Annotated in this window: 86 protein-coding genes and 1 riboswitch (1 of these 87 running past the window's edge); of the genes, 23 read left to right on the plus strand and 63 right to left on the minus strand. The window is 72.4% G+C overall.

The window, feature by feature from the left end; all coding sequences use genetic code 11:
- Nucleotides 1–30 precede the first annotated feature (30 nt).
- The 4 genes from ACWGJ2_RS15760 to ACWGJ2_RS15775 all read right to left on the minus strand — a co-directional run bounded on the left by ACWGJ2_RS15760 (nt 31) and on the right by ACWGJ2_RS15775 (nt 4,781).
- Entirely contained in the window at nt 31–849 is an 819-nt protein-coding gene (locus ACWGJ2_RS15760; protein WP_453346651.1) for a DUF3159 domain-containing protein, read from the minus strand.
- A 3-nt stretch (nt 850–852) separates the two neighbouring features.
- A complete protein-coding gene (locus tag ACWGJ2_RS15765) occupies nt 853–1,263 on the minus strand; it encodes an OB-fold nucleic acid binding domain-containing protein (protein ID WP_453346652.1) in 411 nt (136 codons plus the stop codon).
- A 100-nt stretch (nt 1,264–1,363) separates the two neighbouring features.
- On the minus strand, nt 1,364–2,050 hold the full coding sequence (locus ACWGJ2_RS15770; RefSeq protein WP_453346653.1) for a response regulator: 687 nt from the start codon (nt 2,048–2,050) through the stop codon (nt 1,364–1,366).
- A 79-nt stretch (nt 2,051–2,129) separates the two neighbouring features.
- Complete coding sequence (locus ACWGJ2_RS15775; protein WP_453346654.1) at nt 2,130–4,781, minus strand: ATP-binding protein; 2,652 nt, start codon at nt 4,779–4,781, stop codon at nt 2,130–2,132.
- 732 nt (nt 4,782–5,513) lie between these two features.
- Here ACWGJ2_RS15775 and ACWGJ2_RS15780 point away from each other — a divergent pair.
- Nucleotides 5,514–6,680, plus strand: a complete 1,167-nt coding sequence (locus ACWGJ2_RS15780; RefSeq protein WP_453346655.1) for a glycoside hydrolase family 88 protein — start codon at nt 5,514–5,516, stop codon at nt 6,678–6,680.
- 61 nt (nt 6,681–6,741) lie between these two features.
- Here ACWGJ2_RS15780 and kdpC read toward each other — a convergent pair whose 3' ends face one another.
- From kdpC to ACWGJ2_RS15815, 7 genes are all read right to left on the minus strand, one after another.
- Nucleotides 6,742–7,368 carry a potassium-transporting ATPase subunit KdpC gene (gene kdpC / locus ACWGJ2_RS15785; RefSeq protein WP_453346656.1) on the minus strand — a complete coding sequence of 209 codons (627 nt, stop codon included), beginning with the start codon at nt 7,366–7,368 and terminating at the stop codon, nt 6,742–6,744.
- 5 nt (nt 7,369–7,373) lie between these two features.
- Entirely contained in the window at nt 7,374–9,533 is a 2,160-nt protein-coding gene (kdpB, locus tag ACWGJ2_RS15790; RefSeq protein WP_453346657.1) for a potassium-transporting ATPase subunit KdpB, read from the minus strand.
- Nucleotides 9,533–11,194, minus strand: coding sequence for a potassium-transporting ATPase subunit KdpA (kdpA, locus tag ACWGJ2_RS15795; RefSeq protein ID WP_453346658.1), 1,662 nt, complete (start codon nt 11,192–11,194; stop codon nt 9,533–9,535). The genes kdpB and kdpA overlap by 1 nt, the downstream gene beginning before the upstream one ends.
- 9 nt (nt 11,195–11,203) lie before the next feature.
- Nucleotides 11,204–11,293, minus strand: coding sequence for a K(+)-transporting ATPase subunit F (kdpF, locus tag ACWGJ2_RS15800; protein ID WP_453346659.1), 90 nt, complete (start codon nt 11,291–11,293; stop codon nt 11,204–11,206).
- Nucleotides 11,294–11,620: 327 nt separating this feature from the next.
- On the minus strand, nt 11,621–12,412 hold the full coding sequence (locus tag ACWGJ2_RS15805) for a DUF3710 domain-containing protein (RefSeq protein ID WP_453346660.1): 792 nt from the start codon (nt 12,410–12,412) through the stop codon (nt 11,621–11,623).
- A gap of 1 nt (nt 12,413) precedes the next feature.
- Nucleotides 12,414–12,932 (minus strand): dUTP diphosphatase, encoded by a 519-nt coding sequence (gene dut, locus ACWGJ2_RS15810; protein WP_453346661.1) that lies wholly within the window; start codon nt 12,930–12,932, stop codon nt 12,414–12,416.
- Nucleotides 12,929–13,522: a PaaI family thioesterase gene (locus ACWGJ2_RS15815; protein WP_453346662.1), complete on the minus strand. Its 594-nt coding sequence runs from the start codon at nt 13,520–13,522 to the stop codon at nt 12,929–12,931. The genes dut and ACWGJ2_RS15815 overlap by 4 nt, the downstream gene beginning before the upstream one ends.
- Nucleotides 13,523–13,580: 58 nt before the next feature.
- Between ACWGJ2_RS15815 and ACWGJ2_RS15820 the strand changes: the two genes are divergently transcribed.
- Complete coding sequence (locus tag ACWGJ2_RS15820; RefSeq protein ID WP_453346663.1) at nt 13,581–14,045, plus strand: DUF3093 domain-containing protein; 465 nt, start codon at nt 13,581–13,583, stop codon at nt 14,043–14,045.
- Nucleotides 14,046–14,181: 136 nt separating this feature from the next.
- On the opposite strand, the gene ACWGJ2_RS15825 is transcribed toward ACWGJ2_RS15820, so the two are convergent.
- From ACWGJ2_RS15825 to ACWGJ2_RS15840, 4 genes are all read right to left on the minus strand, one after another.
- A complete protein-coding gene (locus ACWGJ2_RS15825) occupies nt 14,182–15,066 on the minus strand; it encodes a hypothetical protein (protein WP_453346664.1) in 885 nt (294 codons plus the stop codon).
- A 20-nt stretch (nt 15,067–15,086) separates the two neighbouring features.
- Nucleotides 15,087–15,386, minus strand: a complete 300-nt coding sequence (locus ACWGJ2_RS15830; protein ID WP_453346665.1) for a DUF4193 domain-containing protein — start codon at nt 15,384–15,386, stop codon at nt 15,087–15,089.
- Between the two features lie 428 nt (nt 15,387–15,814).
- Nucleotides 15,815–17,038: a sensor histidine kinase gene (locus ACWGJ2_RS15835; protein WP_453346750.1), complete on the minus strand. Its 1,224-nt coding sequence runs from the start codon at nt 17,036–17,038 to the stop codon at nt 15,815–15,817.
- A 107-nt stretch (nt 17,039–17,145) separates the two neighbouring features.
- The gene (locus tag ACWGJ2_RS15840) at nt 17,146–17,799 is read right to left on the minus strand and encodes a response regulator transcription factor (protein WP_453346666.1); all 654 of its coding nucleotides are present in this window, start codon (nt 17,797–17,799) and stop codon (nt 17,146–17,148) included.
- A gap of 375 nt (nt 17,800–18,174) precedes the next feature.
- On the opposite strand from ACWGJ2_RS15840, the gene ACWGJ2_RS15845 reads away from it, so the two are divergent.
- Nucleotides 18,175–18,357, plus strand: a complete 183-nt coding sequence (locus ACWGJ2_RS15845) for a hypothetical protein (protein ID WP_453346667.1) — start codon at nt 18,175–18,177, stop codon at nt 18,355–18,357.
- A gap of 256 nt (nt 18,358–18,613) precedes the next feature.
- Here ACWGJ2_RS15845 and ACWGJ2_RS15850 read toward each other — a convergent pair whose 3' ends face one another.
- Together ACWGJ2_RS15850 and ACWGJ2_RS15855 are read right to left on the minus strand one after the other, a co-directional pair.
- On the minus strand, nt 18,614–19,423 hold the full coding sequence (locus tag ACWGJ2_RS15850) for an inositol monophosphatase family protein (protein WP_453346668.1): 810 nt from the start codon (nt 19,421–19,423) through the stop codon (nt 18,614–18,616).
- 262 nt (nt 19,424–19,685) lie between these two features.
- The gene (locus ACWGJ2_RS15855; protein ID WP_453346669.1) at nt 19,686–20,858 is read right to left on the minus strand and encodes a ferrochelatase; all 1,173 of its coding nucleotides are present in this window, start codon (nt 20,856–20,858) and stop codon (nt 19,686–19,688) included.
- Nucleotides 20,859–21,093: 235 nt separating this feature from the next.
- Here ACWGJ2_RS15855 and ACWGJ2_RS15860 point away from each other — a divergent pair, with 235 nt between their 5' ends.
- Nucleotides 21,094–22,413 (plus strand): D-arabinono-1,4-lactone oxidase, encoded by a 1,320-nt coding sequence (locus ACWGJ2_RS15860; RefSeq protein WP_453346670.1) that lies wholly within the window; start codon nt 21,094–21,096, stop codon nt 22,411–22,413.
- A 102-nt stretch (nt 22,414–22,515) separates the two neighbouring features.
- On the opposite strand, the gene ACWGJ2_RS15865 is transcribed toward ACWGJ2_RS15860, so the two are convergent.
- The gene (locus tag ACWGJ2_RS15865; RefSeq protein WP_453346671.1) at nt 22,516–23,730 is read right to left on the minus strand and encodes a hypothetical protein; all 1,215 of its coding nucleotides are present in this window, start codon (nt 23,728–23,730) and stop codon (nt 22,516–22,518) included.
- 428 nt (nt 23,731–24,158) lie between these two features.
- On the opposite strand from ACWGJ2_RS15865, the gene sepH reads away from it, so the two are divergent.
- A complete protein-coding gene (gene sepH, locus ACWGJ2_RS15870) occupies nt 24,159–25,289 on the plus strand; it encodes a septation protein SepH (RefSeq protein WP_453346672.1) in 1,131 nt (376 codons plus the stop codon).
- 221 nt (nt 25,290–25,510) lie between these two features.
- Here the strand turns inward: sepH and ACWGJ2_RS15875 are convergent, their stop codons facing one another.
- Complete coding sequence (locus tag ACWGJ2_RS15875; RefSeq protein WP_453346673.1) at nt 25,511–26,356, minus strand: sulfurtransferase; 846 nt, start codon at nt 26,354–26,356, stop codon at nt 25,511–25,513.
- 342 nt (nt 26,357–26,698) lie between these two features.
- On the opposite strand from ACWGJ2_RS15875, the gene ACWGJ2_RS15880 reads away from it, so the two are divergent.
- Nucleotides 26,699–27,502: a VOC family protein gene (locus ACWGJ2_RS15880; protein ID WP_453346674.1), complete on the plus strand. Its 804-nt coding sequence runs from the start codon at nt 26,699–26,701 to the stop codon at nt 27,500–27,502.
- Between the two features lie 74 nt (nt 27,503–27,576).
- On the opposite strand, the gene ACWGJ2_RS15885 is transcribed toward ACWGJ2_RS15880, so the two are convergent.
- From ACWGJ2_RS15885 to ACWGJ2_RS15900, 4 genes are all read right to left on the minus strand, one after another.
- Nucleotides 27,577–28,314, minus strand: coding sequence for a thymidine kinase (locus ACWGJ2_RS15885; RefSeq protein ID WP_453346675.1), 738 nt, complete (start codon nt 28,312–28,314; stop codon nt 27,577–27,579).
- Between the two features lie 113 nt (nt 28,315–28,427).
- Nucleotides 28,428–29,648, minus strand: coding sequence for an alkaline phosphatase family protein (locus ACWGJ2_RS15890; protein ID WP_453346676.1), 1,221 nt, complete (start codon nt 29,646–29,648; stop codon nt 28,428–28,430).
- Nucleotides 29,649–29,671: 23 nt separating this feature from the next.
- Entirely contained in the window at nt 29,672–30,274 is a 603-nt protein-coding gene (locus tag ACWGJ2_RS15895) for a DUF5998 family protein (protein ID WP_453346677.1), read from the minus strand.
- Nucleotides 30,275–30,302: 28 nt separating this feature from the next.
- Nucleotides 30,303–33,293 carry a GNAT family N-acetyltransferase gene (locus ACWGJ2_RS15900; RefSeq protein ID WP_453346678.1) on the minus strand — a complete coding sequence of 997 codons (2,991 nt, stop codon included), beginning with the start codon at nt 33,291–33,293 and terminating at the stop codon, nt 30,303–30,305.
- Nucleotides 33,294–33,435: 142 nt separating this feature from the next.
- On the opposite strand from ACWGJ2_RS15900, the gene ACWGJ2_RS15905 reads away from it, so the two are divergent.
- On the plus strand, nt 33,436–33,720 hold the full coding sequence (locus tag ACWGJ2_RS15905) for an HPr family phosphocarrier protein (protein WP_453346679.1): 285 nt from the start codon (nt 33,436–33,438) through the stop codon (nt 33,718–33,720).
- Nucleotides 33,721–33,822: 102 nt separating this feature from the next.
- Here ACWGJ2_RS15905 and ACWGJ2_RS15910 read toward each other — a convergent pair whose 3' ends face one another.
- The 4 genes from ACWGJ2_RS15910 to ACWGJ2_RS15925 all read right to left on the minus strand — a co-directional run bounded on the left by ACWGJ2_RS15910 (nt 33,823) and on the right by ACWGJ2_RS15925 (nt 38,760).
- On the minus strand, nt 33,823–34,524 hold the full coding sequence (locus tag ACWGJ2_RS15910) for a GntR family transcriptional regulator (protein ID WP_453346680.1): 702 nt from the start codon (nt 34,522–34,524) through the stop codon (nt 33,823–33,825).
- A 187-nt stretch (nt 34,525–34,711) separates the two neighbouring features.
- A complete protein-coding gene (locus ACWGJ2_RS15915; RefSeq protein WP_453346681.1) occupies nt 34,712–35,536 on the minus strand; it encodes a M23 family metallopeptidase in 825 nt (274 codons plus the stop codon).
- 15 nt (nt 35,537–35,551) lie between these two features.
- Nucleotides 35,552–35,709: riboswitch (cyclic di-AMP (ydaO/yuaA leader) on the minus strand.
- 268 nt (nt 35,710–35,977) lie between these two features.
- Nucleotides 35,978–37,348 carry a M16 family metallopeptidase gene (locus ACWGJ2_RS15920; protein WP_453346751.1) on the minus strand — a complete coding sequence of 457 codons (1,371 nt, stop codon included), beginning with the start codon at nt 37,346–37,348 and terminating at the stop codon, nt 35,978–35,980.
- A 41-nt stretch (nt 37,349–37,389) separates the two neighbouring features.
- Nucleotides 37,390–38,760, minus strand: a complete 1,371-nt coding sequence (locus tag ACWGJ2_RS15925; RefSeq protein ID WP_453346682.1) for a M16 family metallopeptidase — start codon at nt 38,758–38,760, stop codon at nt 37,390–37,392.
- Between the two features lie 258 nt (nt 38,761–39,018).
- On the opposite strand from ACWGJ2_RS15925, the gene ACWGJ2_RS15930 reads away from it, so the two are divergent.
- The gene (locus ACWGJ2_RS15930; protein ID WP_453346683.1) at nt 39,019–41,469 is read left to right on the plus strand and encodes a DNA gyrase/topoisomerase IV subunit A; all 2,451 of its coding nucleotides are present in this window, start codon (nt 39,019–39,021) and stop codon (nt 41,467–41,469) included.
- A gap of 231 nt (nt 41,470–41,700) precedes the next feature.
- Here ACWGJ2_RS15930 and ACWGJ2_RS15935 read toward each other — a convergent pair whose 3' ends face one another.
- A complete protein-coding gene (locus ACWGJ2_RS15935) occupies nt 41,701–42,954 on the minus strand; it encodes a CobW family GTP-binding protein (RefSeq protein WP_453346684.1) in 1,254 nt (417 codons plus the stop codon).
- 178 nt (nt 42,955–43,132) lie between these two features.
- On the opposite strand from ACWGJ2_RS15935, the gene ACWGJ2_RS15940 reads away from it, so the two are divergent.
- The 3 genes from ACWGJ2_RS15940 to ACWGJ2_RS15950 all read left to right on the plus strand — a co-directional run bounded on the left by ACWGJ2_RS15940 (nt 43,133) and on the right by ACWGJ2_RS15950 (nt 46,717).
- On the plus strand, nt 43,133–44,188 hold the full coding sequence (locus ACWGJ2_RS15940) for a sucrase ferredoxin (protein WP_453346685.1): 1,056 nt from the start codon (nt 43,133–43,135) through the stop codon (nt 44,186–44,188).
- 372 nt (nt 44,189–44,560) lie between these two features.
- Nucleotides 44,561–46,264 carry an ATP-binding protein gene (locus ACWGJ2_RS15945; RefSeq protein WP_453346752.1) on the plus strand — a complete coding sequence of 568 codons (1,704 nt, stop codon included), beginning with the start codon at nt 44,561–44,563 and terminating at the stop codon, nt 46,262–46,264.
- A 210-nt stretch (nt 46,265–46,474) separates the two neighbouring features.
- Complete coding sequence (locus ACWGJ2_RS15950) at nt 46,475–46,717, plus strand: DUF6411 family protein (RefSeq protein WP_453346686.1); 243 nt, start codon at nt 46,475–46,477, stop codon at nt 46,715–46,717.
- Between the two features lie 111 nt (nt 46,718–46,828).
- On the opposite strand, the gene ACWGJ2_RS15955 is transcribed toward ACWGJ2_RS15950, so the two are convergent.
- The 3 genes from ACWGJ2_RS15955 to ACWGJ2_RS15965 all read right to left on the minus strand — a co-directional run bounded on the left by ACWGJ2_RS15955 (nt 46,829) and on the right by ACWGJ2_RS15965 (nt 51,717).
- On the minus strand, nt 46,829–48,427 hold the full coding sequence (locus tag ACWGJ2_RS15955; protein ID WP_453346687.1) for a solute symporter family protein: 1,599 nt from the start codon (nt 48,425–48,427) through the stop codon (nt 46,829–46,831).
- The gene (locus tag ACWGJ2_RS15960; RefSeq protein ID WP_453346753.1) at nt 48,424–48,873 is read right to left on the minus strand and encodes a DUF485 domain-containing protein; all 450 of its coding nucleotides are present in this window, start codon (nt 48,871–48,873) and stop codon (nt 48,424–48,426) included. The genes ACWGJ2_RS15955 and ACWGJ2_RS15960 overlap by 4 nt, the downstream gene beginning before the upstream one ends.
- A 720-nt stretch (nt 48,874–49,593) precedes the next feature.
- Nucleotides 49,594–51,717: a DNA gyrase/topoisomerase IV subunit B gene (locus ACWGJ2_RS15965; RefSeq protein WP_453346688.1), complete on the minus strand. Its 2,124-nt coding sequence runs from the start codon at nt 51,715–51,717 to the stop codon at nt 49,594–49,596.
- Between the two features lie 450 nt (nt 51,718–52,167).
- On the opposite strand from ACWGJ2_RS15965, the gene ACWGJ2_RS15970 reads away from it, so the two are divergent.
- Nucleotides 52,168–52,398 (plus strand): DUF7455 domain-containing protein, encoded by a 231-nt coding sequence (locus ACWGJ2_RS15970; RefSeq protein WP_453346689.1) that lies wholly within the window; start codon nt 52,168–52,170, stop codon nt 52,396–52,398.
- Between the two features lie 286 nt (nt 52,399–52,684).
- Here the strand turns inward: ACWGJ2_RS15970 and ACWGJ2_RS15975 are convergent, their stop codons facing one another.
- The 7 genes from ACWGJ2_RS15975 to ACWGJ2_RS16005 form a co-directional block, all read right to left on the minus strand.
- Nucleotides 52,685–53,515 carry a S1 family peptidase gene (locus ACWGJ2_RS15975; protein WP_453346690.1) on the minus strand — a complete coding sequence of 277 codons (831 nt, stop codon included), beginning with the start codon at nt 53,513–53,515 and terminating at the stop codon, nt 52,685–52,687.
- Between the two features lie 227 nt (nt 53,516–53,742).
- Nucleotides 53,743–55,347, minus strand: a complete 1,605-nt coding sequence (locus ACWGJ2_RS15980; RefSeq protein WP_453346691.1) for an RNA polymerase sigma factor — start codon at nt 55,345–55,347, stop codon at nt 53,743–53,745.
- An 867-nt stretch (nt 55,348–56,214) separates the two neighbouring features.
- Nucleotides 56,215–57,204 (minus strand): FadR/GntR family transcriptional regulator, encoded by a 990-nt coding sequence (locus ACWGJ2_RS15985; protein ID WP_453346692.1) that lies wholly within the window; start codon nt 57,202–57,204, stop codon nt 56,215–56,217.
- A gap of 210 nt (nt 57,205–57,414) precedes the next feature.
- Entirely contained in the window at nt 57,415–59,649 is a 2,235-nt protein-coding gene (locus tag ACWGJ2_RS15990) for an ATP-binding cassette domain-containing protein (protein ID WP_453346693.1), read from the minus strand.
- Nucleotides 59,650–59,826: 177 nt separating this feature from the next.
- On the minus strand, nt 59,827–60,582 hold the full coding sequence (locus ACWGJ2_RS15995) for an NUDIX hydrolase (protein ID WP_453346694.1): 756 nt from the start codon (nt 60,580–60,582) through the stop codon (nt 59,827–59,829).
- A 151-nt stretch (nt 60,583–60,733) separates the two neighbouring features.
- Nucleotides 60,734–62,926 (minus strand): glycogen debranching N-terminal domain-containing protein, encoded by a 2,193-nt coding sequence (locus ACWGJ2_RS16000; RefSeq protein ID WP_453346695.1) that lies wholly within the window; start codon nt 62,924–62,926, stop codon nt 60,734–60,736.
- A 113-nt stretch (nt 62,927–63,039) separates the two neighbouring features.
- Nucleotides 63,040–64,188, minus strand: a complete 1,149-nt coding sequence (locus ACWGJ2_RS16005; RefSeq protein WP_453346696.1) for a DUF4192 domain-containing protein — start codon at nt 64,186–64,188, stop codon at nt 63,040–63,042.
- Between the two features lie 496 nt (nt 64,189–64,684).
- On the opposite strand from ACWGJ2_RS16005, the gene ACWGJ2_RS16010 reads away from it, so the two are divergent.
- Complete coding sequence (locus tag ACWGJ2_RS16010; RefSeq protein WP_453346697.1) at nt 64,685–66,889, plus strand: DEAD/DEAH box helicase; 2,205 nt, start codon at nt 64,685–64,687, stop codon at nt 66,887–66,889.
- Nucleotides 66,890–66,968: 79 nt separating this feature from the next.
- Nucleotides 66,969–67,580 carry a hypothetical protein gene (locus tag ACWGJ2_RS16015; RefSeq protein WP_453346698.1) on the plus strand — a complete coding sequence of 204 codons (612 nt, stop codon included), beginning with the start codon at nt 66,969–66,971 and terminating at the stop codon, nt 67,578–67,580.
- A 357-nt stretch (nt 67,581–67,937) separates the two neighbouring features.
- Here the strand turns inward: ACWGJ2_RS16015 and ACWGJ2_RS16020 are convergent, their stop codons facing one another.
- The 7 genes from ACWGJ2_RS16020 to ACWGJ2_RS16050 form a co-directional block, all read right to left on the minus strand.
- The gene (locus ACWGJ2_RS16020) at nt 67,938–68,555 is read right to left on the minus strand and encodes a hypothetical protein (protein ID WP_453346699.1); all 618 of its coding nucleotides are present in this window, start codon (nt 68,553–68,555) and stop codon (nt 67,938–67,940) included.
- 89 nt (nt 68,556–68,644) lie between these two features.
- Entirely contained in the window at nt 68,645–69,322 is a 678-nt protein-coding gene (locus tag ACWGJ2_RS16025) for a ribonuclease HII (RefSeq protein ID WP_453346700.1), read from the minus strand.
- Nucleotides 69,323–69,471: 149 nt separating this feature from the next.
- Nucleotides 69,472–71,421, minus strand: coding sequence for a DUF4153 domain-containing protein (locus ACWGJ2_RS16030; RefSeq protein ID WP_453346701.1), 1,950 nt, complete (start codon nt 71,419–71,421; stop codon nt 69,472–69,474).
- 211 nt (nt 71,422–71,632) lie between these two features.
- On the minus strand, nt 71,633–72,688 hold the full coding sequence (locus ACWGJ2_RS16035; protein WP_453346702.1) for an ADP-ribosylglycohydrolase family protein: 1,056 nt from the start codon (nt 72,686–72,688) through the stop codon (nt 71,633–71,635).
- A gap of 38 nt (nt 72,689–72,726) precedes the next feature.
- Nucleotides 72,727–73,386 (minus strand): histidine phosphatase family protein, encoded by a 660-nt coding sequence (locus tag ACWGJ2_RS16040; protein ID WP_453346703.1) that lies wholly within the window; start codon nt 73,384–73,386, stop codon nt 72,727–72,729.
- Between the two features lie 16 nt (nt 73,387–73,402).
- Nucleotides 73,403–74,011, minus strand: a complete 609-nt coding sequence (locus ACWGJ2_RS16045; RefSeq protein WP_453346704.1) for a YdbC family protein — start codon at nt 74,009–74,011, stop codon at nt 73,403–73,405.
- Nucleotides 74,012–74,122: 111 nt separating this feature from the next.
- A complete protein-coding gene (locus ACWGJ2_RS16050) occupies nt 74,123–75,604 on the minus strand; it encodes an amidase (protein WP_453346705.1) in 1,482 nt (493 codons plus the stop codon).
- 137 nt (nt 75,605–75,741) lie between these two features.
- Between ACWGJ2_RS16050 and ACWGJ2_RS16055 the strand changes: the two genes are divergently transcribed.
- Nucleotides 75,742–76,371, plus strand: a complete 630-nt coding sequence (locus ACWGJ2_RS16055) for a TetR/AcrR family transcriptional regulator (RefSeq protein WP_453346706.1) — start codon at nt 75,742–75,744, stop codon at nt 76,369–76,371.
- A gap of 139 nt (nt 76,372–76,510) precedes the next feature.
- Here ACWGJ2_RS16055 and ACWGJ2_RS16060 read toward each other — a convergent pair whose 3' ends face one another.
- Together ACWGJ2_RS16060 and nrdR are read right to left on the minus strand one after the other, a co-directional pair.
- Complete coding sequence (locus ACWGJ2_RS16060; RefSeq protein ID WP_453346707.1) at nt 76,511–79,402, minus strand: vitamin B12-dependent ribonucleotide reductase; 2,892 nt, start codon at nt 79,400–79,402, stop codon at nt 76,511–76,513.
- 132 nt (nt 79,403–79,534) lie between these two features.
- The gene (gene nrdR, locus ACWGJ2_RS16065) at nt 79,535–80,080 is read right to left on the minus strand and encodes a transcriptional regulator NrdR (RefSeq protein ID WP_453346708.1); all 546 of its coding nucleotides are present in this window, start codon (nt 80,078–80,080) and stop codon (nt 79,535–79,537) included.
- Nucleotides 80,081–80,552: 472 nt separating this feature from the next.
- Between nrdR and lexA the strand changes: the two genes are divergently transcribed.
- Nucleotides 80,553–81,347 carry a transcriptional repressor LexA gene (gene lexA / locus ACWGJ2_RS16070; protein WP_453346709.1) on the plus strand — a complete coding sequence of 265 codons (795 nt, stop codon included), beginning with the start codon at nt 80,553–80,555 and terminating at the stop codon, nt 81,345–81,347.
- A gap of 166 nt (nt 81,348–81,513) precedes the next feature.
- Here the strand turns inward: lexA and ACWGJ2_RS16075 are convergent, their stop codons facing one another.
- The 4 genes from ACWGJ2_RS16075 to ACWGJ2_RS16090 form a co-directional block, all read right to left on the minus strand.
- Complete coding sequence (locus tag ACWGJ2_RS16075) at nt 81,514–83,634, minus strand: ATP-dependent DNA helicase (protein ID WP_453346710.1); 2,121 nt, start codon at nt 83,632–83,634, stop codon at nt 81,514–81,516.
- Nucleotides 83,635–83,780: 146 nt separating this feature from the next.
- The gene (locus tag ACWGJ2_RS16080) at nt 83,781–85,613 is read right to left on the minus strand and encodes an IucA/IucC family protein (RefSeq protein ID WP_453346754.1); all 1,833 of its coding nucleotides are present in this window, start codon (nt 85,611–85,613) and stop codon (nt 83,781–83,783) included.
- 88 nt (nt 85,614–85,701) lie between these two features.
- The gene (locus ACWGJ2_RS16085) at nt 85,702–86,538 is read right to left on the minus strand and encodes a GNAT family N-acetyltransferase (protein WP_453346711.1); all 837 of its coding nucleotides are present in this window, start codon (nt 86,536–86,538) and stop codon (nt 85,702–85,704) included.
- A 32-nt stretch (nt 86,539–86,570) separates the two neighbouring features.
- Complete coding sequence (locus tag ACWGJ2_RS16090; RefSeq protein WP_453346712.1) at nt 86,571–88,769, minus strand: IucA/IucC family protein; 2,199 nt, start codon at nt 88,767–88,769, stop codon at nt 86,571–86,573.
- Between the two features lie 241 nt (nt 88,770–89,010).
- On the opposite strand from ACWGJ2_RS16090, the gene ACWGJ2_RS16095 reads away from it, so the two are divergent.
- Both ACWGJ2_RS16095 and ACWGJ2_RS16100 read left to right on the plus strand, forming a co-directional pair.
- Entirely contained in the window at nt 89,011–90,255 is a 1,245-nt protein-coding gene (locus ACWGJ2_RS16095) for a trypsin-like serine peptidase (protein ID WP_453346713.1), read from the plus strand.
- A gap of 231 nt (nt 90,256–90,486) precedes the next feature.
- Nucleotides 90,487–91,701 (plus strand): trypsin-like serine peptidase, encoded by a 1,215-nt coding sequence (locus ACWGJ2_RS16100; RefSeq protein ID WP_453346714.1) that lies wholly within the window; start codon nt 90,487–90,489, stop codon nt 91,699–91,701.
- Between the two features lie 130 nt (nt 91,702–91,831).
- On the opposite strand, the gene hflX is transcribed toward ACWGJ2_RS16100, so the two are convergent.
- From hflX to miaA, 6 genes are all read right to left on the minus strand, one after another.
- Complete coding sequence (hflX, locus tag ACWGJ2_RS16105) at nt 91,832–93,346, minus strand: GTPase HflX (protein WP_453346715.1); 1,515 nt, start codon at nt 93,344–93,346, stop codon at nt 91,832–91,834.
- Between the two features lie 196 nt (nt 93,347–93,542).
- A complete protein-coding gene (locus ACWGJ2_RS16110) occupies nt 93,543–95,039 on the minus strand; it encodes a M1 family metallopeptidase (RefSeq protein ID WP_453346716.1) in 1,497 nt (498 codons plus the stop codon).
- A 133-nt stretch (nt 95,040–95,172) separates the two neighbouring features.
- Nucleotides 95,173–97,593 carry a RelA/SpoT family protein gene (locus ACWGJ2_RS16115; RefSeq protein ID WP_453346717.1) on the minus strand — a complete coding sequence of 807 codons (2,421 nt, stop codon included), beginning with the start codon at nt 97,591–97,593 and terminating at the stop codon, nt 95,173–95,175.
- A 256-nt stretch (nt 97,594–97,849) separates the two neighbouring features.
- Nucleotides 97,850–98,767 carry a diaminopimelate epimerase gene (gene dapF, locus ACWGJ2_RS16120; protein ID WP_453346718.1) on the minus strand — a complete coding sequence of 306 codons (918 nt, stop codon included), beginning with the start codon at nt 98,765–98,767 and terminating at the stop codon, nt 97,850–97,852.
- A gap of 75 nt (nt 98,768–98,842) precedes the next feature.
- Nucleotides 98,843–99,469 (minus strand): hypothetical protein, encoded by a 627-nt coding sequence (locus ACWGJ2_RS16125; protein ID WP_453346755.1) that lies wholly within the window; start codon nt 99,467–99,469, stop codon nt 98,843–98,845.
- Nucleotides 99,470–99,578: 109 nt separating this feature from the next.
- Nucleotides 99,579–100,547, minus strand: a complete 969-nt coding sequence (miaA, locus tag ACWGJ2_RS16130; RefSeq protein WP_453346719.1) for a tRNA (adenosine(37)-N6)-dimethylallyltransferase MiaA — start codon at nt 100,545–100,547, stop codon at nt 99,579–99,581.
- A 457-nt stretch (nt 100,548–101,004) separates the two neighbouring features.
- Here miaA and ACWGJ2_RS16135 point away from each other — a divergent pair, with 457 nt between their 5' ends.
- Nucleotides 101,005–101,232: an antitoxin gene (locus tag ACWGJ2_RS16135; protein WP_453346720.1), complete on the plus strand. Its 228-nt coding sequence runs from the start codon at nt 101,005–101,007 to the stop codon at nt 101,230–101,232.
- Nucleotides 101,233–101,413: 181 nt separating this feature from the next.
- On the opposite strand, the gene ACWGJ2_RS16140 is transcribed toward ACWGJ2_RS16135, so the two are convergent.
- The 3 genes from ACWGJ2_RS16140 to miaB form a co-directional block, all read right to left on the minus strand.
- On the minus strand, nt 101,414–102,121 hold the full coding sequence (locus ACWGJ2_RS16140) for a class III extradiol dioxygenase subunit B-like domain-containing protein (protein ID WP_453346721.1): 708 nt from the start codon (nt 102,119–102,121) through the stop codon (nt 101,414–101,416).
- Nucleotides 102,122–102,201: 80 nt separating this feature from the next.
- On the minus strand, nt 102,202–102,504 hold the full coding sequence (locus tag ACWGJ2_RS16145) for a hypothetical protein (protein ID WP_453346722.1): 303 nt from the start codon (nt 102,502–102,504) through the stop codon (nt 102,202–102,204).
- Nucleotides 102,505–102,546: 42 nt separating this feature from the next.
- Nucleotides 102,547–104,043, minus strand: a complete 1,497-nt coding sequence (gene miaB, locus ACWGJ2_RS16150) for a tRNA (N6-isopentenyl adenosine(37)-C2)-methylthiotransferase MiaB (RefSeq protein ID WP_453346723.1) — start codon at nt 104,041–104,043, stop codon at nt 102,547–102,549.
- A gap of 79 nt (nt 104,044–104,122) precedes the next feature.
- On the opposite strand from miaB, the gene ACWGJ2_RS16155 reads away from it, so the two are divergent.
- Entirely contained in the window at nt 104,123–105,181 is a 1,059-nt protein-coding gene (locus ACWGJ2_RS16155) for a TAXI family TRAP transporter solute-binding subunit (RefSeq protein ID WP_453346724.1), read from the plus strand.
- 110 nt (nt 105,182–105,291) lie between these two features.
- On the plus strand, nt 105,292–108,363 hold the full coding sequence (locus ACWGJ2_RS16160; RefSeq protein ID WP_453346725.1) for an alpha-mannosidase: 3,072 nt from the start codon (nt 105,292–105,294) through the stop codon (nt 108,361–108,363).
- A 60-nt stretch (nt 108,364–108,423) separates the two neighbouring features.
- Here the strand turns inward: ACWGJ2_RS16160 and ACWGJ2_RS16165 are convergent, their stop codons facing one another.
- The 3 genes from ACWGJ2_RS16165 to ACWGJ2_RS16175 form a co-directional block, all read right to left on the minus strand.
- Nucleotides 108,424–110,964, minus strand: a complete 2,541-nt coding sequence (locus ACWGJ2_RS16165) for a discoidin domain-containing protein (RefSeq protein ID WP_453346726.1) — start codon at nt 110,962–110,964, stop codon at nt 108,424–108,426.
- 244 nt (nt 110,965–111,208) lie between these two features.
- Nucleotides 111,209–112,609, minus strand: a complete 1,401-nt coding sequence (locus ACWGJ2_RS16170; protein ID WP_453346727.1) for a sensor histidine kinase — start codon at nt 112,607–112,609, stop codon at nt 111,209–111,211.
- A gap of 23 nt (nt 112,610–112,632) precedes the next feature.
- On the minus strand, nt 112,633–113,352 hold the full coding sequence (locus ACWGJ2_RS16175; RefSeq protein ID WP_453346728.1) for a response regulator transcription factor: 720 nt from the start codon (nt 113,350–113,352) through the stop codon (nt 112,633–112,635).
- A gap of 296 nt (nt 113,353–113,648) precedes the next feature.
- Between ACWGJ2_RS16175 and ACWGJ2_RS16180 the strand changes: the two genes are divergently transcribed.
- Both ACWGJ2_RS16180 and ACWGJ2_RS16185 read left to right on the plus strand, forming a co-directional pair.
- Complete coding sequence (locus ACWGJ2_RS16180) at nt 113,649–114,425, plus strand: amino acid ABC transporter ATP-binding protein (protein WP_453346729.1); 777 nt, start codon at nt 113,649–113,651, stop codon at nt 114,423–114,425.
- A 104-nt stretch (nt 114,426–114,529) separates the two neighbouring features.
- Nucleotides 114,530–115,343: the 5' portion of a glutamate ABC transporter substrate-binding protein gene (locus ACWGJ2_RS16185; RefSeq protein WP_453346730.1), read on the plus strand. The gene runs 110 nt beyond the window's last position; 814 of the gene's 924 nt are visible here — the first part of the coding sequence; it begins with the start codon at nt 114,530–114,532; its stop codon lies beyond the right edge, outside the window.

The raw sequence follows: 115,343 nt of genomic DNA on the forward strand, positions 1-115,343 counted from the left end.
CCCCTCCGCCCCTCCGGGCCCGCGCGGCCGTCAGCGGCGGTGGCGGCCCGGACGGGAGGCCGGGTCGGCGGGCAGAGCCTCGTCCGCCGTCGTACCGGGCGCGGGGGCGCCCCCGCGCTTGGCAGCCTCCTCGGCCTCCTCCGCCGCCTCCATCTCCGCGATGACGTTGATCGGCGGCGGCGCCTTGGCCAGGAAGATCCACGTGAGGTAGACCGCGAGGAGGAAGGGCGGGATCTTCAGCGCGACCGTGACCCAGCCGAACTGCTGGGTGTCGCCCCAGAAGTAGAGCGGGAAGAGCACCGCGCACTTGGCGAGCAGGATGACGCCCCAGGCGTAACTGGCCTTCGTGTACGCCTTCTTGCGGCCCGGGTTGCGCGTGCGCCAGGAGAGGTTCTCCTTGAACACCGGGCCGAGGACCAGCCCCAGCAGCGGTACGCCCGCCACGGAGGTGGCGAGATAGGCGATGGCCAGGCCGAGCGTGTAGAGCATGCCCGGCAGGTAGAAGTCCTTGGCGTTGCCGGTCATCATCGCGAAGAGCACGCCGAAGGCGACTCCGAAGACCCCGCTGAACGCGTGCTTCACGGTGTCCCTGCGGACGAGCCGGACCAGGCCCATCACCGCGGACAGGCCGAGGGCCGTCAGCGCGGCGGCGTGGATGTCCTTGTTGACCGTGTACCAGGCGATGAAGACGAGACCGGGAACCGTGGTCTCCACCAGGCCGCGCACGCCGCCGAACGCCTCGAAGAGGGCGGCTTCCGTGACGGCGTGGGATCCCTGTGCTTCCTGGACTTCCTGGCCGTCCCGCTCACCCGTCTCCGGGTCCGCGGTCGGCTTGTCGAGGGAGGTCACCCGCTACTCCTGTCCGAGGGGTCGCAGCTCGTACTTGGGATTGAACATCACGGGGCGCCCGCGGTTGCTCGCGATGCGTCCCCAAGCGATCAGCTTCCTGCCCGGCTCTATGCCCGCGATGGCGCGACGGCCCAGCCAGACGACGTCCAGCGCCGCCGAGCCGTCGAACAGCTCGGCCTCCAGCGTGGGGACTCCGGCGCGCGGTCGCAGCGTCACCGTGCGCAGTGTGCCGGTGACGCGGACTATCTGGCGGTCGCCGCAGTCACAGATACGGGTGCAGCCCGTGCTGTCCGCGTCCTGCCGCAGCTCCGCTGAGCGCAGATCCTCCTCGGAGGAGGACAGCCGCTCCAGGAAGCGCCGGAAGCGTCCGCCTCCGGCCGGCTCGGCCCTGTCGGCTCGGGTGAGGCCACTCATAACAGCCAGCGTACCCGTGCGGGGGCGTCCCGATCGCCTTCGCCCGTGACCACTCTCTCCGCCCCCTCGGCCCCTCCCCTCTCCGCCTCACTTCTCCGCCTCACCTCTCGAACCGGTACCCCATGCCCGGTTCGGTGACGAAGTGCTTCGGGTGGGCCGGGTCGGCCTCCAGTTTGCGGCGGAGCTGGGCCATGTAGACGCGCAGGTAGTTGGTCTCGGTCCCGTACGAGGGCCCCCAGACCTCCTTCAGCAGCTGCTTCTGGCTCACCAGGCGCCCCGTGTTCCGTACGAGCACCTCCAGCAGGTGCCACTCCGTGGGCGTCAGCCGCACGTCCCTGCCCTCGCGGTGGACCTTCTTGGCGGCCAGGTCGACGCTGAAACCCTCGGTCTCGACGATCCCCTCCTCCCCCGCGGACGGGGCTGCGGGCTCTGCCCTGCGGACGGCGGCGCGCAGCCGCGCGAGGAGTTCGTCCATGCCGAAGGGCTTGGTGACGTAGTCGTCGGCTCCGGCGTCGAGCGCCTCGACCTTCTCGTCGGAGGTCTGCCGGGCCGAGAGGACCAGGATCGGGACCCGGGTCCAGCCGCGGATGCCCCGGATGACGTCGACGCCGTCCATGTCGGGCAGGCCGAGGTCGAGGATGACGACGTCGGGGTGGCGCTCGGCGGCGAGCCGGAGGGCCGTGGCGCCGTCGGGGGCCGCGTCGACCTCGTACTTCCGCGCCTTCAGATTGATCACGAGAGCGCGGACGATCTGCGGCTCGTCATCGACCACGAGCACCCGGTACATGAGTTGTCCTCTCCAGTTTTCGGTCCATCGGCGTGCGCCTGTGCGTGCGCACCCGAGCGGTGGGACGGCGGGACGATGGCTAGCCGACGGGTCCGACAGGTCCGGCGGGCCGCGGATACGGGCGCGGGGCACCGGCCTCGCGCGCACGGCGGGGGTCGGGCGCGCGGCCGTGCGCCGCGCGCAGGGTGAGCACCATCGTCATGCCGCCTCCCGGTGTGTCCTCGGCGTCCAGCGTGCCGCCCATCGCCTCGGCGAAGCCCCTGGCCACGGCGAGCCCGAGGCCCACTCCCGCGCCGCGTGGCGCGTCGCCGTAGCGCTGGAAGGGCTCGAAGATGCGGTCCTTCTCGCTGTCGGGCACCCCGGGGCCTCGGTCGGTGACCCGCAGCTCGACCCGGTCGGCGAGCGCGCTGGCCCGCACGAGGACCTTCTTGCCCTCGGGGCTGTACTTGGCGGCGTTCTCGACGATGTTGGCGACGGTGCGCTCCAGCAGCCCCGGATCGACGGCGACCAGGGGCAGCGCCTCGGCGAGCGCCAGCCCGACGGTGCCCTCGGGCAGCCCCCTGAGTGCCTTGGGGACGACCTCCTCCAGGCTGATCTCGCGGATGAGCGGGGCGAGGGTGCCGGTCTGGAGCCTGGACATGTCCAGGAGGTTGCCCACCAGGTTGTCGAGCCGGTCGGCGCCCTCCTCGATGGCCTCCAGGAGGTCCGCCTCGTCGGCCTCCGACCAGGCCACGTCGTCGGAGCGCAGGGAGCTGACGGACGCCTTGATGGCGGCGAGCGGGGTGCGCAGGTCGTGCGAGACGGCCGCGAGCAGCGCGGTGCGGATGCGGTTGCCCTCGGCCAGCTCGCGGGCCTGGTCGGCCTCGCCCTGGAGCCGCTGCCGGTCCAGCACGCCCGCCGCCTGCGCCGCGAAGGCGGCGAGGACCCGGCGGTCCTCGGCGGGCAGCACCCGCCCGGAGAGCACCAGCATCATGCGGTCGCCGACGGGCATGTCCACGTCGCCGTCCTCGGGGCGTACGAGGGTGCCGCCCGCGCCCTCGCGCGCACCCGTGTCCGGCCCGGCCGCGCCCGCACCCGTGCCCACGCTCCCCACACAGGTCCAGGCCCCGCGGTCGCCCTCGCGCTCCAAGAGGGCCACCGACTCCATGGCGAAGGTCTCGCGCACCCGCTCCAGCAGCGCGTCCAGGGAGTCCTCCCCGCGCAGCACGCTGCCCGCGAGGGCCGAGAGGATCTCGGACTCGGCGCGCAGCCTGGCCGCCTGCTGCGTACGCCGGGCCGCGAGGTCCACGACGGAGGCGACCGCGACGGCGACGCCGAAGAAGACGGCGAGGGAGACGATGTTGCGGCCGTCGCTGATGGTCCAGGTGTGGGTGGGCGTGGTGAAGAAGTAGTTCAGCAGCGCCGAGCAGACCGCGGCCGACGCCAGCGCGGGCAGCAGGCCGCCCACCATCCCGGCGGCGACGGTGAGGACGAGGAAGAGCAGGACGTCGTTGGCGAAGCCGATGCGCGGGTCGAACGCCGTCATCAGCAGCGTCAGCAGCGCCGGGCCGCCGAGCGCGGTGAGCCAGCCCCAGATGACGCGGGAGCGGCCCAGCCGGGTGCCCCGCGCGACGGGCAGACCGCGCCCCTTGGCGACCTCCTCGTGGGTGACGATGTGGACGTCCAGGTCGGGGCCCGAGTCCCGCGCGACGGTCGTGCCCACGCCGGGCCCGAACATGTACTGCCACGTCTTGCGGCGCGAGGAGCCCAGGACTATCTGGGTGGCGTTGACGCCGCGCGCGAAGTCGAGCAGTGCCTCGGGGACGTCGTCGCCGATGACGTGGTGGTAGGTGCCGCCCAGGTCCTCGACCAGGGTGCGCTGGAGGGCCAGCTCCTTCGGGGAGGCCGAGGTCAGGCCGTCGGCGCGGGCGATGTGGACGGCGAGGATCTCGCTGCCCGAGCCCTTCGCCGCCATGCGCGCGGCGCGGCGCACGAGCGTGCGCCCCTCGGGGCCTCCGGTGAGCCCGACGACGATGCGCTCGCGGGCCTGCCAGGTGGAGCGTATGCGGTGGTCGGAGCGGTACTGCTGGAGGTACTCGTCCACCCTGTCGGCCGTCCACAGGAGGGCCAGCTCGCGCAGTGCGGTGAGGTTGCCCGGGCGGAAGTAGTTGGAGAGGGCCGCGTCGATGCGGTCGGGGGCGTAGATGTTGCCGTGCGCCATGCGGCGGCGCAGCGCCTGGGGCGACATGTCGACCAGCTCGATCTGGTCCGCGCGGCGCACCACCTCGTCGGGCACCGTCTCGCGCTGGCGCACACCGGTGATCGACTCGACGACGTCGCCCAGGGACTCCAGATGCTGGATGTTGACCGTGGAGACGACGTCGATCCCCGCGTCCAGGATCTCCTCGACGTCCTGCCAGCGCTTCTCGTGGCGGGCGCCCGGCGCGTTGGTGTGCGCCAGCTCGTCGACGACGGCGGCATCGGGACGGCGCGCGATGACGGCGTCCGTGTCCATCTCGGTGAGCGTGGTGTCGCGGTACGTGTACGTGCGCCGGGGGATCTGCTCCAGACCGTGCAGCATCACCTCGGTGCGGGGGCGGTCGTGGTGCTCGACGAGGCCGACGACGACGTCGGTGCCCCGTTCGAGGCGCCTGTGCGCCTCGGACAGCACCGCGTACGTCTTGCCGACACCGGGTGCCGCCCCGAGATAGATCCGCAGCTTTCCGCGCCGCGGCTGCCGTGCTGACGCCATGCCCTCATTGTCACCGCTGACGGGCGCGCTTCCGGCTCTGGGCGTGCTCGGGGACGTCAGGGTTGCGTATGGATCGCGCGGGCGCGTGGCGCTGCGACGGCGTCGGCGGGGGTGTCCACGGGGGCGGCGTCCGCCGGGGCGGGGCTCTCGCGGCTCTCCTGCGCGGGGACCGGCGCGTCCCCGTCTCCGTCCCCGTCGAAGGCGCGGCGTATCCAGCCCTCCGCCTCGGGGAAGTCGGGGGCTATCAGCCGGGCGTACGACTGCGCTGCGATGAACTCGGCGAAGGAGTGGTGCAGGAAGCGGTAGTCGTCCTCCTCGGTGACCAGCAGCCCCGTTCCCTGGAGGAACTCCGCTACCTCGTTCTCCCAGCCGGGCAGCCGTGGCCGGTCGGCTTCCCGTTCGCGCAGCCACTCCAGCGCTGCCTGGGCCAGGGAGCCCTCGCCCTCCAGGCGGCACCGGCCCAGTACGCCCAGGAGTTCGCGCTTGTGGTCATCGAGCCAGAGGTGGAAGTCGCGGCATTCGGGATCGTCCGCGTAGCGGTGGCGCAGCGCGGTGCGGGCCCTGGAACCGGTGTCGCCGCGACGTGGTCCGCGTACCGGTTCTTCCCAGGTGCCGCGTTCCGCTGCATGATGTCGGGCGCGTCACATGAGAGAACAGCGTTCGCCATACGGAACACGTCACGTCGCTACGGACCGTCATACGGACACGACCCCACTCCGGGAGACGCCTGCCATGAACCGACGCCAACTGCTCCTGCGCGCCACCGCTCTCGCCGCCGCCACACCCCTCGCCACCGCGCCGCACACCCTGGCCGCCGCAGCGGACCGCGCGGCGCCCGTCGCGGCACCCTCCCCCCAACTGCCCTCCCGCGCCCGGATCGTGGAGGCCGTCCGAAGAGCCGCCGACCACTGGACAGCAGCGCACACCGACCCCGGCGACAACAAATGGGCCCGCGCCACCTTCTTCAGCGGCCTGCTGACGCTGTACCGGCTCACCGGCGAGGCCCGCCATCTGCGTTACGCGCGCTCCTGGGCCGAGAAGCACGGCTACGGCCTCAACGGCGGCGTCACCACCCGGCACGCCGACGACCACAACGCGGGCCAGGCGTATCTGGACCTGTACGCGCTCGACGGGGCCCCCGACCCGGCGAAGATCGCCGCGATCGAGGAGTCCCTGCACCGCATGGTGTACACCGACCGGCCGGACAAGAACGACGACTGGTGGTGGGACGACGCGCTGCACATGGCGCTGCCGCCCTTCGTCCGCCTCGGCGAACTGCGCGGCGACCGCGCCTACGCGGAGAAGGGCCACAAGCTCTACACGCACACCAAGAGCGTCCAGGGCGGCCCCGGCCTCCACGACACGGGCTCCGGCCTCTGGTACCGCGACGACCGCTTCCTGCCCGGCGGCATCGTCTCGCCCTCCGGCAGGCCCGTGCTGTGGTCACGGGGCAACGGCTGGGTCACCGGAGCGCACGTCAAGGCCCTCAAGGCGCTGCCGGGCAGCGCGCCGCACACCGACGAGTACCGCGCCACGCTCACCCGGCTCCTCGCCGCCGTACGGGCTGTCCAGCGCGGCGACGGCTTCTGGAACGTCAACCTCGGCGACCCCGCGCACCTGCCGGGCCCCGAGACGAGCGGCACCGCGTTCTTCACCTACGGCACGGCCTACGCCGTACGCGCGGGCCTGCTCCCCCGCGCCGAGTACCTGCCGGTCGCGGCCCGCGCCTGGAACGGGATGGTGGCCACGGCGCTGCACTCCGACGGGTTCCTCGGCTACATACAGGGCGTCGGCGACCGGCCCGAGTCCAGCCAGCCGGTCACCCGCGACACCACGTCCGACTTCGGCGTCGGCGCCTTCCTGCTGGCCGGTACGGAACTGGCCGCGCTGGCCTCCTGACCCGTCGCGGCATCCGTCGCGGCGCGGGCGACCGTGCGGTGCCGCACGGCCGCCCCTTCCCTCACCCCTCGGCGAGCCGCCGCACCGCCAGGTTGAGCTGGAGCACGTTGACGTGCGGCTCGCCGAGGAAGCCCGCCGTGCGGCCCTCGGTGTGCTGGTCGACGAGCCGCTCCACCGCGCCCTCGGAGAGGCCGTTGGCGCGGGCCACGCGGTCGGTCTGGAGGCGCGCGTAGGCGGGCGAGATGTGCGGGTCGATCGCGGAAGCGGAGCCGGTGACCGCGTCCTTGGGCACCTCGGAGGCGGGGACGCCGTTGAAGCGGGCGACCTCGGCCTTCGCCTTCCTGACCGCCTTGACCAGGGTCGGGTCGTCGGCGCCGAGCTGGCTGGAGCCGGTGGCCAGGGGGTCGTAGCCGCTGTGGGAGGGGCGGGGCTGGAACCACTTCGGGTCCGGCTTCCCGTCTTTCCCGTCGCCCTTCCCTCCCTTGTTCCAGGACTGGCCGATCAGCCCGGAGCCGACCTCTTTGCCGTCCTCCTGGATGACAGAGCCGTTGGCCTTGTCGTGGAAGGCGGCCTGCGCCACCCCCGTGACGGCCAGCGGGTACAGCAGTCCGCAGACGACGGTCAGTACGAGCAGCGCGCGCAGCGCGGCCCAGCCCAGCCGGGCGTAGTTCCTCACGGAGACGTTCACTTCGGTCACCCCACACCCGGGATCAGCGTGATGAGCAGGTCGATGAGCTTGATGCCGACGAACGGGGCGACAAGGCCGCCGAGCCCGTAGACGGCGAGGTTGCGCCGCAGCAGCCGGTCAGCGCTGCTCGGCCGGTAGCGCACCCCGCGCAGCGCGAGGGGCACGAGCGCGACGATGACCAGCGCGTTGAAGATCACGGCGGAGAGGATCGCGGACTCGGGCGAGGCGAGCCGCATGATGTTGAGCGTGTCCAGGCCCGGATAGGCGACGGCGAACATGGCCGGGATGATCGCGAAGTATTTGGCGACGTCGTTGGCGATGGAGAACGTCGTCAACGCGCCCCGGGTGATCAGCAGTTGCTTGCCGATCTCCACGATCTCGATGAGCTTGGTCGGGTCGGAGTCCAGGTCCACCATGTTCCCGGCCTCCTTGGCGGCCGAGGTGCCGGTGTTCATGGCGACGCCGACGTCCGCCTGCGCGAGCGCGGGCGCGTCGTTCGTCCCGTCGCCGGTCATCGCGACGAGCCTGCCGCCGGACTGCTCCCGCTTGATGAGGGCCATCTTGTCCTCGGGGGTGGCCTCGGCGAGGAAGTCGTCCACGCCCGCCTCCTGCGCGATGGCCTTCGCCGTCAGCGGGTTGTCCCCCGTGATCATGACGGTGCGGATGCCCATACCGCGCAGTTCGGTGAAGCGCTCGCGCATCCCGTCCTTGACCACGTCCTTGAGGTGGATGACGCCCAGCACCCGCGCGCCGTCCGCGTCCTCGCGGGCGACCAGCAGCGGGGTGCCGCCCGCCTCGGCGATCTCCTCGGCGAGCGTCCGCGCGTCCCCCGCGACGGTGCCGCCGCGCTCGGTGACCCACGCGATGACCGAACCTGCCGCCCCCTTGCGGACCTTGACGCCGTCCAGGTCCACGCCCGACATGCGGGTCTGCGCCGTGAAGGGCACCCACTCGGCGTGCTCCAGCTCGCCCTGGTGACGCTCGCGCAGCCCGTACTCCTCCTTGGCCAGCACGACGACGGAGCGCCCCTCCGGGGTCTCGTCGGCCAGCGAGGAGAGCTGGGCCGCGTCGGCGGTCTCGGCGGCCGTGGCGCCGCGCACGGGCACGAAGGCGGCTGCCCTGCGGTTGCCGAGCGTGATGGTGCCCGTCTTGTCCAGCAGCAGCGTGGACACGTCGCCCGCCGCCTCGACGGCGCGGCCCGACGTGGCCAGCACATTGCGCTGCACGAGCCGGTCCATGCCCGCGATGCCGATGGCCGAGAGCAGCGCGCCGATCGTGGTGGGGATCAGGCAGACGAGCAGTGCGGCGAGGACGACGAGGGACTGCTCGGCGCCCGCGTAGACCGCGAAGGGCTGGAGGGTGACCACGGCCATCAGGAAGATGACGGTGAGCGAGGCCAGCAGGATGTTCAGCGCGATCTCGTTCGGCGTCTTCTGCCGCGCGGCGCCCTCCACCAGGGAGATCATCCGGTCGATGAACGTCTCGCCGGGCCGTGTGGTGATCCGTACGACGATCCGGTCCGAGAGCACCTTCGTGCCGCCCGTGACGGCCGAGCGGTCGCCGCCCGACTCGCGGACGACGGGGGCCGACTCGCCCGTGATCGCGGACTCGTCGACGGAGGCGACGCCCTCGACGACGTCGCCGTCACCGGGGACGATGTCGCCCGCCTCGCACACCACGAGGTCGCCTACGCGCAGTTCGGTGCCCGCGACGGTCTCCTCGGTGCCGTCACCGGGAGCGGTACCGGTGCCGGACCCGCCCTCGGCCCCGCCCGTGAGACGGCGCGCGACCGCGTCGGTCCTGGCCCGGCGCAGCGTGTCGGCCTGCGCCTTGCCGCGCCCCTCGGCCACGGCCTCGGCGAGGTTGGCGAACAGCACCGTCAGCCACAGCCAGGCCGTGATGACCCAGCCGAACCAGTCGCCCGGGTCCGTCACCGCCAGCCCGGTCGTGACGACCGAGCCGACCTCGACCACGAACATGACGGGCGACTTCACCATCACGCGCGGGTCGAGCTTGCGCAGCGCGTCGGGCAGCGACCGCAGCAGTTGCGCCGGGTCGAACAGCCCGCCGCCGACGGCTCCGCCCGAGCCGCGCCGGCCTCCGCCCGTGGACGGCGCCTCGTGCGCGTCCTCCGGTGCGGGACGTACGGGGGTCGTGGTGCTCATCAGGAGAGTCCTTCCGCGAGCGGCCCGAGCGCGAGGGCCGGGAAGAAGGTGAGACCGGCGATGATCAGGACGGCCCCGACCAGCAGCCCGGTGAACAGGGGTTTCTCGGTGCGCAGCGTCCCGGCCGTGGCGGGCACGGGCGTCTGCCGGGCCAGCGACCCGGCCAGGGCCAGCACGAACACCATCGGCAGGAAGCGGCCGAGCAGCATGCACAGCCCGATGGTGGTGTTGAAGAACGGGGTGTCGGCGCCGAACCCGGCGAAGGCGCTGCCGTTGTTGTTGGAGCCGGACACATAGGCGTAGAGCACCTCGGAGAAGCCGTGCGGGCCGACGTTGGTCATCGCCTTCTCGCCGTCGGGGAGCGCCATCGCGAGGGCCGTGCCGCCGAGGGCGAGCGCGGGCGTGACGAGGAGGTAGCAGGCCGCGAACTTGATCTCGCGGGTGCCGAGCTTCTTGCCCAGGTACTCGGGTGTACGGCCCACCATCAGCCCGGCGACGAAGACCGCGATCACGGCCATGACGAGCATCCCGTAGAGGCCGGAGCCGACTCCTCCGGGCGCGATCTCGCCCAGCATCATCCCGAGCAGGGTGACGCCGCCGCCGAACGCGGTGAAGGAGTCATGGAAGGAGTTCACGGCCCCCGTCGACGTCATCGTCGTCGAGACGGCGAACAGCGAGGAGGAGCCCTCCCCGAAGCGCTGTTCCTTGCCCTCCATGGCGCCGCCCGCGAGCTGGGCCGCCGCGCCGGGGTGCGCGTACTCCGCGACGGTCACCGCGACGACCCCGGCGAACCAGATGACGCCCATGGCCGCGACGATCGCGTAGCCCTGCTTGACGCTCCCGACCATCTTGCCGAAGGTGCGCGGCAGCGAGAACGGGATCAGCAGGATGAGGAAGATCTCCAGCAGGTTGGAGAAGCCGTTGGGGTTCTCGAAGGGGTGCGCCGAGTTGGCGTTGTAGAAGCCGCCGCCGTTGGTGCCCAGCTCCTTGATGGCCTCCTGCGATGCCACGGCACCGCCGGTGAGGTGCTGGGTGCCGCCGGAGACGGTGGAGATCTCGTGGGGCCCGGCGAAGTTCTGCACGGCGCCCGTTGCCACCAGCACGACCGCGGCGACGAAGGCGACGGGCAGCAGGACACGGACCACGCCGCGCGTCAGGTCGGCCCAGAAATTGCCCAGTTCACCGGTGCGGGCGCGGGCGAAACCGCGCACGAGCGCGACGGCGACGGCCATGCCGACGGCGGCCGACACGAAGTTCTGCACCGCGAGCCCGGCCGTCTGGGCGAGGTGGCCCATGGCCGACTCGCCCGCGTACGACTGCCAGTTGGTGTTGGAGACGAAGGACGCGGCGGTGTTGAACGCCTGGTCGGGCGAGATGGGCGCGAAGCCCAGTGACAGCGGCAGCACGTCCTGGAAGCGCTGCACCGCGTACAAGAACAGCACGCCGACCAGCGAGAAGGCCAGCACGCCGCGCAGATAGGCGGGCCAGCGCATCTGCGCTTCGGGGTCGGCGCCGACGCAGCGGTAGATCCAGCGCTCGACGCGCAGATGGCGGGGGGAACTGTAGACGGCGGCCATGTAGTCGCCGAACGGGCGGTGCGCCAGGGCGAGCGCGGCGACGAGCGCGGACACCTGGAGCACATTCGCGGTGACGGGGTTCATGAGGGCCGCTCAGAACCTCTCCGGGAAGACCAGGGCGAGGGCGAGGTAGCCCAGCAGGGCGACGGCCACGACGAGGCCGACGACGTTCTCGGCACTCACAGCTTGTCCACTCCCTTGGCGATGAGGACCACGAGCGCGAACACCGCGACCGTGGCGGCGACGAAGGCCAGATCGGCCATCGCGGACTCCTAGGTGATGTCGTAGTTGCTGACGTCACCCAGGAGAACCCCTGTTCAGGGCACACGCGCCGTTCGTTGACGCCCCCCATACGCGCGGGTGGGCGCTCTTGACGGTCCTCATACGAGGGAAGTGGCAGGGCCCACACAAAAGCCGCTGGGCGGCTCCCCTGGAGGGAGCCGCCCAGCGACTGGAGCGCGAACCGCCTGGTGGCGGCGTTTCAGTGAGCCTCGGCCCGACGGGGCCGGTCTAGCGGACCTCGGAGATCTCCGGGCCGCGCTGGAGCTTGTCGAGGCCGCCCGCGAAGCGGGAGCCCTCCTCGACGGTCTCCTGCTGGACACCGTCGGGCACCATCTGCGCGTCGTCCGGGAGCTTCAGGACGATCGGGTCACGGGGCGCCATCGGCGCGTCGCCGCGCACGATGACCGTGTCGCGGAAGATCTGCTCCAGCAGCCCCGCGGTCTTCGGGTTCACCGCGCCCTGGCCCGAGATGACCCCGCGCAGGAACCAGCGCGGGCCGTCCACGCCGATGAAGCGCACGACCTGCACGCCGTTCGTGCCGTCGGGAAGCTGCACCGGCACCTGGGCGCGCAGCTCCCAGCCGAGCGGGCCCTCGGTCTCGTCGATGACGCCACCCTGCTGGGTGATGCCCGAGGCGATCTCCTCGCGCACCTCGTCCCAGATGCCCTCGCGCTTGGGCGCAGCGAACGCCTGGAGCTGGACGGCGCTGTCCTGGAGGACGATGGTGGCCGCGACGATCGCGTCGCCCGCGACCTCGACCCGCAGTTCCATGCCCTCGACGCCGGGCACGTACAGGCCGCCGAGGTTGACCCGGCCCGTGCTGGGCTCGGTGACCTCGGTCAGGTCCCAGGGGCCGTCGGGGCGGGGAGCGGGCGGCAGCTTCACGCGCTTCTCCTCGCCGCTGTCGGCGGCGGCCTTCGCGCTGTCCTCCGTGCTGTCCTCGGCGCCCTGTGCCGTCTCGAACTCGTCCGAGGCGCCCGGCTCAGGCTCTTCGCTCTTCTTGCGACGACGTCCGAACACGTCACTGTCCTCTCAGGTCGGAATGCCGGTCGGCACCGACCGGAACGTATTCATTCTGCTGTGCGGCTGCCGCGTGGCCGCCCGTGGAGCCGAATCCCCCTGCGGCCCGCGCCGAGCCGGGCAGCTCCTCCACCTCGTGGAAGCGCACGTTCTCCACCTGCTGGACGACGAGTTGGGCGATCCGGTCGAACCGCTCGAACCGCACGGACTCGCGCGGATCGAGATTGGCCACGATCACCTTGATCTCTCCACGGTACCCGGCATCCACCGTTCCAGGTGCATTCGGAAGGGATACTCCGCAGCGCGCTGCGAGCCCGGAACGGGGGTGCACGAAGGCCGCGTAACCCTCCGGGAGCGCGATCGAGACGCCCGTGGGCAGCACCGTCCGCTCACCGGGCGCCAGCTCGGCGGGCTCCGTCGTGACGAGGTCGCAGCCCGCGTCGCCGGGGCGCGCGTAGGAGGGCACGGGCACCTCGGGGTCGAGGCGGCGCAGCAGGACGTCGACGGGGGCTCTGGTCACGGGTTCACCTCGAAGGCGCGGGCGCGGCGTACCTGGTCGGGGTCGGACATGGCGGCCTGGATCTCCTCGTTCCGCCCGTTGTCCAGGAAGTGCTCGACCTTCACCTCGATGAAGACGGCATCGGCCCGCACCGCGACGGGCCCCTCGGGGCCTCCGATACGGCCCGTGGCCGAGCAGTAGATCTTCCGTCCGTGCACACCGGTCACCCTGGCGTCCAGATGCAGCACCGTATCGACGGGAACCGGAGCTACGAACTCCGTCTCCAGGCGTCCCGTCACCGCGATCACGTGCATCAGCCAGCCGAGGGAGCCCAGCGTCTCGTCCAGGGCCGTGGCCAGCACGCCTCCGTGGGCGAGCCCCGGCGCTCCCTGGTGCGCGGTCCTGACGGTGAACTCCGCCGTCACGTTCACGCCCTCGCCCGCGCGCGCCTCCAGGTGCAGGCCGTGCGGCTGCTCGCCGCCGCAGCCGAAACACTGTGCGTAGTGGGAGCCGAGAAGTTCCCCGGGCGCGGGCGCCTCGGGGTGGCGGACCGGTGCGACGGCGTCGTCGGGCGGTACCAGAGGGGTCTTCGAAGGTTGGGCAGCACTCACGTGTGCAGACCCTACCGCCGTGAAGGGCGCCCCGAGGCGACGTGCCAAGCTTGATGCCATGGTTCCTCCGGTCACGCCGTACGACGAACGTCTCACCGCGCCCCGTTCCTGGTGGCTCCTCGTCGCCCTGGTGGGCGTCGCCATGGCGCTGACCCTGCTGCCCTTCGGCACGCTGCCGATGCTCGGCGGCCTGGTGGCGGGCGCCGCCGTGTGCGCGGTGCTCGTCAGCGCGTACGGCTCGGTGCGGGTGCGGGTCGTGGCCGGTTCGCTGGTCGCGGGGGACGCGCGCATCCCGGTCACGGCGCTGGGCGAGGCGCACGCGCTGGACGCGGAGGAGACGCGGGCCTGGCGCACGTACAAGGCGGACCCCCGCGCGCACATGGTGCTGCGCAGCTATGTGCCGACCGCGGTCCGGATCGAGGTCACGGACCCGTCCGATCCGACGCCCTATGTGTACGTCTCCACGCGCGAGCCCGAGCGGCTGATCAGCGCGCTGGCGTCGGAGCGCGAGGCGGCGGCCTGAGAGCGGGGCCCGGTCCGCGCGGCTCCGGGCACTCTGTGCGGGCGGTGTCGCGGTACGGGCCCTGTGCGGGCGTGTGAGGCGCCGGTGGCTCCGGGTGAAGGCCAGGGAGGGGCGTGGCCCCTCCGCCTCCTGGGAGTCAGTTCTCCGGGCGCTGGGAGGGCGGCAGGCCCTTGGCGCGGCGGCCCTCGACGGACCGGCTGGAGCGGCGGCCCTTGGCGGGGGGCTCGGTGCCCTGCGGCAGCGCCTCCCACGGGACGGCCGTGCCTCTGAGGTCCGCCCTGACCTTGTCCGCGACCTTCTTCGTGTCGCGCCGGTTCATCACGGCGCCGACCGTGGCGCCGACCATGAAGGGCGCGAGGCTGGGGAGGTTGCGGAAGGTGCGTTTCATGATCTGCTGGCGCAGTTCGCGCTTCATCTGGCCGCCCAGCGCCGCGTTCAGCGAGGTGGGCTTGCCGATGTCGATGCCGCGCTCGGAGGTCCAAGCGCCCAGATACGCCTGGGTCCGCTGGGGAAGCGTGCCGGGCGCCCTGCGGCCGTAGACCTCGTGCAGCTCCGCGATGAGCTTCAGCTCCACGGAGGCGACGCCGACGATCTCCGCCGCGAGTTCGGCGGGCATCGCGGGCGGTACGGGGAGCATCGCCGCCGCGCCGACCCCGGCGCCCACCGTCGCCGAGCTGTTCATCGCCCCGGCCACCAGCTTGTCCGCGATCTCCTCGGGCCCGAGCCCGGGGAACTGGCGGCGCAGCGTCTCCAGATCGCGTACGGGGATGCGGGGCGCCGTCTCGATGAGGCGGTCCGCGATGACGCCGAAGAAGGCGCGCACCTTCCCGCTCCTGCTGGACCTGCCGAGCCGGTCCCCCGCGTCCTCCGGGGCGCTGCTCTCCGTTGCCGCCCCACCACGGGTCGCCGCCCCACCACGGCGTCCGCGCAGCCGCGAGAGTCCGCGGCTGCGCTCTTGTGCCGGCACGAGCGAGGACGGCTGGTCGGGCTCGCCCCGCTCGTCGTCACGTGCGTCGTCCACCGCCACCGACGGCTTCCCGGTCAGGCCGCGCAGTCGCGGCAGATCGGCTGGCCGTTCTTCTCGTCAGCGAGCTGCGAGCGGTGGTGCACGAGGAAGCAGCTCATGCAGGTGAACTCGTCCTGCTGCCTGGGCAGCACCCGGACGGACAGCTCCTCGTTGGAGAGATCCGCGCCGGGGAGTTCCAGGCCCTCGGCCTGCTCGAACTCGTCCACATCGACGTTGGACGCGGACTTGTCGTTCCTCCTGGCCTTCAGCTCCTCGATGCTGTCTTCATTGACATCGTCATCGGTCTTGCGTGGGGTGTCGTAATCCGTTGCCATTTCGCTCTCCCCCTCTGGGTGTCTGCGGTGTCTCAGCGCACGTAACGCGTGAGAGGCCGGACTTGTGCCCGACCTGAGGCGGAGATTTTGCCTCACATCAAGGTCTGTTACTCAATCGACACCCAACCGCACCCCTGAAGAGGTGATCGCGTCGGCTGTCGAGGAGAACCATAGACGCCCACTGGTCGCGCTTCGCGCACACCATCTCGGGTACTGCCCATGATCTCCACCTGCGGAAACCTGGATTTACCCGGATTTCTTCCCACTATGCGATCACCCTGCGTACACCGCTGGAAAATAGCGTGTGTGATCGATCACAAGGCTTTCGAAGGGGACCCGGGCCGGAAAAAATTCCGCACAGAGCGAACTTTTCGCGGCCCGTTCCGGGCCTCCGGAGCCGGTTTCCTGGCTTCCGGAGCCGGATGATCTCAGACGGGCAAGGAGACCCGCATCAGGAGCCCCCCTTCTTCGCGAGGCTCCGCCGTGACCGTGCCGCCGTGCGCGCGGGCCACGGAGCGGACGATCGAGAGGCCCAGACCGACGCCCTTGTCGCTGCCCGTGCGGTCGCTGCGCAGCCGTCTGAAGGGCTCGAAGAGGTTGTCGATCTCGTAGGCGGGGACGGCGGGCCCGGTGTTCTCCACCGTCAGGACCGCCTGCCCCGGCTGCGCGTACGTGCTGACAGAGACCCATCCGCTCTCCCGCAGGTTGTAGCGCACGGCGTTCTGCACCAGGTTCAGTGCGACGCGCTCCAGGAGTACCCCGTTGCCCTGCACATAGGCGGGCTGCCGGACACCGCGCAGCTCGACGCCCTTCGTCTGTGCCTCCCCGCGCGTCTGCTCGACGGCCTGGCCCGCCACCTCGGAGAGGTCCACGGGCTTGCGGTCCACGATCTCGTTCTCGCTGCGCGCGAGCAGCAACAGGCCCTCCACCAGCTGCTCGCTGCGCTCGTTCGTCGCCAGCAGCGTCTTGCCGAGCTGGTGCAGCTCGGGGGACGCGTCCGGGTCGGCGAGCTGGACCTCCAGCAGTGTGCGGTTGATCGCCAGCGGCGTCCGCAGCTCGTGCGAGGCGTTGGCGACGAAGCGCTGCTGGGCCGTGAAGGCGCGGTCCAGGCGGTCCAGCATCTCATCGAAGGTGTCCGACAGCTCCTTCAGCTCGTCGTCCGGGCCCTCCAGCTCGATCCGCTTGTGCAGATCCGAGCCCGCGACCTGGCGCGCTGTACGGGTGATGCGGCCGAGCGGCGCCAGCACGCGGCCCGCCATCACGTACCCGAAGGCGAAGGCGGCCACCGCGAGCCCCAGCAGGGCCAGCAGGGAGCGCCGCAGGAGCTGGTCCAGGGCGAGGGCGCGCTGGGTGTCCGTGCAGTCCGCGAGGCGCTGCATGAAGACCTCGCTGGGCAGCGTGCCCGTCAGCCCCGGGCAGGAGTCCGAGGTGAGCTGCGCGTTGGCGTTGAGGATGCGGAAGGGGAGCTGGCTGCCCTCGTGCAGCGCCTGGGCGGCCAGCAGATAGATGATCGTGAGCAGGACCATGCCCGCGATGAGGAACATGCCGCCGTAGAGCAGCGTGAGCCTTATGCGGATCGTGGGCCGCAGCCAGGGGTACGGGCGGGAGGGCTCGCGCGGGTCCCAGGTGGGCTTGGGCGGGGCCGCGCGCACCTGGGTGTGCCCGTTGGCGGGCTGCGCGGTCTGCCCGGCAGCCGGAGGGCCGTCGGGGGCCGGGGGCCGCTGGGGCCCGGCGGGCGAGGTGGAGGCTGCCACGGCGATCAGATCCGGTATCCGGCGCCGGGAACAGTGACGATCACCGGGGGCTCACCGAGCTTGCGGCGCAGCGTCATCACGGTGACCCGGACGACGTTGGTGAACGGGTCCGTGTTCTCGTCCCACGCCTTCTCCAGCAGCTGCTCCGCCGAGATGACGGTGCCCTCGCCGCGCATGAGCACCTCCAGGACGGCGAACTCCTTGGGCGCGAGCTGGATCTCCTTGCCGTCGCGGAAGACCTCGCGGCGGTTGGGGTCCAGCTTGATGCCCGCGCGCTCCAGCACGGGCGGCAGGGCGGTGGTCGTGCGCCGCCCCAGTGCCCTGACCCGGGCGATCAGCTCGGAGAAGGCGAAGGGCTTGGGGAGATAGTCGTCGGCGCCGATCTCCAGGCCCTCGACGCGGTCGCTGACATCCCCGGAGGCGGTGAGCATGAGCACCCGTGTCGGCATCCCCAGATCGACGATCTTGCGGCAGACGTCGTCACCGTGCACGAGGGGGAGATCGCGGTCGAGCACGACGACGTCATAGTCGTTGATGTCGATGCGCTCCTGGGCCGCGGCGCCGTCGTAGACCACGTCGACCGCCATGGCCTCCCGGCGGAGGCCGGTCGCCACGGCATCGGCGAGTAGCTGCTCGTCCTCGACGACGAGTACGCGCACTGCGCTGTCCTTCCCTCGGTGTGGTGTGGGGGCGCCACCGCGTGCGCGGCCGTGTACGGGGGGTTCCGGCTGGTGACCGGGGCGGCCACGCACGGGGGGTGTCGCCCTCCATCCTGCCCCGAAGCTCGATAAATCGGCTGTAAGGGCCCTGCCGCCGCGGGGATTCTCGGATTTTTCAGGGGCGTTGAGGTTTCCCTGAGATTCGTGGTGGGGAGGACGAGTGCACACCCCGAGATCACGCCCTCCAGGCGGCATGCCTCGCCAGCCGCACCACAGTTGCCCCCGGGCAGCGCAGCAGGGACCACGCCGTGACCGGGACCGACCGGAACCCTCGGCACATCCCCGTGCCACCGACCCACGACGAGGGGGCGCACCATGGACGCGTTCACCGCAGGGCTGCTGCAACGCATAAGGAACACCGAGTCCGAAATGCACCACGCGCGCGAGTCGGGCGACGACTTCCTCGCGGAGGTCGAGCAGGCCGAGCTGGAAGATCTGCACCGCCTCGCCGCCGAGCACGGCGTCCAGGTCGGCAGCAGCGCCACCGCTCCGGCCTGACGAAGCCCCCCCAGGGCCCCGACGAGGCCCTGGCCCACCCACCTCACGTTTCCCCGCTCCGTACGCGCCCCGTCCGTGACCCGATGAGGTCCGGCACGGCGCGAGCGGCGGGCCCCGTATGTCGCCGGGCCCCTGGAGATATCTCCAGGGGCCCGGTCGCATGCCCGCGTACGGCCCGGAGCCCGGGGACGGGCGGGGCCCCGGACGCCGTCGTCAGCCGTCAGTCGTCAGCCGTCAGCCGTCAGTCGTCCGCCGTTCAGTCGTGCCAGGCGCCCAGGTCGTCCAGGAGCGGCTGGAGGGAGCCGAAGACGCCGGGGGACGCCGCGACGGTCAGCTCGTTGCCCGGCGCCTCGCCCGGACGGCCGCCCGTGAGGGCCCCGGCCTCGCGTGCGACGAGGTCGCCGGCCGCCAGGTCCCAGTGGTTCAGCCCGCGCTCGTAGAAGCCGTCGAGCCGCCCGGCGCCGACGTCGCACAGGTCGATCGCCGCCGATCCCGAGCGCCGGATGTCGCGGACGCGCGGGACGATCTGCCGCACCGTCTCTGCCTGCGCCACGCGGCGCTCGGCGAGATAGCCGAAGCCCGTGCCGATCAGGGCCTGGTCGAGCGGCGGCGAGGGGCGGCACTGGATCGGCTTGGCGTTGAGGAAGGCCCCGTGGCCCAGTGCGGCGCGGAACGTCTCGCCGCGAGGGGGCGACTCGACGACGCCGACCACCGCCTCGCCCTCGTACTCGGCCGCGATGGAGACGGCCCAGTTGGGCAGTCCGTAGAGGTAGTTCACGGTGCCGTCGAGCGGGTCGATGACCCAGCGGACACCGCTGCTGCCCTCGGAGGAGGCGCCCTCCTCCCCCAGGAAGCCATCGTCGGGGCGGCGCTCGGAGAGATAGCCGGTGATCAGCTTCTCCGAGGCGAGGTCCATCTCGGTCACGACGTCGACGGCGCTGGTCTTGGTGGCGGCGACGCCGAGGTCGTCGGGTCGCCCGTCGCGCAGGAGGACACCGGCCCGGTGGGCCGCCTCCAGGGCGAGTTCGAGGAGTTCGGCCTTCAACTGGTCGAGCTGGTCGCTCACGTCTCTCCTTGCTCGATCGTCGTACTGCTCGGGCTCGGTGCTCGGGCTCGGTGCGGGTCTGTCGTGGTGCTCGTGGCGGGCAGGGGGACGGCGGAGGTGTGGTGCGAAGGGGACGCGCGGGGCGGCCGGGGTCACCGGGACCGCCCGTCCTCCGCCTTCCCCCGCTGGCCCCGCGCAACCGCGCGGGGCCCCGGAGCCGCGCGTGCGCGCCCGGCACGCGGCGCGCGGCTCGCCCGGAGGTGACGGGCGGCCAACCGGGGGGTTACGCGTACGGGCTGTCAGCGCCCGCCGCCGCGGGCTTGGGCGTGCGCGCGGGGCAGCAGCCGACGGGGCACAGGTCGTGGCTCGGGCCGAGGGCGCCGAGCGCGCAGCGCCGTGGGTCGCCGCCGCGCTCGGCCGCGGCCCGCTCCACCGTCAGCTCGCGCACGGCGGCGGCGAAGCGCGGGTCGGCACCGACCGTCGCGGACCTGGCCACGGGCAGGCCCAGCTCGCGGGCCTTGTCGGTGGCCTCCGTGTCCAGGTCGTAGAGGACCTCCATGTGGTCGGAGACGAAGCCGATGGGGACCATCACGGCCGCGGGCACGCCCTGCCCGTGCAGCTCCTCCAGGTGGTCGCAGATGTCCGGCTCCAGCCAGGGGACGTGCGGGGGGCCGCTGCGGGACTGGTAGACGAGCTTCCAGGGGCGCTCCACGCCGGTGCGCTCCCGTACCGCGTCGGCGACGAGCCGCGCCACGTCCAGGTGCTGTGCCACGTAGGCGCCGCCGTCGCCGTGGGCCTCCACAGGGCCCGAGGTGTCGGCGGCGGCGACGGGGATGGAGTGGGTGGTGAAGGCCAGGTGCGCGGTGTCGCGGACCTCGGCGGGGAGGCGGCCGAGCGCGTCCAGCACGCCCTCGGTCATCGGCCCGACGAAGCCCGGGTGGTTGAAGTAGTGCCGCAGCTTGTCGACGTGCGGCGGCGTGATGCCCTCGGCCTCCAGCGTGGCCAGGGCCTCGGCGAGGTTCTCGCGGTACTGGCGGCAGCCCGAGTAGGAGGCGTAGGCGCTCGTCGCGAGCACGAGGACGCGCTCACGCCCTTCGCGGGCCAGCTCACGGAGGGTGTCGGTGAGGTACGGCGCCCAGTTGCGGTTGCCCCAGTAGACGGGGAGGTCCACTCCGTGGTCCGCGAAGTCCTTGCGGAGGGCGTCCAGCAGCTCGCGGTTCTGCTGGTTGATGGGGCTGACGCCGCCGAACAGGAAGTAGTGCTGTCCGACCTCCTCCAGGCGCTCGCGCGGGATGCCCCGCCCGCGGGTGACGTTCTCCAGGAACGGCACGACGTCCTCGGGCCCTTCGGGGCCGCCGAAGGAGAGCAGCAGCAGGGCGTCGTAGGGACGGACATCGGGGGGACCCGCCAGGCCGCGCGGGTCCGCGGGGTCGCTGGCTTCGAGCGCATCGGACATATCTCCGATCCTGCCATCCGTCACGGGAAACCGGCGGTCGGGCTCCCGTCCGTGCGCCGGGTGGCCGTGGGCGGCTCCGCCGGACGGCCACGCGGGAGCCTGACGACGGCCGTGGACGGTCCCGACGGTGGCCGTGGGCGGTCCTGCCGGTCACGGGCGGGTGAGCCGTGAGTATGATCCCCCACCAACTGGCCGGGCTCCGCCCGGTACCGGCGGCGAGAGGGGACGGTCGTTGATGAGCGTGCAGCCGATGAGCAGCCGGGTCACCTGGCGCAACTGGGCCCGGAACGTCGCCGTCCGCCCCGTGCGCACCAGCGCCCCCTCCACCACCGCCGCGCTGGCCGAGGTCGTGCGCAGGGCCGCAGAGGACGGGCTCACCGTGAAGGCGGCGGGCTCCGGGCACTCCTTCACGGGCGTGGCCGCGACGGACGGCGTGCTCATCCGCCCCGACCGGCTCACCGGCATCCGGTCCGTCGACCGCGCGGCCGGGACGGTCACCGTGGCCGCTGGAACCCCGCTGAAGCGCCTCAACGAGGCCCTGGCGGCGCAGGGCCTGTCGCTGACGAACATGGGCGACATCATGGAGCAGACCGTCTCGGGCGCCGTGAGCACCGGCACGCACGGGACGGGGCGCGAGTCGGCCTCGCTGGCCGCGCAGATCACGGGCCTGGAGCTGGTGCTCGCCGACGGCTCCGTGACGCGCTGCTCCGCCGACGAGAACCCGGACGTCTTCGCCGCCGCGCGGCTGGGGCTCGGGGCCCTGGGCGTGATCAGCGAGGTCACCTTCGCCGTGGAGCCCGCCTTCCTGCTCCACGCGCGCGAGGAGCCCATGCCCTTCGCACAGGTCGTGAGCGAGTTCGATCAACTCGTGGCCGAGAACGAGCACTTCGAGTTCTACTGGTTCCCGCACACGGACGGCTGCAACACCAAGCGCAACAACCGCAGCGCCGGACCGGCGCGCCCGCTGCCCCGGGTGCGCGGCTGGGTGGACGACGAGCTGCTGTCCAACGGCGTCTTCCAGGCGGCCTGCTCACTGGGCAAGCGGGCCCCGGCCACGGTTCCCTCCGTCGCCAGGATCTCCAGCAGGGCCCTGTCGGCCCGCACGTACACCGACATCCCCTACCGGGTCTTCACCTCGCCCCGCCGGGTGCGCTTCGTGGAGATGGAGTACGCGCTGCCGCGCGAGGCGGCGATGGACGCGCTGCGCGAGCTGAAGGCCCTGGTGGCGCGCTCCGGGTTCCGGGTCAGCTTTCCCGTCGAGATACGGACGGCGCCCGCCGACGACATACCACTGTCCACGGCGAGCGGCAGGGAGACCGCGTACATCGCGGTCCATATGTACCGGGGCACGCCGCACGAGGCGTACTTCACCGCCGCCGAGCGGATCATGACGGCGCACGGCGGACGGCCGCACTGGGGGAAGCTGCACTCGCGCGACGCGGAGTACCTCGCCGACGTGTATCCGCGCTTCGCCGAGTTCACCGCGCTGCGCGACCGGCTCGACCCGGACCGCCTCTTCGGCAACGACTACCTGCGCCGGGTCCTGGGCGCGTGAGCGCGTGAGGCGCGTCAGGCGCATGAGCGGCGCCCCGCACCCCCGCCGCTGAGGGCGGGGACACGGGGCGCGTGGGCAGGGGACGGGGCCCGAGGGCCGGGGTTATCCGGTGGAGGGCTCGGACTGCTGGCCGCTGTCGCTGCCGCTGCCGCTGTCCGTGCCGGACTGCCCGTCGGCGTCGCCCGTCGACTGGTCGGTGTCACCACTCGTACCGGTGTCGGGATCCGTGGTCCGGCCGGTGTCGCCGTCCGTACCGTCCGAGCCGCTGCCCTTCGTGGTCTCGCTCGGCGCGGGCGTCGGCTCCTGGGTGGTCGACGTGCCGTCGCCGTCGCCTTCGCCCGTGCCGGTGTCCGGGCTGGGCGAGCCGGTTCCCGGGTCCGTGCCGTCGCCGTCCGTGGTGGACGAGCCGTCGTCACCCGAACCGGTGGACGAGCTGGGCCCGGGGGTGGGCGTCGTGCCGTCGTCGCCGTCGCCGTCGGAGGAGCCGCCGGAGCCGAAGACATGGCTGATGGAGGTCCCCTTGCCGCCGGAGACGCTGCCGCCCGAGAGCACCTCGTACAGCGTGATCCCGCCGATGGCGAGGACGAAGACGAGGACCGCGGGGAGCATCGTCCGCTTCCAGCCGCGCCAGCGGGTGCCGTGCGTGGTGGCGTACGTGTACTCCTCGGGCTCCGCCTCCGCCGCGCCCTCCCCGGCCCCGGGCGCTGCGGCGGTCAGCCGTGTCACGTCCGCCGTCCTGAGCAGCTGGGTCCGGTCGGCGCCGAGCCTGAGCTGCCGCGTCGGGTCGTCGACGGGCGCCCCCTCAGCCCCCTGCGCGCCCTGCCCGGCCGTCGCGCCGTGTCCCGTGCGGCCCAGGTCCGTGCGCAGGAGCCGCGTCCGCTCCGGATCGGCGTCGGAGCCGGGGTCGGGTGCCGGGCCCGGATCGGGGTGCGGGCCGGGCGGCGCGAGCGGCTCCTTCACCGGCTCCGACTCGTCCTTGTACGGACCGGGGTCCTCGACGGTCATCACCGTCGTCGCCTCGCGGTCGCCGTCCCGCTCCCGCACGGTGATCTGGCGCACGAGGGGCGGCACCGGGGTCTTGTCCTTGATCTGTTCACCGGTACGGCGGAAGAAGTGCTGGAAGATCGGGCCGCCCGTCGTGGCGACGACGCTCACCACGCCGGCACCGAGGAACGTCCCGTAGACGCCCATCTTCCCCGCGAACACCGCGGCGATCACCGCGGCCAGGGCGCTTCCCGCGACCTGCGCGAAGCTCAGTTCTATTCGCCTCGCCTTCGGCTCCTCGTCCGCCGTGCCGGTTTTATCCTTCTCGTCCATTACCTGCCTTCGCTCGCACACTTCATCCACTGTGCACTGATTGGTGACTATTGGGCGAAGGCAATGGTTCCGATTCGGGGGGTTCTGTGAGGCTCGCCACCACCCCTAAGCTGCACATATGGGCATCCGGGCACTCAACTCCCTTACCGTCCGGCAACTTCGACGGCGCGCCGGTCCACCCCGCTGCCCTAATGGAGTAGTGTGACGAGCCCTGGCCTCGGCTCTGGCCCGGCGCAGGCAGCACAGGTGACTACGTCGGTCACTATGCGTTGCGAAGTGGTAACCGTGCCATGGCGGCGACACCGGAACAGTTCCGGATCGTCGGGCAAGTCGGCAAGGTTGTGGCAGCCTGCGCCCGGGCAGGCCACACTCGTCTAGCGGGAGCAGCGACGCACGTGACGTCGGCAGGCACCACCCGGGAGGTCCCCATGCCCGAACTGCGTGTCGTGGCCGTCAGCAACGACGGCACACGGCTGGTGCTCAAAGCTGCCGACAGCACGGAGTACACGCTTCCGATCGACGAGCGGCTGCGGGCCGCCGTGCGAAACGACCGTGCCCGGCTCGGCCAGATCGAGATCGAGGTGGAGAGCCACCTGCGCCCTCGGGACATCCAGGCCCGTATAAGGGCCGGTGCGTCCGCCGAGGAGGTCGCGCAGCTCGCGGGCATCCCCGTCGACCGCGTACGCCGCTTCGAGGGCCCCGTGCTCGCGGAGCGCGCCTTCATGGCCGAGCGGGCGCGCAAGACGCCCGTGCGGCGCCCCGGCGAGAACGCGGGTCCCCAGCTCGGCGAGGCCGTCGCCGAGCGGCTGCTGCTGCGCGGCGCCGACAAGGACTCCGTGCACTGGGACTCGTGGCGCCGGGACGACGGCACCTGGGAGGTGCTGCTCGCCTACCGCGTCGCGGGCCAGCCGCACTCGGCCACGTGGACGTACGACCCGCCCCGGCGGCTCGTACAGGCCGTGGACGACGAAGCGCGCGCCCTCATCGGGGAGACGGACGACACGCCGGAGCCCAGCTTCCCGTTCGTCCCGCGGATCGCGCGGCTGCCGCGCGACCGCGGCGAGCGCGGGGACCACCGCGGCGAGCTGGAGCCCGCCGCGCTCTCCCCCGGCTTCTCCGACGACGAAGGGGACGACGGGCCCGGCGCGGGCGCCGATGACGGGACCGACTCGCTGACGAGCCTGCTGGAGGCGGTGCCGAACTTCCGCGGGGACATGATCGTCCCGGAGCAGCAGCCCACGGGCCCCTCATCCCCCTCATCGCCCGCCCCGTCGGCGCCTGCCGCGGGCCCGCCGCCGTCCGCGCCCGAGAGCGAGCAGGTCCAGGACGCCGAGGAGGAGCCGGAAGAGGAGGAGACCGTGGAGCCCCCGGCTCCGGCGGCGAGCGCGGGTTCCGCTTACGCGGACGTGCTCATGCCGCGCTCGGTCAGCGCGCACCGGGACCGGCTGAAGGGCAACACGGACCGCCAGGCCGAGGCGGACGGCGTCCGTCCGGGGCGGCGGGCCGCGGTGCCGAGCTGGGACGAGATCGTCTTCGGCACCCGGCGCAAGAAGGACTGAGCCCGCGTCCGCCGCTCCGGACCCGCCCGCTCCGGGCGGCCTCCGGGCGGCTCGCGGCACACGACCGCGCCCGCTGCTCCCGAGGCTCCGCAACCGCGCGCGTTCCCGGCCCGCGAGGGCTCGGGGCGCGCGCGGTCCACGTGTACCGGGCGGCCGGGTCCGGGCCGTCCGGTCCGGGCCGTCCGGTACCGGTGCGTCCGGCCCGGAAGCGGGCTCCGGGGTCAGCCCGGCTGCGGGCCCGTGGCGACCGGGCGCGTGCCGTCGGCCGTCCACTCGCTCCAGGAGCCCACGTACAGCGCCGCGTCGAAGCCCGCGACGGCCAGGGCCAGCACCTCGTGCGCGGCCGAGACGCCGGAGCCGCAGTAGACGCCGATCTCCGGACCCGCGTCCGTGTCAGCGTCCGCGCCGAGGCCGGTGAAGCGGCGTCGCAGCTCCTCCGGCGAGCGGAAGGTGCCGTCCTCGGTCACGTTCTCCGTGGTGGGCGCGGAGACGGCGCCCGGGATGTGGCCGCCGACGGGATCGATGGGCTCCACCTCGCCCCGGTACCGCTCCCCCGCGCGCGCGTCCAGCAGCAGCCCCGTACGGGCCAGTGCGGCGGCCCCGTCGGCGTCGAGCAGCGGCAGGGAGCCGGGGACCGGGTCGAAGTCGCCCTCGGGCGGGTCGGGGACCTCGGTGGTCACGGGGCCCTCCCAGGCGGCCAGCCCGCCGTCCAGCACCCGTACGTCGGGATGGCCCGCCCAGCGCAGCAGCCACCACGCGCGCGCGGCGCCCCACCCCTGGCCGCCGTCGTACACGACGACGGGACCCTCCTGGGTGACCCCGGCACGGCGCATCGCCGCTGTGAACGCCTCCAGCCCTGGCAGCGGGTGACGCCCCGTGCCCTCGCGCGCGGGGGCCGCGAGTTCGGTCTCCAGGTCGACGTAGACGGCACCGGGGAGGTGGCCCTTCTCGTACTCCTCCCTGCCGGGCGGGCCGCCCAGCCTCCACCGGGCGTCGAGAAGTACGGGAAAGGAGCCTTCCGCGAGGTCGCTCGCGAGTGCGGATGCGGAGATGATGGTGGCTGTCATGGCGCCATCCTCGCGCAGCGGCTCCCCACCGCGTGCGCGGACCCGTGCGTGCGCCCGTGCCGCGGACCCGTGCGCGTGCCCATGCCGCGGTCCCATGCCCGTACGGCCGTCCGTATCGCGGCACAGGGGGTACCCGGATGCCGGAGGCGCGTGTATCGGGTTCACAGCGGGTGTTCGCGACGGACGTGGTGGATGTTCGCAGCCGATGCCGCGGCACGCGGCGCGGACGGGAGCGTCGCGCCGCGGGTGGTGCGAGCATCGATCCGGCACGAAACCGAAGGAAAGTCACGGCGGTTCCACCGCACGACCGCATCGATGATGGTCTTGAGGAGAGAGACAGAGATGACCGGGGCAGTGACTCGGCACGGCTACACAGGACATACACGCGGCACGCCCTGCTGGGCGAGCCTGATGGTGCGCGGACTGGCCGCGGCGCAGGAGTTCTACCAGTCCCTGTTCGGCTGGGAGTTCCGCTCGGGGCCGCAGCAGTGGGGGCCCTACGCCCGCGCCCTCCTCGACGGGCGCGAGGTCGCGGGGCTGGGGGAGATGGCACCGGCGCGTCGGTTCCGCGTCGAGTGGACCCCGTATCTGGCAACGGAGAACGCCGATGTGACGGCCTCGCTGATCCGGCAGTGCGGCGGCACCGTGGCCGTCGGCCCGCTGGACGCGGAGGACGCGGGCCGGGTGGCGATGGCCTCGGACCCGGTGGGCGCCGCCTTCGGGGTGTGGCAGGCCGAGGCCCATCTGGGCCTGGGCACGGCGGAGAGGGACACGCCGGGCGTCCCCGTCTGGTACGAGCTGGTCTGCCGGGATACCTGGCCCGCGGGCAAGTTCTACCCCGACGTCTTCGGCTTCGACGTGGACGCGACGGAGGCCGCGCGCACCGGGGGCCTCGACTATCTGACGCTGCGCCTGGACGGCGAGCCCGTCGCGGGGGTCCACGGGGTCGGGCAGGCGCTGCCGCGCGACCGGGGGCCGCACTGGAAGACGTACTTCGCGGTCGAGGACGCGGAGAAGGCGGCGCGCCGGGTGCAGAGCCTCGGGGGGCGCGTGCTGGAGGGGCCGCGCGACTCGGCGTGCGGGCGGGTGGCGACGGTCACCGATCCGGAGGGCGCCCGGTTCAGCGTCATCCAGCGGCAGGCGTGACGGGGGCGGGGGCGGAGGGCGTCGGCGTCGCCCGGGTGCCGGGGCGCCGGGGCCCGACGCCCCCGCCCGCACCGTCAGCGTGGCCGCGAAGGCGCGGAGGGCATCCGGCCGTTGAGGGGCGACGAGCCGAGCGGCGGTCCCGCCTGCGGCCCTGACTGCGGCCCTGGCGCGTCGACGGGGAGCACGTCGGGAGAGAGCGCGCCCGCGCCCGCCGTCACGGCCGTGAGCCTGCGCCTGTGATGGCGGCGGCACAGCACCTCGTAGCCGACCTCGCCCCTGGGCTCCCCCACGTCGCCGACGACGACCTGCGCGCCCTCGACCACCATCCTGCCGCCCACGGTGCGGGCGTTGTGCGTGGCGCGGGCGCCGCACCAGCACAGGGCCTCGACCTGGAGCACCTCGATGCGGTCGGCCAGCTCCATCAGCCGCTGCGAGCCGGGGAAGAGCTTGGTGCGGAAGTCCGTGGTGATGCCGAAGGCGAAGACGTCCATGCCCAGGTCGTCGACGACGCGGGCGAGCTGGTCCACCTGCTCCGGGGCGAGGAACTGGGCCTCGTCCACGATCACGTAGTCCGTACGGCCGCCCGCCGTGAGGTGTTTGACCAGGTGGGCGTGGAAGTCCAGCGTCTCGCCCGCCTCGACGGCCTCGGTGACCAGGCCGAGCCGGGAGGAGAGCCGCCCCTCCCCCGCGCGGTCGTTCCGGGTGAAGATCATCCCCTGGAGCCCGCGCGCCGAGCGGTTGTGCTCGATCTGGAGCGCGAGCGTGCTCTTCCCGCAGTCCATGGTTCCGGAGAAGAACACCAGCTCTGGCATGGGGACTTCGGCCTTTCGCAGCGTGGGGGGCGAGGGGGGACGATCCGTGAGGACGTGACGTGGCGTGGCGGGGCCCGGCGCGTGCCGTGCCCGGCCCGTGAGGACGAGGGCGCCTACGTACGGACTTCGAGCAGCGGGACGAGCTGTTCCGCTGCCGTCGCCGAGCCGTGCATGCCGACGAGCGCCGACTCCTTGGGCTCCCGCTCGGTGGCCACGACGGCGGCGTCGCCGCTCATGGCGACGACCACGTCGCCGAGGCGCGCGTGCACACGGTCGTCCACGTGCGGCCCGAACCAGCCGAGCGCGACGGCCTCCTCGCGCGTCGCCACCCACGCCTGGTCGGCCAGCACCTCACGCCAGACCGTGTGCACGTCCCTGGCGGCGCCGGGAACCGCGTACAGGTGCCGCATCCGGCCCTCGCCGCCGAGCCGCGAGATGCCCGCGTTCAGCTCCCAGTCCGCGTCCACGTCGAAGCGGGCCTCGGGGGTGTCGGGGACGTCCACCATGCCGTGGTCGGCGGTGATGTAGAGCGCGGAGCGCGGCGGAAGCTGCTCGGCCAGCCGCTGCGCGAGCCGGTCGACATACATGAGCTGGCCACGCCAGGCGTCGGAGTCGACGCCGTGCCGGTGGCCGTTGCCGTCGAGGTCGGCGTAGTAGGTGTAGACGAGCGAGCGGTCGGCCGCGCCGAGCCGTTCGGCCGCCAGGTCCATGCGGTCCTCGCCGCTGAGCCTGCCGTAGAAGGTGCCGCCCGACAGCGCGATCTGCGTCAGCGGGGTGTGCTGGAAGTGCGGCGCCGACACCTGGCAGGTCTCGATCCCGGCGGCGTCGGCGAGCTGGAAGACCGTGGGATACGGCTGCCACGCGTGCGGGTCGGTCCACGGCTGCCAGCGCAACTGGTTCATCAGCTCGCCGGTGGCCGGGTTCAGCGCCGTGTAGCCGGGCAGGCCGTGCACGCCGGGGGCCAGGCCCGTGCCGACGGAGGCGAGCGAGGCCGCCGTGGTCGAGGGGAAGCCCGAGGTGAGGGGGGTGCCGGTGCCGTTGACCGAGCCGGGGAGCAGCGAGGTGAGGAAGGGCGCCTCGTCCGGGTGCTGCCGCAGGATCTCCCAGCCCATGCCGTCCACGAGGAAGACGCAGACCCGGTCGGCCGGGGCGAGTGACAGCCCGGCCGTCATGCCGGGCACGCCCTGGCCCGCGGTGACCGCGGGCAGCAGATCGGCGAGAGAGCCCGCGCCGTAGCGGGGCACGGGGGCCGTGCGGGGGTCGAGGGGTGCGGGCTCGTCGTGATCGCCGGGCTCGTCGGGCCAGGGATGACCTGCTGTGGCGGGCTGTGCCATGTCCGGTGGGGTGTCCCCTCGTCTCACTGGGGCGGCCCGGCGCTGGTGGAGGCGGCCGTCGCCTCCGAGAGCGCCTGGGCGAAGGCAAGGGTCTGGCGGACGGTGTCGGGGCCGTCGGCCGCCTCGCTGACGCGCAGCGAGAGGTCGTCGGCCGTGGTCGAGCCCGTGTAGCCGTGGTCGGCCTCGCAGTTGGGGTCACCGCAGGTGGCGGGCTCCAGATCGAGGCGGGAGACGGCGCCCCAGCCGATGGTCAGCACGACCTCGCGGGGCAGGGTGCCCGGGGTGTACGACTCGGGGTTGGCCACGACGCGGGAGAGGACCACCGAGGAAATGCGCGACACCTTCACCGACTCGGTGGACGTCGTCGCGTACGGCGAGGGCGAGGTGCCGTCGGCCGGCTGCTCGTCGGTATGGCTGACGATGAAGCGGTTGCCGGTCAGTACGAGGACCGTGACATGGCGGCGTACCTCGTTGGAGTCGAACGTCGTCTCCTGGTGCACGAGGTAGGAGGCCACGGGCTCGCCGCCCACCGCGGCCTCGACGGCCTCGGCCACGAGAGCCGGGTAGTATCCGCTGCGCTCGATCGCCGAGCGCAGCCCCTTGGTCGTCGTACCGGTCTTCGCCATGAGTGCCATCCTACGGGGCCACGGGGCCTCAGTAGGCGGGCAGGCGGCGTGGTCCCTGGTCGCTGCGGCGCTGCGGCTCGGCCACGCGGACCGAGGCGCCGAGGACGGTGAGGCCGCGCGGGGCGACGACCACGGGTTCCAGGTCGACGGTGACGATCTCGGGATGGTCGTCCAGCAGCCGTGAGACGCGCAGCAGCAGCTCTTCCAGCGCGCCCGTGTCGACGGGCTGCGCGCCGCGCCAGCCGAACAGGATGGGCGCGGTGCGGATGGTCCGTATCAGCTCCGCCGCCTCCTTGTCGGTGACCGGGACGAGCCGGTGCGCGGTGTCGCCGAGCAGCTCGGAGGGCGGCCCGGCGAGGCCGAAGGAGAGCACGGCGCCGATGGCCGGGTCGACGGCCGCGCGGATCACGGTGTCCACGCCGCGTGGCGCCATGGCCTGGACGACGGGGCGCAGTTCCTCCGGCTTGCCGAGGGCTTCGGTCAGCTCGGCGTAGGCGCGGCGCAGCCCGTTCTCGCCCGCGATGTCGAGCCGGACGCCGCCCAGGTCGGCGCGGTGGCGCAGGTGCGGCGCCGTGGTCTTGAGCGCGACGGGGTAGCCGAGGTGCCGTGCGGCGGCCGCGGCGTCGTCGGGGGTGGGCGCGGGGCTCGTGGGGTGGACGGCGACGCCGTAGTACGCCAGCAGCGCGGCGGCGTCCTCCGCGCCGAGGGGCACGCTGCGGTGCCGCTCCTCGGTGGTGGCCGACACGGTGGTGGGCCGGGCCTCGCGGGGTCCGGCGGCGGGGAGGGCGTCCTCGGCGGGGGCGTCGCGGGGGGCCGCGGGCTCCACGCCGGAACCGGCGCCCGCGACGGAGGCGGGGCCCGTACCGGAACCCGCGACGGGGTCGGAGGCGGAGGCCGTACCCGAACCGGTGCCCGCGACGGGAGCGGGAGTCGCGCCCGCGCCGGAACCGGAATCCGCAGCCGAGCCGGGGCCCGGCTCCCGGCCGGAACCGGAACCCGGGGTTTCCCCGGGCCCCTCGTCCGGGGCCGCCGGTGCCGCGCTTCGTGCCGCCGCGCGGGCGATGAGCGCGGACGCCGCGGCCTCGTCCACCTCGTACTCCGGCACCCGCCCCGGCGCCGTCGCCTCCTCGCGCCAGCGCGCGTACCGCACCGCCTCGGACAGGGCGCGCGCCGCGCGTTCGGCCGCCGGGTAGCTGGGGATGCCGCGCTCCGCGAGGGCCGCGTCGAGGCCCTCGATGGCGAGGTGGACCACAGCGACGGGCTTGTCCGAGCCCTCGGCCGTCTCGCGCAGCGCGTCGGCCAGCTCCCCCACGGGCGTGTCCCCGACCCAGGGGATGGCCGTGACCACGACCGCGTCCGTGCCGGGGTCGGCGAGCGCGTCGGACAGGGCGCGGCGGAAGTCGTCGGGGGTGGCGGACGTCGTCAGGTCACGGACGGGCAGCGGGCGCAGGTCGTCCGTCAGGCAGGCGTCGTAGGTGAGGAGCGCGAGGGACTCCGCGTTGCCGAGGATGGCGACGCGGGGCCCCGCGGGGAGGGGCTGGCTGACCAGGAGGATGCCCGCGTCGAGCAGTTCGGTGACCGTCTCGACCATGATCACTCCGGCCTGGCGCAGCAGCGAGGTGACGGTCGCGTCGGGGGTGCGGGAGGCGGGCGCCGCGTGTCCCGGCGGGGGCGCGCTGCCGCTGTGCCTGGCGCCCTTGACCACGACGACGGGCTTGCGCGCCGCGGTGCGCTTGGCGAGGCGGGTGAACTTGCGGGGGTTGCCGATGGATTCGAGGTAGAGCAGCGCGACGCCGGTGCCGGGGTCGTCGTCCCAGAACTGGAGCACGTCGTTCCCCGATACGTCCGCCCTGTTGCCCGCCGAGACGAAGGAGGAGAGACCCATGCCGCGCCGGTGCAGCCCGGTGAGCAGCGCGATGCCGATGGCGCCCGACTGGGTGAACAGGCCGATGCCGCCGCGCCGGGGCAGCTCGGGCGAGAGGCTCGCGTTGAGCCGGACGTCGGGCGCGGTGTTCATCAGCCCGAAGGCGTTAGGTCCGATGATGCGCATCCCGTACGAGCGGGCCAGCCGCACCAGTTCGCGCTGCTCGTCGCGCCCGAAGTCGGCGGAGAGCACGACCAGACCCTGGGTACCGTGCTCGCCGCAGTCCTTGACGACCTGGGTGACGGCAGCCGCTGGCACGGCGACGACGGCGAGGTCGACGGACTCGGGCAGCTCGCCCACCGAGCGGTACGCGGGGACGCCGCCGAGCTCCGTACGCCCCTCGGGCAGCGCGGTGTTGACCGCGTACGTGCGGCCCGCGTACCCGGCGGCGCGCAGGCTCTCCAGGACGGCGCGGCCCGCGCCGCCCGGGTTGCGGCCCGCGCCGATGACGGCGACGCAGCCGGGCGCGAGCAGCCGTCCCACCGAGTGGGCCTCGGCGCGCTGCTCGCGGGCGCGCATCACGGCGAGGGAGCGCTCGGTCGGTTCGAGGTCGAAGGTGAGGTGGACGGAGCCGTCCTCGAAGCTGCGCTTCTGGGAGTAGCCCGCGTCGGTGAACACCTTGATCATCTTGTTGTTCGCCGGCAGCACCTCGGCGCTGAAGCGGCGGATGCCGCGCTCCCGCGCCACGGCCCCGATGTGCTCCAGCAGCGCGGAGGCCACGCCGCGGCCCTGGTGGTCGTCGCGCACGAGGAAGGCGACCTCGGCCTCGTCCGCCGGCGCGGAGGCGGGGCGTCCGGTGCCGTCGATGCGGTCGTAGCGGACGAGGCCGATGAACTCGCCGCCGACGGTGGCGGCCAGGCCGACGCGGTCGACGTAGTCGTGGTGGGTGAAGCGGTGCACGTCGCGGTCGGAGAGCCGGGGGTAGGGCGCGAAGAAGCGGTAGTACTTCGACTCGTCGGAGACCCGTTCGTAGAAGCTCACCAGCCGCTCGGCGTCGTCCGGTGCGATGGGCCTGATCCGGGCCGTGCCGCCGTCGCGCAGGACGACGTCGGCCTCCCAGTGGGTGGGGTAAGCGCGCTCCGACGGGCTCTGCATGGGGTCAGGGTAGGACCTGTGAGCCGGGCTCGCGCCCGTACGTGCGACAGTGCAGGCTGAGGGGGCACGGGAGCAGCTCGCACCGCGTGCGAGACTGGTCTAGACAACAGTTCACAAGCGTCACGATTCGAAGGGCTTCACCATGGTTGAGCGCCGCGTCACCGTCGGCTGGGCCGAGGGCCTGCACGCCCGCCCCGCCTCGATCTTCTGCCGCGCCGCGGCTGCTGCGGGCGTCCCGGTCACCGTGAAGAAGGGCGAGGACGGCACGCCGGTCAACGCCGCTTCCATGCTGGGCGTGCTGGGTCTCGGCGCGGAGGGCGGCGAGGAGATCGTGCTGGCTTCCGAGGCGGATGACGCGGAATCCGCGCTCGACCGTCTGGCGAAGCTCGTCTCCGAGGGCCTCGAAGAACTCCCGGAGACCGTCTGATTCGCACCGTCTGATTCGCTGCCCTCAACGGCAGGAAAAGAGCAGGAGGAATTCACGGGCACACGCCTGTGAATTCCTCCTCTTCTTTGTATACGGGGAGTGTTAAAGAGAATCGCGCGCCGTGTTTACGGAAGGTTTCGTACTCCTCACGGCCGCTTTGCGCGCGGCCCCTTTCGGTACCGGGCGGCGCAGTCTGTGGAGCACCGCGGAACGCTCCACGTGCTGGGCCGTCAGCGCGCGGGCCCGCTCGGCGTCGCCGCGCGCCACCGCGTCGACGATGGCGCCGTACTCCTGCCATACGGTGGCGGCCTGCGCGGGCACGTCCACCGCGTACACCCATGTGATCTTGCGCCGGAGCTGGGTGAGCAGCGTCGTCAGACTGGGGCTGCCGGACGCTTGGGCCAGTGTCTCGTGGAACCAGTCGCCCAGGGAGCGCAGGTCGGAGAGGTGGCCACGGTCCACGCGCTGCTGGCCGAGGCGCACCAGGCCGCGCAGCACCTTGAGGTGGGCCTCGGTGCGCCGCTGCGCCGCGCGCGCCGCGCCCAGCGGCTCCAGCACCGCGCGGATCTCCAGCAGGTCCGCCGCCTCCTGCTCCGTCGGCTCGGCCACGCAGGCGCCCGCGTGTCTGCGCGTCAGCACAAAACCCTCGGACTCCAGCGTGCGCAGCGCCTCGCGCACGGGGACCCGCGAGACTCCGTAACGCCGGGCGAGGAGTTCCTCGGTGAGCCGGGCGCCGGGCGGAAATGCCCCGCTGACGATGTCGTCGCGGATTGCCGTGCAGACCGCGTGCGCGGAAATTCGCATGACTCGAACTGTATTGCAGCCACGTCGAATTTCCGATGGCGAGAGTTCCCCTCACGTGAATACGGCGTGAAAAGGACCCCCGGCCATGTGTCGGCCGGGGGTCCTGATACTCACGGATGCCGCGCGGAGTCGGGTACGGCGCCGGGTTGGGCGTCGGATTCGGCTTCGGTTTCGGTTTCGGTTTCGGTCAGATCTTGACGCCGTGCTGGCGCAGATAGGCGACCGGGTCCATGTCCGAGCCGTAGTCGGGGCCCGTCCGGGCCTCGAAGTGGAGGTGCGGGCCCGAGGAGTTGCCGGTGGAGCCGGAGAGGGCGATCTGCTGGCCCGAGGTGACGGACTGGCCGACAGAGACGCCGATGGACGACAGGTGGCCGTACTGCGTGTACGTGCCGTCCTTGTGCTTGATCACGATGTTGTTGCCGTAGGCGCCGCCGTCGCCCGCCTCCACGACCTCACCGGCCGCGACGGACTTGACCGGGGTGCCCTGGGCCGCGTGGAAGTCGATGCCGGTGTGGCTGCCGGAGGACCACATGCCGCCGCCGGTCTGGTAGCCGGTGGAGACGTAGGAGTTGTCGACGGGGGCGACGTAGCCGTTGAGCGCGGCGCGCTTGGCCTCCGCCTTGCGGGCCGCGCGCTCCTTGGCCTCCTTGGCCTCGCGCTCGCGCTCCGCCTTCTCGGCCGCCGCCTTGCGCTTGGCCTCGTCGGCACGCTTCTTCGCCTCGGCCGCGGCCTTCTTGGCGGCGGCCTCGGCCTTGGCGCGCTCGGCCTCGGCCTGCTGGGCCTCGGCCTGGTCGCCGACGGTCGCGGCGAGGGAACCGCCCAGGTCGATGGCCTGGGTCAGACCGGTGTCGGTGACGGTGGACGCCTCGTCGTTGGCGGCGAGGGCCGGGGACGCGACGGAGCCCACGACGCCGACAGCGGCGAGGCCCGCTATGCCTGCGGCGTTGACGCCCGCACGGCGACGGGCACGGCTCTGCCCACGATGCTTACCGGTGGCACGGATGAACGCCATGATCTGGCGCGACTCCTTTCCTTCCTTCTCGCCTACCGGGTTAGCTGACGGGTTCGGAGCAGGAAGGTCTCCTACGGGCGCCTCGTGCGGGAGGCGTCCGATTCACCCCAAGGGACGTGTGGGTCCCCGGCTCCCCTGGCTCGCGCCGTACGGGGACTCGGCGATCACTGTCCGTCGGCCGCGGCGCGGTCACTTCTGACGAACAGCGGCCACGACGCTAAGACGGGCATCAGCACGGCGCCAAACAGATCCCGTCTTTTGTCGCGCATGCCACACCCAACACCGGGGCAACACAGGTCAAATCAGACAGGGAAAACGGACATGACGCCGAGACATGTGGAGGGCCCGTGAACAGTCGGCCGACTGTTCACGGGCCCTCCATCACATTCCGGGCAACTCCCCGAGCGGCTCCGGCGACGTAGCGCCGGGCGACGCGGCGCCTCAGGTCCCGGAGACCACGCTCACCTCGCCGATGCCCAGCGCCCGCACCGGCTCCGCGATCTGCGAGGCGTCACCCACCAGGACGGTGACCAGGCGGTCGGCCGGGAAGGCGTTCACGACGGCCGCCGTGGCCTCCACGGTGCCCGTCTCGGCCAGCCGCGCGTACATCCGCGCCTGGAAGTCGTCCGGCAGATACTGCTCGACCTGATCGGCGAGAGTGCCCGCGACGGCGGCGGCCGTCTCGTAGCGCAGCGGAGCGACGCCCACGAGGTTCTGCACGGCGACGTCCCGCTCCTCGTCCGTGAGGCCCTCGGCCGCCAGGGTGCGCAGGACCTGCCACAGGTCCTCCAGCGCGGGCCCCGTCACCTCGGTGGCGACCGAGCCGGAGATGGCGAGCATGGCGGCGCCCGTGCCCTCGGGCGCTGAGCGCAGCACCTGGCCGAAGGCGCGCACCCCGTAGGTGTAGCCCTTCTCCTCGCGCAGCACGCGGTCCAGCCGGGAGGTGAGGGTGCCACCGAGGCAGTACGTGCCCAGCACCTGTGCGGGCCAGACGCGGTCGTGCTTGTCCGCGCCGATGCGGCCGATCAGCAACTGCGTCTGCACGGCGCCCGGACGGTCCACGATGATCACGCGGCCCGTGTCGTCCGCGGTGACCGGCGGCACGGGGCGCGGATCGGCCGTCGATCCGGTCCAGGTGCCGAGGGAGTCGGCCAGCGCCTCGTCCAGATCGACGCCTTCGAGGTCGCCGACGACGACGGCGGTGGCCGTCGCGGGGCGCACATGTGCCTCGTAGAAGGCACGGACCGAGGCCGCGTCGATACGGGCGACCGACTCCTCGGTGCCCTGGCGCGGCCGGGACATGCGGGACGCGGCGGGGAACAACTGGTGGGACAGCTCCTTGGCCGCGCGGCGGGCCGGGTTGGCCAGCTCGTGCGGGATCTCGTCCAGCCGGTTGTTGACCAGCCGCTCGACCTCGCCGTCAGGGAAGGCCGGTGCGCGCAGCGCGTCGGCGAGCAGACCGAGCGCCTTGGGCAGCCGGGAGGCGGGGACCTCCAGGGAGACGCGCACGCCCGGGTGGTCGGCGTGCGCGTCCAGGGTGGCGCCGCAGCGCTCCAGCTCGTAGGCGAACTCCTCGGCGTCGTGCTTGTCCGTGCCCTCGGACAGGGCGCGGGCCATGATCGTGGCCACGCCGTCCAGGCCCTCGGGCTCGGCCTCCAGGGGGGCCAGGAGGTTGACCTCCACGGCGACGACCTGCTGGCCCGGGCGGTGGCAGCGCAGCACCGTGAGCCCGTTGGGCAGCGTGCCGCGCTCGGGCGCGGGGAAGGCCCAGGGCCTGGGGCTGCCGCCCCGGGGCTGGGGGTGGAGATCCATGCTCGGGCCTGGCCTCTCTGCGGGGGTGGTCGCGGTGTCGCTCACTGGCCGGGCTCCTCGTCCTGTCCGTCCTCGGCGTTCTCGTTCTCGGCGTTCTCAGCGTTCTCGGCGGCGGGCGCGGTCGGCTCGTAGACCAGCGCGGCGCGGTTGTCCCTGTGCAGCCGCGCCGCCGCCACGGACCGCACCTCCTCCGGCGTGACCTCCAAGACGCGGCCCACGGCGCTCAGCGCGAGCTGGGGATCGCCGAACAGCACGGCGAACCGGCACAGTTCGTCGGCGCGCCCGCCGACCGTCGCGAGCCGGTCCAGCCACTCGCGCTCGAGCTGGGCCTGTGCCCGCTCCATCTCCTCGGGCGTCGGCCCCTCCTGCGCGAAGCGGCTCAGCTCCTCGTCCACCGCCGCCTCGATGGCGGAGATCTCCACGCCGCTCGACGCCTTGACGTCCAGCCAGCCCAGCGAGGGCGCCCCGGCCAGCCGCAGCAGCCCGAAGCCCGCGCCGACGGCCAGCCTGTCGCGCCGCACCAGGCGGTTGTGCAGGCGGGAGGACTCGCCGCCGCCGAGGACGGTCAGCGCGAGGTCGGCCGCGTCGCACTCGCGGGTGCCGTCGTGCGGCAGGCGGTAGGCCGCCATCAGCGCGCGCGAGGGCACCTCCTCCTGGACCACCTGACGCTGGTCCCCGCCCAGCGTCTCGGGGAGGGAGCCGTCGCGCGGCGGCTGCTTGCCCTCGTGGCCCGGAATGGAGCCGAAGTACTTCTCGATCCAGGCCAGCGTCTGCTCCGGATCGATGTCCCCTACGACGGACAGCACGGCATTGTTCGGCGCGTAGTACGTACGGAAGAAGGCGCGCGCGTCCTCCAGGGAGGCCGCGTCCAGATCGGCCATGGAGCCGATCGGGGTGTGGTGGTAAGGGTGGCCCTCGGGATAGACCATGGCGGCCAGCTTCTCGAAGGCGGTGCCGTAAGGCACGTTGTCGTACCGCTGGCGGCGCTCGTTCTTGACGACGTCACGCTGGTTCTCCAGCGATTCCTCGTCCAGCGCCGTGAGCAGGGAGCCCATGCGATCGGCCTCCAGCCAGAGCGCCAGCTCCAGCTCGTGCGCCGGCATGGTCTCGAAATAGTTGGTGCGCTCGAAGCTGGTGGTGCCGTTCAGCGAGCCGCCGGCGCCCTGGACCAGCTCGAAGTGACCGTTGCCCGTCACCTGGGCCGAGCCTTGGAACATGAGGTGTTCGAAGAGGTGGGCCAGCCCTGTGCGGCCCCTCACCTCGTGGCGGGAACCGACGTCGTACCAGAGGCAGACAGCGGCGACCGGGGTGAGATGGTCCTCGGAGAGCACCACGCGCAGGCCGTTGGCCAGCCGGTGCTCGGTCGCTGTCAGCCCGCCGGTGGCAGGCGGGGGCGTGGCCGTGTGACCCATGTGCCTGGAGTCCCTTCGCTCGCGGGAGTTCGTGTCGCGTCGTGTGAAGCGGTTCTGTCACTGTATGCAACCGCACGGACAACGTGCGAAGTTCCCGTACCGTACGCCCATGAACTGGGCTCTCCCACCCGTCACCGCCGGGTCGGGGAGCCCGTTGTCAGCGGCGCGGTCCACAATGGTCGGCGTCGTATCCGCCAGGCCCACAGCGGGTGTCCTCACACCCCCTAGCCCGTACGTACCGAAGGAGCCGCAGCCGCGATGGCCCGCCGCAGTACGAAGACCCCGCAGCCGGACGACTTCGAGGAGCGGATCCTCGACATCGACGTCGTCGATGAGATGCAGGGCTCCTTCCTCGAGTACGCCTACTCGGTCATCTACTCCCGCGCCCTCCCGGACGCCCGTGACGGGATGAAGCCGGTGCACCGCCGCATCCTGTACCAGATGCACGAGATGGGGCTGCGCCCCGACCGCTCGTACGTCAAGTGCGCCCGGGTCGTCGGCGAGGTGATGGGCAAGCTCCACCCGCACGGTGACTCCGCGATCTATGACGCGCTGGTCCGCATGGCCCAGTCCTTCTCGATGCGGCTCCCGCTGGTCGACGGCCACGGCAACTTCGGTTCGCTGGGCAACGACGACCCGCCCGCCGCCATGCGGTACACCGAGTGCCGCTCGGCGCCCGCCGCCGGTCTGATGGTCGAGTCGATCGACGAGGAGACGGTCGATTTCGCGCCCAACTACGACGGCAGCGAGGAGGAGCCGGTAGCCCTCCCGGCCGCGTATCCGAACCTGCTGGTGAACGGCGCCTCGGGCATCGCCGTCGGCATGGCGACGAACATGGCGCCGCACAACCTCGGCGAAGTCATCGCAGCGGCACGGCATCTGATCAAGCACCCGGGCGCCGATCTGGAGACGCTGATGCGCTTCGTGCCGGGGCCCGACCTGCCCACGGGCGGCCGGATCGTCGGCGTCGAGGGCATCAAGGACGCGTACGCGAACGGCCGCGGCTCCTTCAAGATGCGCGCCACGGCGACGGTGGAGCAGGTCACGCCCCGCCGCAAGGGCCTGGTCGTCACCGAGCTGCCCTTCACCGTCGGCCCCGAGAAGGTCGTCTCCAAGATCAAGGACCTGGTCAACGCGAAGAAGCTCCAGGGCATCGCGGACGTCAAGGACCTCACCGACCGCGAGCACGGGCTGCGCCTCGTGATCGAGATCAAGAACGGCTTCCACCCCGAGGCCGTCCTGGAGCAGCTCTACAAGCTGACGCCGATGGAGGAGTCCTTCGGCATCAACAACGTGGCGCTGGTGGACGGCCAGCCGCTCACGCTGGGCCTCAAGGAGCTGCTGGAGGTCTATGTAGACCACCGCTTCCAGGTGGTGCGGCGGCGCAGCGAGTTCCGGCGCACCAAGCGGCGGGACCGGCTGCACCTGGTCGAGGGCCTGCTGGTCGCGCTCCTGGACATCGATGAGGTCATCAGGATCATCAGGTCGAGTGAGAACGCGGCCGAGGCCAAGGCGTCCCTGATCTCCCACTTCGGGCTCAGCGAGATCCAGACGCAGTACATCCTGGACACCCCGCTGCGGCGGCTCACGAAGTTCGACCGCCTGGAGCTGGAAAGCGAGCGCGACCGCCTCAAGGCCGAGATCGAGGAGCTGACGCGGATCCTCGACTCGGACGCGGAGCTGCGCAAGCTGGTCTCCTCCGAGCTGGCAGCGGTCTCCAAGAAGTACGCGACGCCGCGCCGCACCGAGCTGCTGGAGTCCGCCGGGGCCCCGGTGGCGTCCGTGCCGCTGGAGGTCTCGGACGACCCGTGCCGGGTGCTCCTCTCCTCGACGGGCCTGCTGGCGCGCACGGCGAACGGCGAGCCGTCGTTCGACGAGGCGGCCAAGCGCGTGAAGCACGATGTGATCGTCTCGGCCGTCCCCGCGACCACGCGCGGCGAGGTCGGCGCGGTGACCTCGGCCGGGCGGCTGCTGCGGCTGACCGTCGTGGACCTGCCCCAGCTCCCCGAGAGCGCCGCGTCCCCGAACCTGTCGGGCGGGGCGCAGATCGCGGAGTTCCTCACCCTGGAGGCGGACGAGAAGGTCGTCTGCCTCACCACGCTCGACGAGTCCTCGCCCGGCCTGGCCATCGGCACCGAGCAGGGCGTGGTCAAGCGGGTGGTGCCCGACTATCCGTCCCACAAGGAGGAACTGGAGGTCATCACCCTCAAGGACGGCGACCGTATCGTCGGCGCGGTCGAGCTGCGTACGGGCGAGGAGGACCTGGTCTTCATCACCGACGAGGCCCAGCTCCTGCGCTATCAGGCGGGCCAGGTCAGGCCGCAGGGCCGCGCGGCGGGCGGCATGACCGGCATCAAGCTGACCGGCGAGGCCAAGGTCATCTCCTTCACCGCCGTGGACCCCGCCGCGGACGCGATGGTCTTCACCGTCGCCGGTTCGCGCGGCGCCTTCGCCGGGCTCACGGAGGCCACGGCCAAGCTGACGCCCTTCGACCAGTACCCGAGGAAGGGCCGGGCCACGGGCGGGGTGCGGTGCCAGCGGTTCCTGAAGGGCGAGGACTGCCTGACTCTGGCCTGGGCGGGGCACGCTCCCGCGCGGGCGGCCTCGAAGGCCGGCGTCCCCGTGGAGCTGCCCGAGGTGGACCCGCGGCGCGACGGCTCGGGCATGCCGCTGGCCAAGGCGGTGGCCGTGGTGGCCGGACCGGTGTAGTCCGGTCCTCCGGTCCGGGGTCCGGGGTCCGGTCGCGGGCGGGGGCCGGGCCGGGCCGGGCCGGGCCGGTGATGTGACGGGCTGGTGATGTGACGGGGTCACGCGGGGCGGGTTCGCACGCGTGACGGGGTCGGGGGCGCGCTCTTCGGGTGCGCCCCCGACGCGTGCGGGGGCGTCCTGTGCGGGCGGGGTGCTCCGGGGGCCGGTTCGGTGATGGGCCGGTATCAGCAGTCAGTAGGAGGACGGGTCGTCCGGGTCCGCGATGGAGGGCACGTCGTCGTCCGCGTCCGGCGCGTCGGTGTCCGGTGCGGCGTCCTCTCCGTCGGCGCCGGGACCCGTGCCGCCGTACGGGCTGTCCGAGCCGTACGGGTTCTCGCCCTGTGGGTCCGGTGCTTCGACGGGCTCCGTGTCGACGTAGCGCAGGACGCCCCACATCGCCTGGGGGTCGGCGCCGTCAGCCTCCGTGCCCACGTCCGCGCACAGCGCCAGCTCCTTCCGCAGCGCCTCCGCGTCCACGCCGGAGCCGATCATCACGAGCTGCGTCAGCCGCTCCTCGTCCCGCTCCCACTCCGAGGGGGCGAACCGCAGGAAGCCGCCGACAGCGTGCACCGTGTACTTGCGGCCCGGGTCGGCCGCGCCGAAGTCGACAAAGCCCTTGATCCGGTAGAGGCCGGAGGGACGGCTGTCGAGGAAGGCCAGCAGACGGCGGGGGTCCATCGGCGCGGCCGAGGTGAACTCCACGCTCTCGTACGCCGCGTGCAGGTGCCCCGAGTGGTCGACGCCCCCGGCCCCCTCCCCGGCCGCTTCCGCTTCTGCTTCCGCTTCCTCGTCGACGTCCCCGTAGAGCAGCTCGTCGAAGGAAAGCTGCTCCACGGGAGGACGCTCGCGCCGCGCCGGTTCGAAGAGCAGCGCGGGGTCGACGCGCCCGTAAGCGGCGGAGACCACGGGCGTCCCCGGACTCAGCTCCTCCAGCGTCTCCGTGAGGGCGCGGCGCTCCTCGTCGGCGATCCGGTCCGCCTTGTTCAGCACCACCAGATCGGCGGCGCGTACGTGACGGTCCAGTTCCGGATGGCGCTCACGGGTGCTGTGGAACTCCGCCGCGTCGACGACCTCGACCAGTCCGCCGTAGACGATGTGCTCGCTCCCGCTCGCGAGGATCATGCGGATCAGCGTCTCCGGCTCGGCCAGCCCGCTCGCCTCCACGACGATGACGTCCATGCCGACCGAGGGCCGGGCCAGGCGCTCCAGCACCTCGTCCATGTCGCTGGTGTCGACGGCGCAGCACAGGCAGCCGTCGCCGAGCGACACCATGGAGTCGACCTGTCCCGCCACGGTCATCGCGTCGATCTCGATGCTGCCGAAGTCGTTGACGATCGCGCCGATACGGGTGCCGCGGCTGTTCCGGAGCAGGTGGTTCAGCAAGGTGGTCTTGCCCGAGCCGAGGAACCCCGCAAGGACGATGACCGGAATCCGCCGTGTGGCCAAAGTGCCTCTCCTCGCTGCTGCCCCTGGCTGCTGTTCCTCGCCGCTGAAACGGCTGTCGATCGTAGCGGAACGGGCAGCGTGCCGTGCTCCGGGCCGCACGTCTGACCGGGGACGACGCCGCGACACCCCCGTCCCGGATCGCGGGGGAAGCGGGGTCTCGGAGGTTAGGCTCGCCTGCGTGAGTACGTGCGCGACCGCCTCCCGGGACCTCGCCGAACCGGTGGCGGCGACCGCCGCCACAGCCCGCACCTGGCTGCTGATCGAACAACCGGGCCCGTGGGGCGGCAAAGCGCTCACCGAGAGCCGTCTCGACCCCGCGCTGGGCGGCGGGCTCGAAGCGGCGGCGGGGGCGCACGGGGCGCGGGTGGCGCTCATCCGGCGACCGGGCCGGCACGCCGACCGGCCGGGCGGCCGGCGCCGGGTCTTCCTCGCCCACACCTCCCCCGGCAACTCCTGGGTGCGGACGGCCCTCGTCGGACAGCACCGTGCGGGTGCCCGTACGCGCGCCGACGGGCCAGGGGCGGCGGAGGACGCGGACGCGGAGACGGGCACGGGCAGGGACACGGGCAAGGGCGTGGACAGGGGCACGGGCACGGGCGTGGACATGGCGGCGGCCCTGCGCGGACTGGACTTCGCGGCCCTCTCCGCCGGGGAGCACGGCGGCCTGTGGGCCCCGTACACCGGCGATCCCCTGGCCCTGGTGTGCACCAATGGCAAGCGCGACCGCTGCTGCGCCCTGCTGGGCCGCCCCCTGGCGGCCGAGCTGGCGGCCTCGGGCCTGGGCGACGTCTGGGAGATCACCCATATCGGCGGCCACCGCTTCGCGCCGACGCTGCTGGTGCTGCCGTACGGGTACGCGTACGCCCGTGCCAGCGCCCGCACCGTCAAGGGCATCCTCGGCGCCGTACGCGACGGGCGGGTGCTGACCGAGGGCTGCCGGGGGCGCTCGGCCTGGGACAGGCCGGGGCAGGCGGCCGACCTCGCCGTACGGGAGCACACGGGCGAGCCCCGAGCGGACGCGCTCACCGTGCTGCGGACGCGGGGCGACGCGCCGCGCTGGAACGTCACCGTCGGGCACACCGACGGCCGCGTCTGGCGGGTCACCGTGACCGCCGTGGACGACGGTCTGCCCGTGCCCGCGACCTGCGGCGCCGCGCCCGGCGCTCCGGAGCGTATGCACGTCGAGGACATCACCCTGGTAGCGGGCCAGGTCACAGCGCGGCCCCCGGTCTGAGGGTTACGGTTCCCCGCACCCACAAGACCTCTGCACCTCTCACGACCGCTCGCGTCCTCTCACGGCGCACGGCACGTCCCCGTACGCCGCCCGGGGCGCCCGCCCGCCTCCCCCTGCCCCCTCGCCCCTTCCCACCGCCTCCGTGAGGAAGCCCGTGACCGCTTCAGCCCCGGACGGGCCCGTCCCCGCCCCCGTCTCCGTCGCCGGCACACCGCCCCGGCTCCCCTGCCGCCGGGCCGTGGCCCGCGCCGTTCCCGGGCGGCGCGGGTGACCCGGCCGCCGCTCCGGTGGAACCGGCCGCTCCAGTGGGCCAGGACCTTCCGGCTGCCCCGGATCCGGTGGCCGCAGCGCGTCTTCTCGCAGGTGCTGCTCATGCAGCTCGCCATCGCCACGGGCGTGACCGCCGTCGCCACCGGCCTCTTCCTCGCCCCCCTCAGCTCTGAACTGGACGACCAGGCGATGGACCGCGCCCTGGCCATCGCGCAGACGACCGCCGTACAGCCCGGCCTCGCCCACGACCTGACGTCCTCCCCCGGACCCTCGCCAGACGGCCCCGTACAGCGCAAAGCGGAACGCATCCGCAAGGCGACGGGCGCGGGCTACGTCGTCGTGGTGGACGAACGCGGCATCCGGTGGTCGCACGCCGAACCGGAACGCGTCGGCGAACCCGTCTCCACCGACCCCAGCCGCGCGCTCGCCGGACAGGAGGTCCGGCAGATCGACAAGGGCACCCTCGGACGCTCCGCGCGCGGCAAGGTCCCGCTGCGCGACGCGGACGGCAAGGTGGTCGGCGCGGTGTCCGTCGGCATCGCGTACGACAGCGTCCGCGACCGGCTGCTGGGCCAGGTGCCGGAACTGCTGGCGTACGCGGGAGGCGCGCTCGGCGTCGGCGTCCTCGCGGCGCTCCTCGTCTCGCGCAGACTCCAGCGGCAGACCCACGACCTGGCGTTCTCCGATATCTCCGCCCTGCTGGCCGAGCGCGAGGCGATGCTGCACGGCATCCGCGAGGGCGTCGTCGCGCTGGACCACCGGGGCAGGATCCGGCTCGTCAACGACGAGGCCCAACGGCTGCTGGAGCTGCGCCCCGAGGACACCGGGCGCCCCCTGGAGGAGGCCCTGGGACACGGCCGTACGGCGGACGTGCTGGCGGGCCGCGCGACGGGCACGGACCTGCTGGCCGTCAGGGGCGGCCGGGTGCTGCTCGCGAACCGGATGCCGACCGACGACGGCGGTGCCGTCGCCACCCTCCGCGACCGCACCGAACTGGAACTCCTCGGCCGCGAACTCGACGGCTCCCGCGGTCTCATCGACGCCCTTCGCGCCCAGGACCACGAGCACGCCAACCGGATGCACATCCTGCTCGGCCTGCTCGAACTCGGTCTGCACGACGAGGCGCTGGACTACCTCAGCGAGGCCGTCGGGGTGCGCAGGGCGACGGCGGAGCAGATCGCCGAGCGCGTGCACGACCCGCTGCTGGCGGCCCTGCTGGTGGGCAAGGCGACGGTCGCGGCGGAGCGCGGGGTCGCCCTGCGGATCGCGCCGGACAGCGCGCTGCCCGACCGTCTCGTGGACCCGCGCGAGCTGGCCTCCGTGGTCGGCAACCTCGTCGACAACGCGCTGGACGCGGCGGCAGGCGCCCGCGACCACGGCCACGAACCGTGGGTGGAGGTGGAGCTGCGCGCGTGCGACGGCACGGAGGCGGGCGACCTCGTGCCGGTGGCGGTGCCGGCCCCGGTGCCCGGGGAGGAGGGTGGGCCCGCTGATGGGTCGGCGGGTGCGGACGCGGCCCCGGACGGTGCGTCCACCGGTGTGACGCTGCGGGTCGCCGACAGTGGCCCCGGCGTCCCCCGCGAACGCCGCGAACTCGTCTTCGCGGAGGGCTGGTCCACCAAGGACCCGCCCGCACACCGTCAGCGAGGGCTGGGACTCGCCCTGGTGCGCAGGCTCGCCGAGCGGCACGGCGGCAGCGCGCACGTGGGCGAAGCGCCCGGCGGCGGCGCCGAGTTCACGGTGGTACTGCCCCAGGCCCTCCAGCCCCCGCGTCCCCCGGAGACCGAGGCCGAGACCCGGGACTGACGCCGGAGACCGCGGACCGGCAAGGACACCGGCACGGCCCACGGGGCCAACGGGCCGGGCCCGTTGGCCGTTTCCCTCACGGGCCCGGCGCGGCCCCGCACTCCGTTCTCCGCGCCCCAGCGCGCGCCCCGTACACCGTCACGCACGGACTGGAAGACGGACCCATGGGTACCCGAACGGCCCGAACCCACCCGAAACGAGGGACTCCCTGTGATTGTCGTCGGGATCGTCGCCGTTTGTGTCGTCCTCGCCGTACTCGCCTTCCTGCTGCCCCGCCTCTCCCGTCATCCGGAGCGTGGCACTCAGCGCTCGCTCGGATTCGGCACGCGGGCGGCCAGCAAGGCGCCGGGGCCCGCGGGGCGCCTGCTCAGCAAGCCCTTCCGTACCAGCTCACGGGCCGTCAGCCGCAGCGGTTCCGCGGGCCGCAGGGCGCGCTGGCGCCTGCACCGCTGACACGCGTCGCGCCTCAACGCCCATCGCACGACGACGGCCCGGGCGGGGAACCGCACCACACCGGCTCCCCGCCCGGGCCGCGTAACGTCGCCCGTCCCGCTGCCGCACCCGTCACACCGCACCCGCGCCCGTCAGCGCCCGCACCTCCGTCTCGGCGTACCGCGCCTCGTCGGCGCGCTCCCGCGAGGTGACCGTGCCGAGCCAGCCCGCGAGGAAGCCGAGCGGGATGGAGACCAGACCGGGGTTCTCCAGCGGGAAGAGCGCGAAGTCGAGCCCGGGGAACAGCGCACCGGGCCCGCCCGAGACGACGGGTGAGAGCACGACCAGCACGATCGCCGGCACCAGCCCGCCGTAGACCGACCAGACCGCTCCCCGCGTGGTGAAGCGGCGCCAGAAGAGCGCGTACAGCAGCACCGGCAGGTTCGCCGACGCGGCGACGGCGAAGGCGAGCCCCACCAGGAACGCCACGTTCAGCTCCTGCGCCAGCAGCCCCAGCCCGATCGCGACGGCGCCGATGCCGACGGACGCCACACGCGCCACCCCGACCTCGCGGTACGCGCCACGCCTGCCGCGCTTGCTCAGCGAGGCATACAGGTCGTGCGCGACGGAGGCCGAGGACGCCAGCGTGATGCCCGCGACGACGGCCAGGATCGTCGCGAAGGCCACCGCCGCCACCAGTGCGAACAGCGCCGCGCCGCCCGACGAGCCCGCGCCCCCGCCCAGTTCCATGGCCAGCAGCGGCACAGCGGTGTTGCCCGCCGCGTTGGACGTACGGACCGCGTCAGGCCCCACCAGCGCGGCGGCACCGAACCCGAGGACGATGGTCATCAGATAGAAGCCGCCGATCAGCCCGACCGACCAGACGACGGAGCGGCGCGCGGCGCGGGCCGTCGGCACCGTGTAGAAGCGGGAGAGGATGTGCGGCAGCCCGGCTGTGCCCAGCACGAGGGCGAGGCCGAGGCTCATGAAGTCGAGGCGGTGCGTCCAGTCGCCGCCGTACCGCAGTCCTGGCGCGAGGAAGTCCCGCCCGTGGCCGCTGCGTTCAGCGGCGCTGGACAGCATGGCGGCGGGATCGCCGCCGAAGCGGACGAGGACGAGCGCCGTGAGGGCGAGCGCGCCGCCCATGAGGAGCACTGCCTTGACGATCTGGATCCAGGTCGTCGCCCGCATGCCACCGCACGAGACGTAGACGACCATGAGCGCACCCACCCCGACCACGGTCCAGGAGCTGGCCACACTGCTCGTACCGCCGCCCAGCAGCAGCGCCACCAGACTGCCCGCGCCGACCATCTGAGCGACCAGATAGAGCACCGAGACGGTGACGGAGGAGAACCCCGCGGCGATGCGCACGGGGCGCTCGCGCATGCGGGCGGCGACGACGTCCGCCAGGGTGAAACGCCCGCAGTTGCGCACGAGTTCCGCGACGAGCAGCAGCACGACCAGCCACGCGACGAGAAACCCCACGGAGTACAGCATGCCGTCGTAGCCGAAGAGGGCGATGAGGCCGGAGATGCCGAGGAAGGAGGCCGCCGACATGTAGTCACCGGCGATGGCGAATCCGTTCTCCATGGGCGAGAAGAGCCGCCCCCCTGCGTAGAACTCCTCGGCCGTGCCGTGCCTTCTGCGTCCGGCCCAGCTCGTGATGGCCAGGGTGACGGCGACGACGGCGCTGAAGAGCAACAGCGTCAGAGTCTGGTGGCTGCCGCTCAACGCTCTTCCCCCGTGGTGCTCGTGTGACGTGCCATGTCCTGGGTCTCCCACCGCAGTTCGAGCGCGAGCTGATCGCGCCGCAGCCGGGCGTGCCGGGCGTAGGCCCAGGTCAGCAGGAAGGTGGACGCGAACTGCGCGAGCCCCGCCACCATCGCGACGTTCAGCACTCCCGACACCGGACGGGCCATCAGCCCCGGCGCCACTGTCGCGGCGATCACGTACGCGAAGTACCAGACGAGGAAGGCGGCTGTGGCGGGCCACACGAAGCGCCGGTAGCGACCGCGCACCTGCTGGAAGGCGGCACTGCGCTGGACGGTGAGATAGACGGCCGCGCCCGGATCGTGCGCGGGCCCCTGACCGGGCACGGTGTACAGGCCGTTTCTCCCGTACCCGTCGCCGCTCGGGCCTCTGCCGTCGCCGCTGTCGCCGCCCTCCCGCTCCGTCAAGTGACCGTTTCTGCGGGCCTGCCGGACGGAGCGCGGCCCGTGCCGCCCCGCCTGGTCACGGCCACGCCCAGAACCGGGGGCGGGAGCTGTGACGGGGCCGGGTACGACCGGCGTGGTCTGCTCGCCCCGCTCATATCGCTGAGCGTATGACCGCCCACTGGGCTGTTCGTGGGGTTGTTCGTAGGGCTGCGGTCGCTCGTACTGGTGCCGTTGCGCCTTGACGGCGAGGTGGGTCGTGTCGTGCTCGCCCGGCCCGGAGGCGAGGGCGTCGTACCAGGGGTCGTCGGTGCGCATGCCCCAGGATGGGCAGAGGGGCAAGATCACAGACGGGGCATTCCGGACCCTTCACCCCTTCAGGTGAAGCGGCCCGCAAGACCGTGCCGATACGCGCACCGCACCACCCGCGCACCACGGACGCGGCCCGCCGGCCCGGCGCGTCCCCGCCCATACGCTGCGGCCTCATCCACCGCGCGACCGCGAGGCCGACGACAGCAAGGACCACCGCCCATTCGAGTGCACCCTCCATGACACGCGCCTCCGTCCGCTCCGGGAACGGGGAGCCGTGGACCCGGCTCCCCCTGCTCCGACAACGCTACGGAGTGGAGGGCCCCGGGCGGATCAGCCTGGGGACGGACCTCGGACGGGCCTCTGTCCGCGCCTGCCTCCACCTGTGGGTGGACCATCCTGGGGTGGAGGCGGGCAGCCGGAGGAGGCAGGCGGTCAGATGTCGATGCGGGAGCGGTCCAGCGTGGACGCCGAGGAGCTGATGAACTCCCTGCGCGGGGCCACCTCGCTGCCCATCAGCAGGGCGAACGCTTCCTCGGCCGCCTCCAGATCGCTGATGTTGATCCGGCGCAGGGTGCGGTGCCGCGGGTCCATCGTCGTCTCCGCGAGCTGATCGGCGTCCATCTCACCGAGACCCTTGTAGCGCTGGATCGACTCCTTGTAGCGCGTCTTGGTGCGCTCCAGCTCCAGCAGGGTCTGCCGCAGCTCGTTGTCGGAGTAGGTGTAGATGTACTTGTCGGTCCCCTTCTTGGGGTTGATCAGCTCGATCCTGTGCAGCGGCGGCACGGCCGAGAAGACCCGGCCCTGTTCCACCATCGGCCGCATATAGCGCTGGAACAGCGTCAGCAGCAGACAGCGGATGTGCGCGCCGTCCACATCGGCGTCGGCCAGGAAGATCACCTTGCCGTAGCGCGCCTGGTCGATGTCGAAGGTCCGCCCGGACCCGGCTCCTATGACCTGGATGATCGAGCCGCACTCGGCGTTCTTGAGCATGTCCGAGACGGACGACTTCTGGACGTTGAGGATCTTGCCCCGGATCGGCAGCAGCGCCTGGAACTCCGAGTTCCGGGCCAGCTTCGCCGTGCCGAGAGCCGAGTCCCCCTCGACGATGAACAGCTCGCTGCGGTCCACGTCGTCGCTGCGGCAGTCGGCGAGCTTCGCGGGCAGCGACGAGGACTCCAGCGCGGTCTTGCGCCGCTGCGCCTCCTTGTGCTGCCGGGCCGCGATGCGCGTGCGGGCCGCCGCGACGACCTTCTCCAGGACGGACCTCGCCTGCTGCTTGGCGTCCCGCTTGGTGGAGGTCAGGAACGCCTTCAGCTCCTTGGCCACGATCTGCGCGACGATCCGCGAGGCGGCCGAGGTGCCCAGTACCTCCTTGGTCTGGCCCTCGAACTGCGGCTCGGCCAGCCGCACGGTCACGACCGCGGTCATGCCCTCCATGGCGTCGTCCTTGACGACATCGTCCTCGGCGACGCGCAGCAGCTTGGTGGCCCGCAGCGCCTCGTTGACGGTCTTGGCGACCGACCGCTCGAACCCGGAGACGTGGGTGCCGCCCTTGGGGGTGGCGATGATGTTGACGAAGGACTTCACCGTGGTGTCGTAGCCCGTGCCCCAGCGCAGGGCGATGTCGACACCCAGCTCCCGCTGCACCTCGGTGGGGATCATGTGCCCGCGGTCGTCCAGGACCGGCACGGTCTCCTTGAAGCTGCCCTTGCCCTGGAGCCGCACCACGTCGCAGACGGGCTTGTCCTGCGCCAGGTACTCGCAGAACTCGCTGATCCCGCCGTCGTAGCGGAAGGTCTCCTCGGTCTTCCCCTCGCCGTCGAGACCGCGCTCGTCACGGACGACGATCGTGAGCCCGGGCACCAGGAACGCGGTCTGCCGGGCCCGCGCGTACAGCGTCTCCAGGGAGAGCTTGGCGTCCTTGAGGAAGATCTGCCGGTCCGCCCAGTACCGCACGCGGGTGCCCATGCGGCTCTTGGGGACCTTCTTGTTCTTGAGGAGCCCGGCCGAGGGATCGAACGGGGCCTCGGGACCGGACTCGGTGAAGATCCCGGGAACGCCCCTGCGGAAGCTGAGGCTGTGCGTACGGCCGTTGCGGTCGACCTCGACGTCGAGCCGGGAGGAGAGCGCGTTGACCACGGAGGCACCGACGCCGTGCAGACCGCCCGAGGCGGCGTAGGAGCCGCCGCCGAACTTGCCTCCGGCGTGGAGCTTGGTCATCACGACCTCGATGCCCGAGAGGCCGGTCTTCGGCTCCACGTCCACGGGAATGCCGCGCCCGTTGTCCTTGACCTCGACGGACCCGTCCTCGTAGAGGACCACCTCGATGTGGTCGCAATAGCCGCCAAGGGCCTCGTCGACCGAGTTGTCGATGATCTCCCAGAGGCAGTGCATCAGGCCCCGGCTGTCGGTGGATCCGATGTACATGCCGGGGCGCTTGCGGACCGCCTCCAGTCCTTCGAGGACGAGCAGGTGCCGCGCGGTGTAGTTGGAGCCCCCGTCCCGGTCTGCCCCGGTCAGCAGTGCGGTGGAAGGCACGGACGTCTCGGCGGTCACGCGGTTCGCTCCTCGCTGAATTCTGCTTGTGATGGCTGGATTGCCGGATCAGAGGGTACCGAGGCCCAGGAGAGAGAGTGTTAACGCCACCCAGCTAGGGCCACCAGCAGCTACACCAGGAGCGCTATGCTAGCCCATACTCGTCCATACGTTCGATAACACATCTGGGTGACGCGTACATCACGTTCACATCCAGGCATGAACCATTTAGGCTCCGGGCACGTCCTCTTGAACGAAGCGTGATGATGGCTTCACCAGGAGAACGGGACAAGCGCGACAACAACGTGAATACAACGCAAACCAAGTAATACGGCTCATTCGCCGCCACCCGGCAACGTCCGGCCGCCTCGCAGAGAAATTTTCTGAGGAAACGCCGAGAGCGGGAACGTTTTCGGCCTGGTTGGATGTTGACCCTGGTACGACAGCTCGTCGAGCTAGAGAAGAGGCGACGTGACTACTGTTCTGACCCCCGCGACCCCGTTGACGGCCGCCGATCGCTGCGACCGCTGCAACGCCCAGGCGTACCTGCGCGTCGTTCTGCTCAGCGGCGGAGAGCTGCTGTTCTGCGCCCACCACGGCCGTAAGTTCGAGCCGGAGCTCAAGAAGATCGCCGCGGAGATACAGGACGAGACGGAGAAGCTCACGGCTACTCCCGCTACCTCAGGTGAGGACGAACACTGATTCGCTGACCTGACGCATCGCGTCCCATCCGACGAGCTCGGACCGGCCCAGGGCCGGACGCGACGGGCGGCCACTCCCGGCACCAGACCGGGATGGCCGCCCGTTCTCGTCCCATCGCACCTGGTCGCCGCGTTCCGGGCCTCAGTCGGCGCCCAGGAGGCTGTGAGGCGGCCAAGGAAAGGCCGGGTCGGGGTGTGCCGACCCGGCCGGGCCCGGCGCCCTTGCCGGGCCCGGCCGCCGCTACACGGAGCGAGGGGCTCTTTTCGGCCCCATTCGCGTCCTCGCTTCAGCCGCCGCCGTGCTTCCGGACCATGTCCAGCACGGCCGAGACCCTCGTATAGACGCCGGGCCGACCCGCGTCCCCGCAACCGGTGCCCCAGGAGACCAGGCCCACCAGGCGACCCCGGGAGACCAGCGGTCCGCCGCTGTCCCCCTGACAGGCGTCCCGGCCGCCCCTGGTCAGCCCAGCGCAGACCATCGATTTCCGGTCGAACTTTCCGTCAGAACTTCCCGGGTACGCCCGTGCGCAGACGGTGTCCTTCAGCAGGCTCACCCATGCGGCGCGCAGCCCGGAGGCGTAACTTCCGTTCCCGGTCGTGTCCCCCCAGCCGAAGACCCTGACCCGGGTCCCGGGCCGGTACGAGGGGCTTCCGGCCTTCGCCATGGGCACCGCGGACGCCTTGGGCAGGGACCTGGAGAGGGTCAGGACCGCGATGTCGCCCGCGTTGGTCCGGCTGTCGTAGTCCGGATTGACCCAGACCTTGCGGAGCGGCAGCTCGCGGCCCGTATTGCTGTTGAGGTCACCGCGCCCGGCGAGCACGCGCAGATCCTTGACATTGCGGTAGTCGGTCCCCAGAACGGGCTTGCTGAGGCAGTGCGCGGCTGTGATGACCGTACGCTTCCCCACCAGCGCGCCCCCGCAGTACTGCCCCGAGCGGGCACTGCCGAAGCGGTCACGGCTGGCGAGGGCGACCACCCAGGGGTGGTCCTCCACCCGTACCGCATCACCGCCCACGATGACGCGGTCACGGGCGAAAGCCTGGGGCACGAGCAGGGCGGCCATGAGGCCGCTGAGCAGCAGAGGTGTGAGGCAGCGGAGGGCACGAAGGGAACGCATACAGCCTCCTGACCGTACGGGACTCCGGAACCACCCAGCGTGATCCGCCGAAGCGGTGTTCGCATCCGGAGCGTCACGCGGACGGGCGGTTGAGGCGGCACACGACGAAGGCCGGTGCCCTCTGCGTGAGGGGGCACCGGCCTTCGGTCTGCCGTGGCCGATTCCCGACCGGAGCCGGAGCCTGAGCCTGAGCCAGCGTCGGCTCGGGGGCTCAGCGGCTCGGGGGCTCAGTCCAGGTAGTCGCGGAGGACCTGAGAGCGGGACGGGTGGCGCAGCTTCGACATCGTCTTGGACTCGATCTGACGGATGCGCTCACGCGTCACCCCGTAGACCTTGCCGATCTCGTCGAGCGTCTTCGGCTGGCCGTCCGTGAGACCGAAGCGCATCGAGACCACGCCCGCCTCACGCTCGCTGAGCGTGTCCAGGACCGAGTGCAACTGCTCCTGGAGGAGGGTGAAGCTGACCGCGTCGGCCGGAACGACCGCCTCGGAGTCCTCGATCAGGTCACCGAACTCGCTGTCGCCGTCCTCACCGAGGGGGGTGTGCAGGGAGATCGGCTCACGACCGTACTTCTGGACCTCGACGACCTTCTCCGGGGTCATGTCGAGTTCCTTGGCCAGCTCCTCCGGGGTGGGCTCACGGCCCAGGTCCTGGAGCATCTGACGCTGGACACGCGCGAGCTTGTTGATGACCTCGACCATGTGCACCGGGATACGGATGGTGCGGGCCTGGTCGGCCATGGCGCGGGTGATGGCCTGGCGGATCCACCACGTCGCGTACGTCGAGAACTTGTAGCCCTTGGTGTAGTCGAACTTCTCGACCGCGCGGATCAGACCGAGGTTGCCCTCCTGGATCAGGTCCAGGAAGAGCATGCCGCGCCCTGTGTAGCGCTTGGCCAGGGAGACCACGAGGCGGAGGTTGGCCTCCAGCAGGTGGTTCTTGGCCCGGCGGCCGTCCTCGGCGATGATCTCCAGCTCGCGCTTGAGCTTCGGCGCGAGCTTGTCGGCGGCGGCCAGCTTGTCCTCGGCGAACAGACCCGCCTCGATGCGCTTCGCCAGCTCCACCTCCTGCTCGGCGTTGAGCAGCGGGACCTTGCCGATCTGCTTGAGGTAGTCCTTGACCGGGTCGGCGGTGGCGCCCGCGGCGGCGACCTGCTGGGCCGGCGCGTCGTCCTCGTCGTCGTCCGAGAGGACGAAGCCCTCGTTCTCGTTCTTGACCTCGGCCGTCGGGCCGTCGTCGGCGCCCGGCTTGTTGGCCGGCTTGGCCGGAAGCTCCTCGACCAGCTCGTCGTCGCCTTCGAGCAGCTCGTCGACGACCGACTTCTTGGCGGCCGTCTTCTTGGGAGCGGCGGTCTTCTTGGCGGCGGCAGCCGTCGTGGTCTTCTTCGCCACCGTCTTCTTGGCGGCGGCCTTCTTGGCTGCGGGCTTCCTGCCGGAGTCCGCCGCCGTGTCCCCGGCGACGTCGTCAGCGGAGGGGGTGCGGGTGTCCGGGGCTCCGGGGCGCGGAGCCTCCCTCTTGGTGGTGGCGGGCTTGGCGGCGACCGTCTTGGTGGCGGTGCGCTTGGCCGGGGTCTTCGCTGCGACGCTCTTACGGGTGCGCTTGGGCGCCTCCGCGGCACTCACCATCAGCGTCACACCCTCCTCGTCGAGGATCTGGTTGAGGCTGCGCAGAACGTTCTTCCACTGGGTTGGCGGAATCTGGTCAGCCTCGAAGGCCCGACGCACGTCATCGCCGGCGATCTGCCCCTCAGCCTTTCCCCGCTCAATGAGCGCCATCACAGATTCGGACTCGGCGATCTCCGCGGGGAGCGTACGGGATGTGCTGGCCGACACGAACAACCTCTCGGAACGGTGGATACGGCGGACCGACGGCGGAGAGACCGACGGCGCGGGCTGAGCAGTGGTGGAAAACGGTGCCTTGCGTGAGCGCCACGCACGGTGTCCGTATTCCCTCCTCGGCTGTCACCTCTTGAGTCATCGCGCTGGAGCGAGAAGCGTTACGCCCCATCCGCGTGGTCCGAGTCACACCATGTATCCGGGTGTATGCGGTGAGAACCGGACGAATTGACCCTGCTTCTGGGCTCGTACACCCTCCGCCCCGTCTGCCGCACGCTCACACCGCGCCGCTTCCGGTGTGGCGGGCGTGTGCGGGCACGCGGACGGACGGAACTCTCCGGTGCTTTCAGGTACCCACGCGGACCGGGCTGACACCGGCGGGTCCGCCGCGCGGGGGCCGCTTCGTGCGGGCCCGTCTCCCTCAGGACCGTGGCGGCGGGGTGCCCGGCAGGCCGGCGGGGTGGTCCGGCGACGCGGTGGCCGGGGCGTGAGTGCCCGGTGGCCGGGGTGCGCCGGTCCGGGCCGGTGGGCGGACCAGGCACGCGGGCCGGTGGGTGGTCCAGGCGCACGGGCCGGTGAGTGGGCCCGGCGCACGGGTCGAGCGCCTGGATCAGGGCCAGGGTCAGGGTCAGGGCCGGGCGCGGAACGGATCGCTCCGGCATGGATACGGCCGTGTCGCCGGACGTCCGACGGCACGGCCGTATGCGCTGACGGCCACGGGAGGCGTCGCCGGGTTCGCCGGAACGGGGGTTGCCCGTGCGGCGAGTTGACCCGGTGACGAACCGGCCGGCGCCAAGGCGGAGGTGCGGGGGTCGCCGCACACCGCGCGCCTTACGCCATGGCCGGGCAGCGGTCCTCGCGGGCTCAGTGCTCGCGCGGCGCGGGGACCACATGATCGGCGCCGCTCGGAGCACCCTGCTGCGCGGCCGGGCGAGCCTCGCCGTCGGGCCCCGTCGAGAGGAGCTGGCGCATCGCGGACTCGGCGGCGTTGGCCTCCCCCGCGCCGAGTGCCTCGACGACCCGGCGGTGGTGCGCGACGGACGCCTCCGTGGGCCGCTCGCAGCCGGTGGCGGGGCCGCCGGAGACCTGGAGGGCCGAGGAAACGATTCCCGCGAGGTGCTCGAGCATGCGATTGCCTGCCGACTGCACCAGCAGTCCGTGGAATTCGGCGTCCGCGCGGGAGAAGGTGATCGTGTCGCCCTGCGCGAGCGCGTGGGTCATGATCTCGACCATGTCGGCGAGGCGCTGCTGCACCTCCTCCCGGCCCTGGCCAACCGCGAGCCTTGCGGCGAGGGGCTCGATCGTGCAGCGCAGCTCGCTCAGTTCACGGCGCTGGTCCTCCCGCTGCGGGCCGAAGGCCCGCCACTCGATGATGTCGGGGTCGAGGAGGTTCCAGTCGCTGACGGGGCGGACGCGGGTGCCGACGTTGGGACGGGCGCTGACGAGGCCCTTGGCCTCAAGCACGCGGAGGGACTCACGGACGACGGTGCGCGAGACTTCGAAGCGCTGCCCGATCTCCTCGGGCACGAGCGGGCGGTCGGCGCCCAGGTCGCCGGAGACGATCATCTGGCCGAGCTGCTGGACGAGTTGGCCGTGCAGGCCACGCCCGCGGCTGCCAGCGGCGCGGCGGCCGACCCGGCTCATGTCGGCTTCCGGACCTTCCCAGGCAGGGGCGTTGGTGGTCGTGCGTGCCGCTCCGGAGGACTCGGGGTACGCGTAGCGGTCCAGCTCGCCAGGACCGGCGAATCCGGCTTCGGCCGAGCGGGCCGCGGTCATCATGGTGTGCGCAAGGGTAGTCACGCATCCTTTGTCGGCGGCGCTCAGGACCGCCTTGAGGGCTTTGGTGAAAAGCACACGAAAGGGTGATCGCTGACTTCCTCACAATTGACGCCTTATCGGAAAGAAATGGACACCCTTTTCATCTCCGGTGTTCTACGCGGTGGTTGGGGATTTCCCCTGCGCGCCGGGGGCGGAGTGCGGAAGACGCGGTACGGCGGTCATCGGTTCCCGGCGCCGGGCGGGGACGGGGCCTCGATGGGCCCTCCGGGAGGGGACGGACCAAGGTCAGCGCGCTCTGCTGCGCAGCGACGTGAAGACGTACGCGCACAGCAGTGCGGTCAGCGACAACGCGAGCGCCCTTCCGACGGGTTGTGAGGCGAAGTGCAGTGCGATCACCATCCAGTGCTCCAGCCCCGGGGGCACCGGCACGAGAACCGCCGCCTCCAGCCGCTCGGGCAGCCCGTCGAGGGATCTGCCCGCCGGTCCGCTGAGCAGCGTCCGCATCCCGGGCGCGACCAGCAACGGCACCGCCGCGACCGCGAGGACCCCCGCGGCGGCGGAACGGAAGACCCCGGCGGCCAGCAGCCCCGCCCACGCGCACCCGACGGCGAGGGCGACGATCGCCATGGCCTGCACCTCCCAGCCGGCCGCGCCCGCGAAGCGGACGGGGGCGACCGGGCCGGAAGCGGGAGCGAGAACGTCGCGGCCGAAGGCGAGGGTCAGCGTCGCGGCGTTGACGACGGCGGTCACGAGGCACAGAAGGGCCGCGGTCGCCGCGGACACGCCGAGTTTGGCGACGAGCATGCCCAGGCGGCGCGGGACCGGGGCCTGCGCGGGGGCCAGGGCCGGGTAGCGGAACTCGTGCCCGAAGGCGAGCGCCCCGAGCACGCCCGCCGCGAGTGCCGAGGGCGGAAGGAAGAAGCCGGTCACGGCGGGCCAGCCGATGAGCAGCCGGAAGACCGGCGCGAGGGCGCCGCCCGCGAACGCGGGAGAAGTGCCGTCCGCACCGCTTCCGGTGCGGGCGAGGAGCATCGCCGACGCCCAGGCCGTCACGAGTGCCATCGCGAGGACGACCCAGGTGATACGCACGCCGAAGAGACGGCGCAGTTCGTAGCGGAGGGGCGCCACGGGGCCCGGGCGAGGCACAGCCGGGGTACGCGGCGGGAGCTGAACCATCTGGCCGGACGAGCCCGCCCCGGGCCGCGATGGGAAGCCTTTTCTGTCCGGGGGCCCTGTCCCTGGCCCCTTGGGGGCCTCGGGGGCCTTGAGGGTTTCCGGTGAGGCGGAGGCCCGGCCGTCGCCGGAGGGGGAGTTACCGCCCGGGGACCGGCCGGTGTCGGCGGCGACGGCGCCGGAGAGGCGGGCGACAGCAGTGCCTCGTGCGGCGCGGCGACCCGAATCGGGAGAGGCCGAGGGGTGGTCTACCAAGGACGAGAGGACCGCGGACACGGCGTGAGGCACGATCGGCCTGCTGGGAACCGGCACCTCGGCCTCCCGAGGTGCCGAGGCCGCCGGGGCCGCCGGGGCCTCGGGGGTCACGGGCGTCGTGGAGGCCGCCGCGTTCACGGACACGGTCCCTCCCGCGTGGCGACCGTCGGCCCTGGCCAGGAGCGGTGTGGGCGAGACGTCCCCGGCGTCGCCGATCTCGTCGGCGAGCTGGTGCACGAGAATCCCGTGCCGGTACGCGGCCTCCCCCACCTCGGCACAGGTGCTGCCGTACACGGAGAGGCGACTCCCGCCCTCGCGCACCACCTCCATGCGTCCGCCCGCCCCGGCCGTACGGTCCGCCCGGCGCGCCTCCTGCGAGAGGACCGTGGCCAGCCGCTCGGCATGCGGGGTGTGAACGGCCACGCGAGGGCGCAACCGTGTACGGGCGAAGTCCGCGACCTCCTGGTCCGCCACGAGACGGCCCTCGTCCAGGGTGACCACACGGTGGGCGAGCCGTGCGGCCTCCCGTGGGTCGCGGGAGGTGACGAGCACGGCTCCCCCCTGTTCCGCGTAGCCGCGCAGCAGACCGTGCAGCCAGCCCGCCTCCCGGGGCGAGAGCCCGTGGGCGGGTTCGTCGAGGACGAGGGTGTGCGGGTCCGCGAGGAGCGCGGCTGCGACGCCCAGCCGACGGTCCATGCCGAGCGAGAACGCCCCGAGCTTCTGGTCGGCCAGCCCGCTCAGACCGACCACGTCGAGCACGTCGTCGGCCCGGCCCACCGGGACTCCCGCGACCGCGGTCAGCATGCGCAGGTGCCCGCGCGCCGTGCGCGACGGGTGGCCCGGGACATCGCCGAGGAGCACGCCGATCTCGCGTGCCGGATGCGGGATCCGGTGCATGGGGCGCCCGCGGAAGAGGGCCACGCCACGGCCCGGGTCGAGTTGGAGCATCATCCGCAGCGCGCTCGTCTTGCCCGCACCCTCGGGTCCGAGCAGCACGGTGACACGTCCGGCGCGCGCCTCGAAGGTGAGGTCGTCGACAGCCGGCTGCTCGTGGCGGCGGGGCACGCTGGTGAGTCCGATGGCCTGGATCATCGCTTCTCCCGCAGAACACATGGGGGATGCACCCATGAAAGATAACGCGATATGTCCGACTTTCTACGCGACGCGCCCCGCCCCTCGCCCCTCCTCCCCTCCAGCGGACCCATTCCCTGGCCGCGCCTCCCGGACATCGGCGGCCCCCGGCCGGGGCCCGGCCCAGGGACCCGGCCGTCAGACCTCGGGGCGGAGCATCGGCGGGTTGAGCAGTGTCGCGCCTCCCGCGGTGAACAACTGCGCGGGCCGTCCGCCCTGACGGGTCGTCGTCCCTCCGGTCGGCACCAGGAACCCCGGGGTTCCCGTCACCTTCCTGTGGAAGTTCCGGGGGTCGAGGGCCACGCCCCATACCGCCTCGTACACCCTCCGCAGCTCCCCTACCGTGAACTCGGGCGGGCAGAAGGCGGTGGCGAGCGAGGAGTACTCGATCTTCGAACGCGCCCGCTCCACCCCGTCGGCGAGGATCTGGTCGTGGTCGAAGGCGAGCGGCGCGGCCTGGTCGGCATCACGGGCCAGTCCGTCGTTGACTCCGAGCAGAGTCTCGACGGGGGCCCAGCGCGCGCTGTGCGCATCGCCGCCCGCTGTGGGTGACGGCAGGTCAGGGGCGAGCGCGAGGTGGGCGACACTGACCACGCGCATGCGCGGGTCCCGCTGCGGATCGCCGTACGTCGCGAGCTGTTCGAGATGCGCGACAGGATTCTGGCCGACCGGATCGTGGGCGCGCAGCCCTGTCTCCTCGGTGAGTTCGCGTGCCGCTGCCGTCGAGAGATCCTCGTCCGCCCGCACGAAGCCCCCGGGCAACGCCCATCGCCCCTGGTAGGGCGACTCGCCACGCCGGACGGCCAGGGCGCACAGCGCATGCCTGCGTACCGTGAGCACGACCAGATCGACGGTGACGGCGAAGGGCGGGAAGGCCGACGGATCGTAGGGCATGGCGCGATCATAGTCGTCTCCCTGACGATAAACAGTCCGTTCTCCCGCACCTTCTCCACCTCTTCCGCCACTCTGCTGCTCTTCCCTTGTGCGTCCGTCGTGGCATCGCGCTCGTTGCCGAAGCGCCGGCCCGGGGCCGAGGCGGAAACACTCATCCCCGCAGGTGCAGCCCCTCCGACACCTCCTCGACCAGGCCGAGGCCGAGTCTGCTGACCCGTACGGCGAACGGCTCCCCCGCCACCCTCAGCCCCGTGAACCGCACCGCCCCCAGTGGCGCTGTGGACAGCGGGCGCACCGTCACCGTCCCCGCCGGGACGTCGGGGCGCACGCCCGCCAGCGTGGTGAGCAGCCGTACCGCCCCGGCGGCGGCGACAGCCGCAGGACGACAGGCGGACGGATGCGGCAGCGGCACGCTGCCCTCGGTGCGCTGCTCCGCCGCGTACATCTCCGGCAGCCGGAATCCGAAGGTCTCCGCCGCGTCCACCATGCCTCGGAGCAGCGCCCCCGCCTCGTTCTCGTGACCCGCGTTCGCCAGGCCCACCACGGCCGTCACCGTCTCCTCGACCCGGACCGCTCCGCTGCGGTGGCCGAAGGGGTTGTGGCGGGGTTCCTTCGCTCCGAGGCTGCGCAGGCCCCATCCGGAGTCGAGGGAAGGGCCGCCCAGGAGACGGGCCAGTTGCTGAGTCTGCGGCTTGTCGAGCAGTCCTTCGGCCTGGAGTCCGCCGGCGGTGAGCCCGGTGTCCAGCAACTCTGCGGCGGTGGAGCCGAGATACGGCGTGGTGGCGCCGTCGGTGGCGAGGAGTGACAGCGGTCGGCCACCACCTCTGTTCTCGTGCCAGAAGTCCTGCCTGAACCGCTCCCTCAGCGCCGCCGCCCACTCGCGCAACTCCTCTTCCTCGTCGGCATCCTGAGCCTCCAGCAGATCGGCGCCGAGCAGCGCCGCTCGGTACGCGTGCGCCTGCGTCTCGCAGCGGAACGGGCCTTCCGGTGCGGGGTCGGGCAGATATCCGCCCGCCTTCGTGTGTGCGCGCAGCCATCCAAGGCAGCGCCTGGCCGCAGGAAACAGCAGTTCCAGTTCGCGCGCGGGCAGGCCCCAGCGCCACGCCTCGGCGAGGACGGCGGGAAAGAGCAGGGTCGCCTCGGTACCCGTACAGCGAGGGGGAGCGTGGGGGCCCGCGTTGCGGAGCGGGCCCGGGATCCTGCCGTGTTCCGGACCTGGCGCCGTGAGCTGGGTTCGCGCGAGGGTGCGGAGGGTCCCGGCCGCGAGGCGGGTGCCGAGCGGAAGGAGCATCCTCGCCGCCCGCAGGGCCTCCGCGGGTGCGAGTGAGCAGCGCCAGGGCGCTCCCGCAGCCAGATGGAGGTCCGGCGGACAGGCGGCGTCACGCAGCAGCAGGCCGCCCAGATCGTCGAGAGAGGTGCGGAACAGCTCGCGCACCCTGCCGTCGTCCCCCTCCGCCCCGGCCGCGCCCCATGGGCGAGGAGGTCTCTCCGAACGCCGTGCCAGGCCGGCCGGGCCCTGTGCCGCCCGAAGAGGCTCCCTTCCGGAACGTGACGGCTCCAGCCGTACGGTGAGCAGTACGGAGCGGGAGGCGCCGGGAGCCAGCTCCCACTCCCAGCGGAGCAGTCCGGCCGAGGCCAGGGCGGTGTCAGGGGCGGGGTCGGACGTGACGGTCGCCCGGAGGCTCCCGGAGGACCAGGACAGGCCCGGCCCATGGACGTCGGCGGGGAGTTCGGGGCTCCGCGCCCCGGCCGCGACGGCACCGAGTTCGGCGAGATCCGTTCCGAGCCGGACTTCGACGGGGAACCGCACTGTGCCCGCCGCCGCGCTCCGGAGCGTGATGCGTTCGGTCCCCTCGGCGGAGCGGAGCCGTTCGACGAGGATCTCCGGATCGGGTCCGGGCGACGTCGCCGTGCGTGCGGCGGCGACGAACCGGGCCTGGCCCGCGTCGATCATCCGGCCTTGGACAGGTGAGGGTTCCCGGCCGTCGACGCGCAGTTGGCAGCGTGCGATCACTCTGCGGCCGACGTGGAAGAACCCCTCCATGCCCGAGCCGGTCAACTGGCCGTGATCGGCGCTGATCACGAGCGAGGGCGCGGAGACGCCGATGAGGGAGGTGTGCGCGGGCTGGTACTCGGGCCTGGGTGGTGGCGCCACAGGCCGCGCTCCTGCCCGGGCACCTGGCGATGGTGCCTTGCCGGATCCGTCAGACGTGTTCCGGCCAGGGCCGATGGGGGCAGGGGCGGGGTGCGGAGCCCTGGGGTTCCGCACGGCCGGCAGCGCTGGTGGGGCGCCTGGCTGCGGGACGACGGGACGGGGTGGCGTTGGCCGTGGGGCCGGGGACATACGCGTTCCTCCGCTTCCTCTTCTCCAACCGGCCGGGGCCGGAAGTGTGGGACATGTGCGGTGTGCGACGACCGCCGTCCGCCATGGAGCAGAACGGCCGGCGCTGCCCCGGGTCACGGGGTGGCCCTGGGCCCGGAACCGGAGCGTGTCCGGTTCTGCGCGGCGAGCCTGGCGGCCCGCTCGGCCCGCATACCGCGACGGAGAGGTTCCGGATCCAGGCCGTCGTTGCAGGCACGCTGGAGCAACTGGGCGAAGACGTATTCCGGATCCGTGTGCAGGGCGCGGCCCAGGGCGACCCGTGCCGTCGTCTCGTCGCCTCCGGACCAGGCGACCCAGCCCGCCAGGGTGAGCGGGGCCGCTGCGTGTTCGATGTAGGGCCCGACACAGCGCCGGGCGAGCGCCCGCCACAGCCGCAGCGCGGGGGCGACGTCCAGCCCCTCCATCCACGTCGCCGCCTGATCGCGTGTCTTGCGGTCCTGGAGGCCGAGAATCATCGTGGCGGCCTCGGTGTCCGAGAGGAGGCTGTCATCGTGCGCGTCGGCTGTCGGCCAGTGCTCGGCATCGGGCACGGTGTCGCGGAAGCGCTCCATGAGCCGCCCGGCCAGTGCGAGCGTCTCGGCGCGTACGGCTCGGCGTCCCTCGCACACGAGCATCCGCGGGACGAGGGCCGCTCCCGCGGCGTCCAGTTCCCGTTGCTGATGGCTGGCCCCAGGCGGGCCGAGCGCCGTGAGACGCGCTTCCATGTCCCGCAGCGAGCCGCGCACCCGGAGGCCGGTATAGGCAGCCGCGGCTGCCATGGGCGAGGTGCCGGACATCGCGATGGGGTTGCCCTCCGGCGGGCAGCAGTGCGAATCGGGGCAGCAGTAGGAGCGGTAGCGCCCGTCGGAGAGACACAGCGCTTCGTAGACGGGCATCTCGCGCTCACCGCAGGCGGTGCGCAGCCGCTGGGCCAGCGGGCGCAGCCGCTCCATGACCGAACCGGCCGTCTCCCCCACGGCCGGGTCCTGGCACAGAAAGAGGAGCGCGCCATCCGGCCGCTCGCCCCGGGAGGTGCAACTCGTCTCAAGGCAGGCCGCGACCTGGTCCGCGAGGGCGGGCCACTCCTCCGGCCTCGCCGGGATGCCGATCCTGATGCGCCCGCCGAAGCGCCCGCGCTCGCCGTGCAGTGCGACCACGACGACGGAGTCGTCCGGGTGGAACCCGAGGAGGTAGGGCAGTGCGTCGGCGAGTTGAGCCGGGCCGCGCAGGGCGACTTCCGCCACGTTGCCCGGCACCGGGTGCGTGCGGTGCGCGCTGGGCGCGGGACGGTCGGAGTCCTCGGGCAGGGGAGGCGCGTGAGGGCTTGATGAAATGTGGTGCCCACGAGGCGGCTGAGGGCTCGCGGGCGTGCTGCTCGGCACGGGGTCCGCGGGATGTGCGGAGGCTGAGGCGTCGTTGGGCCCCGCACGGTGGCGTGGGGTGCCGGAGCCCGGGGCCGGTCCCGGGACCGGTCCCGTCGGCTCGTCTCCGCCCGCGCCCGCCCTGTCCGGGCTCCGGCCGGGACCTGGCTTTCCCTCTCGTCCGCTCGTTGCCCGGGACAGGCCGTGCTCATGTCGAGGTTCGTGCTCGTTGTCGCGCTGTGTCATGACTCGACCGTGGCTCGTGAGCGGCGGTCCGCGTCGAGCGTTGTCCACAGCACGCGGAGTTAGTCGTATTAATGCGTGGTTATCCACAGGGGCGCGTTCGCCTGATGTCCGCGGCATCCGGTTGCATGGGGGCATGAGCGACACAGATTTGCGCCAGGCCGCGGACACCGTCCTGTCCCGCCTCGTCGGTGATGACTCCGGCACCGCCCGCCTTCGAGAGGATCAGTGGCGGGCGATCGAAGCGCTCGTCGCCGACCGGCGGCGTGCGCTGGTGGTGCAGCGCACCGGCTGGGGCAAGTCCGCCGTGTACTTCGTGGCGACGGCGCTGCTGCGGGGGCAGGGCAGCGGACCGACCGTGATCATCTCGCCGCTGCTCGCGCTCATGCGCAACCAGGTGGAGGCGGCGGCACGTGCGGGCATCCGCGCACGGACGATCAACTCCGCGAACACGGAGGAGTGGGAGACGGTCCAGGCGGAAGTCGCCTCCGGCGAGGTCGATGTGCTGCTCGTCAGCCCCGAACGGCTCAACAACCCGGATTTCCGCGATCAGGTGCTGCCCGCGCTCGCGGCGGCGACCGGCCTGCTCGTGGTGGACGAGGCGCACTGCATCTCCGACTGGGGCCATGATTTCCGGCCCGACTACCGCCGTCTGCGCACCATGCTCGCCGAGCTGCCTGCGGGAGTGCCCGTGCTCGCCACGACGGCGACGGCCAACTCGCGGGTGACGGCCGATGTCGCCGAGCAGCTCGGCACCGGTGGCCGGGCGGAAGAAGCGGGAGGAGGGGAAGGGGCAGGGACGACGCGCACGGAGGCGCTGGTGCTGCGCGGGCCGCTGGACCGGGAGAGCCTCAGCCTCAGCGTGCTGCGGCTGCCGGACGCCGCCCGCCGCATGGCCTGGCTCGCGGACCAGTTGGAGAAGCTCCCGGGCTCCGGGATCATCTACACGCTCACGGTCGCGGCGGCCGAGGAGGTGACGGTGTTCCTGCGCCGCCAGGGCCACACCGTCTCCTCCTACACGGGAAAGACCGAGAACGCCGACCGCGAAGCGGCAGAGGCCGACCTCCTGGCGAACCGCGTCAAGGCACTGGTCGCCACCTCGGCACTCGGCATGGGGTTCGACAAGCCCGATCTCGGTTTCGTCATCCACCTCGGCTCTCCCTCCTCCCCCATCGCCTACTACCAGCAGGTCGGCCGTGCGGGCCGTGGCGTGGAGCACGCAGAGGTGCTGCTGCTGCCCGGCCCCGAGGACGAGGCGATCTGGAAGTACTTCGCCTCACTCGCCTTTCCCCCCGAGGAGCAGGTGAGGCGAACCCTGGACGTCCTGGCCACGGCGGACCGCCCGCTCTCGCTCCCCGCCCTGGAACCCCTGGTGGAACTGCGCCGCTCCCGGCTGGAGATGATGCTCAAGGTCCTGGACGTCGACGGTGCCGTGCGCCGCGTCAAGGGCGGCTGGACCGCGACGGGGCAGCCGTGGTCCTACGACGGCGAGCGCTACGCGTGGGTGGCACGGCAGCGTGAGGCCGAGCAGCAGGCCATGCGGGAGTACGCGACGACCACCGGCTGCCGGATGGAGTTCCTTCGGCGCCAACTGGACGACGAGGAGGCGGCGCCTTGCGGGCGCTGCGACAACTGCGCGGGGGCGCGCTTCACCGCCGATGTCGCGGGGACGACCCTGGAGGCCGCTCGCGGGGAGCTGGGCAGGCCGGGCGTGGAGGTCGAGCCCCGGCGGATGTGGCCCACCGGGCTGCCCGCGATCGGGGTCGACCTGAAAGGCCGCATCCCCGCAGGTCAGCAGGCCGGAACGGGCCGCGCGCTGGGGCGTCTCTCGGACATCGGGTGGGGCAACCGGCTCCGCCCGCTGCTCTCGCCGCAATCCGGTGACGGGCCGGTGCCCGGCGATGTGCTCGACGCGGCGGTGACCGTCCTGGCCGACTGGGCGAAGGGGCCGGGAGGATGGGCATCCGGCGCTCCGGACGCGGTGGCACGGCCCGTCGGCGTGGTGACGGTCGATTCGCGTACGCGGCCCGAGCTGGTGCGGTCGCTCGGGGAACGGATCGCGGAGGTCGGCCGCATGCCGCTGCTCGGCACCGTGGCCTACGCCGAGGACGCCCCGCCCCTCACGACGCCGCGCAGCAACAGCGCGCAACGGCTCCGTGCACTGCACGGCGCGCTGACGGTTCCGCCCGGGCTGGCCGCCGCGGTGGCGGAGGGGGGCGGCCCCGTGCTGCTGGTGGACGACTTCACGGAGACCGGGTGGACGCTGGCGGTGGCGGCCAGGATGCTCCGTCAGGCAGGCGCGGAAGGGGTGTTGCCGCTGGTCCTCGCTGTGCAGGGCTGATCTTTTGACCCCTGAGCATTGCCGTGGAGGGAGTGAGCCGGAGAGAATTCAGTACGGTACGCCGGACGAGGGGAGGAACGTGACCTTCGGCTTTGCTCCGCCGCCCTCCACCGATTCCGCTTCCCGACTGGGCCGCACCCTGGAGACCGCGGAATGGTCCGCCGCGGGGATCCCCCTGCTGCGCAGTCCCCGCGAGATCGTCACCGGTCTCTACGAGCGTCACCTGCCGCGGCCCTGGACCGCCGTGGTCGCGGTGATCGGTCCCGGTGAACGGCTCACGGCCAGCGCTTCGTTCACGCAGCGCAGCGCGAACCCGGACGGCTGGGAGTTCCGGAACGCGCTGCTCGAACACCTGAGACGGGTGATCCCGCACGACCTGCGCCGCCGCTCGCCCGTCCGCACGGCAGTGCTGCTCTACTGCCGCGACGGGGAGCCCCGCTGGACAGAGGTGGACGGTGCCTGGATGTGGGGGTTGCGGGACGCGTGCACCCTGCACGGCCTGCGGTGCGGCGCTTACATCACGCTGACCCGAAGCGGCTGGCAGGTGCTGGGAGAGGACCGCGGGGGACGACGGCCCCGCGCCACGTTCGCGACCGTGGCCGCGCGACCGCCCGCCCCGCGGCACGGGGCCGCCCCGCGACACGAGGCGGACGGCGCGGCGGAGATACCGGCGAGGGCCGTGGCGCTCTGACCGTACGGTCCCGTGCGTGTCCGTCCGGTCCGGGGGGCCGGGCCAGTCCGGCCCCGTGAGCCCGTACGGTCCGGTGTGCCGTTCCGTTCCGTACGGCCCCGTGGCGGACGGACAGGGACGGCACGCGGACCGTACGCGAAGGCCGAGAGCACGCGGCCCGCGCAGCCGAGAGGGCACGGGACACGCACGCTCCCGCGACGGGAACGCGTCACGTGGAGGCGCGCTCCGGGCCACGGGAACGGCGTCACCCGGACGCACGCTCCCGGTGTCGCGTGAAGGCCCGCGCCGCCCGGCGGCTCCGCCCCGCGAGCCGGGCCGGGCCGGGGCGCCGGGGGCTGGCGGTGCGGGCCGGGTGGGTCAGAGGAGGGAGCGCAGGCGCTGCGGGTCACCGCAGACGATCAACTGGGTCTCCGCCTTCTCCAAGGCGGCGGGCAGCGCCACGGCGACCTCGGAGTCCGTGCCACCGTTGACGGCGAGCACCACCACGGCGCGGCGGCCGATACGTCCCAGGGCGGAGGCGTGAGCGCAGAAGACGTCCTCGCCTTCGGCCAGTTGGCGCCAGTAGGCGTCCTCGCCGAAGGAGAGTTCGTGCTGGGCCCAGGGGTGCTCCTCGCCCGTGGTGATCACCAGGATGTCGCCGGGGGCACGGCCGTCGTCGAGGAGCTTGTCAACGGCCTCGTCGGCGGACTCCACGGCGGTCGCGTCGGTGGCGGCGGCCAGCTGGATCTGGGCGGTGGCGGCAGCGGACGCCGGAGTGGAGCGCTGCGTCGGCGGAGCGCCCGCGCGTGCGGTGCCGGGCCGCCCCGGAGTGGGCCCCTTGCTGTCCGCTCGCGGCGGAGCGGGACGGGCCGAGGGGCGGGGTCCGGGAAGGGGTGCTGCGGGGCGGGATGCCTGCGGAGTTCGGGTGGTTCCCGCTGCGTTGCGCGGGCCCGGGACACTCTCGTGAATCTGTGGCTCCTCAGGGGTGAGAGGCATGAAGTGATGTCTATCAAACGCTGGTGCGGCACGCTTCAGCGGGTTCGAATCGGAACCCGCGCTTCCCGCCCAGCTCGATCAGAACTCGATCAGAAAAGGCCGATCTGTTCCGCCGGATCGCACCTGGTGCGCTTCAGGTGCTGCCAGCGGGGCAGCGCGTCCATGAAGGCCCAGGACAGCCGGTGGTGCGGAGTGGGACCCCGCTCCTCCAGCGCTGCCCGGTGCACCGGAGATGGGTATCCGGCGTTCTCCTCGAAGGCGAACTCGGCGTGCTCCGGGGCGAGTTCGGCCATCAGCGCGTCCCGGTGCACCTTGGCGATCACGGAAGCGGCGGCCACGGCGACGCAGGACTGGTCGCCTTTGATCACCGTCCGTACCCGCCACGGAGCTCCGAGGTAGTCGTGTTTGCCGTCGAGGATCACCGCGTCCGGCCGTACGGGCAGGGCCTCCAGCGCCCGTACAGCAGCCAGTCGCAGCGAGGCCGTCATCCCCAGCTCGTCGATCTCCTCCGAGGAGGCGTGACCGAGAGCGTGCGCGGTGACCCATCCGCTCAGCAGCTCCGCGAGCTCGTTGCGCCGCTTGACGCTGAGCAGCTTGGAGTCGGTGAGACCTTCAGGGGGCCTGCGCAGTCCGGTGACGGCCGCGCACACCGTGACGGGCCCGGCCCACGCTCCACGGCCGACTTCGTCGACTCCGGCGACGATCTTCGCTCCCGTGGTGGCGCGGAGGGAACGTTCGACGCGGTGGGTTGGGGGTTCGTACGGCATGGCAACAACAAGAGTAGCCGCCGTATCCCGCACGGTCAGGGCCGGGGCGAGCGAAAACGGGACGGGGCGGGGAGGGACCGGTCCGCAGCCCTCTCACCCTCTCCCCACCACCCCCTGTGCTCCCCCAGCACCCGCGGCCCGCCCACCCCTCAGCGGATGCCCGGCTCCGGCCCCTCGTCGAATTCGTGCTCGCCTCCGGAGTCGCCCCCGTACTCGTCGGACCGGCCGCACGGACCGTCGCCGAGCCGCAGCGGCCGGTCGACGAGTGCGGCGCGGGCACGGGACTCGCCGTAACTCGTCGCGTACCAGGGCTCGTCGTCCTCGGCCTTCAGGTCGAAGGAGATCTCCCGGAGGGCGCAGGAGCGCTGCGGCTCGGGGAGCCGGTCGAGGGCCGGGACGGCGTCGGCGGAGAGGCCCTGGAGGTACACCAGGTCGATCTTGCCGGTGCGCTCGTACCGCTTCACGTTCTGGTCCGCGATCAGCCCGTCCGGCGACAGGAGCCCGAAGGACAGCACCGCGACACCCCCGCTCGCCAGCACCGCGCGGGGCAGCCATCCGGCTCCCCTGCCACCCGGTGACGAGACCGCGCCACGGACTCCGGCGACCATGATCAGCACGATGACGACCCCGAGCAGCAGCTCCATCCCGAACACCGAGAGACGCAGCCGGGTGAGGCCGTAGGCGTCGACGTACAGGTCCATGCGCCGCAGGGCCGAGACGACCACGACGAGCGTCAGCAGGCACAGCGTGCCCAGCACGCCCCGCACCAGGGCGCCGTCGCTCTGCCTGCCGCGAGGAGCCCAGCGCAGCGCGAAGGCGATCACCACAAGGGTGAGGAGCGTGGCCGAGAGAAGCTGCCAGAAGCCCTGACGCGCGTACTCCGCATAGCTCAGACCGGTCTCGCTGAGCACCTTGTCGTAGCCGCCGAAGAGGACGGTGAGCTGGACGAGGTTGAAGGCGGCGAACAGTACGTTCAGCACGACGAGGGGAAGCGCCCACTCCACGCGTCCCCGCGCCCGGCCCGGTGTCGTCTCGATGCGATCCCAGCGGTAGGGGGCCACCGCCGTACGGGCGGCGGCGAGGGCGCCCAGCACGCCGACGACGAAGAGCAGGAACCGCAACGGGCCGTCCACGACGGACAGTTCCGGGATCAGGCCCCCGAGGAGATCGGCGAACGCGGCGTCCGCACCGGCGAACAGCGCGCCGAAGACCACCAGCAGCGCGACCGCGACTGCGGCCGTACGCACCACGGGCCACCACCGGTCACGGGAGCCCCCGGCCCGCTGCCGTACGCCCTTCCACCCCCAGCTCACCCCCGAAGGCACGGCTCCGATCAGGCCGACGGCTCCCAGCAGGGCGCCACGCCAGGTGTCCCCGCTCCCGTGGAGCGCGAGCGAGCCGAGGGCCAGGGCGCCGAGCACGGCGAGCAGGCTGGGCCAGGTGGCGTCCCGCAGGGCGGGGACGACCAGCATGGCCACCGCGCCCACGCTCCATATGAGGGTCCACGGGCGCGGGTGACGCCCCGTCGTCTGCGCGGCGAAGAAAGCGGCGAGGACGGCGGGAATGGCGATGATCACCAGGTTGACGCCCACCCCGTCGCCGAGCAGCAGAGCGGTGAGCAGGCCGGTGGCGACGACGGACCAGGCGGTCGCCGTACGCATGGGTGCGACGGGTCCGTCCGGCTGGATGGCCTGCACCCAGGCGGGCGGCGGGGGCGGCTCGTAGACCGGCGGGCCGTAGGGGCCGGGGTACGGAGGTCGGGCCGAGTGAGCTGCGTGGGCCGGGTGGGGCGTGTGGGCGGGGCCACGGGACTGCGCCGTGGGAGCGGCGTCCTCGGGCGGCGCCGGGTTCGACCCGGGCTCCGGCTCCGGTTCCGGTTCCGATTCCTGTACCGGCGCGGGTCCCTGCACCGGCGCGGGCTCCTGCTCCGGTGCGGCTTCGCGGCCGTCTCCTTGGCCGCGGGCTTCGTCACCGGCACCGTTCCGGCGCTCGGCCGGACCGTCACCGGCCCGGCCCGTGGCGGCATCCGGCCGGTCTGACCCGGCCTCCGCTTCCGGGCGTTGTTGCTCGCCGGGCTTCTTCTGCGAATCGTCGGACATGGTCCCCTCCCCGCCGCGACGATCGATGATCAGAGTCGCGGGCTAGGCGACACCGTAGGCGCTGTTCCAGCGCTTCCACGGAGCCGGAAGGGAGCTGTGACGTATCAGTGACACGACCACGTCAGACCGACGCGCGCGCACCACGCCAGACCGAGGCACGCACCGCGTCAGCCCGACGCGCGCACCACGCCAGCCCGGCGGACGGACCGCATCAGACCGACGACGGGCCCGCTCCCCCGGGCCGGGGCGTGGGACCGTCGCCAGGGGCAGCCTCGTCGGGGACACCGTCACCAGTGACGTCGCGTCCCGTCCGCATCCACGACGGAAGCCGTTCAGTGGAGCGCGTCCAGGCGCGCGGCGGGGCCCCGGCGGGCCCGGCCGACGCGATGACGCCGCCGACGATCGCGCACGTCGTGTCGACGTCGCCGCCCGCCTGGGCCGTGGCCCAGAACGCCCCCTCGTAGTCACCGAGGTGCCGCGCCACGGCCCACAGGGTGAAGGGCACCGTGTCGTGCGCGCTCGTGCGGCGCCCGCAGCCCAGCACGGCGGCGACCGTGCCGACGTCGCCGTAGTCGAGCATGTCCCGCGCACGGCGGATCCCGGCCTGGACAGCGCTGCGGGGCACCAGGTCCCGCACCCGTTCCAGCAGCAGCGCCCCCGTCAGGGGCTCCCCGGCGTCCTCCATACCCCCCGTGCTCCCCGCACCCGCCGTGCTCCCCGCCGCACCGGCCACCAGCGAAGCCGCCGCGGCCACCGCCATCGTGCCGGTGACCGCCTCACGGTGCTGATGGGTCACGAACGCGGAGCGTTCGGCCTCGCGCAGCGCGCTCTCCGGGTCGCCCGCGTACCAGGCGCCGAGGGGCGCGACGCGCATCGCCGCGCCGTTCCCCCACGAGCCGCGCCCGTCGAAGAGGGCCGAGGCGAGTTCCCGCCAGTCGCCGTTCTCCTGCCGGATCAGCCGCAGCATCCGGTTCACGGCGGGCCCGTACCCGCGGTCGAAGTCGTGGTGCTCGGCGAAGGCCGAGGCCAGTGCGTCCTGGTCGATCCGGCCGTGTCCGGCCAGCACCTCGACCACCGAGCAGGCCATCTCGGTGTCGTCGGTCCACTGCCAGACGGCGGGCGGCAGTTCGCGCCGCTTCAGGAGGGGATGGTTGCCGGGGACGAAGAACTGCGAGCCGAGGGCGTCGCCCACCGCCAGCCCGCGCAGGCTGGCGAGGGCGCCGGAGACCCGCTCGCCGCGTGCGAGGTCATGGGGTTCAGCGCTCATGATCCGCGACTCTAACCGGAGGCCCGCCCCCAGGACCCCTAGCCGCACACTCCGTAGGGACGTGGCGTGCACCACTGCTCGAACGGGCGGTCCAGTTCGTAGCGCCCGTCGGCGCCGAGTTCCAGGCAGCGCATCTCGCCGTTGCCGGGGTTGGACAGCGACTCGAACTCCGCGACCGTCCAGTGCAGCCACCGCATGCAGAAGAGCCGCATCGTCAGCCCGTGGGTGACCAGCAGCACGTTGGGCGGGTGGTCCGGCGCCTGGAAGCTGCGCCAGAGGCTCTCCAGGAAGGCGCCCACGCGGTCGTAGACGTCGGCGCCGGACTCACCCTGCGCGAAGCGGTAGAAGAAGTGCCCGTAGGCGTCGCGGTACGCCTTCTGCTTCTTCACGTCGTCCCGGTCCTGCCAGTTGCCCCAGTCCTGCTCGCGCAGCCGGGGCTCCTCCCTGACCCGCATCAGCCCGGGGTCGAGCCCGAGGGCCGCGAGCGTCTCGTGGGTGCGGCGGTACGGTGAGACGTAGGCGGAGACGCGCTCCTGCCCGAACACCTTCCGCAGCCGCTCGCCCGCGGCCTCGGCCTGGCGCAGGCCGCGCTCGGTGAGGGCGAGGGCGTGGTCCGGGACGCGCTCGTAGATGGTGTCGTCGAAGTTCCCCTCCGACTCTCCGTGCCGGATGAGGACAATACGATGGGGACGCGACATAAGCCTCACTCTAGGGTCATACGGTCCAGGACGGTTCGAGGTCGATCACGTCCCCGGCTATCGCCGTCACGTCCGCGCCCGTCTGGGCGCGCAGCGCGAGCCGCTCCACCCGCTCGGTGCGGTATTTGCCGTGCTCGGCGGCCGAGTCCCACATCGACAGCACCATGAACTCGTCCTCGGTGTGCGCCTGCGCGAACACGCCGCGCAGCATGCCAGGTGATCCGGCCATCGCCGGATTCCACACCTTCTCCTGCATGAGGGTGTAGTGCTCGATGCGGTCGCTGCGCACCCGGCAGTGCGCGACGCGGAGCAGGTCGGCGTCCGTGAAGACCGGAGTGAATCCGGTCTTCACGTCGAAGCGGTACTCGAAGAGCCGCACCCTCATGTCCTTGTAGGTGCCGATCTGCGCGGCGTGCAGGCGGTCGTGCGAGCGCGCCATGAAGGAGTCGTAGAAGGCCCTGCTCTCCCAGAAGCCGAAGAGGTGCACCACCCCTTCGCGGGCACGGCTCCAGCCGCCGCCCTGCCCCCGGAATCCAGGCTCGCCGAGCAGCCCCGCCCACTTCCGCTGACCCCGTTCAAAACCCCGACGGTCCACGACGGAACAGCGCATCCACTTGACCAGCACCGCGCCATGGTACGGCCATACCGGTGACGCGCCGTACGGGCTCAGGCCCAACTCGGCACCCGGAGGGACAACTTCGGATTCCCTACCGCGACAACTTCGGCGAAACCGGCGTCAGCCGCCCAGCACGACGCTCGACGCACCACCCCACACCCGTCCGACGCGCTGTTCGATTTCGGCGGCGGCGTCCAGGCACAGGTCCTCGCGGAAGTTCCGCCCGATCACCTGGACGCCCTGCGGCAGCCCGCCGAAGACGCCGCCGGGGAGCGCCACGGCGGGCACCCCCACGAAGCTGGTCGCCGCGCACAGCCGCAGCGCCGTGGTGACCCGGCGGTGCCCCTCCTCGTCGCGCGACTCCAGCCCCGGCTCCATGGGCGGCTCGGTGAACACCGGCGCCAGCAGCAGCGGGTACTCCTCCTGGAACCGCGCCCAGTCCCGCTGGATGTTCAGCCGGAGTCCGACGAGCCGCAGGTACTCCGCCAGTTCGACGGGCCGCGTACGGGCCATGCCCAGCTCGATGTAACGGTGCCCCTCCTCCCCCAGGAGCGTCCGCACGACGGGCCAGGTCCCGCTGAACTCGGTCATCACCAGCCTGCCGTACGCGTCCAGCGTCTCCTCCAGCCGCGGCACGTCCGCGACCTCCTCGACCACGTATCCCGCGTCCGAGAGCGCCCCGGCCGCCGCGTCGACGGCAGCGCGGACGTCGGGGTGTACGCCCATGCCGCCGGGGTCGGCGAGCACGCCGACGCGCGGGGGCGACGCGAGGGGCGCCAGCCGGGTCGGCACGGGCACCGCCCGGGGGTCGCGCGGATCGGCGCCGGGGCCCGCCAGCGCCTCGAAGGCGGCGCGGAGGTCCCCGACCGTACGGGCGAGAGGGCCGTCGACGACCAGCGTCTGGGAGGCGAACGGCGGGTCGTCGGGGCCGATGCGGTGGTCGGCGGGAAAGCGCCCGGTGGTGGGTTTGAGCCCCGCCGCGCCGCAGAAGACGGCAGGGAGACGGACCGAGCCGCCGGAGTCGTTGCCGAGCCCCAGGGGCGCCATGCCGCTGGCGACGGCGGCGGCGTCGCCGCCGCTGGTGCCGCCCGGGGTCACGCGTGCGTCCCAGGGGTTGACGGTGTCCCCGTACAGCTCGCTGCGCGTGTGGACACCGGCCAGGATCAGGGTGGGCATGTTCGTGTGACCTACGGGGATCGCGCCGGCGGCGCGCAGCCGTGCCACACCGGGGGCGTCCTCCCGGGCCACGTGGTCCTTGAAGCGCACCGCGCCGAAGGTCGTGGGGACGCCCTCGATGCCGGTGGTCTCCTTGACCGTGAACGGCACTCCGGCGAGCGGCCCGAGCACCTCCCCCGCCGCGCGGCGCGCGTCGAGCGCCGCCGCCTCCGCCCTGGCCGGCGCGGCGAGCGGCTGGGTGACGGCGTTGACGCGCGGGTTCACCTCGGCGATGCGCGCGAGGTGGCTCTCCATCACCTCCGCCGCCGTCACCCGGCCCTCGCGGACGGCCGCGGCGAGAGCGGTGGCATCGCACTCCCACAGCCGCTCGCCCGCACCCTCCTCGCCCGCTCGCTCCTCACCCGTGACCTGCTCCCGTTCGCTCATGGCCCGCTCCTCCCGTTCGGTTCGGTTCCGTTCCGATGCGATCGCATCGGAACGAGTGCACCGTAACCTGTTAACCGATACGCGCGCATCGGAAAAACTGGAGAACCGGACCACTGGAGAAGGAGCGGGCCCGCCCCATGCCACGACAGATCGACCACGAAGGCCGCCGCCTCCGGATCGCCGATGCCGTCTGCCTGCTCGCCGACGAGCGCGGCCTGGAAGGCGTCACCCTGCGCGACGTCGCCGCCCGCGCGGACGTGTCCATGGGAGCGGTCCAGCGGTGCTTCCGCACCAAGGAGGAGATGCTGGTCTTCGCGCTGACGCACGTCGGCGAGCTGGTCGGTGCCCGTGTCCGCGCCCGCGTCGTGGAGTCCCCGGCGCAGTCGGCGCGCAGCACGCTCGGTCACACCGTCACCGAGGTCGCCCTCGTCCGGGAGGAGCACCGCGCGCAGGCGCGGGTGTGGCTGGCCTTCCTCGCGCAGGCCGCCGTGACCCCGTCTCTGGCGGGGGTGCTGCGGGACAACTACGCGGGGCTGCACGCCGTCCTCGTACGCCTCATCGGGGAGGCCGTCGACGGTTTCGGCGGGTCGGATCCCGTCTCCGGAACGGAGTCCTCAGCGCGGGAGGCGCACACGCTGCTGGCCCTGGCCGACGGGCTCACCGCGCACGTGCTGATCGGGTACCTGACGCCCGACGAGGCGCTGGGCGTGCTGGACGGCCACCTCGGCCGCCTGTGGCAGCGCCCGGAAGCGCTGGGACGTGGCTGACGGCGCCCCGGCTCATCCCGCCCCGCGCACGACGAAGCGGTGGCCGATCACTCGGCCACCGCTTCGTCGGTCGTTCAGCCCGCCTGCCCGTCAGACGTCACATGACAGGCACCGGACGTCAGGCGTCAGGCGTCACCCGTCAGCTGCACCCGCTCGTGGACCCGCAGCCCTCGCAGAGGTAGCAGCTTCCCGCGCGGCGCATCTTCGTGCCGCAGGAGAAGCAGAGCGGGGCGTCGGCGTTCAGCCCGAGCTGCATCTCCAGCAGTTCGGTCGAGTTGTGGGCCTCGACCGGTGCCGGAGTCGCGGCCTGCGGCTCCGCCGCCGCCTCGGCCCCTGCCTCGGCCTTCGCCTTCTCCTTGGCCTCCTTGACCGTCTCCGCCTTGGGCGCCGACTGGGCCAGGCCCTCCACGTCCAGCTCGTCCTCGGACGGCTCGTACGAGCCGGTCTCCAGGTGGCGCTGACGCTCGGCGGCCGAGTGGATGCCGAGGGCCGAGCGGGTCTCGAAGGGCAGGAAGTCCAGCGCCAGGCGGCGGAAGATGTAGTCGACGATCGACTGTGCCATCCGCACGTCCGGGTCGTCCGTCATGCCCGCGGGCTCGAAGCGCATGTTGGTGAACTTCGAGACGTACGTCTCCAGCGGCACCCCGTACTGGAGGCCGACCGAGACGGCGATCGAGAAGGCGTCCATCATGCCCGCGAGGGTCGAGCCCTGCTTGGACATCTTGAGGAAGACCTCGCCGAGCCCGTCGTCCGGGTAGGAGTTCGCCGTCATGTAGCCCTCGGCGCCGCCCACCGTGAAGGAGGTGGTGATGCCGGGACGGCCCTTGGGGAGGCGGCGGCGGACGGGACGGTACTCGATGACCTTCTCGACCTCCGGCTCCTTCTTCTCCTCCTCCTTCTGCTTGGCGGAGAGGGGCTGGCCGACCTTGGAGTTCTCGACGTAGACCGCGAGCGCCTTGGTGCCGAGCTTCCACCCCTGGAGGTAGATCTCCTCGACGTCCTCGACGGTGGAGCTGGCGGGCATGTTCACGGTCTTGGAGATGGCGCCGGACAGGAACGGCTGGGCCGCCGCCATCATCCGGACGTGGCCCATCGGCGAGATGGACCGCTCGCCCATGGCGCAGTCGAAGACCTCGTAGTGCTCGGGGCGCAGCCCGGGCGCGTCCACGACGTTGCCGTTCTCGGCGATGTACTCGACGACCGCCTCGATCTGCTCCGGCTGGTAGCCGAGCCGCTTCAGCGCCTTGGGGACCGTGTTGTTCACGATCTGCATCGAGCCGCCGCCGACGAGCTTCTTGAACTTCACCAGGGCCAGGTCGGGCTCGACGCCGGTGGTGTCGCAGTCCATCATCAGGCCGATGGTGCCGGTCGGGGCCAGCACGGACGCCTGCGCGTTGCGGAAGCCGCTCTTCTTGCCGAGCCGCAGCACGTCCTGCCACGCCTCGGTCGCCGCCGCCCAGACCGGGCTGTCCAGGTCGTCCATGCGCTTGGCCTCGGCGTTGGCGTCGGCGTGCTGCTGCATGACGCGCTTGTGCGCGTCGGCGTTGCGCGCGTAACCCTCGTACGGGCCGACGACCCCGGCCAGCTCGGCGGAGCGCTTGTAGGAGGTGCCGGTCATCAGCGAGGTGATGGAGCCCGCCAGGGCGCGGCCGCCGTCCGAGTCGTAGGCGTGGCCCGTCGCCATGAGCAGGGCGCCCAGGTTCGCGTAGCCGATGCCGAGCTGGCGGAAGGCGCGGGTGGTCTCGCCGATCTTCTCGGTCGGGAAGTCGGCGAAGCAGATGGAGATGTCCATCGCCGTGATGACCAGTTCGACGACCTTCGCGAAGCGCTCGGCCTCGAAGGACTGGTTGCCCTCGTCGTCGTCCCGCAGGAACTTCATGAGGTTGAGCGAGGCGAGGTTGCAGGACGAGTTGTCCAGGTGCATGTACTCGCTGCACGGATTGGACGCGGTGATCCGGCCCGTCTCCGGCGAGGTGTGCCAGTGGTTGATGATGTCGTCGTACTGGATGCCGGGGTCGGCGCAGACGTGGGCCGCCTCGGCCATCTTGCGGAAGAGGTGCTTGGCGTCCACCTCCTCGACGGGCTCACCGGTCATCCGGCCGCGCAGAGCGAACTTGGAGCCGGACTCGACGGCCTTCATGAACTCGTCGTTCACGCGGACCGAGTTGTTGGCGTTCTGGTACTGGACGGACGTGATGTCGTCGCCGCCCAGGTCCATGTCGAAGCCCGCGTCGCGCAGGGCGCGGATCTTCTCCTCCTCCTTGACCTTCGTCTCGATGAACGCCTCGATGTCGGGGTGGTCCACGTCCAGGACGACCATCTTGGCCGCGCGGCGGGTGGCGCCGCCCGACTTGATCGTTCCGGCGGAGGCGTCGGCGCCGCGCATGAAGGAGACGGGGCCGGAGGCGTTGCCGCCCGAGGAGAGCAGTTCCTTGGAGGAACGGATACGGGAGAGGTTGAGACCGGCACCCGAGCCGCCCTTGAAGATCATCCCCTCTTCCTTGTACCAGTCGAGGATCGACTCCATGGAGTCGTCGACGGAGAGGATGAAACAGGCGCTGACCTGCTGCGGCTGCTTGGTCCCCACGTTGAACCAGACCGGGGAGTTGAAGGCGAAGATCTGGTGGAGCACGGCGTAGGCCAGCTCGTGCTCGAAGATCTCGGCGTCCGCCTCGGAGGCGAAGTAGCCGTTCTCCTCGCCCGCGCTGCGGTAGGTCTTCACGACGCGGTCGATGAGCTGCCGGAGGCTGCTCTCACGCTGCGGGGTGCCGACGGCCCCGCGGAAGTACTTGCTGGTGACGATATTGACCGCGTTCACCGACCAGAAGTCGGGGAACTCGACGCCACGCTGCTCGAAGTTGACCGAGCCGTCGCGCCAATTGGTCATGACGACGTCCCGGCGCTCCCAGACCACCTCGTCGTACGGGTGCACTCCGGGCGTGGTGTGGATGCGCTCGATGCGCAGCCCCTTGCTCGCCTTGCTGCCCTTCGCGCGGGAGCCGCGTGCCGGGCCGCTCGTCGTCTCTGTCATTCCGCCTCCCTGTACCGGGCATAACGCCCCGATGTGCCCCGATTCTTCCCGGGGCACGATGTCTGTCTGATCGCCGGAGCACCGTGCGGGGCTCCGGTCGTGTCTGAAGGTCTTCGGCGCAGCCGGCAGTCGTCAGTCGACGGCGCTCGTGGGGGCAGGAACCCCCGGGCCCGCGCCCGCGGCGCCGTCGCCGCGGTCCTGCGGGTCCTGGTCCCCGTACTCCTGCGCGGGAGGCGGGGCGTCGCGGAGATCCGCGATGGCGGCCTCGAAGTCGTCCAGCGATTCGAACGCCTTGTAGACGGACGCGAACCGCAGATAGGCCACGAGGTCGAGGTCCTTGAGCGGACCGAGTATGGCGAGGCCGACGTCGTGAGCCGACAGCTCGGCGCTCCCCGTGGCCCGCACCGCCTCCTCGACCCGCTGGCCGAGCTGGGCGAGGGCGTCCTCGGTGACCGGCCGCCCCTGGCACGCCTTGCGGACGCCGGAGATCACCTTGTCCCTGCTGAAGGGCTCGGTGACCCCGCTCCGCTTGATCACCATGAGTGACGCGTTCTCCACCGTGGTGAAGCGGCGGGAGCAGTCGGGGCACTGACGGCGACGCCTGATCGCGGCGCCGTCGTCGGTCGTGCGGCTGTCGACGACACGACTGTCGGGGTGTCGGCAGAAGGGACAGTGCATGGTTCCCCACCCTCCTTGAGCCATCGAAGCCCTGACCGTGCATGACTGATACGGCCTCCAAGGGCCGCCTTCGGCACGCCCCTCGAAGCTGACACCAGCATAGGCGACGTCCCTCCGCGTGAAGCACGGGGGACCACAACTTGTGGTGGCGTGCGCCCATCAAACCACTAGATCTGGTGCCGGGGCGCCAATGCCGCCTAAGCGTGTCGCGCCGTCGAAGGCAGTCCAGAGCCTACGTGAAGCGGGGTCGGAGAGGAGCGCTGGGGCGCGCCTGCGACACTGGGTGAACCCTTCGCGACGCTCGGACGTGTCAGCCGTGACGCACCGGCGCGGGGGCGACGGCGGCCCATACACCTGCGGACCTGATCGAGTCCGTTGAACTGGAAATTTTCACTCGAACGTGTGTTTGGCGCAACCTTTCGAAACCAACTACCGTTGTCCAACTAGGGAGAACCGCTCGAGAGGGGCCGACGTGACCACCACCGCAGACAGTGCCACCATCACCTCCCAGAACCGCTCCGCGCAGTCGCTCGACCAGATCCAGGCGATGGACGACGCCATGACCCCAGAGTCGCCAGACGGCCAGCAAGCCAAGCGTGCGCTCCCAGGACGACCTCCCGGCATCAGGGCCGACAGTTCCGGGCTCACCGACCGCCAGCGCCGCGTGATCGAGGTGATCCGCGATTCCGTGCAGCGCCGGGGCTATCCGCCGTCCATGCGCGAGATCGGCCAGGCCGTCGGGCTCTCCAGCACCTCGTCCGTGGCGCATCAGCTCATGGCGCTGGAGCGCAAGGGCTTCCTGCGGCGCGATCCGCACCGCCCCCGCGCGTACGAGGTCCGTGGCTCCGACGCACCCAGCACCCAGGCAGCGGCCGACACCACGGGCAAGCCCTCCGCGTCGTACGTGCCGCTGGTCGGCCGCATCGCCGCGGGCGGGCCGATCCTCGCCGAGGAGTCCGTGGAGGACGTCTTCCCGCTGCCCCGCCAGCTGGTCGGGGACGGCGAGCTGTTCGTGCTGAAGGTCGTGGGCGATTCGATGGTCGACGCCGCGATCTGCGACGGCGACTGGGTGACCGTCCGCCGCCAGCCCGTCGCGGAGAACGGTGACATCGTCGCCGCCATGCTGGACGGCGAGGCCACCGTGAAGCGCTTCAAGCGCGAGGACGGCCATGTGTGGCTGCTGCCGCACAACGCCGCGTATCAGCCGATCCCGGGGGACGACGCGACGATCCTCGGCAAGGTGGTCGCGGTGCTGCGGCGGGTCTGAGCACCCCCCGTCACCCCTGGACGGGCCGCCGGTTCCCTCTGCGCCGGGACCGGCGGCCCCGCTGTGCGTCCGGAGCCCGGCGCGTGTCCAGGGCCCCGGTGCGTGTCCGGGGTTCCGGTGCGGGGGCCCGGTGTGTGTCCGGGCCCCGCTTGGCCTCTCCTGGGTGCTACGCCTTCTTGGCCGCCGCGTCGATCGCGGCGAGGGAGCGGCGGACCTGGTTGCGGTCCGTCGTATACCAGAAGTCCGGCATGGAGGCGCGCAGGAAGCCTCCGTAGCGCGCCCGCTCCAGCCGGGGGTCCAGCACAGCGACCACGCCGCGATCGCCCATCGCGCGCACGAGCCGGCCCGAGCCCTGGGCCATCAGCAGCGCGGCATGGGTGGCCGCCACGGCCATGAAGCCGTTTCCGCCCGCCTCCTCCACCGCCTTCTGGCGTGCGCTCATCAGCGGGTCGTCGGGCCGGGGGAAGGGGATGCGGTCCATCACGACCAGTTGGCAGCTCGCGCCCGGCACATCGACGCCCTGCCACAGCGACAGGGTGCCGAACAGACACGTCTCCGGGTCGTCAGCGAAGCGCCTGATCAGCTCGCCCAGCGTCTCCTCCCCCTGGAGGAGGATGGGCACGTCCAGCCTGCCCCGCAGCTCCTCGGCCGCCGCCTGGGCGCCGCGCATGGAGGAGAAGAGCCCGAGCGTCCGTCCGCCCGCGGCCTCCACCAGTTCGGCCAGCTCGTCCATCATGTCCCCGCGCGAGCCCTCGCGGCCGGGGGGCGAGAGGTGCTTGGCCACGTACAGGATGCCCTGCTTGCGGTAGTCGAACGGGGAGCCGACATCGAGCCCTCGCCAGCGCGGCCCTGTCTCATCCGTTGCCGCCGAGCCGCCGGAGGAGCCGCCCGCGCCGTCAGCGCCGGGCTCCGCCTCCCCCTCCGCTCCAGAGGCCCCGGACGCCCCGGAGGCCGCGTCCGTGCTCCCGCCCGCAGTGGCGACACCGCCCGGCTGGTCCACCGCGTCCGCCTCGTCCCGAGCGCCCTCGGGCCGCAGGCCGAGGGAGGCCCCCACGCCGTAGAAATCGCCGCCCAGCTTGAGCGTGGCCGAGGTGAGGACGACGGAGCGGTCCTCGAAGAGGTTCTCGCGCAGCAGGCCCGAGACGGAGAGGGGCGCGACGCGCAGCGAGGCTCCGTAGCGGTCATGGCGCTCGTACCAGATCACGTCGTACTCCGAGCCCTCCACGATGCGCTCGGCCACGTCATGGATGTTCTCGATGGACGCCATGGCCTGCTTGCGGACGGCGTCCTCGTCCTGGACGGACTTGTCCCGCGTGTTGCCCAGTGCCGTGATGCAGGCCCGCGCGGCGTCACGCAGGGCCATCAGCGCGTACCCCAGGTCCTCGGGGACCTCCTCCAGGCGCCCCGGCAGCGCCAGCTCCATCAGCCGCTCGAAGGTCTCGGAGGCGGTCTGGAGCTGATCGGCCGCCTTCTCGTCGACGAGCTTGGCGCAGCGGCGCACCGCGCGGTTGACGCCGCCCGGGGTCAGCTCGCCCGTGGCGACGCCGGTCACCCTGGAGACCAGCTCGTGCGCCTCGTCGACGATCAGGACCTCGTGCCCGGGGAGCACGGGGGCGCCCTCGATGGCGTCGATGGCGAGGAGGGCGTGGTTGGTGACGATCACCTCGGCGAGCTTGGCGCGCTCGCGGGCCGCCTCGGCGAAGCACTCGGCGCCATAGGCGCACTTCGTGGCGCCCAGGCACTCGCGGGCCGAGACCGAGACCTGGGACCAGGCGCGGTCCGAGACGCCGGGCGTCATGTCGTCGCGATCGCCGGTCTCCGTCTCGTCCGACCAGTCCCGCAGCCGCAGCAGGTCCTTGCCGAGCCGTGAGGTGGGCGCGGCGGCCTCGAAGGGGTCAAAGAGACCGTCCTCTTCCTCCTGGGGCACGCCCTCGTGTAGGCGGTGCAGGCACAGGTAGTTGGACCGGCCCTTGAGCATGGCGAACTCGGGGCGGCGGCGCAGCAGCGGGTGCAGCGCGTCGACCGTGCGGGGCAGATCGCGCTCGACGAGCTGGCGCTGGAGGGCGAGGGTGGCCGTGGCGACGACGACGCGCTCGCCGTGCGCCAGGGCAGGGACCAGATAGCCGAGGGATTTTCCGGTGCCGGTGCCCGCCTGGATGAGCAGGTGGGTGCCGTCCTCGACGGCCTCGGCGACGGCTTGCGCCATGGCCACCTGGCCGGGGCGCTCCGTGCCTCCGACAGAGGTGACGGCGGCATGGAGGAGTTCGGTGAGGGCGGGCTTGCTCATAGGTCCGACACCTTACGCGCCGCCACTGACAAGCCGTCCTTCCCCGGCCACGGCCCAGGTCAGGCGCATGACAGACCGGGGCCGTGGCGGCCGGGAAGGAACGGAACGGGCCCCCGGTGGGGGCGGGACCGACGCGTAACGTCAGGTCACGGCCCGTGCAGCGGGTTGGGCACCTCGCCGTGGACTGCGGCGTGCGGGCGCTGCGGGCGATCGCGGTAGCCGTCGAGGTGGAGGCGGTTGCGGTTGAGGCAGAGCCTGTCGATGCGCGGGGGCAGCAGGTCGAAGGTCTCGAAGCGGGGCTTCAGCTCGGGGAAGCGCTCCTGGTAGCGGTCGATCTCCGCCCGTACGAGTGACCAGAAATCCCCCTCCGGCACGCCCAGTTGCTCCTCGCACAGCGGGCCGAGATGGCGGAAGACGCCGACGAACAGGCCCGAGTGCAGGAACTGGGTGAGGAACCCGGGCGGCTCGCTCAGCAGCACGGCACGCACCTCGTCCGGCATGTCAGCCAGCTCCGGGACGGGCCGCGCCGAGACGTTGACGTCGTCCACGAAGTCCTTTATCGCCAGGCGCACGGGCACGTCGCGCTCGTCGAAGACGACGATGGCGTTCTCGCCGTGCGGGGAGAAGACGGTGCCGTAGCGGTAGAGGAAGTGCAGCAGCGGGGGCAGCAGCGCCGCGAACAGATGGCGCAGCCACACGCGCGGCTCCAGCCCCGAGCGCTCGACCAGCTCAGCGGTGAAGGCCCGCCCCTGTGCGTCGGTGTGGATGAGGGAGGCGAGCGTACGCGCGCGCTCCCCCGGGTCGAGGAAGCGGCCGATCGGCTCGCGCCAGATGCAGCCGAGCAGTTCCCTGTACTGGTACGGGACCTGCGGCAGCGCGTCGTAGAGCGGGTGGCGCACGGTGATCGAGGCGACCTCGCCGAGGAGGATCACCCGGCACTCCTCGGACAGGTAGGCGTCCGCGTCGCGCAGCCCCTGCACCCAGCGGGTGACGGCGGGCGCCGCGACGGTCCGCTCCGTCGGCAGCCCTCGCCACACCAGGGTGTTGAGGACCGACAGGGGGAGCTTGACCGTGTGACGGTCGGGGCGCGAGATGTTGAGGAAGGTGCGGATGGACTGCTGGGGCAGCCGCAGATCGCCGTCCGTGCCCAGCGGGACGATGTCGTCGGCCGCGAGGGCGGGGGCGAAGAGGGGGGCGATGGTCTCGTCCCACTGCCAGGGGTGGACGGGGAGGAAGAGGTAGTCGGCGCCGGAGAGCCCCCGCGCGCGCAGGGTCTCCTGGAAGCCGAGGAGGGCGTCCGGGCTGAGTTCGCGCCCGTAGAGGCGGTGCGGTTCGGCGAGCGAGTGCACGCCGCTGTAGACGGCGAGCGAGCGGCGTACGGCGATCCACGGGAGGCGCTGGTGGCGGCGTCCCTCGGGTGCCCAGAGCGTGGCGTCGGAGGCGGAGAAGCCGAGCCTGCCCTTGCTGGCGACGAGCCAGGGGTGGCCGGTCTGGTGGCCCTCCAGGTCCGCGTAGCCGAGGTCGGCGAGCCGGGCGGCGGGCAGCTCGCGGGAGGCGAGGTGCACGTCGGCCGTGAGAGTCGCGGTCAGCTCGCGGATGAGGTGCCCCAAGGTGTCCCCGCTGAGGCCGAGGACCGTGTCGTGGGCTCTGGCGAGGAAATCGAGGGGGCCGGTGTCGCGGGGGGTGAGGGAGTCGGGAGCGATGGTCCAGTGGCCGTAGGCGCCGCGACGGGCCAGGAAGCGGAGGGTGAGGCCGGCTCCGACGGGGAGGCGGTAGGCGGCGTAGGCGGGGCCTGGGCGGGGGTTGGTCGCGGGGGGCGCCTCGGGTTCCCGCTCGGGCTCGATGATCCCCTCGTAGGCGAACTCGGCGAGCATCTTGACGAGCAGCTTCCTGCCCGCGCGGGCCCAGTTGTCCGGGTCCAGGCCAGGGGGGACGTGCAGCGGTACGGGACTGTCCGGTTCGTGGGGGCTTCCTGCCACGGAGGGTTGTGACACCACATTGGCTCCTTGTTCGGGGTCGGGTTCGAAGAAGGCGCGTGGGGGGTGGAGCGGAGGGACCCGGTGGCGTTCAGAGGGCGGTGCGCAGCTCGCGGTCGCGGACCATCAGGGCCGCCCGTTTCTCGGGCAGCTCGACCTCGGCGGAGAAGCGGAAGCCCGCGCTCAGGAACGCGGAGATGGAGGCGGTGTTGCGCAGGTCGGGCTCGGCCAGCACCCGGCCGCAGCCGGGGCGCTGATCGAGCACGAGGTCGGCGACGGCGCGCAGCAGCGCAGTGCCGACGCCGCGCCCCCGGTCGGCGACACCGCCGATCAGCAGATGGAGGCCCGTGTCCTGAGGCCGCGCCTGGCAGTAGCGGGCGACCGGGTCGAGGTCGGCGCGGTAGATCTCCCAGTAGCTCATGGGGGTGCCGTCCAGGACGCCGAGGCACGGCACGCTGCGGCCGTCGCCCTCCAGTTGGGCCCGTACGTGCGCGGCCGTGGTCTCCGCCGGGCCCGACAGCTCCCAGAAGGCGGCGACGGCGGGGGCGTTCATCCAGGCGGCGAGCAGGGGGAGGTCGCGGGCGAGCCGGACGGGGACCAGTTGCAGCGCCCCCACGGGGGTGTGCGTGGCGGGCCAGGTGTCCACGGAGTCGAGCAGAGCGGGGTCGGCGCCCGACGGGCGCGAGTGCCCGGCGTGGGCGCCCTCCTCAGGAGGGGGCGGGGCCGGGACCGGAACCGGGGTCTCCGCCGCGCTGTCGCTCGCGGCGAGCAGCGCGGTGAGTTCACCGGGGAGGTGGAGGTCGAGGGTGTCGTCACTGCTGGAGTGCGGCGAGTCGGCGACGGGCCCGGACTCGGGATCCGGACCGGGGCAGGGACCGGGTCCCGCGGACTCGGGCTTCGCGAAGGGGTGCTCGCGAGAGTGCTGCATGACGACGCCTCCTCTCGGTGCTCGTAGCGGGGTCAGTGGATCAGTGGATTGGTGACGTCGACGTAGACGGACTGCGTGTCCACGGGGCCGACGAGTTCGTCGAGACCGTGCAGCCGGGTGAGGAGGTTGGCCTTGCAGCGCAGGCTCGGGGAGTCGAGGAGCAGCGCGGGCAGCGGCGATACGGGCGCGCCGTCGACGCCGCGCGCCTCCTTCTCCAGGAAGCGGCGGAGCGCGGCCAGGAGCAGCCGCTCGTCCGCGAGCCACTGGGCGCCGAAGGCGCCGATGAGGCCGAGGACGTTGTTGATGCCGAGGTAGTAGGCGAAGCGCTCGTCCGTGACGTCGTCGTCCACGAAGGACTCGCTGGCGACGCCGAGCCGCGCTCCGGGCAGCCGCCGCTCCAGCGCCTCGCGCCGTGACGTACGGAAGTAGTAGCCCTGGTTGTCGCGGTAACGGCCGCCCCTGGGCCAGCCGTCCGCGTCGAGCAGCACCAGGGTGTTCTGCTGGTGCGCCTCCAGGGCGATCCCGGCGTGCGCGTCGAGCCACAGGACGGGGCGTACGACGGCGTCCAGATAGCGCAGGAACCACTCCGCAGAGACGGCGGCGACGGACCGTCCCGTACGGGACGCCAGGCGCTCGACCACGTCGGTCAGCCGCGAGCGCAGCGCACCGGGCCGGGCCGCGCCCGTGCCCGCATCCGCGTCCGCGTCCGCAGGGGCGGGCGGCCAGGGGCGGGGCGAGGTGAGGGAGGCGAGGCACACGGCGTCGTCGCCGGGCGCGAAGGGGTGGTGCCGGACGACGGTGTCCAGTCCTGGCAGCGGCTCGCCGTCAGGGCCGTTCACGCCCAGCCAGGCCGGGTCGCGGACGATGTCGAAGCCGGGGTGGGCCGCGTGCCACTGGGTGGCCAGCCCCGAACGCAGCAGCCGGTGCACCTCGACCCCGCGCAGCGCCTCCTTGCGGAGGTTCTCACGGCGGGAGTTGGTGATCCGCACGCCCAGCGACAGCTTCAGCATCGCGGGCCCCTCGGGGCGTGCCACGGTGCGGATGGAGGAGGTGGGGTGCCAGGGGCCGCCCGCCTCGCCCAGGTCGTGCAGCAGCCCCTCCGCCAGGAGCGCGGCGACGGCGGGCCGGTGCCGCAGCTCCCGCGCCTGCCAGGGGTGCAGCGGCAGCGGCGCGGTGCCCTCGGGCAGCCGGGCCGCCACCTCCTCGCCTGCGAGCCTCGTGGCGAGCCGGTCGGCGGGAACCGTCCTGCCGCGCTCGGTCCAGGCGGAGTCGTGGGCGAGCAGAGAGCGGGAGACAGCGAACCAGTGCAGCGGGAAGGCGGCGCGCAGTTCGGGCGAGTACGCGCGTACGCCCTCGTCGGACAGTCCCTCGCGGCTCTTGGGCGTCGGGTGCAGGGGATGCCCCAGCAGGAGCGACTGTTCCGCGTCGAGGAAGCGTCCGGTGCCGGAGGGGGCGCGCGGGGATGCCCTGCGCGCGGTGAGGAAGTCCACGGTGCGCTGGAGCGAGTCGGCGACCCGGCCCACGAGGGCGGCGCTCTCGATGGGGTTGTCGACGCGGGTGGCGTGCGCGCCCCGGTCCACGTGCACCCTTTCCGCTCCTTCCGCCCTTTCCGCCCCTTCCTCCTCCACCGAGCGCCCCCGGTGTGCCGCCTCCCGGCCGATCAGTGCCGCGAGGGTGACGGCGTCCACGGGGGCGGCCTCCGGAGGGGCGCCCTCCAGCAGCGGGGAACCGAAGCGGTGCCATCCCGTGACCGACCAGTGGAGCACCGGCACGAGCACGGCGGTGCCGCAGGCGTCGAGCGGGATGCGCAGGGGGGTGCCGGAGGCGGGCCGTGGCAGGTCGTTCTCGCGCACCCAGCACCGCAGCAGGTTCTCGGTGGCGGCGGCGTCGGCGGCGACGGCGGGTCCGAGGTGCTCCAGAGGGTCGGCGTGGCCGGACGGGTTCGCGTGCGGTACGGGGTTCGCGTGGGGCACGGGGTTCGCGTGCGGCAGAGGTGCCGCATGTGTCAGAGGGTCCGCGTGCGTCGGGGAACCGGCGGCGTCCGGGAGGGGGTGGTCCGTGACCGTGCCCATGTCGGCGTCCAAGTCCAAGTCCGTGTCCGTGTCCGTGTCCGTGTCGTAGTCGCTCACCGTGCGCCGGGACTGCCGGGGCACGGCGGGCTCGATGAGACGGGCGAGTCGTTTACGGACCGGGTCCCTCGGGGTGTCCTCGGATCCGGGGCGCGCGTTCACGGCGGTCTCCTCTGGTCTCGGTCGGCGCGCTTTGAGCGGGCCGGTGTCCCCCGTCCGTACCAACGAAGTGACGGCCCCGGGATCACGGCCGGAAGTGAAGATCTCTGGCGAGTACCGGGCGGAACCATGGACCCTGGTGCACCCGTCCCCTCCCCCACCGGGCATAGTGGTGGCCGCTCGCTCCGGCGTGGTGCATGACAAGTACACAGGCGAAACGATCCAGTTCAGGGGGAATCCGCAGATGCCACCCATAGCCAGATCCGCGCGACGTCGACGTCCGGCGCTCGCCGCCGCAGCGGCCGTCGCAGCGCTGGTGGTGACTGCCACCGGGTGTGGCCCGGACGAGGGGTCGGCCGACGCCAAAGCCAGTGCCGAGGCGGGGGCCAGCACGCCCGACAAGGAGAAGCGGGAGGAGCTGGGGCTGCCGGACAAGCTGCCCGAGGACCTGCCCACCTCCCTCGAAGACCTCGACAAGTGGCGCGACGGCGAGTGGAAGAACTGGGACAAGGACCAGTGGCTCCGTGAGGCCAAGGACTTCATCAATCCGATCATCGAGGACCTCTGGGACCCGGACCGGATGAAGGACGCCGACGAGAACGACCGTGCCGACGAGAAGGACCGCAAGGTCGACGACTCGGACATCGACGACAGCCGGAGCGGCGGCGACAACGGCACCGGCGAGGACGAGGGCGTCACCGACCCCACTCCCGCCAAGATCCCGGCGAAGGCGGTCAAGACCCCGTACACGCAGGGCGCAGCGCCCGTCGGCAAGGTCTTCATGGACACCCCGAAGGGCTCCATGGTCTGCTCGGGCACCGTCGTGAAGGACCCCGCGAACCCGGGCAGGTCCAACCTCGTCGCCACCGCGGGGCACTGCGTGCACGCGGGCAAGGAGGGCGGCTGGTTCCGTAACGTCGTCTTCGTGCCGCACTACAACAGCAAGGGCCTGTCCAACGCCCGGCTGGAGACGGCGCAGCAGCAGGACGTGGCGCCGCACGGCGTCTGGTGGGCCAAGCACGCGCAGACCACCGACCACTGGATCGAGAACGGTTCCTCCATGGGTGGCGGGGGCGCGCCGCAGGACTTCGCCGTGATGAAGGTCCAGCCGGAGGACAGGAGCGGCGGCAAGTCGCTGGAGGAGACCGTCGGCGAGGCCGTGTCGGTCAACTTCAACACTCCCCGGGTGAAGTCGATCCCCACCCTCACCCCGACCGGCTACCCGGCCGCGCCGCCCTTCGACGGCTCGAAGATGTACAACTGCGAGGGCAAGCCGGGACGCGTCACGCTCGACGCCAACCAGCCCACCATGTACCGCGTCGGCTGCACCATGACCGGCGGTTCCTCCGGCGGCGGCTGGCTGAGCCCGAGCGGCTCCCAGCTCCTGTCCGTCACCTCCATCGGCCCGGTCACGGGCGGCTGGCTGGCGGGACCCAGGCTGGGCACCGAGGCGAAGGGCGTCTACACCGCCGTCAGCAAGAAGAACTGACGCGCGGCACGCATCCGCCGGGCGCGGCGGGAGGGGCCGCAGAGCATCCCGCCGCGCCCGTGTGCCACGCGTACACCTCGTACGTCACGCGTACGTCCCGTGCGTCACTCGCACAGCTCGTGCGCCACGCGTACGCCCCGTGCGTCACTCGTGCACCTCGTTGTGCCGCGCGTACGCACAGAGCACGATGATCGATCCATCTCGATGATCCACAACAGGGGGATTCCTTCCATGTCATCGATACGGCCGAGGCGCCGGAAGCCGGTGGTCGCCATGACCGCGCTCGCCGCCGCGCTCACCCTCACCGTCACCGCCTGCCAGTCCGGCGAGGACGACACCACCGACGCCCAGGCGAAGCCGTCGGCGGGCTCCTCCGCCGACACGGCGGCCAAGGACAAGGACCAGCTCGGGCTGCCCGACAAGCTGCCGGACGACCTGCCCACGTCCCTCAAGGACCTGGACAAGTGGCGCAACGGCGAGTGGAAGAACTGGGACAAGGACCAGTGGGTGCGTGAGGCGTCCGACTTCGTCAATCCCTACATCAAGGACCACTGGAAGCCCGGCCGCATGAAGGAGGCCGAGGACAACGAGAAGCAGGTCCCGGCCGACATCGAGAGCACCTCGGCCGAGACCGGCACCGACCCCGAGCCCAGCGCGGTGAAGGCCAAGGGCGTGCAGACCCCGTACACGCGCAACGCGGCCCCCGCGGGCAAGGTCTTCATGGACACCCCCGACGGCCCGATGGTCTGCTCCGGCACCGTCGTCAAGGACCCCCGCAACCCGGGCAAGTCCAACCTCGTCGCCACCGCGGGGCACTGTGTGCACTCGGGCGGCAGCGGCGGCTGGCTGCGCAACATCATGTTCGTGCCCGCCTACAACGACAAGGGCCTCTCCCCCGCGCAGCTCCAGAACGCGCAGCCGCAGGAGATCGCCCCGTACGGCCAGTGGTGGGGCGAGTGGGCGCAGACCACGGGCTACTGGATCGAGAAGGGCGCCCACTCGGGCGGTGGCGGCGCACAGCAGGACTTCGCCGTCCTGCACGTGAAGCCGGAGCAGCAGACGGGCAAGTCGCTGGAGGAGACCGTCGGCAACGCCGTGAAGGTCAACTTCGACGCCCCGGTGGTCAGCCGCTTCTCCGGGCTCAGCTCGTACGGCTACCCGGCGGCGCCGCCCTACGACGGCTCGAAGATGTACAACTGCACGGACAAGCCCGGCAAGCTCACCATCGACCCGGCCCAGCCCGCGATGTACCGCATCGGCTGCACCATGACCGGCGGTTCCTCCGGCGGCGGCTGGTTCATGGAGGGCGCGGGCGGCAAGCCCGAGCTGGTCTCGGTCAACTCGATCGGCCCGCAGCCCGCCACCTGGCTCGCGGGGCCGCGCCTGGGCGCGTCCTCCAAGGCCGTCTTCGACGCGATCAGCAAGAAGTACGCGGGCAGGAACTGACCGCGATCCGGCAGGTGTGACACCTTCCGGTCCAGGTGTGACGCCCGACAGCGGAAGGGCCCGCCCCCTCGCACGAGGGGGCGGGCCCTTTCCGTACGCGCTGAGAGCGCGCCGGTGTCAGGCGCCGGTGTCAGGCGATGACGTGCGGTTCGTAGGCCCGCAGCTCGGCCGCCAGCTCCTCGTGCACGCGCGCCTTCAGCAGGGTGCCGTTGCCCGTGTGCTCCTCGGAGAGCACCTCGCCCTCGTTGTGCACCCGGGAGACGAGCTTCCCCTTCGTGTACGGCAGGAGGACCTCCAGCTCGACCGAGGGGCGGGGCAGCTCGTCGTCGATGAGTGCCTTCAGCTCCTCGATGCCCTGGCCCGTGCGCGCGGAGACGAGCATCGCGTGCTTCTCCGCGCGCAGCAGCCGCTGGAGCACGAGCGGATCGGCGGCGTCCGCCTTGTTCACGACGACGATCTCGGGGACGTCGGCGGCGCCGACGTCACGGATCACCTCGCGGACCGAGGCGAGCTGCTCCTCGGGCGCCGGGTGCGAGCCGTCCACCACGTGCACGATGAGATCGGCGTCGCCGACCTCCTCCATGGTGGAGCGGAACGCCTCGACCAGGTGGTGCGGCAGGTGGCGCACGAAGCCGACGGTGTCGGCCAGCGTGTACAGCCGCCCGCTGGGGGTCTCCGCCTTGCGCACGGTGGGGTCCAGGGTGGCGAACAGTGCGTTCTCCACCAGGACGCCCGCGCCCGTGAGGCGGTTGAGCAGCGAGGACTTGCCCGCGTTCGTGTATCCGGCGATGGCGACGGAGGGCACCTTGTGGCGACGGCGCTCCTGGCGCTTGATCTCGCGGCCCGTCTTCATCTCCGCGATCTCGCGGCGCATCTTCGCCATCTTCTCGCGGATGCGGCGACGGTCCGTCTCGATCTTGGTCTCACCGGGACCACGCGTGGCCATGCCGCCACCCGCCGAACCGGAGCCACCGCCACCCATCTGACGGGACAGCGACTGACCCCAGCCACGGAGCCTGGGCAGCATGTACTGCATCTGTGCCAGTGCGACCTGCGCCTTGCCCTCGCGGGACTTGGCGTGCTGCGCGAAGATGTCCAGGATCAGCGCGGTGCGGTCCACCACCTTGACCTTGACCACGTCTTCGAGGTGGATGAGCTGGCCCGGGCTCAGCTCACCGTCGCACACGACGGTGTCGGCGCCGCTCTCCAGCACGATGTCCCGCAGCTCCTGCGCCTTGCCGGAGCCGATGTACGTGGCGGGGTCCGGCTTGTCGCGGCGCTGGATGACGCCGTCGAGGACGAGGGCGCCCGCCGTCTCGGCGAGGGCCGCCAGCTCGGAGAGGGAGTTCTCGGCGTCCTGCGACGTGCCGGAGGTCCAGACACCGACCAGCACGACGCGCTCCAGGCGGAGCTGCCGGTACTCGACCTCGGTGACGTCCTCCAGCTCGGTGGAGAGTCCGGCCACGCGCCGCAGTGCGGCCCGCTCGGAGCGGTCGAACTGGTCGCCGTCACGCTCCCCGTCGATCTCGTGACTCCAAGCAACGTCCTCTTCCATCAGGGCATCGGCTCGGCGAGTGCTCTCGGCGGGGCGCCGGTCTTCGTGGCCCGGGCCGCCGTTCTGCGGAAGGGAGGAGGAGAAGGTCATTGGATCCTTTACGTCGGTGTCGGTGAGAAAAGTCTGCGCCAGGTCAACGCGTGCCCGTCCGGATTGATTCCCCGGAACCGTCCGCCGTACCTCGCGACGTCAAGGATCGTCGCACGGCGCGGTCGGCCCGTCACCCGGATTTACCGGCCGCGGGTCCGGGCCCGTTCCGGGCTCGGGTCCTGGGCCCGTTCCGGGCTCAGGCCGCGCGCCACTTCGGGTGGCCCGGCATCGGCGGGGTCTTCTCTCCGTAGAGCCAGCCTTTCATGAAGCCTGTCAGGTCACGCCCCGCGACCTCGTTGACCATGGCGATGAAGTCGGCGGTGTCGGCGTTGCCGTCCTGGTGGCGGGAGACCCACAGGCGCTCCAGGCGGGCGAAGTCCTCCGCGCCGAGCTTCTGGCGCAGGGCGTAGAGGACCACGGCCGAGCCGTCGTAGACGATGCTGCGGAAGATGCCGATCTTGCCGTCGGGGGTGTCGGTACGCAGCGCGGCGGGAGGCCCGTACTTCTCGCGCCAGGCGTCCGACTCCCGGTACGCGGCGCGCACCCTGCGCTCGACGGGGAAGCCGCCCGCCTTCTGCGCGTAGGCCCACTCGTACCAGGTGGCGTGCCCCTCGTTGAGCCACAGGTCGCCCCAGGTGCGCGGGGAGACGCTGTTGCCGAACCACTGGTGCGCCAGTTCGTGCACCATGACCGACTCCTTGTACCAGGAGGGGTAGTCGGGGGAGGTGAACAGGTGCCGTTCGAAGAGCGAAAGGGTCTGGGTCTCCAGCTCGAAGCCGGTCTGCGCGTCGGCCACCAGCAGCCCGTAGTTCTCGAAGGGGTACGGGCCCGCCCGGCGCTCCATCCACGCGATCTGCTCCGGGGTCTTCGCGAGCCACGGCTCCAGCTTCGCCGCGTCCCCACGGGGCACCACGTCCCGCACCGGCAGCCCGTGCGGCCCCTGGCGGCGCAGGACGGCGGAGCGCCCTACGGAAACCTGCGCCAGTTCGGTCGCCATGGGGTGGGCCGATTCGTACGTCCAGGTGGTGGCGGCTCCTTCGCGCCTCTTGCCGGTCAGTTCGCCGCCCGCTACCGCAGTGAGCTTCCTCGGCGCGGTGACGCGGAAGGTGAAGCGCGCCTTGTCGGAGGGGTGGTCGTTGCAGGGGAAGACCCGGTGCGCCGCGTCCGCCTGGTTGGCCATGGCCAGCCCGTCCGACGTGCGCACCCAGCCGCTGCCCTTGACGCCCTTGACGGGGCTGGTGTGCCGGACCTCGATGCGCAGCGTCTGGCCCCGGTACAGCGGGTCCTCCGGGGTGAGCACCAGGTCCTCGTTCCTGCCCGTGTACGCCGCGCGGTCCCCGTTGACGCGTACGGAACGCACCTGGCCGCCCGCGAAGTCGAGGTTGACGCGGGAGAGGGAGCGGGAGGTCACGCGCGCCTCGATGACCGTGCGGGCTTCGAGGGGCTTGGTGTTGTCTCCTCCGTAGCGCAGGGCGATGTCGTACGCGCTCACGTCGTAGCCGGGATTGCCCAGTTCGGGGAAGAGGCGGTCGCCGATGCCCAGGGCGCGAGGGGCCGGGAGATCGGCCGCGACGAGCGCCAGCGCGGTGGCGGCGACGGCGCCCGCCGTGCCGAAGCGGCGCCGCAGGGTCCGGACGGAGGCAGGACGCGGCGGCCGGTCCGTGGGGACCGCTCCAGGGGGTGTGATGGCCATGCACACACGGCTATCAGCAGACCGGCCGCGCGCGGGGGCGGCGCGGCAGCGGCCCACCCGAATGGATTCCGGCCCGGTCCTGGTGGGCCCGGCCGGTCCCGCGCTTGCCCGGCGCGGTCCGCTGTGCGGGGCCTCAGCCGGTGGTCACGGGGCGGACGGCGCGCGTGACGTCGTAGACCCCCGGGACGCGGCGCATGGCGCGCATGAGGGCGGGGAGGCCCGTCGCGTCGGGGAGTTGGAGCGTGTACGTGTGGCGCACGCGCTGTTCGCGCGGCGGTTCGACGTCGGCGGAGACGACCGCCGCTCCCTGGGAGGCGATGGTCTCGGTGAGGTCGGCGAGCAGCCGGGGGCGGCCGAACGCCTCGGCGCGGAGCGTGACCCGGCACCCGGCCGCGCCCTGCTCCCAGCGCACGGGGACCGCGCGCCGTCCGGCGGAGCGCATACGGGCCACGGCCTGGCAGCTGTCGCGGTGCACCGTGACGGCGCCGCCGCGCACGGTGAACCCGGTGACGGCGTCGCGCGGTACGGGTGTGCAGCAGCGCGCGAGGCGCACAACGGTGTCGGGGTGGTCGGTGACGACGGGGGCGGCCTCGGTCTCGGTGCCGGCCCCGGGGTCGGACTCGGGCTCGGGCTCGGCGCCCTCGGGAAGGGGCGCCGCGGCCTCGTCGGCGCCAAGGGCGGTACCTGTGCCAGTGCCGGTGCCAGTACCGGTGCCGTTCGCCGGGCCGGGCGCGGAGCCGGGGTCCGGGAGTGCGCCGGTTCCGGCGGCGGGGGCCTCCGTCGTGGGGCACAGGACGCCGCCGGGCTCCGCCGTGCAGACCCCCGGCCCGGGCGCGCCTGGGCCGCCCCGCGCGCCGACGGGCTCCGGCACGGGCTCACCCGCGCCGCCATCCGTCCCTGCCGTCTCCGCCGTGCGCGGCTCCCCTGCGGTGTCGGCCGGGTGGGAGGCCAGCCAGTGGCGGATGGCGATGCGCGCCGCGGGCGTACGCGCGTGCTCCAGCCACTCGGGCGAGGGGCCGGAGGGCCCGGCCGTCGCCGTCGGCTCCAGGAAGAGCTGGAGCGCGTCACCGTCGCGCAGGACCGTGCTCAGCGCCGCGAGCCGCCCGTTGACGCGGGCGCCGATGCAGCGGTGTGCCGCCTCGCCGTAGCGGGCGTAGGCGGCGTCCACGCAGGAGGCACCGGCCGGGAGGGGCAGGGCTCCGCCGCTCGGGGCCGAGGCGAGGCCGGGAGAGGCGCAGTAGACGGTGATCTCGCGGTCCTGGGACAGCTCGTCGCGCAGCTCGGCCCAGAAGGTGTCGGTGTCGGTGGCGTGGCTCTGCCACTCCAGAAGGCGGGAGAGCCAGCCGGGGCGCGTGGGGTCGGTGCGCTCCGTCGCCGCTCCAGGCACGCCGCCCGCCGCTTCCGCCCCCGCGCTCGCCGCGTCGCCGCCCGCGCCCTCCTGCTCGCCCTGCGGCGCCACGTAGGGGTTGCCGAGCGCGATCACCCCGGCCTCGGCCACGCGGTGCATGCGCCGGGTGCGGACGAGGACCTCGGCGACGCGCCCGTTGCCGTCGGCGAAGGCGGTGTGCAGCGACTGGTACAGGTTGAACTTCGGTACCGCGATGAAGTCCTTGAACTCCGAGATCACCGGCGTGAAACAGGTGTGCAGCTCGCCCAGCACCCCGTAGCAGTCGGCGTCGTCCTCGACGAGGATCAGCAGCCGTCCGAAGTCGCAGGCGCTCAGCTCACCGCGTTTCATGTGCAGCCGGTGCACGGAGACGGTGTGGCGCGGCCGGATGAGGACCTGCGCGGCGATGCCCGCCTCGCGCAGCACCCTCCGTACGGAGGCGGCGATCTCGGTGAGCGGATCGGTGCGCCGGGCGTGCTCCTGGATCATCTCCCGGGTGCGCGCGTGCTCTTCGGGGTGGAGGATCGCGAAGACCAGGTCCTCCAGCTCGCTCTTGAGCGCCTGCACCCCGAGCCGTTCGGCCAGCGGGATCAGCACATCGCGGGTCACCTTGGCGATGCGCGCCTGCTTCTCCGGGCGCATCACCCCCAGGGTGCGCATGTTGTGCAGCCGGTCGGCGAGCTTGATGGACATCACGCGCACGTCGTTGCCGGTGGCCACGAGCATCTTGCGGAAGGTCTCGGGCTCGGCCGCCGCGCCGTAGTCGACCTTCTCCAGCTTGGTGACGCCGTCGACCAGATAGCTGACCTCGTCCCCGAACTCCCTGCGCACCTGCTCCAGGGTGACCTCGGTGTCCTCGACCGTGTCGTGGAGCAGGGAGGCGGTCAAGGTCGTGGTCTCGGCGCCGAGTTGGGCCAGGAGCAGGGTGACGGCGAGCGGGTGGGTGATGTACGGCTCGCCGCTCTTGCGCATCTGGCCGCGGTGCGAGGACTCCGCGAGGACGTAGGCCCGGCGCAGGGCACCGAGGTCGGCGCGCGGGTAGTGCGCGCGGTGGACCTTGGCGACGTGCTCGATGGCGTCGGGGAGGCCGTCGCGGCGCGGCGCGTGCCCCAGAAGGGCCGCACGGCTGAGTTTCCGCAGATTCCGCAGGTTCCGTACGGAGCTCATGCGCCGGCCCCGCCGCGTACCCCGGCTCGCCGGGCCCCGCGTCCGCGCGGCGTCCTCCCCGTACCGGCTCGCTCGCCGCACTCGCTCATGGGCACCTCCCGTTCATGCACACCCCCACAGGCCCGGGGCTGTGATGCTACAGACCACATCACGCACCGCTGACCGGGTCTCGCACACCGTGAAGCGGATCACTCCATCGTGCGACGTTTGAACAGCGGATGTGCCGTAACTGCGCGGGATGCCCGGAATACGCCCCTCAGACTTCCTGGCCGTCGAGCCACTCCGGGTCGACGGTCCCCTCGGCGACGATGACGGCGGGACCCGTCATCTCGATCTCGCCGTCGGCACGTTCGGTGATCACCAGCCGTCCGCCGGGGACGTCCACGGTGTACGTCACGGGCTGCCCGTCGGCCACCGGGTCCGCGCCGTCGCGGCGGGCGGCGGCGACCATCACCGCGCACGCTCCCGTGCCGCACGAGCGGGTCTCGCCCGAGCCGCGCTCGTGCACGCGCAGGGCGACGTGACGGGGGCCGCGGTCGACGACGAACTCCACGTTCGTGCCGTCCGGATACGCGGCGGCGGGCTCGACGACTGGAGCCTCCAGCAGGCTGCCCGCGTGGGCGAGGTCCTCGACGAAGGCGACGGCGTGCGGGTTGCCCATGGAGACGTGCCGCGCGGCCCAGGCACGCTCCCCGACGCGCACCGTGACGCCGTCCTCCGGCAGCTCCGCGCGGCCCATCGAGACGGTGACCCCGCCGTCCTCGGTGCCCCTGGCGCCCCCGGTGCCCTCGGTGCCGCTCTTGGCGAGGTGCGCGCGGCGCACCCCCGCGCGGGTCGCGATGGCCAGATCACCGGCCTCGGCCAGCCCGAAGCGCTCCAGGCAGCGCGCGAAGACGCGCACGCCGTTGCCGCACATCTCCGCAACGGAGCCGTCGCTGTTGCGGTAGTCCATGAACCACTCGGCCTCGTCGGCCATGGCCCGCGCCTCGGGGTGCGCCGCGGCGCGCACGACCCGCAGCAGGCCGTCGCCGCCGATCCCGGCGCGGCGGTCGCACAGGCGCGCCACGTCCCGCGCGGACAGGTCGAGCTTCCCGTCCGGATCCGGAATGATCACGAAGTCGTTCTCCGTGCCGTGTCCCTTCAGGAACGGCAGGGGCTGCTGCACGCTGGTCACCTTCCCGATCGTACGGGAGTGCGGCACGGTCCGGAGCCGCCGCCCCGGCCGCGCGGGACGGGGCGGAAGGGGAGGTCAGCGCAGTCGGGCCACGCGCCAGATCGCGAGCGCGACGACGGTGCCGACGACCACCGCGTACAGCACGACCACCCGCCAGTCGGTGCGCTGCCCCGAGCCGCGCGCGGGCAGCCCCGGCCAGGACTGGCCCACACGGCGCGCCGCCATGACGCCCCAGCCCGCGGCGCAGCCGCAGATCAGCAGCCCGAGCATCGAGACGACGGCGCCCGAGCCGCCGCCGGGCTCGAAGGCGAGGGGGAAGGCGAACATCAGCGAGCCGAGCGCGCCCAGGACGACGATCGGGGCGAGCTGCCACAGCCGCAGCTTCCGCTGGGGGCGCAGCTCGTGCGGCTCCACAGGGGCCGCGGCGTCCGAGGGCACGGCGCCGTCGGGATCAGGATCGTCAGGCTCCGGATCGTCGGCCCCGGAGACGTCGGGGACGTCGGTCCCGGGAGTCCCGGGGGCACCGGGGCCTTCAGGGAGCGGCGGATCGTTCCGGCGCTCCGGTTCCGCCGCGTCCCGGGGGCCCACCACGCCCTGGGGGTCGCGCGAGTCGTCGCGCGGGTCCCGGTTCTCGCGCGCGTCCCGGGGGTCCCGGGGGGCACCGACCGTGGTCTCTTCGTTGTCACGAGGGCCGGCCTCCATCGCCACGTGCCCTCCCAACTTCCGGTTTCACGGCTCCGAACGATGGTCGATGATGGCACGGCCACGCAGTCCGCCATGACCCCCAGCGCGTCCCGATGCCATCACGTGATCAGGCTGTGACCGCTTCTTCCAGCAAGGCGAGCGCCCGGCCGGTGAGTTGCCCCCGGTCGTCGGCCGCGCCGCTGAGCCAGTGCACGCGCGGATCCCTGCGGAACCACGAGTCCTGGCGCCGCGCGAAGCGCTTCGTCGCGCGGACGGTCTCGGTCCGCGCCTCCTCCTCCGTACACTCTCCGGCCAGCGCTGACAGCACCTGCTGGTAGCCGAGCGCCCGGGAGGCCGTACGGCCCTCGCGCAGCCCCGCGGCCTCCAGTGCGCGCACCTCGTCCACCAAACCGGCCCGCCACATGCGGTCGACGCGGTCCGCGATGCGCGCGTCCAGCTCGGGCCTGGCGACGTCGACGCCGATCTGGACGGTGTCGTAGACCGACTCGTGTCCCGGCAGGTTGGCGGTGAAGGGGCGCCCGGTGATCTCGATGACCTCCAGGGCGCGCACGATGCGGCGGCCGTTGCCGGGCAGGATGGCCCGCGCCGCCTCCGGATCGGCGGCGGCCAGGCGGCGGTGCAGCTCACCGGGGCCGTGCTCGGCCAGCTCCGCCTCCAGCCGGGAACGTACCGCCGGGTCGGTTCCGGGGAACTCCATGGCGTCGATCGCGCCCCTCACGTACAGCCCCGAGCCGCCGACGAGGACGGGGGTGCGGCCCTCTGCGCGCAGGAGGTCGATCCGGGCGCGGGCGAGGCGCTGGTACTCCGCGACGCTCGCCGCCTCCGTGACCTCCCAGACGTCCAGGAGGTGGTGCGGTACACCCGCACGCTCCTCGGGGGTGAGCTTGGCGGTGCCGATGTCCATGCCGCGGTAGAGCTGCATGGAGTCCGCGTTGACGACCTCACCGCCCAGGTGGCGGGCGAGCGCGACGCCCAGGTCGGACTTGCCGGCGGCGGTCGGGCCGACGACGGCGACGACGGGCGGGGCACTGCGGGCGGAGGCGGGTGCGGGCGCGGGATCGGGTGCGGCGTTCACTCCGCAAGTCTCCCAAACCCCGCCCGCCCTTCTCGAACGAGCGACGTGACACCGGGTGCGCGGTGTCGTTGCCCGGCGCGGGGTTCCGGGGCCGGTGACCGGACGGTGCCGCAGGAAGGGCCCACGGAGGCCGCCGGAGGGGCGCGGGAAGGGCACCGGAGGGCCGAAGCACGGCGACGCGAGCCCCCCGTAAGGCGCGAGATTTCGCCCGCACGAGTAAGGTCTGGAGCAGATATGGGCGTATTCGCGAAGATTCTGCGCCCTCTGTCCGGCGCATGCGGCCAAGGCGGCCGGACCCGTACGAGGGACCGGCTCCCGGGAACGGATGGGACGCCCTGGACGTCGGAGAAGACGTCGGCTCCCGTGGCCGACGCCGTGACAGACGAAGACGGGGGCGAGAGCGCCCGCGAGCAGACCGTTCCCCACGGGAAGCAAGGACTGGAGAAAGGTGACCGCCATGGGGTTCATGGACAAGGTCAAGGGCCTGCTGGGCCAGCACGGGGACAAGGTCTCCAAGGGCCTGGACAAGGCCGCGCAGGTGGCCGATTCGAAGACCAAGGGCAAGTACAGCAGCCAGATCAGGACCGGCACAGAGAAGGCGAAGGACGCCGCGACGCGCCTCGGGCCCGACCAGGGCAAGGGCGGCGGAAGCGCCGGCGGCGGCCGGGGCCCCGGCGGCCACTGATCCCTGCGGCTCCGGCCTCCGGTCCGCCGAAGGACCGCGGGGCGTGTGGGGTGCGCGGCCCGCGCGGCCGTGCACCCCACACGTGTGTCCGGGACAGGTCCGGCACGGGCGTACGCGCCGCGTGTGCGGGCCGCATGCCCACGTCCCGGACCGCGCGGGCCCGCGGGCTACGGGCTGCCGGTCACGACCAGCTCGCGACCATGTAGCCGACCCCGTACGGCGCCTCGTCGTACAGCAGCCGCCCGTCGAGCCGCGCGCCCTCCGCGGCGCCCGCCAGCACCTGCCAGCAGGCGCGGCCCGTGGCCTTCAGCTCGTACGCCAGCTCCTCGTCCAGCGCCAGCAGCGCCCCCGTGTCGGCGGAGCCCAGCGCGCGGGCCGCCTCGGCGTCGAAGGCCGCGGCGCGCTCGTCGAAGTAGCCGGGAGCCTTCAGGGTGCGGCAGTTGGTGCCGTCGCCCATGACGAGCATCGCGACGCGGTCCGCGCTCTGGGCCAGCTCCTTGCCGGAGGCGGCGCAGCGGTCGCGGGTGAGCGGCTCGCCCACGCCGAGGCCCTCGACGGGCGCCGCCGTCCAGTCCGTACGGGCCAGGAGCCAGGCGGCGACGGCAAGGGAGGGCGGCAGCTCGCGGTGCGCGGGCTCGCCCTTGCCGAGGCTCACCTCCAGATCGACTCCGTAGCCGCGGAAGGAACCGCGGGCGCCCTGCGGGTGGGGGCCGCGGGCCGGCTGTTCGGCGGGGCCGAGGACCACCAGCCGGTCGGGCCGGGAGGCGGCCAGGACGCCGAGGGCGTCGTAACAGGCGGCGCGCGCGTCATCCATCTCGTGCGCGGCCCCGGCCGCGACCTCGGGCACGAGCAGGGGCGGACTGGGACATACGGCAGCGGCGACAAGCATGCTGCGCAGCTTAGAGGTCTACGCCAGCTCTTCCCACACCCACGCGGCGCCCGTCCGTGTTACGCGAGGCGCGGGCAGGGTTATGTTCCCGCGCCCGTGTTGCCGCCGTTGTCACTGTCATACAGCAGCTCGGCCACGGTGAAGCGGCAGGTGAAGGTGTCGACGGAGCCGTGCACCGTCAGCAGGAAGCCGTCGTCGGCCGTGCGGTGGAGCTGCTTGCGCTTGGGCCGCCGCGGGTGCTCGGGCGCGAAGCCCGCGGCGTGCTCCTTGAGCCGCGCGAGCGCCTCCTCGCGCGTGCCCTCGACGGAGCCGAGCTGCCGCATCGTCCACTCGCGGGTGCGGTAGCCGGTGGCCGACTCGACGAAGAGCCCCCAGTTCGCCATGCGTGCCGCGTCCTCTCCCGGTGTTCTCGCCGGTGTCCTCGCTCAGCAGGTGCCGCAGGCGCCCTGCTCGGCGGCGGGCAGCGGCGCAGGGGCTCCCACGGTGGGCAGGCCCAGCATGACGCCCTGGCCAGGCCCCGCCGGCTCCTGCGGTGCCGCCTGGCGCCGCTCCCAGGCGTCGCCCGCGCGCGTGCGGCGCACGGCGGAGGCGGGGCCCTCGGCGAGGAGGTGGTGGGGTGCCGCGTAGGTGACCTCGACAGTGACCGTGTCACCGGGGCGTACGGGCTCGTCCGGCCTGGTGAAGTGGACGAGCCGGTTGTCGGGGGCGCGGCCCGAGAGGCGGTGCGTGGCGTCGTCCTTGCGGCCCTCGCCCTCGGCGACCAGGACCTCCAGGGTGCGGCCCACCTGCTTCTTGTTCTCCTCCCAGGAGATCTCCTCCTGGAGCGCCACGAGCCGCTCGTAGCGCTCCTGGACGACCTCCTTGGGGATCTGCCCGTCCATCTCGGCGGCCGGGGTCCCGGGGCGCTTGCTGTACTGGAAGGTGAACGCCTGCGCGAAGCGCGCCTCGCGCACCACGTGCAGCGTCTCCTGGAAGTCCTCCTCGGTCTCGCCGGGGAAGCCCACGATGATGTCGGTGGAGATGGCCGCGTCCGGCATGGCCGCGCGGACGTTCTCGATGATGCCGAGGAAGCGCTCCTGGCGGTACGAGCGGCGCATCGCCTTGAGCACGCGCGAGGAGCCCGACTGGAGCGGCATGTGCAACTGGGGCATCACGTTCGGGGTCTCGGCCATGGCGGCGATGACGTCGTCCGTGAAGTCGCGGGGGTGCGGTGAGGTGAAGCGGACGCGCTCCAGGCCCTCGATCCGGCCGCAGGCGCGCAGCAGCTTGCTGAACGCCTCGCGGTCGCCGATGTCCGAGCCGTACGCGTTGACGTTCTGGCCGAGCAGCGTGATCTCGGAGACGCCCTCGGCGACCAGGGCCTCGACCTCGGCGAGGATGTCACCGGGGCGGCGGTCCTTCTCCTTGCCGCGCAGTTGCGGGACGATGCAGAAGGTGCAGGTGTTGTTGCAGCCCACGGAGACGGAGACCCAGGCCGCGTAGGCGCTCTCGCGCCGCGTCGGCAGCGTCGAGGGGAACGCCTCCAGGGACTCGGCGATCTCGACCTGCGCCTCCTCCTGGACGCGGGCGCGCTCCAGCAGCACCGGCAGCTTGCCGACGTTGTGGGTGCCGAAGACCACGTCGACCCAGGGGGCCTTGCGGACGATGGTGTCGCGGTCCTTCTGCGCCAGGCAGCCGCCCACGGCGATCTGCATCCCGGGCCGCGCGGCCTTCTTCGGCGCGAGCTGGCCGAGGTTGCCGTACAGCCTGTTGTCGGCGTTCTCCCGCACCGCGCAGGTGTTGAACACGACGACGTCCGCGCCGTCCGCGTCCTTGGGCGCGCGCACATAGCCCGCGTCCTCCAGCAGACCCGCCATCCGCTCGCTGTCGTGGACGTTCATCTGGCAGCCGAACGTCCGCAGCTCATAAGTCTTCGCAGTCATCTCAGTCGACCAGGGTACGCGCTCGCCCCGCGCCCCCGCCCCTCCCTTCCCCGGCCGGGGGCTGGCAGGATGCCCGCCCATGGTCAGCCTCCGTTTCCCCGGCCGCTCCGGCCGCTCCCGCACAGAGCGCGACGCCGCCACCGGCGGTCCCGCGTCGCCTCGCCGCGCGCGGTCGCGGGCGCTGCGCGCCGCCGGGGCGGCGGCCGTCGTGCTCGGGCTGCTGGCGTGGTGGCTGGCGCCGGGCGGCGGCGCGACGCCCGGGGGGACCGTCACCTTCGCGACGGGGGTGCCCACGGGCGTCTACGCGCGCTACGGCACCCTCCTCAAGGAGCGGCTGGCCCGCGAGCTGCCCCGGGTGGACCTGCGGCTCCAGCCCAGCCAGGGCTCGGTGCAGAACATCGACAGGGTCGCCTCGGGCAAGGCCGCCTTCACCATCGCGGCGGCGGACGCGGTGGCGACATACCGCGCGAAACGCGGCCCGGGCGCCGACCGGCTGCGGGCGTGCGCGCGGCTCTACGACGACTACATGCAGCTCATTGTCCCCGCGGGCTCCACGGTGCGCAGCGCCAAGGACCTCAAGGGGCTCTCCGTGGGGGTGGGCCAGGAGCGCTCGGGGGTCAATCTGATCGCCGGGCGGCTGCTGCGCGCGGCGGGCCTGGACATCGAGCACGACGTGCACGCGGTGCGCGCGGGGATCGACCGCATGCCGGAGCTGATGGAGGACGGCGAACTGGATGCCTTCTTCTGGTCGGGCGGCCTGCCGACGACGGCGGTCGAGCGGCTCGCCGCGCGCACCGACATCCAGCTCGTGCAGCTCGGCGATCTCGTGCCCGCGCTGCACGCGCAGCAGCCCGAGACCCGCTACTACCGGGCCGCCGTCATGCCGCCCGACGCCTACCCCTCCGTCCAGCAGGGCGAGTCGGTGAAGACCGTCGCCATCGCCAACCTCCTGGTCACCACGGACCGCACGGACGCGGCGCTGACCGAGGGCATCACCCGCTCCGTGATCGGCAGCAGGGACCAGATCGGGCGCGAGGTGCACGCGGCGCAGAAGGTGGACCTGCGTACCGCGATCTACACCGATCCGCTGCCCCTGCACGAGGGGGCGCGGCGCTACTACCGGTCCGAGAAGCCGTAGCCGCTGCCGCCCTCCTCGACGGGGTGGGCGGCACCGCGAGTCTTCGGGCGCCGCCCGGCAGGGAAAGCCCTCTGGAGCCCCTGCCGACGACCACCATCGGAGCCGCCCGTATGCACGATGACCGCAGCATCGTCGAGGACCGCCTGCGCCGCGTACTGGACGAGCGGATCAGGCCCGCCGTGCACGGCGCGCCCGTGCCGCTGACCGTCGAGCGCTGGGAGGCCCCCGGCGAACCGGTGGACGTCCAGGAGGGGCTGGCAGCGCCCTACGGGCCCGCCGAGGTGGGCCAGACGTGGGGGCCCGCCTGGGGGACGACCTGGTTCCGGGTGACGGGGCAGGTGCCGCGCGAGTGGGCGGGCCGGACCGTCGAGGCCGTGCTGGACCTCGGGTTCGACCGGAACATGCCCGGCTTCCAGTGCGAGGGGCTCGTCTACCGGGCCGACGGCGAGGCCGTGAAGGGCCTGCATCCGCGCAACGACTGGGTGCGGGTCGCCGAGCGCGCCCGGGGCGGCGAGGCGGTGGAGCTGTTCGTCGAGGCCGCCTCCAACCCCATCGTCAACACCCCCCAGACGCCGACGTACGAGGGCGACCGGCTGACGGCGGGCAGCGAACCCCTCTACCGGCTGCGGCGCATGGATCTCGCCGTGTTCGAGACCGGGGTGTGGGAGCTGGTGCAGGACCTGGAGGTCGCCGGGTCGCTGATGCGGGAGCTGCCGCTGGAGGACGCGCGGCGCTGGGAGCTGCTGCGCGCGCTGGAACGGGCGCTGGACGCGGTGGACCTGGCCGACGTACCAGGCTCTGCCGCGCGTGCGCGAGAGGCGCTCTCAGGGGTGCTGGCGGCCCCGGCCCGCGCGTCGGCCCACCGGATCAGCGCCGTGGGGCACGCGCACATCGACTCGGCCTGGCTGTGGCCGCTGCGCGAGACGGTCCGCAAGGTGGCGCGTACGGCGTCGAACATGGTCGCCCTCATGGACGACCACCCGGAGTTCGTCTTCGCCATGTCGCAGGCGCAGCAGCTCGCCTGGATCAAGGAGCACCGCCCCGAGGTCTACGCGAAGGTCAAGAAGAAGGTGGCCGAGGGACAGTTCGTGCCGGTGGGCGGCATGTGGGTCGAGTCGGACACCAACATGGTCGGCGGGGAGGCCATGGCCCGCCAGTTCCTCTACGGGAAGAAGTTCTTCCTGGACGAGTTCGGCATCGACACCCGCGAGGTGTGGCTGCCCGACACCTTCGGCTACACGGCGGCCATGCCGCAGATCGTGAAGCTGGCGGGCGCGAAGTGGTTCCTGACACAGAAGATCTCCTGGAGCCAGACCAACAAGTTCCCGCACCACACCTTCTGGTGGGAGGGCATCGACGGCACGCGCGTCTTCACGCACTTCCCGCCCGTCGACACCTACAACTCCGACCTCGGCGGGCGCGAGATGGCGCACGCGGCGCGCAACTACCAGGAGAAGGGCCGCGCCTCACGCTCCCTCGCGCCCTTCGGGTGGGGCGACGGAGGCGGCGGTTCCACCCGCGAGATGCTGGCGCGCGCCGCGCGCCTGCGGGACCTGGAGGGCTCGCCCCGGGTCACGGTGGAGAAACCGGCCGCCTTCTTCGAGAAGGCCCACGAGGAGTACGCGGACGAGGCGCCCGTGTGGGTGGGCGAGCTGTATCTGGAGCTGCACAGGGGCACGTACACCTCGCAGGCCAAGACCAAGCAGGGCAACAGGCACAGCGAGTCCCTGTTGCGCGAGGCCGAGCTGTGGGCGGCGACGGCGGCGCTGCGCGTCCCCGGGCACGCGTATCCGTACGAGGCACTGGAGCGCCTGTGGAAGACGGTGCTGCTGCACCAGTTCCACGACATCCTGCCGGGCTCCTCGATCGCCTGGGTGCACCGCGAGGCCCGTGAGACGTACGCGCGGGTGCGGTCCGAGCTGGAGCGGATCATCGGGGAGGCGCAGACGGCGCTCGCCGGTGAGGGGGCCGAGCCGGTCGTCTTCAACGCCGCCCCGCCCGCGCGGGGCGGCGTCCCGGCGGGCGGCGCGCTGCCCGTCACGCGGGAGGGTACGGCGGATGCCCAGGAGGGCGCGGTACCGGAAAGGGGAGCGCCCGTCGCGGCGGAGGAGCGGCCCGGGGGCGGCTGGGTGCTGGCCAACGGGCTGCTGCGGATCGAGATCGACGGGCGAGGGCTGGTCGTCTCGGCCCGCGACCTGCGCGCCCGCCGCGAGACCGTGGCCCCCGGCTCGGCCGCCAACCTCCTCCAACTGCACCCGGACCTGCCCAACCACTGGGACGCCTGGGACGTGGACGCCTTCTACCGGAACAACGTGACCGACCTGGTGGACACCGACGAACTGACCCTCACGGAGAGCGGCGGGCGGCGCGCGACGGTCCGGGTCGGCCGCTCCTTCGGCGACTCCTCCGTCACGCAGTTGCTCACCCTGCGTGCCGGTTCCCGCGTGCTGGACATCGACACGGAGGTGGACTGGCACGAGAGCGAGAAGCTGCTCAAGGCCGCGTTCCCGCTCGACGTGAAGGCGGACAGGTCGGCGGCCGAGACCCAGTTCGGGCACGTCTTCCGCGCCACGCACACGAACACCACCTGGGAGACGGCGAAGTTCGAGATCTGCGCGCACCGCTGGCTCCACGTCGAGGAGCCGGGCTGGGGCGCCGCGCTCGTCAACGACTCGACGTACGGGCACGACGTCACCCGCGACATGCGCGAGGACGGCGGCCAGACCACCACGGTGCGGCTCTCCCTGCTGCGCGCCCCGCGCTACCCGGACCCGGAGACCGACCAGGGCGTCCACCGGCTGCGCTACGCGCTCGCGCCGGGAGCGTCCGTGGGCGACGCGGTGCGCGAGGGCCACTGGATCAACCTGCCCGAGCGCACCGTCACGGGCGACGGTGCGCCGGTGGCGCCCCTGGTGAGCGTCGACGACGACCAGGTGGTGATCGAGGCCGTCAAGCTCGCCGAGGACCGCAGCGGCGACGTGGTGGTGCGCCTCTACGAGTCGCACGGCGGCCGGGCCCGCGCGGTGCTCACCCCGGGGTTCGCGCTGGCCTCGGCCACCGGGACGGACCTGCTGGAGCGTCCGCTGTCCACCGCGCCCGCGTACGAGCCGACGCCGGACGGCGGCATCGAGGTCGCCTTGCGCCCGTTCGAGATCCGGACGCTGCGGCTGTCGCCCCGCTAGGGGGCCGGGTACGGCCGGGCGCGGGGGGCCGCCCGGCCGCCCGGCCCTACGGACTGCCCGTCAGTTGACGGTGACCGTCTTGGCGACGCTCGGCACCCCCTGGGAGTCGAGCGCGAACAGCAGGTACGTGCCCGGCAGTGCCACGCCCGGGTCGTCGGGGATGTCCAGCGTGTAGGCGCCGGTGCCCGTGCGGGTGAAGTCGAGCGGGACGCGTCGCTGGTCGTTGTCCGTGGAGTGCGTCGCCGCGCCCGTCCTGACCAGCGAGAAGGCGGTGACCTCCCGGTTTGTCGTCAGCGGTACCGAGGCTCCGTGGCCCACCCTGGACGGCGGGGTACTGGTGATCACGGGGCGGGACTTCTCCGTACCGTCGGCGTTCAGCAGATAGGGCGGCGTGAAGACGGCGCCGTCCATGTGGTTCGTCGCGCAGTCGCCGCAGAGGCCGCCGCCGCCCGTGAAGATCCGTCCGTCGGGCAGCAGGTTGGCGACGCTGTGGTAGTTGCGGGGCACCGCCATGCTCGCCATGCGGGAGAACTGGCCCGTGGCCGGGTCCCAGATCTCGGGGGTCATGGCGGAGGTCGCGTCGCTGAAGGGCACGGGGTGGGACTGCCCGCCGAAGACGGCCACCTTGCCGTCGGGCAGCACGACGCTGTTGGAGAAGGCCCGCGCATAGGACATGTCCCCGGTGCGGGCGCTGACGGGCCGGCCGCCGCCCGCGTCCACCGTGTACGCGCGCCGGGTGGCGTTGACGTTCTCGTACGCGGTGGCACCGCCCAGGGTGAGCAGCTTGCCGACGTCGTACGCGACCGCGTTGCCGTTCATCGCGTCCTGGCTGTCGGCCCGGTTGCCCGCCGAGGTGACCGAGCCGCCGCCCTGGGTGCCGATCCAGTTCATCTGCTTGCTCGGCCCGAGCTGGAGCACCCTGCCGCCCGAGGTGGCGTGCAGCCACTGGTGGTTGTCCGCGCGGTAGGGGCCTGCCGGGTCACCGGTCATCGTGGAGGTGACGGGCACACCCGGCAGGGTGCGCCAGGTGCCGGTGTCCTTGTCCCACACCTCGCCGCCCTTGTTGCCCGCGCCGCCGCTCCAGGAGCCGCCGAGCACGAACGCGTCCCCGTCGGAGAGCAGGGTCATGGCCTGGTAGCCGCGCGGGATGTTCATGTCGGCGGTGGAGGTCCAGGCGTCGGTGCGCGGGTCGTAGAGGCTGGCGCGTTCGGCGTTGCTGCCCCCTGTGACCAGGACGCGTCCGTCGTCGAGCACGGCGATGCCGGGGCAGAACATGTCGTGCCCGGTGTTGTCGACCCTGCGCTGGGTCACCTGGCCCGTGGTCAGGTCCATGAGGGAGGTCTGGGTGTAGCCGTTGCTGCCGCCGAACCTGTCCACGCCGTACGCCGACCAGGCGAGCAGCTTGTTGTTCGGCAGCACGGCCGTGGCCACGGGGACCAGCGGGAAGCCGGTGACCCTGCCCCAGGAGCCCGCCGTCGCCGGGTTCGCCGGGCCGCTGAGCCGGATCTCGGCCGCCGAACTCCACGGGCCTCGCCCGCCCGCCTCGGTGGTGGCCGTCAGCCGCACGTAGCGGGCGCTGACGGGGGCGGTGAACGTGGTGCTCTTGACCGTGTCGTCGTCCTTCCACGTCCCGCTCGCCACGGGCGCGCCGAAGGTCTGCCCGTCGGTGCTGGTGGCCACGGTGTACGCGCCGATCCGGCCGTTCGCGCCCGATCTGCGGGGCTCGTAGGAGAGCGCGGAGACGGTCCGGGTGCTGTGCATGTCGAGCGTGATGCTGTGCGGCAACGGCGCCGCCGTACCCGACCACTTGCTGTGCCACAGCGTGTCGGATTCGCCGTCGAGGACGTTCGCGGCGCGGTTGTCCGCGCTCGCCGTCTCCTCGTCGCTCGCCGTGGCCGTCCAGCCCGTCCGGGGCAGGTCCACGACCGAGGCGGGCAGCCCCGGGTCGCCCAGCAGGTTCAGCTCGGCCGCCGAACTCCACGGGCCTCGCCCTCCGGCCTCGGTCTGCGCCGTCAGCCGTATGTAGCGGGCGCCGCGTGCCGCGAAGCTCAGCGTCTTCACGGTGGCGTCGTCGGCGAGGGTGCCGGTGGCCACGGCCTGGCCCCAGCTCTGGCCGTCGGTGCTGAGGTGGATGGCGTACTCGCCGATCCGCCCGTTCGCGCTGCCGGTGCGCGGGCGGTAGAGGAGCGCCGAGACGACCTCGGTGCGGTGCATGTCGAGCGTGATGCTGTGCGGCAACGGCGCCGCCGTACCCGACCACTTGCTGTGCCACAGGGTGGCGGGGTCCCCGTCGAGGACGTTGGCGGCGCGGCCGTTCTCGCTCGCCGTCTCCTCGTCGCTGGCCGTGGCCGTCCAGCCCGTGCGCGGCAGTTCGGGCGCGGCGGGCTCCATCGCGGAGGCCGGGGCCTTCTGGTGGTGCGGTGCGGGCGGGGGCGCTGTGCCGCCGGGCGAGGGGGGCGACGCGCGACCGCGGGCGACGGCAGGGCCGTCACCCGCGGTGACCAGTGGTGCGAAGGCCGCGAGGACCGCCAGCACGGCGATCAGCAGCAGTCCCCGGGATCTGAGCCGGGACAGTCCGCGTGCACACGTCGACGACAACATCGGGCCCCCCTTGGGCGAATGGGTCACGTCGCGTGGGTCCCGTAGCGAGGGTCACGTCGCGCGACACATGCCTCAGTGGGGCATGACCATGCCATCACGGTGATGCCCCGCATAGGAGACATCCCGCCATATCTGTTCGAGGATGAGCGGGGCGGGTGCGGGCGGGTGCGGACGGGTGCGGGGTGCGGACGGGTGCGGGGTGCGGACGGGTGCGGGGTGCGGACGGGGGCCGACGCTCCTGGGCTCAGTCCGCCGCGCCGCCCGGCTCGTTGCGCGGCACCGTGATCACGACGCGCAGCCCGTGCGGCTCGCCGCGCGCGAAGGCGATACCGGCGCCGCCCGCGGACAGCAGCGCGCGCGTGATGGAGAGGCCGAGCCCCGAACCGGAGACGTTCTGGTGCCGCCCGCTGCGCCAGAACCGGTCCCCCACGCGCTCCAGCTCGCTGTCGCTCAGCCCCGGCCCGCCGTCCGCCACGGTGACCGTGACCCGCTCCCCCTCCGGTGCCACCGTCACCGTCACGCCCTCCCCCTCGGGCGTGAACTTCACGGCGTTGTCCACCACCGCGTCCAGCGCGCTGGACAGCGCCACCGGGTCGGCCCAGCCCGTCACCGCCGACTGCCCGGCCGAGGCCAGCGTGACCCCCTTGCGCTCGGCGACGGGCCGCCACGCCTCGACGCGCTCGGCCGCCACCTCGGCCACGTCCGTCAGCCGCAGGTCGGCCGCCGCGTGCTCGGCCAGTGCCAGGTCCAGCAGGTCGTCCAGCACCCGGGCGAGACGCTTGCCCTCGGCCTGTACGGACGCGAACTCCTCGTTGCCCTCCGGCAGCTCCAGGCCGAGCAGTTCGATGCGCAGCAGCAGCGCGGACAGCGGGTTGCGCAACTGGTGCGAGGCGTCGGCGACGAAGGCCCGCTGCTGCTCCAGCACGTCTTCGACGTTGTCGGCCATCTCGTTGAAGGAACGTGCCAGCCGCCGCAGCTCCGGCGGCCCCCCGGAGGCCACGACCCGCGACTTCATCTCGCCCGTGGCGATCTCGTGCGCCGCCCGGTCCAGCGTCCGCACAGGGCGCAGCACCCAGCCCGTCAGCCGCAGCGCGGCGCCGACGGCCAGCAGCATCGCCGCCGCCTCCCCCGCCGCGATGGGCAGCCAGCTCCGCACGATGCGCGACCGCATCTGCCCCGTCGGCGAGTCCGTGAAGACGACGGCCGCGACGTCGCCGTCCCTGATGACCGGCGAGGCGACGGCGATACGCCCCCGCTGCCACGGCCACACCTGGCCCGGGTCGTGGCTGCGCCGCCCGGCCAGCGCCTCGGCGAACGCCCTCGCGCCCTCCCCCTCGTCCGGTACGCGCCAGCCCCCGGGCGCGGACGCCATGGCACGGCCGTCGCGGTAGAAGACACCGGCGCGGATTCCGTACAGCTCCTGGTAGCGGTCGAGTTCGTCCCGCAGGGTCGCGCGCCGCTCGCTCGCGTCGCTGGGCTCCGTCACGAACTGCGCCAGCGCGGCGAAGCGGGCCGTGTCGTCGATCCGGTCGACGACCACGCGCTGCTGCTCGGCCGCCGCCTGGCTCGCGGCGAGCGGGAAGCCGAGCGCGAGGAGCACCCCGGCGAGCAGGATGATCAGGAGCGGGAGGAGGCGGGTGCGCACGTGTGGTCCGGTGTTCCCTGGCGCTACGCGGCCGGGGAGACGAGGCGGTAGCCGACCCCGCGCACCGTCTCGATGAGCGCGGGCAGCCGCAGCTTGGACCGGAGCGACGCCACATGCACCTCAAGGGTGCGGCCCGTGCCCTCCCAGCTCGTACGCCACACCTCGCTGATGATCTGCTCCCGCCGGAAGACGACACCAGGACGCTGCGCGAGCAGCGCCAGCAGGTCGAACTCCTTGCGGGTGAGCGCGACGGCGTCACCGTCGACGTGCACCTGCCGCGTGGGCAGTTCGATGGTGACCGCGCCCAGCCGCAGGGTCCCCTCGCCGCCGGATGGGGCCTCGCCGCCCTTGCCGCCCTCCGCGCCCTCCTCGGGGGGCGTGCGGCGGCTGACGGCGTGGATACGGGCGAGGAGTTCGCCGGTGTCGTACGGCTTGACCACGTAGTCGTCGGCGCCGAGGTTGAGCCCGTGGATGCGGGACCGTACGTCGGCGCGGGCCGTCACCATGATCACGGGGGTGGTGCTGACGCGGCGGATGCGCCCGCACACCTCGAAGCCGTCCTGGTCGGGCAGCCCCAGGTCCAGGAGGACGACGGCGAAGGGCGACGCCTCCTCGCCGGGCAGCAGCTCCTTGAGCGCCTCCGCGCCGCTGCGGGCGTGGACGACGGTGATGCCGTGCCGGGCGAGCACGGCGGAGAGCGCGGCGGCAACGTGATCGTCGTCCTCGACGAGCAGCAGTCTCATACCGGCCCTCCCTCATGGCGAACGGCGTCGGCGAATGGCGTCCGACGCGTGGCGCGCGCGGTGCACGACGCACTGCATCCACGCCTATGCGCGCAGGTGAGTCAAGGGGCTGCCGGTCACGCGGAGGTTTCCGTTATGTAGCCGGTACGACACCGGGGAGACCTTCCACGTCCTCTTCACCCAGTGTGCCCGGTTGCGGCCGGATCGTTATGCTCAATTTCCGCTCAGATGTAATGACGCTGGTGGCAGCATCTCATTAGTGTCCTCGCAACCGACGAGGACGGAGCTACACGCCGATGAGCGAAGTATCGGTGACCAAGGACGCCGTGCCGACGGCGGACAAGCTGGTCGTACTGGACAACGTCAACAAGCACTTCGGTGCGCTGCATGTGCTCCAGGACATCGACCTGACCATCGCGCGGGGCGAGGTCGTCGTCGTCATCGGACCCTCGGGGTCCGGGAAGTCCACGCTGTGCCGCACCATCAACCGCCTGGAGACCGTCGACTCCGGAAGCATCGCCATCGACGGCAAGCCGCTGCCCCAGGAGGGCAGGGAGCTGGCGAAGCTGCGTTCCGACGTCGGCATGGTCTTCCAGGCATTCAACCTCTTCGCGCACAAGACCGTGCTGGAGAACGTGATGCTCGGCCAGGTCAAGGTCCGGCGCACGGACAAGAAGGCCGCGGAGGAGAAGGCGCGCACCCTGCTCGACCGGGTGGGCGTCGGCAACCAGGCCGACAAGTACCCCGCACAGCTCTCCGGAGGCCAGCAGCAGCGGGTGGCCATCGCCCGCGCGCTGGCCATGGACCCGAAGGTGATGCTCTTCGACGAGCCGACCTCCGCGCTGGACCCCGAGATGATCAACGAGGTCCTGGAGGTCATGAAGCAGCTCGCGGAGGAGGGCATGACGATGGTCGTCGTCACCCACGAGATGGGCTTCGCCCGCTCGGCCGCGAACCGCGTCGTCTTCATGGCGGACGGGCGCATCGTCGAGGAGGCGACCCCGGAGCAGTTCTTCAACAACCCCCGGAGCGACCGGGCGAAGGACTTCCTCGCGAAGATCCTCCACCACTGACGCGCGGTCGCACCCCCGCTCCGCGCCCCGCACCTCGCACCCCGCCGCGTCGGCGACGGTGGCCGACGGCCCCCTGAAGACTCATCAAGCAAGGGATGTTCACCATGAAGTTCCGCAAAACCGCCGCCACGGCGGCCGTGGTTCTCACTGTCGCCCTGTCCGCCACCGCCTGCGGCGGCAAGGAGGGGTCCGCCGGTGACAAGCCGGGCGGCGACACCGACGCCAAGGCGCTGCCGAAGTACGAGGTCGCCAAGGACGCGAAGGTCGACTCCCCGGTGTGGGAGAAGGCCAAGAAGCGCGGCAAGCTGATCATCGGCGCCAAGGCCGACCAGCCGTACCTGGGCTTCCAGGACCAGTCGACCAAGAAGTACGAGGGCTTCGACATCGAGGTCGCCAAGATGGTCGCCGCCGACCTGGGCTTCGACCCGGAGAAGGACGTCGAGTTCAAGACCATCGACTCCTCGATCCGTGAGACCGCCATCTCCAAGGGCCAGGTCGACCTGATGGTGGGCACCTACACCATCAACGACGAGCGCAAGAAGCAGGTCGGCTTCGCGGGCCCGTACTACATGGCCGGACAGGACCTGCTCGTCCGCAAGGACGAGAAGGAGATCAAGGGCCCGGACAGCATCAAGGGCAAGAAGGTCTGCTCGATCACCGGCTCGACGCCGCTCCAGAACATCAAGGACAACAAGTCCAAGTACGGCGCCACCCCGGTCGAGTTCGGCAAGTACACCGACTGCGTCAAGCAGCTCCTCGACGGCCAGGTCGACGCCATGACCACCGACGACGCGATCCTCAAGGGCTACGCGGCCGAGCGCCCCAGCAAGCTGAAGGTCGTCGGCGAGACCTTCAGCGAGGAGCCCTACGGCATCGGCCTCAAGAAGGACGACAAGGCGCTCCAGAACGCCGTCACCG

The organism is Streptomyces sp. NPDC054796, from assembly GCF_053611545.1.

What these genes read in the sequence shown, in the direction of transcription:
- ACWGJ2_RS15765 (WP_453346652.1), bottom strand. Translation starts at nt 1,263, where the DNA reads ATGAGTGGCCTCACCCGAGCCGACAGGGCCGAGCCGGCCGGAGGCGGA.
- ACWGJ2_RS15770 (WP_453346653.1), bottom strand. Translation starts at nt 2,050, where the DNA reads ATGTACCGGGTGCTCGTGGTCGATGACGAGCCGCAGATCGTCCGCGCT.
- ACWGJ2_RS15775 (WP_453346654.1), bottom strand. Translation starts at nt 4,781, where the DNA reads ATGGCGTCAGCACGGCAGCCGCGGCGCGGAAAGCTGCGGATCTATCTC.
- ACWGJ2_RS15780 (WP_453346655.1), top strand. Translation starts at nt 5,514, where the DNA reads ATGAACCGACGCCAACTGCTCCTGCGCGCCACCGCTCTCGCCGCCGCC.
- kdpB (WP_453346657.1), bottom strand. Translation starts at nt 9,533, where the DNA reads ATGAGCACCACGACCCCCGTACGTCCCGCACCGGAGGACGCGCACGAG.
- kdpA (WP_453346658.1), bottom strand. Translation starts at nt 11,194, where the DNA reads ATGAACCCCGTCACCGCGAATGTGCTCCAGGTGTCCGCGCTCGTCGCC.
- ACWGJ2_RS15820 (WP_453346663.1), top strand. Translation starts at nt 13,581, where the DNA reads ATGGTTCCTCCGGTCACGCCGTACGACGAACGTCTCACCGCGCCCCGT.
- ACWGJ2_RS15830 (WP_453346665.1), bottom strand. Translation starts at nt 15,386, where the DNA reads ATGGCAACGGATTACGACACCCCACGCAAGACCGATGACGATGTCAAT.
- ACWGJ2_RS15845 (WP_453346667.1), top strand. Translation starts at nt 18,175, where the DNA reads ATGGACGCGTTCACCGCAGGGCTGCTGCAACGCATAAGGAACACCGAG.
- ACWGJ2_RS15855 (WP_453346669.1), bottom strand. Translation starts at nt 20,858, where the DNA reads ATGTCCGATGCGCTCGAAGCCAGCGACCCCGCGGACCCGCGCGGCCTG.
- ACWGJ2_RS15860 (WP_453346670.1), top strand. Translation starts at nt 21,094, where the DNA reads ATGAGCGTGCAGCCGATGAGCAGCCGGGTCACCTGGCGCAACTGGGCC.
- ACWGJ2_RS15865 (WP_453346671.1), bottom strand. Translation starts at nt 23,730, where the DNA reads ATGGACGAGAAGGATAAAACCGGCACGGCGGACGAGGAGCCGAAGGCG.
- sepH (WP_453346672.1), top strand. Translation starts at nt 24,159, where the DNA reads ATGCCCGAACTGCGTGTCGTGGCCGTCAGCAACGACGGCACACGGCTG.
- ACWGJ2_RS15875 (WP_453346673.1), bottom strand. Translation starts at nt 26,356, where the DNA reads ATGACAGCCACCATCATCTCCGCATCCGCACTCGCGAGCGACCTCGCG.
- ACWGJ2_RS15880 (WP_453346674.1), top strand. Translation starts at nt 26,699, where the DNA reads ATGACCGGGGCAGTGACTCGGCACGGCTACACAGGACATACACGCGGC.
- ACWGJ2_RS15885 (WP_453346675.1), bottom strand. Translation starts at nt 28,314, where the DNA reads ATGCCAGAGCTGGTGTTCTTCTCCGGAACCATGGACTGCGGGAAGAGC.
- ACWGJ2_RS15890 (WP_453346676.1), bottom strand. Translation starts at nt 29,648, where the DNA reads ATGGCACAGCCCGCCACAGCAGGTCATCCCTGGCCCGACGAGCCCGGC.
- ACWGJ2_RS15895 (WP_453346677.1), bottom strand. Translation starts at nt 30,274, where the DNA reads ATGGCGAAGACCGGTACGACGACCAAGGGGCTGCGCTCGGCGATCGAG.
- ACWGJ2_RS15900 (WP_453346678.1), bottom strand. Translation starts at nt 33,293, where the DNA reads ATGCAGAGCCCGTCGGAGCGCGCTTACCCCACCCACTGGGAGGCCGAC.
- ACWGJ2_RS15905 (WP_453346679.1), top strand. Translation starts at nt 33,436, where the DNA reads ATGGTTGAGCGCCGCGTCACCGTCGGCTGGGCCGAGGGCCTGCACGCC.
- ACWGJ2_RS15910 (WP_453346680.1), bottom strand. Translation starts at nt 34,524, where the DNA reads ATGCGAATTTCCGCGCACGCGGTCTGCACGGCAATCCGCGACGACATC.
- ACWGJ2_RS15915 (WP_453346681.1), bottom strand. Translation starts at nt 35,536, where the DNA reads ATGGCGTTCATCCGTGCCACCGGTAAGCATCGTGGGCAGAGCCGTGCC.
- ACWGJ2_RS15920 (WP_453346751.1), bottom strand. Translation starts at nt 37,348, where the DNA reads ATGGATCTCCACCCCCAGCCCCGGGGCGGCAGCCCCAGGCCCTGGGCC.
- ACWGJ2_RS15925 (WP_453346682.1), bottom strand. Translation starts at nt 38,760, where the DNA reads ATGGGTCACACGGCCACGCCCCCGCCTGCCACCGGCGGGCTGACAGCG.
- ACWGJ2_RS15930 (WP_453346683.1), top strand. Translation starts at nt 39,019, where the DNA reads ATGGCCCGCCGCAGTACGAAGACCCCGCAGCCGGACGACTTCGAGGAG.
- ACWGJ2_RS15945 (WP_453346752.1), top strand. Translation starts at nt 44,561, where the DNA reads ATGCAGCTCGCCATCGCCACGGGCGTGACCGCCGTCGCCACCGGCCTC.
- ACWGJ2_RS15975 (WP_453346690.1), bottom strand. Translation starts at nt 53,515, where the DNA reads ATGCGTTCCCTTCGTGCCCTCCGCTGCCTCACACCTCTGCTGCTCAGC.
- ACWGJ2_RS15990 (WP_453346693.1), bottom strand. Translation starts at nt 59,649, where the DNA reads ATGATCCAGGCCATCGGACTCACCAGCGTGCCCCGCCGCCACGAGCAG.
- ACWGJ2_RS15995 (WP_453346694.1), bottom strand. Translation starts at nt 60,582, where the DNA reads ATGCCCTACGATCCGTCGGCCTTCCCGCCCTTCGCCGTCACCGTCGAT.
- ACWGJ2_RS16000 (WP_453346695.1), bottom strand. Translation starts at nt 62,926, where the DNA reads ATGTCCCCGGCCCCACGGCCAACGCCACCCCGTCCCGTCGTCCCGCAG.
- ACWGJ2_RS16010 (WP_453346697.1), top strand. Translation starts at nt 64,685, where the DNA reads ATGAGCGACACAGATTTGCGCCAGGCCGCGGACACCGTCCTGTCCCGC.
- ACWGJ2_RS16020 (WP_453346699.1), bottom strand. Translation starts at nt 68,555, where the DNA reads ATGCCTCTCACCCCTGAGGAGCCACAGATTCACGAGAGTGTCCCGGGC.
- ACWGJ2_RS16025 (WP_453346700.1), bottom strand. Translation starts at nt 69,322, where the DNA reads ATGCCGTACGAACCCCCAACCCACCGCGTCGAACGTTCCCTCCGCGCC.
- ACWGJ2_RS16030 (WP_453346701.1), bottom strand. Translation starts at nt 71,421, where the DNA reads ATGTCCGACGATTCGCAGAAGAAGCCCGGCGAGCAACAACGCCCGGAA.
- ACWGJ2_RS16035 (WP_453346702.1), bottom strand. Translation starts at nt 72,688, where the DNA reads ATGAGCGCTGAACCCCATGACCTCGCACGCGGCGAGCGGGTCTCCGGC.
- ACWGJ2_RS16040 (WP_453346703.1), bottom strand. Translation starts at nt 73,386, where the DNA reads ATGTCGCGTCCCCATCGTATTGTCCTCATCCGGCACGGAGAGTCGGAG.
- ACWGJ2_RS16050 (WP_453346705.1), bottom strand. Translation starts at nt 75,604, where the DNA reads ATGAGCGAACGGGAGCAGGTCACGGGTGAGGAGCGAGCGGGCGAGGAG.
- ACWGJ2_RS16055 (WP_453346706.1), top strand. Translation starts at nt 75,742, where the DNA reads ATGCCACGACAGATCGACCACGAAGGCCGCCGCCTCCGGATCGCCGAT.
- ACWGJ2_RS16060 (WP_453346707.1), bottom strand. Translation starts at nt 79,402, where the DNA reads ATGACAGAGACGACGAGCGGCCCGGCACGCGGCTCCCGCGCGAAGGGC.
- nrdR (WP_453346708.1), bottom strand. Translation starts at nt 80,080, where the DNA reads ATGCACTGTCCCTTCTGCCGACACCCCGACAGTCGTGTCGTCGACAGC.
- ACWGJ2_RS16075 (WP_453346710.1), bottom strand. Translation starts at nt 83,634, where the DNA reads ATGAGCAAGCCCGCCCTCACCGAACTCCTCCATGCCGCCGTCACCTCT.
- ACWGJ2_RS16085 (WP_453346711.1), bottom strand. Translation starts at nt 86,538, where the DNA reads ATGCAGCACTCTCGCGAGCACCCCTTCGCGAAGCCCGAGTCCGCGGGA.
- ACWGJ2_RS16095 (WP_453346713.1), top strand. Translation starts at nt 89,011, where the DNA reads ATGCCACCCATAGCCAGATCCGCGCGACGTCGACGTCCGGCGCTCGCC.
- ACWGJ2_RS16100 (WP_453346714.1), top strand. Translation starts at nt 90,487, where the DNA reads ATGTCATCGATACGGCCGAGGCGCCGGAAGCCGGTGGTCGCCATGACC.
- hflX (WP_453346715.1), bottom strand. Translation starts at nt 93,346, where the DNA reads ATGACCTTCTCCTCCTCCCTTCCGCAGAACGGCGGCCCGGGCCACGAA.
- ACWGJ2_RS16110 (WP_453346716.1), bottom strand. Translation starts at nt 95,039, where the DNA reads ATGGCCATCACACCCCCTGGAGCGGTCCCCACGGACCGGCCGCCGCGT.
- ACWGJ2_RS16115 (WP_453346717.1), bottom strand. Translation starts at nt 97,593, where the DNA reads ATGAGCTCCGTACGGAACCTGCGGAATCTGCGGAAACTCAGCCGTGCG.
- ACWGJ2_RS16125 (WP_453346755.1), bottom strand. Translation starts at nt 99,469, where the DNA reads ATGGAGGCCGGCCCTCGTGACAACGAAGAGACCACGGTCGGTGCCCCC.
- ACWGJ2_RS16135 (WP_453346720.1), top strand. Translation starts at nt 101,005, where the DNA reads ATGGGGTTCATGGACAAGGTCAAGGGCCTGCTGGGCCAGCACGGGGAC.
- ACWGJ2_RS16140 (WP_453346721.1), bottom strand. Translation starts at nt 102,121, where the DNA reads ATGCTTGTCGCCGCTGCCGTATGTCCCAGTCCGCCCCTGCTCGTGCCC.
- ACWGJ2_RS16145 (WP_453346722.1), bottom strand. Translation starts at nt 102,504, where the DNA reads ATGGCGAACTGGGGGCTCTTCGTCGAGTCGGCCACCGGCTACCGCACC.
- miaB (WP_453346723.1), bottom strand. Translation starts at nt 104,043, where the DNA reads ATGACTGCGAAGACTTATGAGCTGCGGACGTTCGGCTGCCAGATGAAC.
- ACWGJ2_RS16155 (WP_453346724.1), top strand. Translation starts at nt 104,123, where the DNA reads ATGGTCAGCCTCCGTTTCCCCGGCCGCTCCGGCCGCTCCCGCACAGAG.
- ACWGJ2_RS16160 (WP_453346725.1), top strand. Translation starts at nt 105,292, where the DNA reads ATGCACGATGACCGCAGCATCGTCGAGGACCGCCTGCGCCGCGTACTG.
- ACWGJ2_RS16165 (WP_453346726.1), bottom strand. Translation starts at nt 110,964, where the DNA reads ATGTTGTCGTCGACGTGTGCACGCGGACTGTCCCGGCTCAGATCCCGG.
- ACWGJ2_RS16175 (WP_453346728.1), bottom strand. Translation starts at nt 113,352, where the DNA reads ATGAGACTGCTGCTCGTCGAGGACGACGATCACGTTGCCGCCGCGCTC.
- ACWGJ2_RS16180 (WP_453346729.1), top strand. Translation starts at nt 113,649, where the DNA reads ATGAGCGAAGTATCGGTGACCAAGGACGCCGTGCCGACGGCGGACAAG.